Here is a 111,475-nt window from a genome sequence, read left to right on the forward strand (position 1 = left end):
GTGAATGTCCCCCTGGATGCTGTGCTTGCCGATGCCGGTGACCCGCACCTTGCCCTTGATGGCCCCCGCCGCGAGGAAGTAGGAGGCGCTGGAGGCATCCCCTTCCACCAGGAAATCGCCCGGGCTGACATAGGTCTGGTTGCCCTTGATGTAGAACACCTTGTAGTTGTCGTGTTCGATGACCACCCCGAACTGCTTCATGATGTGCAGGGTGATGTCGATGTAGGGTTTGGAGACCAGCTCCCCCTTGATGTGGATGCGGGTGTCGCCGGCCGCCATGGGTGCCGCCATCAAAAAGGCGGTCAGGAACTGGCTGGAGACGGAGCCATCCACGTGCACGTCGCCGCCCCAGAGCCCCTTGGCGTCCACCACCAGGGGCGGATAGCCATCTTTTTTCAGGTACTGGATATGGGCGCCCGCCTCGCGCAGGGCATCCACCAGATGGCCGATGGGACGCTCTTCCATGCGCGGCTCGCCCCCCAGGGTGTACTCCCCGGAACCGAGGCACAAGGCTGCACACAAGGGACGCATGGCGGTGCCTGCATTGCCGAGGAACAGATTGACCGGTTCTTTCACCGCAAAGCTGCGACCCAAACCATGTACGGTGCACTCGGTCTTGTCGGCAGAGAGCTTGTATTTGACGCCGAGCTGGGTCAGCGCCGCCAGCATGTGGCGGATATCATCGCTGTCGAGCAGATTGGTCAAACGGGTGGTGCCGCGAGCCAGCGCTGCCAGCAGCAGGGCCCGGTTAGAGACACTCTTGGAGCCGGGCAGATTAACTTCGCCAGCCACTCGGGAAATGGGTTCCAGACGCAACGAATTCATAGACTTCCTGTACTATCTCAAAAAAACACCTGTCCGGACGTTAACAGCCCGCGCCCAGCTCGGCAAGGGTACTTTCGGGGTAAATATGGCGGCGGGCGCCGCATTCAGGACAAGCAGAAAAAGACGCCGGGCTCGGCCCGGCGTCTGACATCAGCAGGGAAAAACTCAGCCGTGGCGCTTGGCAAAGCCGTCCATGAAGCTGACCAGCGCCTTGACCCCTTCCAGCGGCATGGCGTTGTAGAGGCTGGCGCGCATGCCGCCGACGATGCGGTGCCCCTTGAGCGCCAGCAGACCGGCCTCTTCCGATTCGGCCAGGAACAGCTTGTCCAGCTCGGCATTTTTCAGCTGGAACGGGATGTTCATGCGAGAGCGGCAGCTGGCATCCACCTGGTTGCCATAGAAGCTCGACTGATCGAGATAGCCGTAGAGGAAATCGGCCTTCTCCTTGTTGCGTGCTTCCATGGCCGCCAGGCCGCCCTGCTCTTTCAGCCACTCGAACACCAGACCGGCCAGATACCAGGCATAGGTGGGTGGCGTGTTGAACATGGAGTCGTTCTTGGCGGTGAGCTGGTAGTCGAAAATCGAAGGCACATCGGCGCGCGCCTGGCTCAGCAGATCGTCGCGCACGATGGCAATCGCCAGGCCAGAGGGGCCAATGTTCTTCTGCGCGCCGGCATAGATGATGCCAAAACGGCTCACATCGAGAGGACGGGAGAGAATGGTGGAGGAGAGATCCGCCACCAGGGGCACGTCGCCGGTGGCCGGGATGTCGAACATCTCGATGCCGTCGATGGTTTCGTTCGGGCAGTAGTGCACATAGGCCGCATCGGCGCGAAACGCCGGGGTCGGCAGCAGGTGAGATATGCCTTGGGCATTTTTGGCAACCCCCTGATAGGTCTGGATGTCGCCATACTTTTTGGCCTCATCCACGGCGCTCTGGGACCAGACGCCGGTCAGCAGAAAGTCAGCCTTCTTGTTGGCACCACCCAAGAGGTTCATTGGCACGGCGGAGAACTGGCCGCGACCGCCGCCGTGCATGAACAGCACCTTGTAGTTGTCCGGTACCGCCAGCAGCTCGCGCAAGTCTGCTTCGGCCTTCTCGGCGACCGCCATGTAGGGCTTGCCGCGGTGGGACAGCTCCATGACCGAGGCTCCCAGCCCCTGAAAATTACAAAATTCGCGCTGGGCGCGCTCCATGACTTCGACCGGCAACATGGCAGGGCCGGCGCAGAAGTTGTAAATCTGTTTGCTCATGACGCTTTCCGTGAATGGATGAGAGTGATCGATGACTTGTCAGGTTTTACACAAGAGAGGCTTGCTGATCAAAGGCTTTTTGGGATCTGGCGCACTCTTTTCAGTCATGATGAAGCGTCGGGCAGAAGAGAAAAAACCCTGAACGGGTCAGGGCTTGCTGAGAACATGCGCAGAATTGGTCGCGAGTCCGCATCAAACGCGAGTCACTGCCTTTTCTGACAAATTTACACCTTGGCGGTGAGCTCCGGCAGCAGGGTGAAGAGATCCCCCACCAGACCATAGTCCGCCACCTGGAAGATGGGGGCCTCGCTATCCTTGTTGATAGCGACGATCACCTTCGACTCCTTCATCCCCGCCAGATGCTGGATGGCCCCCGAGATGCCGACCGCGATGTAAAGCTCGGGGGCGACCACCTTGCCGGTCTGCCCCACTTGCAGATCGTTGGCCACAAACCCCGCATCCACCGCGGCGCGCGATGCCCCCACGGCGCCACCCAGCTTGTCCGCCAGCGCCTCAATGAGGGCAAACTGCGCCTTGGAGCCCAGTGCCCGCCCGCCGGATACCACCACTCGCGCCGCCGCGAGATCGGGCCTGGCCGAACGGATGGCCTGGCGCTCTACCAGACGGGTACGGCACTTGAACTCGGGCACCGACAAGGCTTCGACGGACGCGGACGCCCCCTGCTGCCCCGCCTTGGCAAAGGCGGTCGGACGGACCGTCATCACCTTGACGGGTGCCGAGCTTGCCACCCTGGCGATGGCATTGCCGGCATAGATGGGTCGCAGGAAGGTATCGCCGCTCTCGATACCGATCACCTCGGCAATCATCTCCACCCCGAGCCGGGCCGCCACCTGGGGCAGCAGCGCTTTGCCCGTGCTGCTGGCCGCCATCAGGCAGTGTTCATACCCTCGGGCATGAGTGGCCAGCAGCTTGTCGACCCCATCCAACAAGCCGTCTGCCAGCATGGGATGCTCGGCCAGCAATACCTTGTCGACCCCTTCCAGTTGCGCGGCCTGCGCCGCCACCTCGCTCAGCCCCTGCCCGAAGAACAGCAGATGGATGTCGCCCCCCAGTTGCCCTGCAGCCGTGACCAGCTGCGCGGCGTTGTCGGCCAGCCGGCCCTGATGATGTTCGGCAATGATCAGCACGCTCATGGCAGCACCTTCGCTTCGTTCTTGAGTTTGTCCACCAGCTCGTCCACCGAGCCGACCCGGATCCCGGCGGCGCGCGCAGGGGGCGCCATCACCCCGAGCTGCCGGGTCTGACCGACAGGCTCGACGGCAAGGGCGGCAAACGGTGCGCTCTCGAGCGATTTGCGCTTGGCCTTCATGATGTTGGGGAGCGAAGCAAAGCGCGGTTCGTTGAGCCGCAGATCGACACTGACGACAGCGGGCAACGGCATGCCGAGAGTCTCAAGGCCGCTGTCTATCTCGCGGGTCACCAGCAGCTCCCCCCCCTCAAGCTTGATCGCGCTGGCACAGGTAGCCAGCGGCCAGTCATTGAGGGCCGCCAGCATCTGGGCTACCTGATTGTTGTCTGAATCGATGGACTGCTTGCCAAGGAGCACCAGATCCGGCTGCTCCAGCTCGCATACCTGTTGCAGGGCGCGGGCTACGGTGAGCGGTGTGAGCGTCTCGTCCGTCACATAGTGGCGGGCCCGATCCGCCCCCAGCGCCAAGGTATGGCGCAGCTGTTCGGCAGCTGCCTCTGGCCCGAACGTCACCACCACCAGCTCGCTTGCCACCCCGGCTTCCCGCAGTCTGACGCCCTCCTCCACCGCTATTTCACAAAACGGGTTGATACCCATCTTCACGTTAGCGAGCTCAACATCCGAGCAGTCTCCCTTGACCCGGATCTTGACGTTGTAATCTACTACCCGTTTGATCGCGACCAGCAGCTTCATGGGGTCATGCCTCATCTGTTTGGGTTGAATTCATTGACCAGTCCTTGCACTTTTTTGTTTGATTTTTTACTTACAAGAGCTTTACGTTTACGTAAACTACCAGCACTACCCTAGGCCAACTAGAGCGCAGAGGCAAGATGGAACGGGAAGCAATGGAATTTGATGTCATCATCGTGGGTGGCGGCCCGGCGGGGCTCAGCGCAGCCATCGCCCTGAAGCAGCACAACGCCGACCTGTCGGTCTGTTTGTTGGAGAAGGGAGCCGAAATTGGCGCCCACCTGCTCTCCGGCGCCTTGTTCGATCCCGTTGCTCTCAAGGAGTTGCTGCCGGATAGCTGGCAGGAGGCTCCCCTCGGCGTACCTGTCAGCGACGATCAGGTGCACCTGCTGCAAAACGATAGCCGGGCGCTGCAACTGCCCCACTGGGCGGTACCGCCACGGATGCACAACACGGGTTGCCATATCCTGAGTCTTGGCAACCTCTGCCGCTGGCTCGCCCGGCAGGCAGAAGCACTGGGAGTCGAAATATACCCGGGCTTCACCGCCAGTGAACTTATCATGGAAAATGGCCGGGTCAAGGGCGTGCTCACCGGCGATCTCGGGCTGGATCGGGCCGGTAACCCCAAGGCGGATCACGTGCCCGGCATGGCACTGCTCGGTCGCTACACCCTGTTTGCCGAAGGGGCTCGCGGCCATCTTGGCAAGCAGCTCATCACCCAGTTCGGGCTGGAAAACGGCGCCCAGCCGCAACACTACGCCATCGGCTTCAAGGAGCTGTGGCAACTGCCGGCCGGCCAGAGCCATGCTGGCCGGGTGTTGCATGGCAGCGGCTGGCCCCTTGGCAAAGAAGGGAGCAATCACAGCCACGGTGGCTTCTACCTCTACCACATGGAAGGGGATCAGGTGGCAGTCGGCCTTATCGTCGATCTCAACTACCAGAACCCTTGGCTCAGCCCGTTTGACGAGTTCCAGCGTCTCAAGCACCACCCGCTGATCGCCGAGGTACTCAAGGGAGGCGAGCGCATCAGTTATGGCGCCCGCGCCATCACCAAGGGAGGCTGGCACTCCTTGCCCCACATGCATTTCCCCGGCGGTCTACTGATTGGCTGCGACGCCGGCACCCTGGATTTCTCCCGTATCAAGGGCATCCACACCGCCATGAAGTCGGGAATGCTGGCGGCCAAGACCGTCGCCATGAGTCTCAAGGGCGGGGATGAAGGGGGACGGGATCTGGCCGAGTTTGGCGATGCGTTGCAGCAAAGCTGGCTGGCCCGTGAGCTGAAAACCGCCCGCAATGTCGGTGCGTCCCTGCATCGCTACGGACCCTGGCTCGGTGGCGCCTTCAACTGGCTGGAACAACGCCTCTTTCACTCCCGCCTCTTCAGGGAAGGTTCGCCCTTTACCCTGCTGGACAGGGAGCCCGACTACCGTCAGCTGCGCATGGCCAGTCGTTGTGAGCCTATCGACTATCCCAAGCCGGATGGCAAGCTCAGCTTCGACAAGCTCTCGTCCGTCTATCTGGCCAACACCAGCCACGACGAGGATCAGCCCTGTCACCTCAAATTGCAGGATGAACAGATCCCGGTCGAGGTCAACTTGGCCACCTGGGCCGAACCCGCCCAGCGTTACTGTCCGGCGGGCGTCTTTGAGATCATTGAGGTCGAACACGAGCCACGGCTGCAGATCAATGCCGCCAACTGCATTCACTGCAAGACTTGTGACATCAAGGATCCCAGCCAGAACATCACCTGGACGCCGCCGCAGGGGGGCAGTGGGCCCAACTACCCCAATATGTGACAGGGTCTTATACGACAGGGCCTAATGTTGTGGAATATTGTGTTGAGGAGCATTTGCATGCAGATCCGAGATGGCATGGCTAACCAGCCCCTCAACATCTCCCCCGGCTGTTGCCCATGGGGGAGATGGTCCCAACTGCCCATCAGGTGAAAGAGGCTTATCCCTCATCCCGGAAAGCGGCAAAGCAGATGCCTCCGGGCTGACCACTTTCCAGCCAGATCCGATGATCCGACCTCGCTGTTTTTTTGAGCGAACAGGCTGAACCCAGCATGAATAAGCCCTGACAAGCGCGGCCCGCCCCTGTATAGTTCGCCGCATTCAGGTTTTCCATCGGCCCGTTCAGCTTGTCCACGGGATCGCTTTCTACGCGCTCTAAGGCCGCATGACCTGTGCAACCATCCCTGATTACCCATGACTTTTTAAGGGGGGACAGATGATCACCGCCTACATTCTCAATAACAAGGTACTGGACATAGTCACGCTCGGGCCTGACGACATAGTGCCTGACAACACGGTCTGGCTGGATGCCTACAAACCGGACACGGCGGAGCGAGAATGGTTGACGGGCCTGTTCCTGGAAGAAGTGCCCGACAAGGAGGAGCTGGACGACATCGAGGCGTCGGCCCGTTTCTACTGGGACACCGACGGTCTGCACATTCACTCCCTGTTTCCCCAGCGGATCGGTCGTGACACCAAGGGTGTCCACGTCTCCTTTACCTTGCGCAACAACCTGCTGATCAGCATCCGCGAGGATGATATCGGTCTGGTGCGCCTGCTGCGCCACTATATGCGCCAGGACAGGCTGGAGGTGGAGGATGCCCTCGACATCCTGCTGGAGGTGCAGAACCTGAAAGTTGAGTACCTCTCCGACCTTATCGAGGATGGTTACAAAACCTTGGAAAACACCGCCGATCAGATCTTCGAGCCGGATCAGATCAACCCCATGCTTAAAGAGTTGATGGCGCAGGAAGAGGCCAACGGCCAGATCCGTCTCTCCCTGCACGATACCCGGCGCGCCCTGCGTTTTTTGAAGCGCAGCCTGCGCCAGCGCATGAGCCTGGAGCAGAACAAGTGGATCGACGAGATGCTGCACGACGTGGAGTCTCTGTTGCCCCACACCCAGTTCCTGTTCGACAAGATCAACTTCCAGCTGGAGGCCTCCATGGGGGTGACCAATCTGGAGCAGAACAAGGTGATCAAAATCTTCTCGGTAGCAGCAGTGATCTTCCTGCCACCGACGCTTATCGCCAGCATCTACGGCATGAACTTCGGCCGCATGCCGGAGCTCGCCTGGGAGTACGGCTATCCCCTCTCCCTGGTGCTGATGGTGATGTCATCGCTCGGCACCGGCCTCTTCTTCAAGCGCAAGGGCTGGCTGTAACGCCACCTTGAATGACAAACGCGGATTGGGGGGCATGGCCCCCCGATTAATTCCTCTCTCCCCCGCACCTTGCAAAGGGCCCTGTCCCGCCCCATATCTGCCACATCCTTCATCCAAGCGGATCACGGGCCTTATGACCCTCTACCCCGAACACAGATATGACGATCACGGCCAATTGCGCCCCCCGCTCTGGTTTTGGCCCATTGCCCTGTTGCTGACCCGCTCGGTCTGGCTGTTTCTGATGGCGGGGGTCAGCCGGGAGAGCGGCAGCGACATTCTCGCCCTCTTCTATCCGGACAAGATCAGCCTCTATCTCAGTCTGCTGACCGACGTGCCCGCCATGCTGGCGCTGCTAGCCTGTGGCGGCACCTATCAACAGACCAAGAGTGCACGGGCATGGCTCAGGCGCCACAGCCGGGGCCTCTTGCTCTGCTCTGCCGCAAGCGGCCTGGTGATGCAGCTGCACAGCCTCAATCTGCAGAAGTGGAGCTTCAGCTGGCCCACCGCCCTGGTGCTGATCGCCAGCCTGTGGAGCCTCTGGTATCTGCTGCGCAGTCGCCAGCTACGTGAATACGCCGCCGACCAGCCCCATTAAGGGAGTGCTCCTGCCTATTGGCGGGTGACCCGGATCTGCAGGGTCTGGCGATCGTGCTGGTTGCCACCCCCGGCCTGCAGTTGGGTACCCAGGCTACTGCCTTGCCGGGCCGAGCTGGTCGAAAGCTCCCCCACCGTCAGCCACTGGCCCGGGGCACCGCTCACCTCGGTGGCGCTCTGCCCTCTGTTGATGATGCCCTGCTCCAGCCTGGCCTGCTCGCTGCTGAGCGCTATCTGCACCCTGTCTCCAATCATAGTGGCGGTGGCATAGAGGCCGTTGACCAGGGGCATCAGCCCCACCACCTGGCCGCCACGCCACTGATAGAAGGTCACTGGTTGATAGGATCCCATCTGCAGCAATACGGGTCGCCCCGACAGGCCGCGCACCTGCCAGTTGTCGTTTTGGCTCTGCTGGTATTGCCGGGCGTTACCATCCAGCAACCATTGCCGTTTGACCTCATCGCGGCCAACCCCGACACCCAGCTGCTGGCCACTGGACGTGCCATCGACCCGCCATTCGATGAGCAGGCTCTGGGGCGGTTTGTTGAGCTGGGCCAGGGTCGTCTCGGCTTCCTGCAACTGGGCCGGGGTACCACTCAGCACCAGCTGGTTACCCATGGCGCTTACCCCGAGATCCGGGTAGATCTCCTTGAGGGTCTGCACCGCAGCGCCGGCATCAAAGACCGGGATCACCTTCACCTCGGCGCGAAGCAACCCACTCCAGAGCCAGAGCAGAGTGCAGAGCAGCATCCCCAGCCAGCGACCGCCTTTGTCCATCTTGTTCATCGCACCCTCCTCGCTCCCGCACCTATCGCTTTCACCATGGCAGCCTGCTCCATGCTGATGATGGCCCCTCGCCCCACCCGAATACAAGGGTAAGCAGGGCTCCCGCCCAGCACGTATTATCGCGTAAGATAGCGACATCTTTTTACCAAGCGGATCCCTTCATGTTGAAACAGTTGTTATTGCTCCCCCTCGTCCTGCTGCTGGGTGCCTGCTCGCTCACCCAGTACAACGTCAGCGAGGCCGAAATCAACCAATACCTCAAGGATCAGGTCTCCTTTGAAAAACAGCTGGGGATCCCCGGCATCATGTCGAGCAAGATCCGCCTCGATGAGATGCAAAGCCGCATCGGCCGCAGCCAGCCGGATCGCATCGAACTGGATGCCGCCGGCGATCTGCAGGTGCTGAGCCCCCTTGGCAGCCAGCAGATGAAGGTTCGCTTTGCCCTGCGGGCCCGTCCGGAATACCTGGCGGATCAGGGGGCCATCTATCTGCGCGATCTGGAGCTGCTCTCGGTCAAGACCGAACCTGCCGACATAGGCGCGGCGCTCACGCCGCTGCTGCCCACCTTCAACCAGTCGCTCTCCCTGTTCCTGTCCCAGACCCCCGTCTACCGGCTCGATGCAAGCCGCCAGAATGAGGCGAGGATCAAGGAGAAGGTCGAGGCCCTCAAGGTAGAGCCTGGCCGCCTGGTGATCCCCTTCAAGGTGTTCTAAACCCGCTCCTTGCCATCGCCCTCTGCGCGATAACCGTGATCACCACCCCCACCGTCCCGCCTTGTGTCGTTTGCACTGGTCGGGGCGGTTTTCACTTCTCAACGCCGTCCAAATCACACATAATGCGCACCATTCTCATTTAGATTCGTCATGAGAAGCGTCACAATAAACCCGATAATAAAACCAATGGTGAGAAGGGACATGAGAAAAACCGTACTGGTACAGGCGATCGCCTGCGCACTGCTGGGTAGCGCCGCGCACGCTGCCGTCAAGGTGGAAGACAAGACATTCAACACCGCCGCCAACATGCTGGCCTACACCGAATTCGAGCTCTCCGGCGAGCCGCTGGCCGAGGCCCTGGGTCTGGATCTGGACGTGCTCGACGCCAACCGCGCCGACGAGCCAACTCCGTTCGACTTCGCCGCCGGCATCGAATCCTATGAGTACTCCGAAGAGGCGATGTACGCCCTCAACTACCAGTCCGGCATGGGTCCGCACCTGGTGAACGGGCCGCAAAACCTGGCTCGTGGCGGCACCCTGGCAGATCTCGGCAAGCGAGTGCTGGCCATGGCCGACGCAGTCGGCTTCCCGGCCGATGAAGTGCCGCAAGGCATGTATCCCCTCTCCTTCCCCTATGCCTCTGCCAATCCGGAGTTTGCCCAGGCCGTCAACACTACCCCGGTCAACGGCGACGAGATCACCATCAAGACCGCCAAGGGCAACGAGAAAACCGTCAAGACCCAGGTGCCGGCCTACTTCCGCGACTACGCGACCCTGCGCTGGAGCGGCAGCGACAACCTGCTGGTCCCCGCTGCCGTGGGCGGCATCCTGCTCAAAGAGGTGATGTGGTCCCAGGACTTCCTCGGCGGCATGCACGTGGCCGAGAGCGATGAAGAGGTGGAGGCCGCCTCCGCCACCATGGATCAGGACGGCAAGCACAAGCTGGGGGTCTCCGCCGCCGATGGCTTCAACGGCATGATGCTGACCGAGCAATCCATCGACAAGCTGGCCATCTTGCAAAGCCAGCTCGGCTTTGATGGCAAAACCCTGGGCGCCAAGATCACCCCGCAATACGATCCGGCCAAGGGCGTGATTTACTTCCCCCATCAGGTGAAGGTGACCGAGACCAGCAAGAACGAAGTCGGTGCCATCGGCAAGCTGGAAGTGGTCGACGGTTCCGCCCAGCTGCGCGACGCCTGGATGATGCTGTGGCCGCTCTCCGAGTTCTACGCCTTCAGCGATCAGCGTAGCGCCAACACCAACCAGAACCCGGCCTTTCACGCCGTGTTTGACGGTGCGCCGTTTGCCGCCGCACCGGCTGCCAACAAGGCCAATGATCTGGCCAAGGCAGTGGCAGGCGACGACGCCTTCTCCCTGGCCCTGAACCTCTCCAACCTGACCTTCAAGAACCTGGGCGCCCTGCACTTCGAGCCCAAGGCCGGCACTCTGGTCGACAGCTGGCAGAATGGCAAGCAGGCCAAGCACGTCACTACCTTCGACGCCGCCTACACCCTGGTCGCGCTGCAGATCTTCCAGCGCGCCCAGGACGCCCTGCCGGTAGGCTACGCCGCCGGTGACAATGGCGAGCTGAACCTCAAGACCAAACAAGGGCAGGAGGCGCTCGCGCTTATCACCAAACAGGCCGACTTCATCCTCGCCAAACTCAAAGGCAGCAATGGTCTGGTGCACGACGGTCTGACCCTGGGTGGAACCGTTGACGCCAGCCAGTCTGTCGAGACCCAGTTTGCCGCCATCCGCGGCCTGACCGCCGCCTTCCTGGCGACTCAGAACGTGAAGTACCGCACCGCGGCGCGCGAGCTCTTCATCGCCACCGACAAGGCCTACTTCAACCAGAAGGCGGGTACCTGGCTTGCCGGCAAGCAGGGTGAATACGCCCCCTGGACCCAGGCTGCCATCTCCGGCGCCCTGCGCTCTGCCATGCTGAACCTGCGTAATGAAGGGGCCGAGAAGGCGCCCGAGCTGGAGCTGGCCAAGTTGACCACCCAGTACGTCAGCTGGTTCCGTGGCACCGTCAACGGCGGCATGCAGATGGCCGAGTGGATCGGTGACTCCGGTGAGAACATCATCACCGGCGCCGGCAGCGATACCGATGAAGATGGCGTCCCGCAGGTCACCGCCGCCGGTGGCAAGCACGGCACCGCCATGGTGATGGCAGGCAAGGCCGTGATCAGCGAATAAGCCACAGGTCACATCATGCAAAAGGGAGCCTTAACGGCTCCCTTTTCATTATTGCGTCAGGCAAGGTACGGGCTTACGCCAGCTTCTCCAGCATTCCCTTGGTAACCAGCACTATGCCCTGTTCTGAGCGGTAGAAGCGACGGCTATCCTCGTCGGCATTCTCTCCCACCACCAGCCCATCGGGCAGCACACACCCCTTGTCTACCACTACCCGGCGCAAACGGCAGCCCGCCCCCACTTCCACCCCGGGGAAGATCACCGCCTGATCCAGGGTGCAGAAGGAGTGAACCCGCACATTGGTAAACAGCACAGAGTTGAGCACAAACGACCCGCTGACGATGGTTCCGCCGGAAAACATGGAGTTGATGGTCATGCCATGCTGGCCGTTTCGGTCCTGCACGAACTTGGCGGGCGGTGTCAGGGTTTGACTGGTCCAGATGGGCCAGTTTTCGTCATAGATGTCGAGCTCCGGTACCACGGAGGCGAGATCCATGTTGGCCTCCCAGAAGGAGTCGAGGGTCCCCACATCACGCCAGTAAGGTTTCTGCCCCTCCTTGGCCCCGACGCAGGACATGCTGAAGGGGTGGGCAAACGCCTTGCCCTCCCCCACGATGCGGGGAATGACGTCCATGCCAAAATCGTGCTTGGACTCCTGGTTGAGGATGTCCTCTTCCAGCAGCTCATAGAGATACTCCGCCTCGAAGATATAGATGCCCATGGATGCAAGGGACTTGTCTTCGCAGCCCGGCATGGCCGGCGGATTGGCCGGCTTCTCCACGAAGGCGCGGATCTTGCGCTGCTCGTCGATGTCCATGACGCCGAAGGCCGAGGCCTCCGAGCGGGGCACCTCGATACAGGCTACCGTCACCTTGGCGCCAAGGCGCACGTGATCGAGCAACATGGCGGCATAGTCCATCTTGTAGATGTGATCCCCCGCCAGCACCACTATGTACTTGGGACCATAGTCACGAATGATGTCGACGTTCTGATAGATGGCGTCGGCAGTACCGCGATACCAGTGCACCTCGTCCACCCGCTGCTGAGCTGGCAGCAAGTCGATGAACTCGTTCATCTGGTAGCGCAAAAAAGACCAACCCGATTGCAGATGTCGCAGCAGGCTGTGGGATTTGTATTGCGTCACTACCCCCACCCGACGGATCCCCGAATTGATGCAGTTGGAAAGCACAAAATCGATGATCCGGAACTTTCCTCCGAAATGCACCGCAGGCTTGGCCCGGTTGTCGGTCAGCTGCTTCAGGCGGCTGCCACGTCCTCCCGCCAGTACCAGCGCCATACTTTGATTCAACAACTGCCGTGCTTTGGCACTATTCCCTGGCTCTAACAACATGATTCACCTCTGCCTCGTTTGATCCATTTCGAATTCATCTTCGCCGGATTTCAAGCCCGTGAAAGTGGTTTCACTCACAATTTATTCAATCCCGAACGACACATTTGCACCAAGTTGCGAGGAACAGCATGGTTTGCCGAACGGGGTCGGTTAGAATCCCCAAGTGACCGCAGCCACCTCAAGGATGACAAGATGGTTCAAAAGCTTGGACGCTCCCTCTTTCTCATTGCCACCATAGTGAGCATACCCTTGCTGCTCCTGCAAGGGTTTTGGTTGGCACTTCAAAGCACACCGGTGACTCTGGTCATCATTTTGTCGACCACCCTGCTTGGCATGGGGCTGCTGTTGCTGCTGGCATTGCGCACCCTGACCGGCATGCAACAACACCAGGAGCTGGTCTGGGTCAAGGCGCTCACGGAGCGGGACCCCGAACAGCTGGACGATCCCGCCTCCCGGGAAGCCCTGCAACAGTTGCTGCTCCAGTTTGAGAGTGATTCGCAGCATGCCCATCGCCAGCTGACCGAGCTGAGCAATCTGGCCACCACGGATGAGCTGACCCAGTTGCTCAATCGCCACGCCTTTCGCCGTGACGTGACGGAGCTGCTGCAGCGGGATCAGGACACCCAGACCGCCACCCTGGTGCTCATCCGTGCCACCGAACTTGGCAAGATCAATACCCAGCGCGGCTTCCAGTCCGGTGATGCCTACATCAAGGACATGGCAAACCTCATCAAGCAGGTGGTGAGCCGCTTTCCGGGGAACCAGGTCTATCGCATCTCGGGGGCCGACTTTGCCGTACTGGTGCAACCCGTGGTCAATATTCCGCCTCACCTGCTGGGGCAGGATTTGAAGGTGGCCTTCGACAATTACCAGGAGCAGCACGAGCTGGAGAGTGCCGCCTACTCGGGCCTTACCCGGCTTAGCAGCGGCCAGAAGATCGAAACCGTGCTTGCCAGAGCCGATCTGGCGCTGGCGCGGGCCCAGACCGAAACCATCAATGGCTGGGCCATCCAGCATGAGGACAACATCACCGATCTGCAGGGCCAACACCACTGGCGCGAGGTGCTGGGGGAAGTGCTGGCCCAGGAGCGTCTCACCTTTACCTATCAACCCATCCAGCCTCTGCATCGCAGCATGATGGCCTACAACGAGATCTACACCCGCTTTTGCGGCAGCGATGGTACGGCCCTGCCAACCGACACCCTGTTTGCCATGGCCCAGCGGCTCGATATGGTGATGCGGCTGGAGCAACTGGTGATTGTCCACGTGATGCGCCAGTACCGGGCATTTGGCTCCAACCAGAGTCGCTGGGGGATCAACCTCTCACCCAATCTGCTGCAAAACAGCGCCCTGCTGATCTGGCTGGACAGGCAGCTGCTCAAGGATCCCAACACCAGCGCCAACCTTGTGTTCGAGCTGGACGAGGAGCATCTGGAGCGCAATCCGACCGGTGCCAAGCGGGTGTTCGAGCTGCTGCGCCGCAATGGCAGCCGCTCTGCCATCGCCAACTTTGGCAAGGGCATCGGCTCCTTCAGCCTGTTTCGCGAGCTCAAACCCGATTACATCAAGCTCGATCCCGCCCTCATCACCGGGCTGGAGCAGGATCAGACCAACCAGCAGTTTGTGCGGATGATTGTCGACGTGTCACACCGGATGGGGTGCCAGGTGATCGCGGAAGGGGTGGAACAACTGGGCCAGAAGCAGCTGTTGCAAGGAATGTATGTAGATGGCCTGCAGGGTTATCTGATCGCCCGGCCGCAGCCTTTGCGACCGGATATCAGCCAGTTGGGCCTGTTCAGTGAGGATGCTTCAGCTTCAGAAGGGTCAGAATGATGTCGTTGAGCTGGCGGTAGCGCTCCAGCTCCTTCTGATCATAACGGGTCGCCAGACTGGAGGGGTTATGGCGGTGCTTGAGGTACCGGTTGATCTGCAGCCGATTGAAACCCGCCACATGATAGACCTGGCCCAGCAGGGCATTGAGCTCCTCGCTGGGTAGCCCGGCCCGGGCAAGATAGTCGTCATCGGCCGGGCTCTCAATCTGATGACTCCACTTGCCGATGCGGCCGCTCTCCTGCAAATAGCTGAGCCATTGTTCGAGATGGAGGGGCTTGCATCCGGAGAGCAGGGTAAAGAAGCCCACTGCATCACAGCGGCAATCACTCAACAGCACCAGTGCCAGCTGATCGTCATCGCACTGGAACGTCACCGGCCCGGTCTGTGTCCAGTCCAGCGCCTGTATCCGGATGCTGGCCCGCCCACCCTCTATGCCTGTGACGTCGAACAAAAACATGGCTATCCCCCCCTGGCAAAAGGTTGATGATGGACCATCGCCTGCGCGGGTGCAAAGGCAAATCCCCCTTTGACCCTCATTATGCCCACGGGATCATAAAAAAGACCGGCATCCTCGCGGATACCGGTCTCATCATTGCTTTGCTACGACACCGGATGTCGGCGTCGTCAATGGAGGCGCCTTCAGGCGTCCAGTTCGACCAGCGCCTTGGCCAGCTCGATGGGCTCCAGCTCCTGGCCTTCCAGATCGGCATTCCAGTTCGGGCCCACCAGCACATCGTCATCGTCCAGATCGTTGATCCAGATGTCGAGAAACTCTTCCAGGTCGATCACTTCCGGCTCATAGTCGGCCCACTCGTCCACACAGTGCAGACGGGCATCTTCCTCGGCGGACCAGAGCGGCATCACATCGGCATCTTCAAATTCGGCAGAGCGGCAGACCACCCAGTCTTCACCGTAGCGCAGACCCCAGACCTGACCCGACTCGCGGACTTGTTCAACAAACAGCTGGAAATTGGCGTCAAGATTGTCAGTTAATTTGCTCATGGGGCTCTCTCTTACAGGCGGCTGGCCAATACGGACCAAGAATGGGGCAGATGGTGTCGCAAAAGCCCCCCAGACTCAAGTCAAATCCCTAAAAAGACGGGGGATACCCCCATCAAGTACGATATCGCACCACCAGGGTACTCAACTCATCGCTGGTTTGCGACAAGGAGCCGGCCGCCTGACCGGTACGCCGGTTCTCCACCAGAGCCTCGCTGGCCAGTTGGGTAATGGCTGACAGGCGCAGGGTGATCTCCTCGGTCGAACTGCTCTGCTCACCGGCCGCCCCGGCAATTTCGCTGTTCATCGCCAATATGGTGCTCACCGCCTCGTCAATATTGCCGATGGCTCCTTCCGCATCACCGGCTTTCTGCGCCGTCGAGCGCGACAGTCGCTGCAACTGTTCGATGCCGGTCGCCACCTTGCCGGCGCCCTCCTGCAAGCGCTGGATCATCTGCCGGATCTCGTCGGTAGAGCTGTGAGTGCGAGTGGCCAGGGTACGCACCTCATCGGCCACCACCGCAAACCCCCTTCCCTGCTCACCGGCGCGGGCCGCCTCGATGGCCGCGTTGAGGGCCAGCAGATTGGTCTGCTCGGCCACCCCGCGGATCACGTCAAGCACGGAGCCAATCTGCTGCGAGTCCTGCTCAAGGCGGGCCACGGCCTGCACCGTCTCCTCCATCTCGTCCGCCAGCTGTCCTATGGTGGTGATGGTCTGGGCCACAATCTCGCGGCCATGCTGGGCCAACTGGCGTGCCGATTCTGCCGCCTGGGCTGCTTGCTCGGCATTGAGGCCGATGGCGCGGCTGCTGCCGGTGATCTGCACCATGGCCGCCGCCACCCGCTGGGTGTCCTGTTCCTGATCGGTCACGATGGCACTGGTGCGTGCCACTACTTGCTCGAGCTGCCGGGCTGCATCCTTGTTGTGGCTGGTGATCTGCTGGGCACGGCCGATCAGCTGGGCCATCTGGTTGGCAAACTGATTGAAATTGGCCGAAAGCAGGCTGAGTTCATCACGGCCGCTCTCGGGCAGGCGAAAACGCAGATCCCCCTCTCCCCTGGCCATGTCACCCAGGGCAGACACCGACTGGGACAGGGGCATCACTATGCTGCGCCGGATCAGGGTCGCAGCCGCGAGCAGCAGCACAGCCAGCAGGGCGCCTATGCCCATCAGGGTACGCAGTACCTGCTGGTATTGCGCCTCCACATCATCCACATAGATGCCGGTGCCGATGATCCAGTCCCAGGGGGTAAACTGCTTGACGTAGGAGATCTTGCGCACCGGCTCATCGACGCCGGGTTTGGGCCAGTAGTAGGCCACTTCGCCGCTCCCGTTTTGCTGCTTGACCCGCTCGACGAAGGCGACGAACAGCTTGAGCCCCTGCTTGTCCTCCACCCCCGAGAGATCCTGACCATCGAGCTCGGGCTTCATGGGGTGCATCACCATGGTGGGATGGCTGTCATTGATCCAGAAATAGTCGTTCTGGCCATAACGCAGTTTTTGCACGGCGGTCAGCGCCAGTACCTTGGCGTTCTGTTCGTCCAGCCTGCCCTGGCGTACCTGCTCTTCATAGCTGGCGACCAGGCTATAGGCCGTCTCCACCTGTGAACGCGCCTGGTTGCTCTTCTCCGCCATCAGCCCTTGGTAATAGACGCGCAGGCAAGCGAACAGCAACAAGCCCAGCACGGCGACCACCATCAACACCATCAGCATCAAGCGATGGCCAATACTCCATTGCCTCAACATACCGTCATCCTGACAAAATACATTTTGTTAACAAGGTATGCTGACGGCTTCATCCATGTCCATGGTCATCAGCAAACGACATCTAAAAACTTGATCCATCTCGAAAAAACAAAAGGCGCCTGATGGCGCCTTTGCATTCAATACAGTGGGAAAATCAACGCTCCCAGTACACCTCTTCCAGGCTGTCCTCTTTCTCCGGCAGACCGCGGGAGAGACGGGGGCTGCTCTGGGCCAACACCTCGTAGCTGACCCGGTTGGCATATTTGCACACCTGGGCCAGGGAGGAGTAGGTGAGGAACTCGGAGATGTGCTTGGCGGAGTTGGGCACGTTCATCCGGTGGTAGGAGTTGGCTACCATGTCGTGCAACACGGCGGAAAGGGCACCGTCGCCCGCACCGTTGGTGTTCTTGATCTTCTCCGGGCCACCCATGTAGGGGGAGATGTGGGAGTAGATGCGCATCGGCTTGCGGCATTTTCTGCGTGCCATCGGGCGGCTGAACTCATACATGTTGAACTCGGGGATCACCCCCGGCAGCAGGGTATGAGTGGTCTCACGCTTGTAATCCTCGTCGGTGTAGCTCGCCATGTAGAGGCCGATGGGGCCGGCGGTGCAGAGCACCATGTCAGCCCAGTCGAGGGCCTTGTCGGCGGCACCGAGGGGATCGGCGATGCCGGTCAGGGCCTCGCCCTCGTCCTCGTTCATCGCCAGCACGGTCACGTTCTCGGCGATGAATTCGCGCCACCACTGGGGATTCTCGTCGATGACGAAGCGGGTACCCAGGGTCAGTACCACGGGGATGTCGGCCTCACGGGCATAACGCACCGCCGTCATGGCTGCTTCCTTCATGGGGTCGCCGTCATCACCGCGTACCAGATAGGCGGTGATCACCAGAGCGGAGGCTCCCTTGATCACCTCTTCGGGGATGTGGCGCACGTCCAGCTGATTCATCTTGCCGGCATTGATGCCGAAGCTGCGCTCGCCACACTCGGTGATGAAGGTGAAGCAGCGACCGATGGGGCCATCCACCGGCTGCAGATAGTCGAGGTTGACACGAGAAGAGGTGTTGCACAGATAACGGTAGGCATAGCAACCGATCCGGATATCCTGGCTCATTACCCCCAGCAGGATGGAGTGGGAGTCGGCCAGTACCGAGTAGTTGTGGACCGTGTTGCCGATGGTACCGCCGGCAAATTCGCTCACCACCATGTTGTTGGCCTTGAGCTCGTCGTAGATGCGTTCAGCCACCTCGTCGGTGATCACCACCGAGTGGCCCTTGCTCAGACCATAGCGAGCCAGAAAGTCATCATCCACATGGGCTTCGATGTCAACCAGGGTCTGATCGATACCCACGACATAGGCTTTGCCCAGTTCGGTGAGTTGGGCGCTTTGCGAGATCAGGGGATCACGGCGATCGACAGGGAAGTAGTGTTTGGACTTGCGCTGACCGGGAAATTTCATGGCAATGTTCTGTGCTCTGGGGAAAAGAGGGGCGGGATTTTAACACAATCAGCCGCCCCGAAAAGTCGCCCTGATTAAATTATGGGGTCAGTATAGACAAGGGCTGCAGGGGAAAACGTTTATTCTTCGCCCAACAAAAAACCACCTCGCCGGGAGGTGGTTTTTGTGTACCCAAGGAGGCTATTTTCAACTCGCCGACAGCAGCAGCGCCAGCACCGAAAAGAGTCCCAGGGACAGCCAGAACAGCAGGGTGCCAAACAGCCGCGGCAGATTGGGTGCCTTGGGGATCTGCATGCCGATGGCATGGAGCACCCGACCTGCCAGCAGCATGCCGCCGCCAAGATGAAGCCACAAGGCCCCCGCCCCGGCCAGCTCGCAGAGGGCCATCAACAGCAGAGTCAAAGGAACATACTCGGCAAAATTGCCGTGGGTACGGATCGCCGCCAAGAGCTCTGGCGCCTCCCCTTCCCCTATCATCACCTTGAACTGGGCCCGGCGTTTGACCACCCAGAAGGAGAGCAGCAGGAACAAGAGCCCCAGCAAGCCTGCATAGAGCAGGGTGATATGGATCATGCGATCGCTCCTCGTTGATACATCATACTGCCTACCCTCCTCACGCCAGCTCGCGGCAGATGAGGGAGACCATCATGCGGATATGGGCCTGATCGTTGTTGAGGGCAGGAATATAGGCAAACTGCTCTCCACCGGCTTCCATGAAGGCCTCATGGTTTTGTACCTGGATCTCCTCCAGGGTTTCGAGACAATCGGCGGCAAAGGCCGGGCAGATCACATCGAGCCGCTTGATGCCGCGACCCGGCAAGCCGGCGACCGTTTCGTCCGTGTAGGGCTTGAGCCACTCCTCCTTGCCAAAACGGGACTGGAAGCTGGCCGTCCACTGCCCCAGCTCCAACCCAAGCGCCTCCGCCAGCAGGGCGGCCGTGGTGCGGCACTGCTGGCCGTAAGGGTCCCCTTCCTGCTCGTAGCGCTCGGGAATGCCGTGAAAGGACATCAGCAGATGATCCCCCTGACCGTGCTGCTCCCAGTGACGGCGCACGCTCATGGCCAGCGCCTGGATGTATTCCGGGTGGGCATGGTAATCACGAATGAGCCGCACCACCGGCAGGTTGCGCTCTTTTTTCATCGCCTTGGCCCAGGCATCGAACACGGAAGCCGTGGTGCTCACCGAATATTGCGGATAGAGCGGCAACAGGATCACCCGGTTGACCCCCTTGGCCTTGAGCGCCTGCCAGCCATCCGTCATGGAGGGCGAGCCATAGGTCATGGCCAGCTCCACCGGTACATCCACCCCTTCCCGCTTGAGCTCCTGCTCCAGCGCGGTGCGCTGCTGCTGGCTGATGACCATCAGGGGTGAGCCCTGATCGGTCCACACCTGCTGGTACAACTTGGCCACCTTGGGCGAACGGGTCGGCAAGATGATGCAATGCAGCAGCGGGCACCAGAGGTAGCGAGGCAGATCGACAACCCTGGGGTCATGGAGAAACTGGCTCAGAAAGGCTTTTACGGCGGCGGTAGTGGGGGCGGCTGGGGTGCCCAGATTGACCAGCAAGATGCCTGTTTTCGTGGTCACATTGGCTTCCTGTCTATCTGTCGTGATGCAAAAAGGGCCCATCAGGGCCCTTCTCTTAAATTACCTGATGGTACAGGGTGTCATCGACCGGGCTCAGCCCAGGATGGCGGCGAGCTGCTGGCTCACCAGATCAACCGGCTGGGTGCCGTCAATCTTGACGTAACGGGTGTTGCCCGCTTCCGCTTCTTTGCCGTAGAAACCGATGAGCGGTGCAGTCTGCTGATGGTATACATCCAGACGCTTGCGCACTGTGGTCTCTTCATCGTCGGCACGGATCACCAGATCTTCGCCGGTCACGTCATCCTTGCCTTCCACTTTCGGCGGGTTGAACACCACGTGGTAGGTACGGCCGGAGCCGGAGTGAACGCGACGACCGCTCATGCGCTTGACGATCTCTTCGTCCGGTACGTCGAACTCCAGCACGAAATCAACGGACACACCGGCATCCTTCATGGCTTGCGCCTGGGGAATAGTGCGCGGGAAACCGTCCAACAGGAAGCCTTTGGCACAATCGGCCTGGGCGATACGCTCTTTGACCAGACCGATGATGATGTCGTCAGAGACCAGTTGACCTGCATCCATCACAGCCTTGGCTTTCAAGCCGAGCTCGGTGCCCGCCTTGATTGCGGCACGCAGCATGTCGCCAGTGGAGATCTGCGGAATACCGTGTTTTTCCATGATGAATTGAGCCTGGGTACCTTTGCCGGCGCCCGGAGCCCCCAACAGAACAATGCGCATACACGCTCCTATTGATTGGTTATTCAAATCTTGCGAAGGCAAAAAAGTACACGGTTTCGCCCGCTTCTACAAGGGTGCCCCGCCTGAATGAGTAATTAATCGCCTTAAAAATGCGGGGCATACGCCGCCAGGCTGAACCGTAGGCCAAAAGGTAAGTGATTAAACATTCACCATGGGTGCTGGATGGAGAGGAAAAAAACAGATAAAAAAATCCCGGCTAGGGGGCCGGGAATTGCGCTCAAAGAATACTACTTGTCGCTCGTAGTAGGAACGAGGCAATAGTAGTTGGCCCCCGTTGCGTCAACAACTGTCAGAAGTGACAGGGAGACCGCTATGAAACCGGAACTGGGGATCCGGCGAGCAGATAAGGTCGGCCTCCAGCCTGCCGAAAAAGGCCACCCGCTCGCTGATGTCCTCTCCTGCATAGAGCTCGGCCAGCGCCAGATAATCCTGATAGTGGCGCGCCTCGGAGCGCAGCAAGGAGACATAGAAGCGACCCAGCTCCTCGTCCAGATGGGGGGCCAGCTTGGCGAAACGCTCACAGGAGCGCGCCTCTATGTAGGCGCCGATGATCATCTTGTCGACTATGGTGGCAGGCTCGTGGGTGCGCACATGTTGCATCAGGCTGCGGGCATAGCGGGAGGCGGTCACGGGGCCGTAGGGGATGTCGCGGGCCGCCATGATCTCCAGCACCTGCTCGAAGTGGTGCAGCTCCTCCTGAATGAGGCGCACCATGGGAAACAGCAGCGGATTGCGCGCCAGCTCCTCGAACACGGTGCGATCGGACTCCCCCATAGTACGTTTGCCGAGGATCTCTGCCTTCTCGGGGATGGCGTCCAGCTCGCGGTAGAATTCCAGCTTGGGCAGCAGGTGGCGCTTGCCCTTGGGCAGGCAGTAGCGGCGCACCAGGCTGTGAGCGGTGAGCGCAGCCTTGTTCTCGCAGTTGGCATGATCGATGAGCAGGGTCGGCAGGTGGGCGGGATCCCGCGCCATCTCTACCCACTCATCCGGGGTCTCACAGTGCAAAAACTGGCGCACGGGGGCTAGCAGATCATCCATCTGAACTCTCATCTGATCGGAAAACATGGCAGGCTCCTATGCTAGCGGATCCCGCCGTCACAGCCCACCCCTGCACGCATAAGCGCCGCTTTTTCAAACAGATATCCCCTGCCCTCCCAAGTTGCAGAAACAACAATGGGGGCCAGGGCCCCCATATCATCATCTTTAGCAACGGAGAAAACGTTTAACTGCCTTCGTTAAAAATTTCCAGGTTGCTGGTGCCTTCGTGCCACTCGCGTACCGCCTTGCTGTCATCGTTGCGCAGGGCGTTCAGGTGGTCCAGATAGGATTGATCCACGTCGGCGGTGACATAGTGGCCATTGAACACCGAGGTCTCGAAGTGGCGCAGCTCCGGGTTGATCTCCCGTACCGCGGCTTCCAGATCTTCCAGATCCTGGAAAATCAGACCGTCAGCACCGATCAGGGCACACACCTCTTCCACTTCCCGACCATGGGCGATCAGTTCGTTGGCGGTGGGCATGTCGATGCCATAGACGTTGGGGAAGCGGATCTCGGGGGCGGCGGAGGCGAAGTAAACCTTGGCGGCACCGGCTTCTCGCGCCATCTGGATGATCTGCTCGGAGGTGGTGCCCCGCACGATGGAATCATCCACCAGCAGCACCTTCTTGCCCTTGAACTCGGAGCTGATAGCATTGAGCTTGCGACGCACCGACTTCTTGCGCTGGGTCTGGCCCGGCATGATGAAGGTACGGCCGATATAGCGGTTCTTCACAAAGCCCTGACGGTACGGTAGATCCAGGGTGTGGGCTATCTCCAGCGCCACGTCGCAGGAGGTCTCGGGGATGGGGATGACCACATCGATGTCGAGATCTTCCCACTCGCGGGCGATCTTCTGGCCCAGCTTGCGACCCATGTTGAGGCGGGCGGCGTAGACCGAGACCTTGTCGATGAAGGAGTCGGGACGGGCGAAGTAGACATATTCGAAGATGCAGGAGCTCATCTGCGGGTTGTCAGCGCACTGCTCGGAGAAGAGCTGACCCTGCTCGGTGATGTAGATGGCCTCGCCCGGGGCGACGTCACGCACGGTTTCAAAACCGATGGCGTCGAGCGCCACGCTCTCGGAGGCGAGCATGTACTCCACCTGACCCTGTTCGTCCTGACGACGGCCGAGGATCAGCGGGCGAATACCGTTCGGGTCACGAAAACCGATGAGACCGTGGCCAATCACCAGGGAGACCACCGCATAGGCGCCGCGGATCTGCTGATGGGTCTTGCGCACTGCGGCGAAGATGTCCGCCGGGGCCAGCGCCATCTTGTCACACAGATCCAGCTCGTGGGCCAGCACGTTCAGCAGCACTTCGGAATCCGAGGTGGTGTTGATGTGGCGACGGGCCACCTTGAACTGCTGCTCCTTGAGCTCCTTGGCGTTGGTGAGGTTGCCGTTGTGGGCCAGCACCATGCCGTAGGGGGAGTTCACATAGAAAGGTTGGGCTTCTGCCGCACTGGAGCTGCCTGCGGTGGGATATCTGACATGACCGATGCCGATGTTCCCTTGCAGACGCTGCATGTGGCGCACTTCAAACACGTCCTTCACCAGGCCATTGGCCTTGCGTTGCCGGAAGTTTCCACTGTCAATGGTTACGATCCCGGCGGCATCCTGTCCCCTGTGCTGCAACACCGTCAAGGCGTCGTAGAGGGCCTGATTGACCGGAGTGGTGCCTACTATACCGACAATACCACACATGTCTTTGCTACCTCGAAGTCACTATACCTGTTTAAGAAAACTCGATGAGTTCAGCATGAACCCGAAAAACCACTGGATGACCGGCTTGAACTCGGGCACCAGTTTGGAGGCCTGCCACCAGTCGCTCTGGGAGAGGCTGGTAAAGGTATCCATGAAAAAAAGCAGGGCACTGACGATCAGTACCCCGCGAATTGCACCGAAGCAGACCCCCAGCACCCGATCGGTACCAGAGAGGCCGGTCTTGTCCACCAGCAGGCCCACCACATAGTTCACCACGCTGCCGAGGATCAGAGTCGCCACGAACAGGGCGGCGATGGCCAGGCCGTTGCGCACCAGGACATCGGAAAAAGAGGTGAAGTAAACGGCGAGATCAGGATAGAAATGGCTGGCAATGAAGAAGGCGACAAACCAGGTGACGAGAGACATGGCTTCCTTGACGAAGCCGCGCACCAGGCTGATGAGGGCAGAGAAACCGACGATACCGACGATGGCGTAATCAATCCAGACCATAGAAAAAGATGTCCTGCGAAATTGCGGCGCAGTCTAACAAAAACGATTGCGCAATGCTTGATAAAATTGTGTTACATGTTCAAAGAAGCGCCGGTTGCGCAGATTTATTCACGATAAAAACGGTTGACCGGCGCCAAAATGCACAACGCCATGGCATGGCCATGGCGTTGTCGTTACCAGCGCGAACTTAACCTATGTGGGTCAGACCGCCCATGTAGGATTGCAGCGCTGCCGGGATGGCGATGCGACCATCTTCCTGCTGGTAGTTCTCCAGCACCGCCACCAGAGTACGGCCCACCGCGAGGCCGGAGCCGTTCAGGGTGTGGATCAGCTGCGGCTTGCCATCGACCCGCACGCGAGCCTGCATGCGGCGCGCCTGGAAGTCGGTGCAGTTGGAGACGGAGGAGATCTCACGGTAGGTATTCTGGGCCGGCAGCCACACTTCCAGATCGTAAGTCTTGGCGGCGCAGAAGCCCATGTCACCGGTGGAGAGCGCCATCACGCGATACGGCAGCTCCAGCAGCTGCAACACCTTCTCGGCGTGGCCGACCATCTCTTCCAGTGCGTCCCAGGATTTTTCCGGGTGAACCAGCTGGACCATCTCGACCTTGTCGAACTGGTGCATGCGGATGAGGCCGCGGGTGTCACGACCGTAGGAGCCCGCTTCGGAGCGGAAGCAGGGGCTGTGGGCGGTCATCTTGATGGGCAGTTCCTGCTCATCGAAGATCTCGTCGCGGGCCATGTTGGTGAGCGGCACTTCAGAGGTCGGGATCAGGGAGAACTTGCGCACCTTGCCCTCGTCTTCCCCTTCCCCACCGATGCCGGTGTTGAACAGGTCTTCGGAGAACTTGGGCAGCTGGCCGGTGCCATACAGGCTGTCCGGGTTGACCAGATAGGGCACGTAGCACTCGGTGTAACCGTGCTGCAGGGTGTGCAAGTCCAGCATGAACTGGGCCAGGGCGCGGTGCAGGCGGGCAATCTGGCCCTTCATCACCACGAAACGGGCACCGGAGAGCTTGACGCCATTCTTGAAGTCCACGCCCTTGGCCGCTTCACCCAGATCCACGTGATCGCGCACCGGGAAATCAAACTCGCGCGGGGTGCCCCAACGGCGCACTTCCACGTTGTCGTTCTCGTCGCGACCAACCGGGGTGGTATCGCTCGGCAGGTTGGGGATCATGTCGGCGATGGTCTTGAGCTCGGCCAGCAGGGCCTCCAGCTCGACCTTGCTGGTTTCCAGCTCTTCGTTGATCTTGGTCACTTCGGCCTTGAGGGGGGCAACATCTTCACCACGACGGGCAGCTTCACCGATGGATTTGGAGCGGGCGTTGCGCTCGGCCTGCAGCTCCTGGGTACGGGACTGCAGATCCTTGCGTTTCTCTTCCAGAGCATTGACAGCCGCTACGTCCAGAACGTAGCCACGTGTCGCCAGACGAGCGGCAGCTTCTTCAATGTCGCTGCGCAGATATTTGGGATCCAGCATGGTTTACCTACTTTTTTAAAATGGGATCTGAGCCTGGGTCATCATGACGGGCTTGGAAACAGATCCGGAAGTTAACATCGGTTGGCATACCCCAATCGTCTTCAGAATCGGACCCGGAGGATCGGGTCGTCGAAATCAGGAAGATGGCACTAGGCCAAGACAAACGGGGTCAGAGGGGCAGTGTAGCAGACCGCCCCCCTGCCCGAACAGGGACTATTTGCCTCGTTTTCGCGACGGATCACGCCAAGGGACCCAGATTATTCAAGGGGTTGGCCAATTTTCAGACAATATGCTCCCGCAGGGGTCAGGGGCGCCGTTTATTGGGACTCTGTCGGTCCAGATCATGGAGATAATCGAGCTTCTGGGCAATCTGCTTCTCAAGGCCGCGATCGGTGGGCTGATAGTACCGTTTGCCGGCAAGCTCGGGCGGGAAATACTCCTCGCCGGCGGCATAGGCACCGGGCTCGTCGTGGGCATAACGGTACTCGGCGCCATAGCCGAGCTCGCTCATCAGCCTGGTCGGGGCGTTGCGAAGGTGCACCGGCACCTCGAAATCGGGCAGATTCCTGGCATCCACCAGCGCTGCCTTCCAGGCGGTGTAGACCGCATTGCTCTTGGGCGCGCAGGCGAGGTAGACGATCGCCTGGGCGATGGCCCGCTCCCCTTCCGCCGGTCCCACGCGATGAAAACAATCCCAGGCGGACAGGGCCACCTGCATGGCGCGCGGATCGGCATTGCCCACGTCTTCCGAGGCAATCGCCAGCAGGCGACGAGCGATGTAGAGGGGATCGCAACCGGCGCTCACCATGCGGGCATACCAGTAAAGCGCCGCATCGGGGGCCGAACCGCGGATCGATTTGTGCACCGCCGAGATGAGGTCATAGAAGTGGTCGCCCTTGTTGTCAAAGCGCGCTACGTGCTCCCCCACCACGGCGGCGAGCAGAGCGCTGTCGATCTGCTTGTGGCCGCCAGCGTCCTGTTCGGCCATGTCGGCCAACAGCTCCAGATAGTTGAGGGACTTGCGCCCGTCCCCATCCACAGCCTTGGCCAGTGCCTCCTTCACCCCGGGGGCGAAGGTGAGCGCCGGATCATTGAGGCCACGGGGATCCGTCATCGCCTGATCGATCATGGCGAGGATGTCATCCTCTTCAAGCCTTTTGAGCAGATAGACCCGGGCCCGGGAGAGCAGTGCGTTGTTGAGCTCGAACGAGGGATTTTCGGTGGTGGCGCCGATGAAGGTGATGGTGCCATCTTCGATATGGGGCAGGAACACATCCTGCTGGCTCTTGTTGAAGCGGTGCACCTCGTCCACAAACAGGATGGTGCGCACCCCGCGCCAGCTGTTTTCTTTGGCCTTGTCGATGGCGGCGCGGATCTCCTTGATGCCGGAGGTGACAGCCGAAACCCGCTCCACCTCGGCCTGGCAGTAGTGGGCTACCAGTTCGGCCAGCGTGGTCTTGCCAGTCCCGGGCGGCCCCCACAGGATCATGGAGTGGCAGTGGCCCGCCAGGATCGCCTTGCGCAGGGGCTTGTCAGGCCCGAGGATATGCTGTTGGCCGATATACTGGTCAAGGTTTTGCGGCCGCATCCGGGCCGCCAGCGGACGAAAATCCGACGAGAAATCCAGCGACAGATTGCTCATCAGCGTTGATCGTCCAGCTCGACCCCCTTCGGGATCTTGAACACGAACTCGTTGCCCTTGAGCACCGGCTTGCGGTTGAAGCTGCTCAAAGTGAACTCGCTCCACTGCCCCTGGGCCTCTTTCACGTCGAAGCGGCTGATGTTGTCCTGGCGATCGAAAGTGACGCGGAAGGAGGCGATCAGCTCATCCTGGTTGCGGCTGGTGACGGTATAGACATCCCCCTGCCGGGTCACGTCATAGTTCTTCCAGAATTTGTCGTCATTGCCCGCGATCAGGATGAAGGGGGTATTGAGCACCGCATCTTGCAATTTGAGGGCGGTGACCTGCTCGACGAAGGGGTCATAGACCCACACATCCTTGCCGTCAGCCACGATCAGGCTCTCGTCCGGTGAGGTGGTGTGCCAGTTGAAGCGATTGGGGCGCTGCACCAGCAGGGTGCCGCTGGCCTTTTGCAGCTCCTTGCCCTTGCTGTCGTAGACGGTCTGGGCAAACTTGGCGGAGAAGAGGCTCACCCCCGCCAGTTTCTGCTTGAGATCGCTGGCCGCATCGGCCCACGCCTGGCTGCTGGCCACCAGCAGCACGGTTCCCATCAACAGTTGTTTTTTCATCAGGCTTTTCATAAAACGCTCTCGATAAAAGGCCACGCCCGGTGAGGGCATGGCCAGGATAGTAGGATGAGACTCAGTCACGCACCGGTGGTGGCGCCAACACGTCGCGCTGGCCATTGCCACCCGGCGAACTGACGATGCCCTGGTTCTCCATCTGCTCGATGAGACGGGCCGCCCGGTTGTAACCGATCTTGAACTTGCGCTGCACGCTGGAGGTGGAACCGCGGCGCGACTCCACCACGAAGGCCACCGCCTCGTCGAACAGGGGATCAAGCTCTTCGTCGCCACCACCGCCATATTCGCCGCTGCCACCTTCGCCGCCCGACTCTCCGGAGAGGATCTCGTCGATATAATCCGGCTCGCCGCGCAGTTTCCAGTCCGCCACCACCTTGTGTACCTCGTGGTCATCGACGAAAGCGCCGTGAACCCGGGTCGGGTTGGAGGTGCCAGCCGGCATGTAGAGCATGTCGCCCATGCCGAGCAGGGATTCGGCGCCCCCCTGATCCAGGATGGTGCGCGAGTCTATTTTGCTCGATACCTGGAACGAGATGCGGGTCGGAATGTTGGCCTTGATAAGACCGGTGATCACATCCACCGATGGACGCTGGGTCGCGAGGATGAGGTGAATACCGGCCGCCCGCGCCTTCTGGGCGATACGGGCAATGAGCTCTTCCACCTTCTTGCCGACGATCATCATCATGTCGGCAAACTCGTCCACCACCACCACGATATGGGGCAGTTTTTCAAGCTCGGGCGGGGTTTCGTCCATGGAGTCACCCGGACGCCACAGCGGATCCAGCAGGGGGTCACCCGCCTCGATGGCCGCCAGTATCTTGTCGTTGTAGCCCTTGAGGTTGCGCACCCCGACCGCCGACATCAGCTTGTAGCGACGCTCCATCTCGCCCACGCACCAGCGCAGGGCATTGGCGGCGTCCTTCATGTCGGTGACCACCTCGGTCAACAGATGCGGAATGCCTTCGTAGACCGACAGCTCCAGCATCTTGGGGTCGATCATGATGAAACGCAGATCTTCAGGCGATGACTTGTAGAGCATGGAGATGATCATGGTGTTCACCCCCACCGATTTACCCGAGCCGGTGGTACCGGCCACCAGCAGGTGCGGCATCTTGGCGAGGTTCACCACCACGGGGGAGCCGGCAATGTCCTGGCCAAGGCCCATGGTCAACGGATTGTGGCTGTCGCGGAAGGCTTCGCAATCGAGGGTCTCGCGCAGGTAGACGGTCTGGCGTACCCGGTTGGGTAGCTCGATCCCCACATAGGTCTTGCCCGGGATCACCTCCACCACCCGCACGCTGCTGGCCGAGAGAGAACGGGCCAGATCGCGGGACAGGTTGGTGATCTTGCTCGCCTTCATGCCAGGGGCCAGATCCAGTTCGAAACGGGTGATGACGGGGCCCGGATAGACGCCGACTACCTTGGCCTGGACGTTGTAGTCGGCGAGTTTCGCCTCCACCAGACGGCCCATGCGCTCCAGCTCGTCCTTGCTCATCATCTGGGTTCTGGCCGGGGGACGGTCCAGCAGCTCGAGACTTGGCAGCGGCGGCAGGTTGGCTTGCACGCGGCGTTTGGCTTTGCCGGGCGTGGCGGCAACCGGCGCGGCCGGCTCCTCGTCATCCCCTTCCGCCCAGGGCAGGTCGAGATCATCGTCGCCATCGGCCATTGCCAGCGCGGGCTGACGACGGGCATTGGCGACGACGCTGCGCTTGGGCTTGGGTGCAGGTTCATCTTCAAACCGGGGTTCGAACTCGAAGGTGTCGTCATCGAGCTCCGGCAGCCACTCTTCCTGTGACGCCTTCTGGTTTTTCCCTTTGGGACGGCGACCCCAGTTGCTGTGCGGCTCGGCGTCGTCCTCCTCATCAAAGGCGATGTTGCCAACATTCCCTTCCAGCAATGGATCCGGCCCCTCGTTGCGAGGCTGGCGCCAGCCGCCGGTCAACCAGCGACCCAGGGTCGTCGGGAAGTGATAGATGGCGCCGACTGACCCGGTGCAGGCGGCACCGATCCGCTCCACGATGGTGAGCCAGGACCAGCCGGTAAACAGGGTGATGCCGGTCGCCACGAAGCAGAGCAGCAACAGGTTGGCCCCAACGCCGCCAAACAGCGGCACCACGGCGGTGGCGATCACATCCCCCACCAGGCCACCGGCGGAGAAATTCTGCATGTCATTGAAATTCATGCTGGCAATGGCCGACATACCGAGCACGGTGAGGATGAAACCTATGACTCGCACCCCCAGAGTGAGGTAATCCACATCGAGCAGACGACTCGGGCGCCACAACAGGCTCCAGCCCAGCAGTACAACCAGAGGAGGAACCAGGTAGGAAAAGGCCCCGAAGGTGAACATGGTGATATCGGCCAGCCAGGCCCCGGCACTACCGGCGAGGTTTTTCACCTCCCCTTGCCAGGAGGTTTGGGACCAGCCGGGATCGGCGGGGTGGTAGGACAACAGGGCAAGCAGAAGATAGGCAGCCATCAGGGTGATGGCGATCAAGACGGCTTCGAAGATCCGTTGTGTACCTGATAAAGGAGTAAACAGCTTTTTATCGGCCAAACTCCGGCTCCTTTCTGAAAACATGTAATGCAGGAAATAAGGGGGGCTAGTATCCCCGAAAAGCCCACCGATTGTCAGCCCGTGTCTGCTATGGGCACGCCATCTTTGCACGCCGCGCAACAAGAAGAAACGAGCGGACCGGCCGCTCGTTTCTGACTGTCATGGTGTCTCATATGGACAAGATACCACGGCATAACCTGCTTTATCGGGTGCTGATCACCAGACGACTGCTCTGTTTGACCTCTTCCATCACCACGTAGGTGCGGGTGTCGTTGACACCGGGCAAGCGCAGCAGGGTCTCCCCCAGCAGCCGGCGGTAGGCCGACATGTCGCTCACCCGGGTCTTGAGCAGATAATCGAAATCACCGGATACCAGGTGACACTCCTGGATCTCTTCGAGCACCTGAACGGCCTTGTTGAACTGTTCGAACACATCGGGGGCCCCACGATTGAGGGTGATCTCGACGAAGACCAGCAAAGAGGCATCCAGGTAGTGAGGGTTCAGAATGGCGGCATATCCTTCGATATAACCCTGTCGCTCGAGGCGACGAACCCGTTCCAGACACGGTGTGGGACTCAGGCCAACTCGTTTGGACAACTCAACGTTCGAAATCCTGCCATCCTTTTGCAGTTCATTCAGAATGTTGCGGTCAATCCTGTCCAAATCCTTTAGCCGACTCTTAGCTTCCATCATTTTATTCCATCCTTTGGCTATTTTTTGGTAAGAATCACCAGTCATTTTATAATTATGGTCACAAATCCTGTCAATACCTGAATATACTAGGCGCAAATGTTATTAACATTTAAGCAACATAAAACACCAATCGATAGACGAGGGATAGCATGATTATCGGTGTACCGAAAGAGATAAAAAACCATGAATATCGCGTAGGCATGGTTCCGGCCAGTGTACGTGAACTGACAGCACGAAACCACACTGTTTTCGTCCAAAGCGGTGCCGGAAACGGCATTGGCTTTAGCGATGCAGATTATATGGCTGCCGGCGCCGATATTTTGGCCACTGCCGCCGAGGTTTTCGCCAAGGCCGAGATGATCGTCAAGGTCAAGGAGCCCCAGCCAATCGAGTGCGCCATGTTGCGCCCGGGTCAGACCCTCTTTACCTACCTGCATCTGGCGCCGGATCTGCCACAGACCGAAGCCTTGCTGAAAAGTGGCGCCATCTGCATCGCTTACGAGACAGTCACCGATGGTCGTGGTGGCTTGCCCCTGCTGGCCCCCATGTCGGAAGTCGCGGGTCGCATGTCCATTCAGGCGGGCGCCCAGGCACTGGAGAAATCCCGCGGTGGTAGCGGCGTGCTGCTCGGTGGCGTGCCCGGCGTCGAACCGGCCAAGGTGGTGATCATCGGGGGCGGTGTAGTGGGTTCCAACGCGGCCCGTATGGCCATCGGCCTGCGCGCGGATGTCACCATTCTTGACAACAACATTGATGCCCTGCGCCGACTCGACAACGAATTCCAAGGATCAGCCAAGGTGGTCTACTCCAACAGCGAAACCCTGGAACGTCACCTGCTGGCAGCCGATCTGGTCATTGGCGGCGTGCTGGTGCCGGGTGCCACTGCGCCAAAACTTGTCAACCGTGACCACATTGCGCGCATGAAGCCTGGCTCAGCCATCGTCGACGTGGCCATCGATCAGGGCGGCTGCGTGGAGACCTCCCACCCCACCACTCACGAAGATCCCACCTTTATCGTCGATGACGTGGTGCACTACTGCGTGGCCAACATGCCGGGCGCCGTGGCGCGTACCTCGACCGTGGCTCTCAACAATGCCACCCTGCCCTTCATCATCAAACTGGCGCAACAAGGGTATCGTCAGGCGCTGCTGGCAGACTCCAATCTGCTGCATGGTCTCAACGTGATGAAAGGCAAGCTGACTTGCAAGGAGGTCGCCGTGGCCCATGGCCTTGTCTACACGGATCCCCTGACCCTGTTGAACTGATCTGCTCGATTTTCCCAAGAGACGATGAGTGAGAATCCGCCCGCGATGGGCGGTTTTTTTTATTTCCCAAACCCGCCCCGCCGCTCATACGTACACGATTAAAACAATCGACTCACTGGCCTTTGACCCCTTATCACGAATTACCTACAATCGCGCAAACTCATTACGTCTCGGAAATTACATCATGAGCCAAGTCACTCACAGCAAACTGCTGATCCTGGGCTCCGGCCCGGCCGGTTACACCGCTGCCGTCTATGCCGCCCGCGCCAATCTCAATCCCCTGCTCATCACCGGCATGCAGCAAGGCGGTCAGCTGACCACCACCACAGAAGTGGAGAACTGGCCTGGCGATCCCGAAGGCCTCACTGGCCCTGCCCTGATGGAGCGCATGAAAGAGCATGCGGAGAAATTCGATACCCGCATCCTGTTCGATCACATCAACGAGGTGGAGCTGACCCAGCGCCCGTTCCGTCTCAAGGGTGACAACGGCGAGTACACCTGCGATGCCCTGATCATCGCCACCGGTGCCTCCGCCAAGTATCTGGGCCTGCCCTCCGAAGAGGCGTTCAAGGGGCGCGGCGTCTCTGCCTGCGCCACCTGTGACGGTTTCTTCTATCGCAATCAGGAAGTGGCGGTGATCGGGGGTGGCAACACCGCCGTGGAAGAGGCCCTCTATCTGGCCAACATCGCCAAGAAGGTGCACCTCATTCACCGCCGCGACGAGTTCCGTGCCGAGAAGATCCTGATCAAGCGCCTGCATGACAAGGTAGCCAGCGGTAATATCGTACTGCACACCCACCAGACCCTGGACGAAGTGCTGGGCGATCAGATGGGGGTCACCGGCGTGCGCCTGCGCAACACCCAGGACGACACCACTTCCGAACTGGCACTGATGGGCGTCTTCATCGCCATCGGTCACCAGCCCAACACCCAGATATTCGACGGCCAGCTGGAGATGCAAAACGGCTATCTCAAGGTTCGTGGCGGCCTAGACGGCTTTGCCACCCAGACCAGTATCGAAGGGGTCTTTGCCGCCGGTGACGTGGCCGACCATAACTACCGTCAGGCCATCACCTCCGCCGGTACCGGCTGTATGGCAGCCCTCGATGCAGAACGCTATCTCGACGCACAATAAACGCGCTCCAGATGTGATATAAGGCATACCCTCGGGTATGCCTTTTTCATATGTAGGAGTCTAATGAAGCAGAAGATATTGATAGTCGAAGACAGCCTGACCATACGTCGCATGCTGACTCAAGCCATTGCCCAGCAAACCGGTCTTGAGATTGATGCCTTCGACACCCTGGAAGGCGCCCGTCATTGCCGGGGAGAAGAGTATGTGGTGGCGTTGGTGGACTTGACGCTGCCGGATGCCCCAAGCGGAGAAGCCGTCAGCGCACTGCTGGCCCGTGGCCTGCCGGTGGTGATCCTCACCGCCGACATCAGCGAGGACAAACGCAGCGCCTGGCTGGAAACCGGGGTGCTGGATTATGTGATGAAGGATTCGCGCCACTCGCTGCAATATGCGGTCAGCCTGGTGCATCGCCTCTATCTCAACCAGGCCATCGAAGTGTTGGTCGTCGATGATTCACGCACCTCCCGCCACCGCACCATGACCCAGCTGCGCAAACAGTTGCTGCAGGTTCATGAGGCGAGCCACGCCCGTGAAGCGTTGGCCATGCTGGAGCAACACCCGGGCATTCGCCTGGCGCTGGTTGACTACTATATGCCGGATATCGACGGGATCAGCCTGGTACGTATGCTGCGCGAGCGCTACAGCAAACAGCAACTGGCCATCATAGGGATCTCGGTCTCCGACAAGCGGGGGCTGTCGGCTCGCTACCTCAAGCAGGGCGCCAACGACTTCCTCAACCAGCCGTTCGAGCCGGAAGAGTTGCAGTGCCGGGTCAGCCACAATCTGGAGGCGCTCGAGCAGTTCAACAGCATTCAGGAGTCAGCCAATCGCGACTACCTGACCGGCCTGTACAACCGGCGTTACTGGTTCAATGAAGGGCAGAAATGGTTCGAAGAGCATCAGCGCCAACAAACCCAGCTCGCGCTCTGTGTACTCGATGTGGATCACTTCAAACAGGTCAATGATCACTGGGGCCATGCCATCGGCGATCAGCTGCTCTGCCACCTCACCCGCCTGATGACCCAGTTCTTCCCCGATGCCATGATTGCCCGTTTCGGGGGGGAAGAGTTTGCTCTGATGGTCCCGCACTGCACCGTGAGCGTCCTTAACAAACGGCTGGAAGGGCTGCGTCAGCAGTTGCGCCAGCAACCTCTTTCCAAGGAGCATCCCCTGTTCGTTCGCGCCAGTTACGGCGTGATCAATGTCGGGCGGGGATCCATGGACGAGGCACTGAGCGAAGCGGATCGCCTGCTGTACCAGGCGAAAAATACCGGTCGCGACAAAATCGTGTCTCAGGACCCAGCCGCCTGACCGGCAAGCAGTGAGTCCCGTGTGTTACCGCCCGACAGATTTTCTCCCCGAAAATCTGTCGGTTGTTTTTCAACCCCTCTCTCAAAACGTCTTGTCGACCCGCACACCGTCATCGAAATAGAGAATGCGGACCTTGTCCCCCTTCATGAACACCATGGCGGGATCATAATCCTGGATCACGTTGACCAGCCCATTCTGTTCATTGCGGATGAGCAGCTCCACCAGCTTGTTTTCCACCACGCTACCACCGGACGACTGATACTGCTGCGCCATGGCTGCCCCCGCCAGCGCCCCCACTGCGGTCGCAATTTCCCGGCCATGACCACCGCCAAACTGGTTGCCAAGCAGCCCCCCCAGCACGGCGCCACCCAGGGTTTTCCAGCCGGAGTGTTCGGATTCCAGGATCTGGCGCTGGGTAATGTTGCGCACCGTATCCACTTCGCCAAATACCACCTGATTCACGGGCCTGGCGGTATTGCGCTCATACACAGCCGCCCAGGCTGGCGCAGTGACAAACCAGATCAAGCTGGATACTATCAGGATAATGCCCTTCATCTGTGAACCTCGTTGCCTAATGTCTCGCTATCTTACCCAACTGGATGATGAGCTCTGCTGGTTTCCCGACCCAAAGCATGCCCTGGAAGAGCCCAACGGCCTGCTGGCGATTGGGGGCGATCTCTCCCCGACGCGCTTGCTGGCAGCTTACCACAAGGGGATCTTCCCGTGGAATGAGCCCCACCAGCCGACGCTCTGGTGGTCACCGGATCCCCGGGGGGTGATCCGGCCAGAGCAACTGCACATAGGACGCACCCTGCAAAAAGTGCTGCGCCGCACGTCATTCGATATTTCCGTCAATCGCGCCTTTAATGAGGTAATCACCGCCTGCGCCGCACCGCGACGCACTGCCGATGAGACCTGGATCAGCAGGCCCATGATCGAGGCTTATCAGCAACTTCATCGTCTGGGTCATGCCCACTCCATCGAGATCTGGCAAGAAGGACGGTTGCAGGCGGGATTGTACGGACTCTCGATTGGCCGACTGTTCTGTGGCGAGTCCATGTTCAGCCACATCGACAATGGCGCCAAACTGGCCATGGTGGCACTCTGTCGTCACTTTGCTCGTCATGGGGGTGAACTTGTCGATTGCCAGATGCAGAACCCGTTTCTCGCCACTCTGGGTATTGAAGAGTGGCCAAGAGCCCGCTTTCTGAAAACACTGGCAGAACTGGGGCAACAAACATTGGCGGCGACATGCTGGCACAAGGGGGAGATCAGCCTATGACGGAAGAAGTGATCCTCAAAGTAGGGCTCACCCCGAAACACCCTTGCAGTTATCTGGACAAGGAACAGGAACAGTTGCTGGTGCTGATGGACCACTCCCTGCTCAATGCCAGCGGCTATGAGCGCCTGCTGACCGCAGGATTTCGCCGCAGTGGCAACGACATCTATCGCCCCCACTGCCCCGCTTGCCATGCCTGCCAATCTCTTCGCATTCACAGCGAGCTGTTTCGCCCCAGCCGCGGGCAAAAGCGGATCCGCCAGCTCAACAGGGATATCGACATCGTGTTGAGCTACGATGACAAACCCGAGTATTACTTGCTCTACGAGCGCTACATCCGGGAGCGCCATCGCGATGGCAGTATGTATCCCCCCAATCGCAACCAGTATCGCGGTTTTCTCCACTGCGACTGGATGCCCCCTCTTTTTCTGGAAATGCGCAAGGAAGGGCGGCTCATCGGGGTCGCCACTACGGATCTGCTGCCTCACTCCCTGAGCGCCATGTATACCTTTTTCGACCCCGATTACGCCGACCGCTCTCTGGGCACCTTTGCCATCCTGAGCCAGCTCGATCTCGCCAGACGCACGGGGCGTAACTGGCTCTATCTCGGCTATCTGGTAGAAGCGTGTCGCAAGATGAATTACAAGCGCAATTATCTGCCCCATGAGGTACTAATCCAGGGAGAATGGAAAAATATCGACAGCAAGCCCGAGTAAACTTTACACATAGCCTTAAATCCGGCATGATCCAGCGGTTTTTTGTTGTGGCTTATCAAGAGGATTCAATGGCTAAAGAAGACAGTATTGAGATGCAGGGCACTATTCTCGAAACCCTGCCCAATACCATGTTCCGTGTGGAACTGGAGAATGGTCACGTGGTTATCGCTCATATTTCCGGCAAGATGCGCAAAAACTACATTCGTATCCTGACTGGAGACAAAGTAACGGTAGCACTGACTCCCTACGATCTCTCCAAGGGACGTATTGTTTTCCGCTCTCGCTAAGCCAGGAATTCAGCAAAAAACCCCAACCTTTCGGTTGGGGTTTTTTGTCGTTCTCTAATCACAGATGCTTAGTGGGAAACAGCTTCAACATCGACCTGAAAGTCAAAGCTGAGGCTGTCATCAACCAGCTCAACCTTCACGACCCCACCATCGACCAATGAGCCAAACAGGATCTCGTTGGCCAGGGGTTTCTTGAGGTGCTCCTGGATCACCCTCCCCATCGGTCTGGCCCCCATGGCTCTGTCATATCCCTTCTCGGCCAACCAGTGACGAGCACGTTCTGACACCTCGAGAGAGACACCTTTCGCATCCAGCTGAACCTGCAACTCGACAATAAACTTGTCGACGACCTGGTGGATCACCGTCATATCCAGATGGTTGAACCAAATGATGTGGTCGAGACGGTTGCGAAACTCCGGGCTGAATGTCTTGTTGATCACCGCCATGGCATCGTGGCTCAGATCCTGCTGCTGGAAACCGATGGACTTGCGTTGGGTTTCCTGCACCCCGGCATTGGTGGTCATCACCAGGATCACATTGCGAAAATCAGCCTTGCGCCCGTTGTTATCGGTCAAGGTCCCGTTGTCCATCACCTGCAGCAACAGGTTGAAGACATCCGGGTGCGCCTTCTCTATCTCGTCGAGCAACACCACTGAGTGAGGGTGTTTGATCACCGCATCGGTCAACAGGCCACCTTGCTCAAACCCGACATAGCCGGGAGGGGCGCCGATCAGACGGGAGACTGTGTGGCGCTCCATGTACTCCGACATGTCAAAGCGCAGCATCTCCACCCCGAGGGCCTTGCCCAGTTGCTGGGTCACCTCTGTCTTGCCCACCCCGGTCGGACCGGCAAAGAGGAAACAACCGACAGGGCGACGCTCGTTACCCAATCCCGAACGGGACAAGCGGATCGCATCGGTCAGCACTTCGATGGCTTTGTCCTGGCCGAAGACCACCATCTTGAGATTACGCTCCAGATTTTTCAGCACTTCCTTGTCGGAGGAGGAGACTGATTTTTCTGGGATACGGGCAATCTTGGCCACGATGGCTTCTATTTCCTGCACATTGATCACTTTCTTGCGCTTGCTAGCCGGCAACAACCGTTGTCCGGCCCCAGCCTCATCGATCACATCGATGGCTTTATCCGGCAAATGACGATCGTTGATGTATTTGGCCGACAGCTCCACCGCGGCACGGATCGCTTTGACGGTATAACGTACCCCGTGGTGTGCCTCGTAGCGGCTTTTGAGCCCCATCAGGATACGTGTGGTATCGTCAACGCTCGGTTCGACGATATCGATCTTCTGGAAGCGACGGGCCAGAGCACGGTCTTTCTCGAAGATCTGGGCATATTCCTGATAGGTGGTTGAACCAACACAGCGCAGCAAACCGTTAGAGAGCAGCGGTTTGATGAGGTTGGCCGCATCCAGTTGGCCACCGGAGGCTGCACCGGCACCGATGATGGTGTGGATCTCATCGATGAACAGGATGGCCCCTTCCTGGCGTTCAATCTGCTTGAGCAGCACCTTGAGGCGTTTCTCGAAATCGCCGCGGTATTTGGTTCCCGCCAGCAAAGAGCCCATATCGAGTGAGTAAATGGTGCTGCCGGCAATTACCTCGGGTACATCGCCCTTGACGATCCGGTAGGCCAGCCCCTCGGCGATGGCGGTCTTGCCAACACCGGCCTCACCGACCAGCAGGGGATTGTTCTTGCGACGACGGCACAACACCTGGATGGTGCGATTCAGTTCCTGATCACGGCCGATGAGGGGATCGATGCGCCCCTCCAGCACCAACTGATTCAGATTGGTCGCAAAGCTCTCGATCTGGGCGGCAGATACGTCGTCATCAGACTCAGGATTGCTATTGCTGCCCAAATCCGGCTTGCTCTCCTTACGTACGCCATGGGAGAGGAAGTTGACCACGTCGAGGCGACTGATCTCGGCTTTTTTCAGGAAGTAAGCCGCTTGCGACTCCTGCTCGCTGAAAATGGCGACCAGGACATTGGCACCACTGACTTCGGTGTTGCCCGATGATTGCACATGGAACACCGCACGCTGAAGCACTCGCTGGAATCCCAGCGTCGGCTGGGTTTCACGATCTTCATCGTCACGCGGGATAAGAGGGGTTGTTTGATTGATGAATGCGCGGATCTCTTTGCGCATCTGCTCGACATCGGCACCACAAGAACTCAGCGCCTCATGGGCTGAGCTGTTATCCAGCAGGGCTAACAACAGGTGCTCGACGGTCATGAATTCGTGGCGCTCGTCACGGGCCAGTTTAAACGCCTCGTTCAGCGTCTTTTCCAGATCTTTATTCAACATAGGCACCTCCCCTAGTACAGCTACAATGTGGTGTCACACTCGCCATCAAGTCATCAGATTCAAGCCTTTTCCATAGTACATAGCAGTGGATGTTCGTGGTTACGTGAATAGGTGTTGACCTGGACTACTTTGGTTTCGGCGATCTCTGCGGTAAACGTGCCACAGATCCCCTTACCACTATAATGCACGCTCAGCATGACCTGAGTTGCCTTGTCCAAATCCATACCAAAGAACTTTTGCAGCACCTCCACCACGAATTCCATCGGTGTGTAGTCATCATTGTTCAACACGACCTTGTACATGGGGGGCGGCTGCAGCTTTGTCTTCTCTGCTTCTGCAATCTCTTCATTAGCAAAGAGTTCTTTCTGCTTGCTCATAATCGCGCTTTGGTACCTCTAGATTACTACCGCCTAACACAAGCTTGTCAATAGACTTGTTAACCAGATCACATCAGCTGTTAACAACTTCTTGACTCGCTCAAAAGTTGGACTAGATTGGTTACTTGCTAATCTGTGCCCGTCTGCTACGGGCTCATGTCCTAGTTATAATGGGCTGGCGCAGGTTACTCAACGACTTCTGGGTAATCAATAAAAGGATGTAGAAGTATGGCAACCGGCACAGTTAAGTGGTTCAACAACGCAAAAGGATTTGGGTTTATCTGTCCGGAAGGAGGTGGTGAAGATATCTTCGCGCACTACTCCACGATTCAAATGGAGGGCTACAAAACCCTGAAAGCGGGTCAGGCCGTCAATTTTGAACTACAACAGGGGCCGAAAGGAAATCATGCCTCTGTTATTGTGCCAAACGAAGCACAAAATATTTAAAACCATGCGTTGGATAAATAAAAAACCGGTTTCTCCCAGAGAAACCGGTTTTTTATTATCTATACCTGCGACTTCTGTGCTCCACGACTGCCTCGTGCCCTGATCACGGACACCTCATCGGCTGCCTTCAGTCGTGATAGTCGTTACAGGCGATCAGGGTGTTCTCCATCAGGCTGGCGACTGTCATCGGTCCGACACCACCTGGCACAGGCGTGATAAAAGAGGCATGACTGCGCGCCGTTTCAAACTCAACGTCCCCTACCAGAGAGCCATCCGCCAGACGATTGATGCCCACATCGATCACCAGCGCCCCCGGCTTGACCCACTCCCCCGGAATGAAATTGGGCTTGCCGACCGCAACCACCAGCAAATCAGCGCGGCGTACCTGCTCTTCCAGATCGCGGGTAAAACGGTGACAAGTGGTAGTCGTGCACCCCGCCAGCAGCAGCTCCAGGGTCATGGGGCGTCCCACTATGTTGGATGCTCCGACCACCACCGCATGCAGACCATGAGTCTTGACTCCTGTGGTTTCAATCAGCGTCATGATCCCCTTCGGCGTGCAGGGGCGCAGTGCCGGAATACGCTGTGCCAGACGTCCGACATTATAGGGGTGAAAACCATCGACATCCTTGTCGGGGCGGATCCGCTCCAGTACCAGGGTCGTATCGAAGTGGGCCGGCAGTGGCAACTGAACCAGAATGCCATCGACATGAGTATCGTCATTCAATTCATCGATCAAGGCCAGCAACTCTTCCTGAGTGGCCGTCGCACTCAAGTCATAAGAGCGGGAGAGAAACCCGACTTCTTCACATGCCCGGCGCTTGCTGCCGACATAGACCTGAGAGGCAGGATCCGCCCCCACCAGAATGACGGCCAGCCCCGGCGCCCGTTTCCCTGCTGCCAACCGCTGTTGGACCTGCGCCGCGACCTGGCTGCGAATCGTTTGCGCAACCTGTTTTCCATCTATGATTTTGGCAGACATCGTACTCCACTCACCATGTGTTCAACTGCCGCGCATTGTCGCATTTTTTTAGCCGGGATGTTAGCGGCACAGATAGGTCGCATGACCAGAGGGCAATAAGTAGGCACTTGAATTTACTGGGGGAAAAAGTCGTTGACGCTGGCTCCAACGCTTGGGTATGATGCCCGCCCGTTGCCCAGTACGACTCTTGTCGAGTATGCTGGACGCGGTTTTTCGGTGATTAGCGCAGCCCGGTAGCGCATCTGGTTTGGGACCAGAGGGTCAAAGGTTCGAATCCTTTATCACCGACCAGGTTTGTCAACTTGCCTGCATGGCGGGTTGAGATACGCGCCCTTAGCTCAGTCGGATAGAGCAACGGCCTTCTAAGCCGTGGGTCGCAGGTTCGAATCCTGCAGGGCGCGCCATTGATTCCCTCTCTTATCAGATAAATGGAAATCAATGACAGTTTTAGTGGTGGCTGTAGCTCAGTTGGTAGAGTCCCGGATTGTGATTCCGGTTGTCGTGGGTTCGAGCCCCATCAGCCACCCCATTATCTCTCTGCTATCACAATACATAGCGAGCAGAACGCTCTCCAGAGTGAAACAAAAAAACCGGCCTATGCCGGTTTTTTTGTTTTTGCCCTTCTGCAAAATCAAAGGACTAAGCCCGTTCTTTGCTCTATGTATTCCACCTCATAAAGACACACAATCATCAATACTCTGAATATTGTTTCGTTTTTGCTTATAACTCAGAATAATTTGTTGTTTATGTTTTATTACGCAAAACGGTAACCTCTCCCATTCTCACCCACTTCCTATTACCGGACTCGCTATCCCGTCGCTAACTGCACTGCTGCAGCCCATGAACCTGCACTGATGTTCCTGCAGTTCGCAACATCACGCAATCAAGGCCAGGCATTCAAGCCCCATGACTATGCCCAACCGCACTGGTTGTCCTTGACCTTGCCAATCAGGATAGAGCGAGGAGCAAACAAACCATAGACGGACTTCGAGCAACTTGGCTTGCCAACCATAATCACACCTGAATATCTGTGCCAGTTTCTGGCGACTACGGAGTAACACAATGAAATTCAAGACCATGAGCGTGCACAGCGGCCAGCGGATCGATCCCCAGACCGGGGCACTTACCACCCCCCTCTACCAGAGCAGCACCTTCAGCTACTTCAATGCCCAGGCGGGCAAGGAGCGCTTTGCCGGCCAGGCTCCCGGGTTCATTTACAGCCGCTTTGGCAACCCCACCACTGCCGAGCTGGAGCAGAAGCTGGCAGCGCTGGAAGGCGCCGACGAGGCGCTGGTGGTGGCGAGCGGTATGGCGGCGGTGAGCGCCATCATGTATGCCCTGGCCGATTGCGGCGATGAGGTGGCCTACATAGGCCCCCTCTACGGCGGCACCGATGCGTTTCTCAAACAGACCTTCAGCCGCGCTGGCATCAAGGTCACCGCCTACGAGAGCGATCAGGATCTGCTGGCCAACATCCGCCCCGCCACCAAGGTGGTACTGTTCGAAACCCTGACCAACCCCACCCTCAAGGTGGTGGACCCGCGAGTGGTGGTTGAGGCGGCCCGCAAGGTGGGCGCCATCAGTGTGTGTGACAACACCTTCCTCACCCCCTATCTGCTGCGCCCACTGGAGCTCGGTGTCGATATCGTGATGCACAGCGGCACCAAATACCTGGGCGGCCACGGCGACATCATCGCCGGTGTGGTGGCCGGATCCCACGCGCTGATGAAATCCATCCGCACCGTGGCACTCAAACATATCGGCTCCCCCATCGGCCCACAGGAGGCCTACCTGCTGCAACGGGGAGTCAAGACCTTACCGCTGCGCATGGATGCCCACCTGCACAATGCGCAAAGAGTCGCCGAATTTCTGGCCGCTCACCCGGCAGTGAAGAAGGTGATCTACCCGGGGCTGGCCAGCCATCCGGGCCACCCTGCCCTTGGCGCCTTCGCCAGCGGCTTTGGTGGCATGGTGAGCATAGAGCTGGAAGGGGGCTTTGAGCGCTGCGCCGCCCTGCTCGACAACTTGCAACTATTCGTACAGGCAGTGAGCCTCGGCGATCTCGAGAGTCTGGCCTGCCATCCAGCCAGCACTACCCATGCCGCCATGGACGAGGCGAACCGCCTCACCGCCGGGGTCAATGACGATCTCATCCGCTTCAGCATAGGAGTGGAGGACGCGGACGATCTCATCGCCGATCTGGCGGCGGCGCTCGCCCTCCTTTAACTCTTTTACCTAAAACAAAAACGGCGGCCATCATGGCCGCCGTTTTCACAACGCGATCAGGCGATGTCTGACATTACTCTTCCCACACGATGGAGCGTGAAGGCCACTGCTCGCCGATATCGGCATATTTTTGCTCCAGCAAGTGGCGGCGGATCTTCATGGTGGGAGTGAGCACGCCGTTCTCGATATTCCAGGGTGTCTTCACCACCAGGATGCCACGCAACTTGGCATGAGCCTCCAGCTGATCGTTGACCCGGTTGCGGGCCGCCTCCAACTGGGCCTCAACCGCTCCCCTGTCCCCCTTCATGGCGCTTTCGGCGAGCTGCACCAGGGCGATGGGTTGCGGCATGCCATAACCAATCACGCACAGCTGCTCTATGATGGACTCCTGCCCAAGCAGCCCCTCTATGGGGACAGGCGCCACATACTTGCCCTTGGCGGTCTTGAACACATCCTTCATCCGCCCCGTGATGGTGAGATACCCCTCCCTGTCCAGCTTGCCCATGTCGCCGGTATGGAGCCAGCCATCCGCATCGATGGCCTCGGCGCTGTGCTCGGGATCCTTGTAGTAGCCCAACATCATGCCTTCGCAGCGACAAAGGATCTCCCCTTCATCGGAGATCTTGATGGTCACGCCAAGCCCCGCCTTGCCGACGGTGCCAATCTTGTCGGCCCTGAACGGGTAGTTGATGGTGGAGTAGGCATGGTTTTCGGTCATGCCCCAGGCTTCGGTGACATTCAGGCCGATGCTCAGGTACCACTCAAGCAGGGCCGGTGACACAGGCGCCGAGCCACAGCCCAGCACACGCGCCTGATCCAGCCCCAGCCCCTTTTGCAGCTTGCTCTTGATGAGGCTGGAAACCAACGGGATTTTGAGCAGCAGATCCAGTTTCTTCTGGGGCAATTTCTCGAGGATCTTGATGCGGAACATGGCCCACAGGCGCGGCACAGAGATGAACACGGTGGGACGGCAGCGCTTGACGTCCTCGATAAAGGTGTCGAGGGATTCGGGGAAAGCGATGGTGGCACCGCCAAACAGGCTACCGCCATAGATGTAGACCCGCTCTGTGATGTGAGCGAGGGGCAAATAGGAGAAGCCGCGATCGGTCTGGGTCAGGCCGACCGTTTCCACCAGCTTCTCGCAGGACCAGGCGTAGCGCTCGACGCTCAGCATGGCCCCTTTCGGCTTGCCGGTACTGCCGGAGGTGTAGACCAGGCTCAGCAAGGAGTCCGGCGCCTGCACCGGGCTGTCGGGAATGGGCTCGTGCGCCTCCAGCAGGTCGTCCCACTGGTGGCTGGCCGGCATGGTGTCATAGGGAAAGGCGATACGCAGCAGATCGGCGGGGACGCCGGCCTCCTGACTCTTCCAGTCATCCAGCTTGCCGACGAAGATGGCCTTGGCTTCGCTGTGGCGCAGCACATATTCGATGGTATCGACGTTGGCGGTGGGATAGATGGGCACACTCACATACTGCCCCATCTGCATGGCGAGATCGGCGATGAACCACTGGGCGCAGTTCTTGGAGAGCAGCGCCACCTTGTCACCGGCAACCAGCCCCAGATGACGCAGGGCCGTCACCATGCGCCGCGCCTCTTCCGCCACTTCACCCCAGGTGAAGTCGACATATTCGCGGTTGATGGTTTGTCGCAGATAAATCCGATCAGGACACTGCCGCTCCCAGTGATAGAGCATCTCGAGCGGCAGTTTCTTGGCAATATGTGATGTGGAAGCCATAGTTTAATCCCTGAAACAAAAGGCGATACTTATTATTAACCTTTTGATAACTATCAGGGAAGCAGAAACTCATACTTCCGTTTGAAATTTGTTTTTGATCAAGCTTCCGCTTGTTGCTGCAGGCGTTTCCACATGGTCTGCACCAGCTCTTCATCCTGCTCGGAGAGCTCCCCCTGCAAGATGGCCTCGTTGAGACTGCGCAGCACATAGCTCTTGACGTCGCGCACCAGGGTCTTGCCTTCCAGCTCGGCCCGGGCCACCGCCAGCGAGATATGCCCCCGCAAGTATCCTCCGGCAAACAGCTCATCGTCTGTCGCGGTGGCAACCATGTCGTCGATCAGTCCCAACAACTTGTGCTCAAAATCGTGAATCGTCATGTAACGCAGCCTCATTTCCGGGGTTGCCGGCAAAATAATTCGGGGGTATGGAACCGCAATCCGGTTGATTGCGGCTCTCTGGCGCCAGGCCAGCGGCTTCCTTGACGTCCTATTCCGGGTTGGCCACCGGGTAGATGACCTGATCCTTGTATCCCGTGGTGATCAGCAGATAACCACTCAACGCCCGGTTTAATTCGGGATCATCGGTATCCACCAGCAGCGGTCGGCCCTCAAGCGCGGCCAACTTGCTCTTGGTCGCCAGCACCTGGATATTTTCCAGCCCGACACACCGAATCACCTCTGGACTCAATTGCTGATTTCCGCGCCCGAACAGATGTCCCTGACCGCCAATCAGGGTAATGATCAGGCGGCAGTGACGGCCGTGGATCCGGGTCAGGATCTCGGCGGCGGACAGATCCTGCCCGATAAGCCGGCCATTTTCCACCAGATCCACACCGAGCAAGGTATTTTCCAGGCCAAGCTCCGCCATGCAGGCGGCCACCGTGCTGCCGGACCCCATCAGGTAGAGAACATCGGGTTCCATTTGCTCCACAAAACCGGCGGCCAGATCCGCCAGCACCAGCTCTTCGGACTCCTTGCCCCCCTGCTTGACCGCCTGTACGTAACGCAGATCGCCTGGCACCAGCAGCTGGCCATAGTGACGGGCACGCACCTTGCCCGCTCGAAATGCCTCTTCATCTATATCCATCACCTCGGCATCGATAAGGCTGAGCAGCTCCCCTGCGATCATCCGTGCCGCCACCCTGCCCGTCGCGGCAGGGGTCACCCCGTAGACCCCCGAGTGGATCTTGCAGCCCGCCGGAATGCCGAGCACATGGCACGACTCCCCCACCGCCGCACAGATATCCCGCGCCGTGCCATCGCCGCCGGCAAACAGCAACAGATCGACCCCGGCGTCGCGCATCCGCTCGGCTGCCTGGCGGGTGTCGGTGGCACTGGTGGCCTCCCCTTCGGGGTGGTAGACAATCCGGCAGGGCAAACCAAGAGAACGGGCCAGCGCCTCCCCCATCTCGCCGACGACCGTCAGCAACTCGAACCGCTCAGCCAGCTCGCACAGCGGCAACAAGGCCTGCCGTGCCCGCTCCTGGGCCCTGGGCACGGCGCCACGAGCAAGCGCCTCTTCCACTACGCCATCACTGCCCTTGAGACCAACAGCCCCGCCAATGCCGGCAACCGGATTAATGATGAGTCCTAATCGAAACATGCGTCCCTCCCTTGCGATGGCGACCATTCTTATCTTTTCGCCACACTGGGACAAGCGGTATCCCCCTGTTAAAATGTTCCGTTTCGTTTTTCCCTATCAAGGTGCAATTATGTTGGAATGGGTTCTTGACCCCTCAGCCTGGGTCGCTCTCGCTACTCTTACCCTGCTCGAAATCGTACTTGGCATTGACAATATCATCTTCATCTCCATCCTGGTCGGCCGCCTGCCCGAGGCCCAGCGCCAGAAGGCGCGCATTCTGGGACTGGCGCTCGCCATGGGCACCCGCATCCTGCTGCTGCTCTCCCTGGCCTGGGTGATGCGCCTCACCAGCCCGCTCTTCACCGTGCTGGGCGAGGCCATCTCGGGGCGCGATCTGATCCTGTTGCTGGGGGGCCTGTTTCTCATCGGCAAGAGCGCCCACGAGATCCACGCCACTCTGGAGGGCGCGGCCGAGCCGGAGAGCACGACGGCCGTCGCCTCCGGCTTTGTCAGCACCCTGCTCCAGATCGCCATCCTCGATATCGTGTTCAGCCTGGATTCCGTCATCACAGCGGTCGGCATGGCGGATCACGTGCCCGTCATGGTACTGGCCATCATGATCGCCGTCTTCATCATGATGTTCGCCGCCAAGGCCATCGGCGATTTTGTCGACAGCCACCCCACCATCAAGATGCTGGCGCTCTCCTTCCTCACCCTGGTGGGCTTCGCCCTGATGGCGGAAGGACTGGATGTGCACATTCCGAAGGGGTACATCTACTTCGCCATGGCCTTCTCGCTGGTGGTGGAGATGATCAACATTCGCCTGCGCAGCCACACGGCTGCCAGCGGGCAGAAATAGCCATCACGATCGCAGGATCAAAAAGAGCGCCTCCCGGGGCGCTCTTTTGCTATGTACACGACATGTCTGGCTGGCTCTTGCCTTATTCGTTGGCAATCACGATAGCCACTCGACGATTGTCTGCCCGTCCGGCCGAGGTGCGATTGTCGGCTACCGGGGCCGTATCACCACGCCCGCGGACCTCGAGGTTGGCCGGCTTCATGCCCACCGAGACCAGCACATCCGCCACCGACTGGGCCCGTTTCACCGAGAGCTGCTGGTTATAGGCGGCGTCACCCGTGTTGTCGGTATGACCGTCTATCCTGGCCTTGTCGAGGCCCACCTTCAGCAGGGAGTTGCCCAGCGTTTCCACCGCCTGGCGGGTCTGTGGCGTAAGCTTCCCGACGTTGTTGGCAAACAACACCCGGTTGGCAAAATCCAGCGTCCAGCCTTCATCGGTCAGATGAAAACCTTGCTCCTTCAATACCGTCACTTGTTCTTCGGTCAATCCCCTGGGCGGACTCTGACAGCCAGCCAGCAGGGAAAACAGCAGGCCAAGTACGGCGGCCTTGAGGGAGAGGGACATCTTCATGGTTACGACTCCTTAACGACTTCCATTCACGCCGTCCTGGCGGCATCAACCTCCTCTCGACGGGCGCGTTTTGCCAGATACATGGCACTGTCAGCCAGCGCACAAAGCTCGCTGGCACTTGTCCCGGGCTGATGGATGGCAAACCCTATGCTGATCCCGGCGACCAGCTGCTGCCCATCCCGCAATACCACAGGATCCTTCATCGCCTGCTGAATACGAGTGATCACCTCTTCCACATCCATAGCCTGATGGGCGGGACTCAACAGTATGGCGAATTCGTCTCCCCCGAGGCGGCACACCAGATCCTGCGGCCGCAGCTGGTGCTGCACACGCTTGGCCAGGGTCACCAGCACATCATCGCCGGCGTTGTGCCCGAGGGAATCATTGATCTGCTTGAAGCGATCACAATCAAGGTAAAGCAGTGCAAAGGAGCTCCCCTCCTGCTCCACCTCTATGATGGCCTGCTCCAGACGAGCCTCGAACAGTGCCCGATTGGGCAGCCCCGTCAAGGCATCGTGGGTCGCCTGATGCAACAGGCTGGCATTCTCGCGAGCCTGATGCTGCTGCCAGGCCTGCAACTCGTCGAGCAGGGAGTTGAAATCCTCCCCCAGCTCGTTGAGCTCAACGATGGCAGCGGGGCTGGCGCGCATCCCAAGGGTGCGCTGGCGACGCACCGAGTGGGCAACCTGCGCCAGATCCCGCAGCGGCCCAATGATAGACACCTGCATCCGTCCTGCCACATAGAGCGCCCCCATGGCGCTGAGCAGCAGGCAGACCAGCATCACCAGCAACACCGCCAGCAAAAACAGCAACAGCGATTGTCCGTGTCCCCTGACCCGCACTTCGGCGATCACTTCCTTGCCCCGCATCATGGACTCCCGGGCAGGCCCCGGCAGTATCCGTTCGGCCAGGTAGTTCTCCAGCCCCGCCAGGGGGGTATTCGTGGCTCGACGCCAGTTTGCCAGCAGGGTGCCATCGGGCAGATAGATCTGCGCTTCGGCAACCTCTTCACGCTCGGCGATGGTTCTGAGCGCCTCGTTGGCCGCCTCCTCATCCCGGAACACCACGGCCGCCTCTGCGGTATAGCTGATGGCTCGGGCCACCAGCTCCAGATTGTGCTCCGCATGGAACCGCATGGCCAGCAAGGCGATCAGGGTGAGGAAGATCCCCACTACGCAGGCCGAGGTGAAGGCGGCCATCAGGTGGGTACGTCTGAGGTTTTGGTGCAGGGTCAGTCGTTGATCACGGGAGCCTGGCCAGGCCGTCATGGAGCCCCCCTATTCGCCTTGGCAAGCTTGAGGACGGCGGGATGGACCCGCACACCGCTCAGGGCCAACGCATCCAGGTTGACGTCGAAGCGAACCCGCTCGCTCGCGGGATCCGGCTGTAAACAGAAGACCGCACTGGCACTGCACTCGGCATTCTGTTCACTGATGCTGAGCACGGCCCGGCCTTTCAGGCGGGAAAAGAGGTCGAGCCGGGTCGTCTCATCCACCACTCCCAGATAGAGGACATCACAGTGATCGCGGATGGCAGGATCCGTCACCCCGTAACGATTGACGCTCACCGCTCTCCCATTGCTCTGCCCCGTGATGGAGAAGAGGGCGCCGGCATATTCGGTCGGCGCCACCACACACAGACGCAGCACCTCGGGCTCCACCGGCCAGCGGGTGTAACTCATGATATCGAGCACCAGCTCCTTGACGGCACTCGCCCGCACCTCGGCAGCCGTCTTCGCCGCGGCGATGGTCCCCGAAGGAAACACCAGCCCCAGTACCAGCAACAGGAGTGACAGGCGGACAACAACGCCGGGGGAAGGAAATAACATCAGGATAAAACCGCCTCTCTCTATCACCGCCATCGTGCGGTTTCGGTACATGAACTGGAGAGAGTAAGGGGCCCGGCAACCCCTTGACAAGTCCGGATCCGGTCCCGATGGTCGGGTCGTACAAATAAAAACGGAGCCCATATTTCAATGGACTCCGTTGGATGCAAGGGGCGGGAGGAGATTACTTCTTGCCGATCCCGTATTCCCGCAACTTGTTGGCGATGGCGGTATGCGACACACCCAGCCGTTTGGCGAGCTGGCGGGTCGACGGGAAGGCCGGATAGAGCCGTGCCAGCAACTGACTCTCGAAGCGCTTCACCGCATCGTCGAGATCCCCCTCGAACCACTCGTCAATAAGCGGCATGGCCTCGGCGGCCACCGGCAGATCGATCTGCTCGGGACCCAGCTCATCCCCTTCCAGCAGGGTCATGGCCCGATAAAGACAGTTGCGCAGCTGGCGCACGTTGCCGGGCCAGCGATAGGCGGTCAGGTAATCGGCCATGTTGCGGGTAAAGCGCGGACGCGGGCGCTGCAACTCGCTGGCAAAGCGGGAGACAAACTGCTGGGCCAGCGCCATGATGTCCGCCTTGCGCTCGCGCAGGGGAGGCAGACCCAGACTCAGCACGTTGAGGCGATAGTAGAGATCTTCCCGAAACTTGCCTTCATGCACCAGATCCAGCAGCTGTTTCTGGGTGGTGCAGATGAAGCGCACGTTGACCTTCACCTCCTGCTCGTCGCCCACCCGGCGAAATACCCCGTCCTGCAGCACTCGCAGAAACTTGGTCTGCAAATGGGGAGACATGTCGCCGATCTCGTCCAGCATCAGGGTGCCGCCGCTCGCCAGTTCCAGCACGCCGCGCTTGCCCTCGGTGTTGTTGCCAAAGGCGCCGGGGGCATAGCCAAACAGCTCGCTCTCGGCCACGTTGTCCGGCATGGCGGCACAGTTGAGGGCCATGAAGGGGTGGCTGGAGCGCAGGCTGGCGCCGTGACAGGCGCGAGCCAACAGCTCTTTGCCGGTGCCGGTCTCGCCGACAATGAGCAGCGGGGCATCCTGCATCGCCAGCTTGCGGGCCTGGGCCAGTACCTCTTTCATCTTGGGGCTTTCGGCCTGCAGATGCTCAAAGCCCCCTACTTCCACCGCATGGAGGGCGCTGAAATGCATGCCGACCCGACGGGCGGACTTGAGTACCACCACGGCGCCGGCCAGGGCCTGTTTGCCCTTCTCCTCGGCCACGAACAGCGGCATCAGATCCGCCAGATACTCCTCGCCATGGATGGTGAGTTTGCAGGTCTGGGGCTTGATCTCGCTCGCCTCCAGCCAGCGACCGAAGGAGAAGCCCTTGACCAGGGAGCCCAGCGCCACGCCGCGCACCTCCTCCACCGGCAGGCCGAGGGTGGTGAGCGCCGACTGGTTGGCCTGGGTCACCTTGCCCTTGCTGTCGAGGGAGAAGACCAGATCCGGCAACGCCTTGAGCAGCGCCTCGATCTCGTGGTGTTCCCGTTCGGAGGGCATGTAGGGGATGGTCTTGACGTCATAGACGCCGGGAATGCGGCGGATCTCCGGCATCAGGTGCTGGAAATCGCGAAACTCCAGCTCGGGAAAGTTGAGATAGATGATGCCTGAGGTATCGATTTCGATGCCGCGCAGATCGATGTTGTGCTCCACCAGGCGGTCGAGCAGTTCCCGGGTCAGGCCCAGGCGGTCTTCACAGCTGACTTCAAGACGCATTCGGGACACACTTCCTAGCTAACTCTATGAATGACGGGATAATACAGACTCGCCCCCCCCAGTGCGAGCGCCAGCCCATAAAAATGCGGGCCTACCCCGCTTTCGCCGGGCAGGCCCAGGTCAACCCATGACGCTTATTTGAGCAGCTGATCGGTGCACACCGCCATGATGAAATCGTTGCGGTGCAGCTCCCCAATTTTGTGGATCCACCAACTCACGGTCACCATATCGCCCACTCGATGAGTGGTGGCGTCTTCACTTCAGCAGCTCATCCGTGCGTGCCGCCATGATGAAGTCGTTACGGTGCAACCCGCCGATCTTGTGGGTCCACCAGCTGACAGTGACCTTGCCCCACTCGGTCAGGATGGCCGGATGATGAAACTCCGCCTCTGCCAGCTCGCCGAGCCGGTTGGTGAAGGTCAGCGCCTCCTTGAAGTTGCGAAAGACGAATTCGCGCCTCAGCTGCAGCGCCCCCTCCACGACCAGCGGCTGCCAGTCGGGGATGAGATGCATCAGTTCGCTCAGCTCCTGATCGCTGACTTTGGGGGCATCGGCGCGGCACGCTTCACACTGCTGGCTCGCCAGTTCGGACATGGGACTCTCCTTGTTACTCTCTTGATGGGGATCACGAAAAACCGGTGACATTCAGCTCGCCTGCTTGCCCGCGGCGGGGGCAAAGCGTGGCGGGCGCAAGCCAAGGCGTTTGGCCTCGGCCAGCGCGGCCAAGATCTCCTCCCCGGTCAGTCGGTAGAGGATATCGAGGCTTGGCAGCACAAAATAGGTGGGCTGCATGATATCGATGCGATAAGGGGTGCGCAGCACCTCGAGCAGGTCGAAGGGTTGCAACAGCGGCTGGCCCGAGAGGGCATAGGCGGTCTCGCCGATGGAGGAGAGAATGCCCCCGCCGTAGATCCGAAGACCCGCCGGGCTTTCGATCAGGCCAAACTCCACAGTGAACCAGTAAAGGCGCGCCAGAAAGACCCGCTCCTCCTTGCTGGCCTTCTGCCCCAGCTGGCCATAAAGATGAGTGAAGTGGGCAAAAGCGGGATTGGTCAGCATGGCGCAGTGACCGAAGATCTCGTGAAAGATATCCGGCTCCTGCAGGTAGTCGAGCTCGTCCCGATGGCGAATGAAGGTCGCCACCGGAAACTGGCGATTGGCCAGCAGGGCGAAGAAGCGATCGAACGAGATGAGGGCAGGTACCGCGGCCACCGACCAGCCGGTGACCTCTTGCAACACGGCGTTGATCTCTGCCAACTGGGGGATGCGATCCCGGGGCAGGCCGAGGCGGGCTAGCCCCGCCAGGTACTCATCGCACGCCCTCCCCTCCAGCGCCTCGAGTTGGCGGGCGATCAGGATCTGCCAGGTGCCATGATCTTCATCCGGGTAGTGAATGACGCCCCGGGCATCCGGCTGATATGCGGTGTAAAGCGTTGTCATAGCGGTTCCATCTCTCGGCCCGGTGCGGGCTCCCTGACACTCTCTTGATCACTGTAACGTTTCGCCCCGCAAAAAAGCAGCCGACCCGAGGGTCGGCTGGTGGCAACAAATGTAAATAATTTGTGACAACCATTCTAACTAGGCTGCTAGAGCTTGACCATGATGTGGCGCGGCACCGTGTAGTCCTCCAGGGCGTAGAGGGAGAGATCCTTGCCGTAGCCGGACATCTTCATGCCGCCGTGTGGCATCTCGGAGGTGAGCATGAAGTGGGTGTTGATCCAGGTGCAGCCGTACTGCAGGTGGCTGGCCACCTTGCTGGCAAGGCCGAGATCCCGGGTCCAGACCGAGCTGGCGAGGCCGTAGTCGGAGTCGTTGGCCCACTGCACCACCTGCTCGGCGTCGGTGAAGCGGGTCACCGACACCACGGGGCCGAACACCTCCCGCCGCACGATCTCATCCTCCTGACGGGCATGGGCGATCAGGGTCGGCTCGAAGAAGAAGCCGTTGCCGGGGCGGATCTTGCCTCCCGCCGTCACCTCCACGTGGCCGCTGCTTTGGGCCCGTTCCACGAAGCTGGCCACCCGGTTGCGCTGCCGGTCAGAGATGAGCGGCCCCATCTCCACTCCCTCCTCGCGCGGGCCGCCCACCTTGATGGAGGCCACCGCATCCGTCATGGCGGCGACGAACTTGTCGTAGATCTTGCCCTGGGCATAGATGCGGCAGGCGGCGGTGCAATCCTGGCCGGCGTTGTAGAAGCCAAAGGTGCGAATGCCCGCCACCACGGCCTCCAGATCCGCATCGTCGAAGATGATGACCGGCGCCTTGCCCCCCAGCTCCAGGTGGGTGCGCTTCATGGTGCGGGCGGCGCTCTGCAGGATCTTCTGGCCGGTGGCGATGTCACCGGTCAGCGACACCATGCGCACCAGCGGGTGCTCCACCAGCGGTGCCCCCACGCTCTCGCCCCGGCCGCAGACGATGTTGATGACGCCGCGGGGGAAGATCTCGCTGGCGATCTCCGCCAGGCGCAGGGCGGTGAGGGGGGTCTGCTCGGAGGGCTTGAGCACCACTGTATTGCCGGCGGCGAGCACCGGGGCCATCTTCCAGGCCGCCATCATCAGCGGATAGTTCCAGGGGGCGATACTGCCAACCACGCCGATGGGGTCGCGGCGGATCATGCTGGTGTGCCCCTCGATGTACTCCCCCGCCAGCGGTCCCTGCAGGCAGCGGGCGGCGCCGGCGAAGAAGCGGAAGCAGTCCACCACCGCCGGCAGCTCATCGTTCAGCACCGCCAGATAGGGCTTGCCGCAGTTGAGGGATTCAAGGGCCGCAAACTCCTCGGCGTGGCGCTCGATGGCATCGGCCAGACGCAGCAGCAGGGTGCTGCGTTGGGCCGGGGTGGTGCGGCTCCACTGGGCGAAGGCGCGCTGGGCGCCGTTCACCGCCCGGTTCACCTGCTCGAACGAGGCTTCTGGTACCGAGGCGAGAAGTTCCCCGGTGGCCGGGTTGAGGATGGGCTCGGCCGGGCCGTCACCGGTGACGAACTGGCCATCGATCAAGAGTTGGGTAGAGAGTTTCATGGTTGCATCCTTGCGCACGCGTTGAGTCGTTATTTGCCACTGCCGGCGACGTCCTGGCCGTCGCGGGTGAGGTAGTAGGCAAGCAGAATGGGAATGGTGGTGAAGGCCACTATGATGAGCGCCACCACGTTGGTGACCGGCCTGTCCCGTGGCCGGATCAGCTCCTGATACATCCAGATCGGCAGCGTGGTCTGCTGGCCGGCGGTGAAGGTGGTGACGATCACCTCGTCAAAGCTCAGCGCGAACGCCAGCATGCCCCCCGCCAGCAGGGCGGTGGCGAGGTTGGGCAGGATCACGTAGCGCAGAGTCTGGAAGCCGTCGGCGCCGAGATCCATCGACGCCTCGATGAGGCTCTGATTGGTACGGCGAAAGCGCGCCAGGGCATTGTTGTAGACCACCACCACGCAGAAGGTGGCGTGACCGATGACGATGGTCCAGAAGCTGAAGGGGATCTCCATCACCCCATAGGCGGAGCGCAGCGCTATGCCGGTGACGATGCCGGGCAGGGCGATGGGCAGCACCAGCAAGAGCGACACCACCTCCTGGCCGAAGAAGCGGCTGCGGGCGATGGCCCCCACCGCCAGGGTGCCGAGTACCATGGCCACCAAGGTAGCAAGCCCGGCCACCTCCAGCGACAGCTGGATGGCGCGCCACACATCGGGGCGGTTGAGGGTCACCTCGAACCACTTGAGGGTGAGCCCGGGGGGCGGGAACTGGTAGCTCTTGCTCTCGCTGGTGAAGGCGTAGAGGAAGATGAACAGGATCGGAAAGTGCAGGAACAGGAGACCGCCGATGGCCGCGTACTTGAGCAGGCCGGAAGGCTGGCTGCCATGGTCCCGTTTCATGGAGGTATTAGAGCGCATCGAAGGCCCCCAGGCGTTTCGCGATGGTGAGGTAGATGGCGATGATGAGGATGGGCACCAGCGAGAAGGCGGCGGCGAAGGGCAGGTTGCCCGCCGTGCCCTGCTGCATGTAGACCACCTGACCTATGTACATGGTGGAGTTGCCTATGATGCCGGGGATGATGTAGTCCCCCAGCGTCAGAGAAAAGGTGAAGATGGAGCCCGCCACCACGCCGGGCAGGGCCAGCGGCAGGATCAGGGTGCGAAAGGTCTGGGCCGGGGTGGCGCCGAGATCGCCGCTCGCCTCCAGCAGGGAGCGCGGGATCCGCTCCACCGCCGCCTGGATGGGCAGGATCATGAAGGGCAACCAGACGTAGACGAACACGATGAAGGTGCCGATGCGGGAGAAGGAGAGCGACGGCCCGCCGATCACCGGCAGCGAGAGGATGGCGTCCAGCAGCCAGTCCAGCCCCAGGGTGTCTGCCAGCCAGCTGATGACCCCCTCCTTGGCCAGGATCAGCTTCCAGGCGTAGACCCGCACCAGATAGCTGGACCAGAGCGGCAACATGATGCCGACGTAGAACAGGGCCCGGGTCTTGCCGCTGGTGTAGCGCGCCATATAGTAGGCCACCGGGAAGCCGAGCAGGGCGCAGGCCAGGGTCACCAGCAGCGACATGCCGACGGTGCGCAGGATCACGTCCAGGTTCTCCGCCCGCAGCAGGGCAACGAAGTTCTGCAGGCCCAGCTCGTGGCGGATCTGGCCGCTGAACTCGTCCAGCCCGAAGAAGGCGTTGGAGAGCAGCATCAGCAGGGAGCCCACATAGATGATGCCGAGCCAGAGCAGGGGCGGCCCCAGCAGGATGGCCAGCAGCAGGCCGGAGCGACCGTAGAGCAGGGTGGAGAGGCGCCGCAGCGACCTGACGCGAACGGAGTCGGTAGCGTGGCTCATGGCAAGGCTCGCACTGTGGGGGGCGCTCATGGTTGAGCTCCCTGGTGGGCAGTGTGCAGGCGATGGATCGCCTGCTCCGGCCAGCTGAGGCTGACCCGGGCGCCACGGGGCAGGCGGGCCTGGCCCTCGTTGGGGTGGTTGACGATAAGCTCGAGCTGCTCACCGAGATCGACCCGGTAGCGCACGAAGGGGCCGAGGTACTCCACCTCGCGCACCTCCCCGGACCAGCCGGGGCTGCCAGCTTCGGCGAGGCGGATCCGCTCCGGGCGCACCATCATCTGGCGCTCATCGCCACACAGGCGGCGGGCCTGCTCTCCCTCGAACAGATTGACGGTGCCGACGAAGCGGGCGACGAAGGGGGTAGCGGGGGCATCGTAGATGGTATCCGGCGCGGCGATCTGCTCGATCTTGCCCTGATTGAAGATACAGATACGGTCGCTCATGGAGAGCGCTTCCTGCTGGTCGTGGGTGACGAAGATGAAGGTGATGCCGAGCTGGCGCTGCAAGGCTTTCAGCTCAAGCTGCATCTGCTCGCGCAGCTTGAGGTCGAGCGCCCCGAGCGGCTCGTCCAGCAGCAGGATGCGCGGCTGGTTGATCAGTGCCCGGGCGATGGCGATGCGCTGGCGCTGGCCGCCGGAGAGCTGGCCGGGTTTGCGGTTGCCGACGTCGGGCAGGCGCACCAGCTCCAACATCTCGTCCACCTTGCGGTAGCGCTCGCCCTTGGCCACGCCCTTGAGCATCAGGCCGTAGCCGATGTTGTCGCGCACATCCATGTTGGGGAACAGGGCATAGTCCTGGAACACGGTATTGAGGTTGCGATCATAGGGGGGCACGGTGGAGCAGGGCTCGCCGAACAGCCGGATCTCCCCCTCGCTCGGGTATTCGAAGCCCGCGATCATCCGCAGGCAGGTGGTCTTGCCGGAACCGCTCGGCCCCAGCAGGGTGAAGAACTCGCCGGCGGGGATCTGGAAGGAGATGTCATCAACCGCGGCCACCTCGCCATAGTGGCGGCTGACCCGGTCAAATTGTACGGCTGTCATGGTTCGTCCTTGTCTATGGGAAGCGGACCGGACGCCTGTCCGGCCCTGTGGTTACAGCATTGCCAAGTCTGGATCAGCGGCCACCCAGGATGGCGATATAGTCCGAGACCCAGCGATAGCACAGAGGACACGCAGGTCCCCTGCCGCTGGGATACGGCCTTGTTCTACCAGCATCAGCGGCCACCCAGGATAGCGATATAGTCCGAGACCCAGCGGTAATACGGCACGCAGGTTCCCTGGCTCTTGCACTGGGAGACGGGAGTTCGCCAGAAGTGCACCCGATCGAAGTTGTCGATGCCGTTGGTCTTGCACCCCTCTTTCCCGAGCAGGGCATTTCCCTCGCAGGCGGCCGGCACCACGGGCACGGAACCGAACCAGGAGGCGAGATCCCCCTGCAACTTGTTGTTGAGGGAGTGCTCCAGCCACTGGTAGGCGCAGGTGAGGTTTTTGGCGCCACTGTGCACCATGCTGGTATCGGCCCAACCGGTGACCCCTTCCTTGGGCACCGTCGTGGCGACGGGCTGCTTGTCGGCGATCAGGGTATTGGCCTGGAACGGCCAGGAGTCGGAGGCCACCACCCCCTCGTTCTTGAAGTCATCGATCTGGACGAAGGCGTCGTGCCAGTAGCGTCCCACCAGCTGGCGTTGCTGGCGCAGCAGGTCGAGGGAGGCCTTGTACTGATCCTCGTTCAGTTCATACGGATCCTTGATACCGAGGGCCGGCTGATGGGTCATCAGATAGAGGGCCGCATCGGCAATGTGGATGGGGCCGTCAAACGCCTGCACCCGCCCCTTGTTGGACTTGCCGTCCGCCAGGGTCTGCTCCTCGAACACCACACTCCAGGAGTCTGGTGCCTTGGGGAACACCTTGGTGTTGTACATCAAGATGTTGCCTCCCCACTGGTAGGGCACGCCGTAGTGCTTGCCGTCCACCGTGTGCCAGGGAGCATTCTGCAGACGGGGATCTATCTTGCCGTAGCTCGGGATGAGCGCCAGGTTGAGCGCCTGGACCTTGCCACCGGCGATGAGGCGCAGGCTGGCGTCGCCGGAGGCGGTCACCAGATCGAAGCCCCCCTCGTTCATCAGTGCCACCATCTCGTCCGAGGTGGCGGCCGTCTTGACGTTGACCTTGCAGCCGGTCTCTTTCTCGAAGCCGGTGACCCAGTCGTAATTCTTGTCGGTCTCGCCGCGTTCCACGTAGCCGGCCCAGGCCACTATGTTGAGCTGGCCTTCCCCCTTGCCGAGGGTGGTGGGGGCTGCCTGGGTCTGGCCTGCCAGCAGGGCGGGGATCAGGGCCAGGGTGAGGGGGGTCAGTTTCATCTTGCTCTCCTTGCATGATTGGCAACCGTGGCGGCGCCACAGTAGGCATTAACATCCTGTTAACCAGTCATGAGCGTAGGAGAAGCCGGGAGCAATGAGAATTTCAATTTTTAACGGCTTTGGTATCTGTAAAATCGATATCGAGTGCAGATGAATCTGATTTTTAGCGACAACCCCGCCTGATCCATTCGGTTAGCGGGAAGCCTGCTGGCGAGCCCGCAGCCGGCTCTGATCCCGCGCAATGTCGATAAACTCGCGGGCGGTCCACTCCAGCCGGGAGCCGCGTCGCCACACCAGGCCGATGTCGATGGCGGGGATCGGCTCCTTGATGGCACGAGCCTCGACCCGCTCCTGCTCCAGCGACCAGGGGCGATAGGCAAAATCCGGCAGCAGGGCGACGCCGAGCTGGCTCGCCACCAGGCTGCGCACCGCTTCCACCGAGGCTGTGCGCAATACGGTGCGCGGCGCAACGCCGTAGCGACGCAGCCCGCCGCCGATGATCTGATCCAGCTGATCGGCGGTCAGCGAGATCATGGGCTCCTCCCCCAGCGCCTTGAGAGAAAGGGTCGACTCGGCGCAGAACGGGTGGTTGGCGGCAAGCCAGAGCCGCAGCGGCGAGCGAGTCAGCAGTTCGGTATCGAACGCCTCTTGGCGGATGGTGCGGTTGGTCATCAGGATCCCCACGTCCACCTCGCCGTTGACGATCTGGTGCTCAAGATAGGGCTGCTCATCCTCCTTCACCTCGATCTGCACCGCCGGAAAGGCGCGGCGAAAGCGGCCGAGCGCCTCCGACAGGTAGTAACCGGCCACCAAGGTCGTCACGCCGATAGTGAGCCGCCCCTGATCCTGCTGGGCCACCGCCTTGAGGGAGTGGCTGGCTTCGGTCATGGCGCCGAGGATGCGGCGAGCGTGCAGTAAAAACTGGTGGCCTTGGGTGGTGAGGCTGACCCCACGCGGGTTGCGATCGAACAGGGGGGCACCGAGCTCGGTCTCCAGCTCGCGGATGGCGCTGGTGACAGCCGACTGGGAAATATGCAACTCGGCGGCGGCGCGGCTCACTGAGAAGCTGTCGGCCACCGCCACAAAATAGCGGATCTGGCGAAAGGTAAAGTTCATCTGGCATCCTTGCCGTAGAGCATCGGTCGAATGGCCAGCTTACCCGCAATGCTCGCCGGACAACAATGCACACAGGGATCACAGTTGCCGAACCGGAGGGCCAACACGACGCATCCCCGCCACCCTTAAACAGGATCGGCGGGGATGCGATGCTCCTCATGTCATCGAAAGGCAGGATCAGCCTTTGTTGAGATAGCCCGCCAGCTGGCCGATCAGCCGCTTGCGCAGCTCACCGAGTTTGGGTTTCTCATCCGCGCACCAGGGCAGCGGGCGGCACGCCTCTATGGTGCGCAGACCAAGGCGAGCGGTGAGCAACCCTGCCCCCACCCCTTGCGCGGCGCGGGCCGAAAGCTTGGCGGTGAGCTCGGCCCCCAGCAAGTCCATCCCCACCTCGGTCACCAGCTCGGTGGCACCGGCGTAGAGCATGTTGCGAAACACCTGGCGAATGAGGCGAATGCGGCTCCAGTAACCAAGCTCGATGGCGTAGACATCGGCGATGTCCTCGATCATCCGCAGGTTGCGCCACAGCATCAGCATCATGTCGACGGTGGCAAGCGGGCTCAGGGCCACCAGCACGGCGGCTTCCCCCGACCACTTGGCCACCCGCGCCTGGGCCAGCTTGTCGCGCTCGCCGAGCACCAGCTGGCTGTAGAGGGTCAGCACCTCCCGATCGCTGTGGCTCTCGTCGAGCTGGCCAAGCCAGCTCTGGTATCCTTCGCGCCCCTTGTCACCGCTGCGCTCGGCCAGCTGTTCGCAGAACGCCTGCCCCTGCCCGACCCCTTGATGGGCCAGCAAGTCTTCGGCCCGCGAGCGCACATCCTGGCGCTTCTTGAGGGTGCGCAGCCGCAACCACTCGCGCCCCACCACCCCGGCGGTGCCCACCGCCACCAGGCCGGAGGCCAGCAGCCAGGCGCAGCCCCAGAGCGGGGTGGTGAGAAATTGATCGTAGAGGAAGGCGCCATACTGCCCCAGGGAGAGCAGGCCGACTGCCCCCAGCCCCCAGGCGAGCAGCCGATGACGCCGGCGCGGCCGCAGGGTCAGGGCCGGTTCCACCTCGGTGAGGGCATCGAGATCGTCGAGGCGCTCGAAGCTGGTCTCATCAAGACGCTGGGCGGGGGCCGGTGCTCGCTCCTCGCTCGCCACTTTGAGGGCTGGCTCCAGGATCACCTTGCCCTGCAGCGATGCGTTGGCATCCCCGTGCGGTTTTCTCTGATCGTTCATCACTTTTTCTCCTGTACGCGGCGTGTCGGTACGGCACGACAGCGCGCACGACTCATTCGAGATGATCCCCGAGCAAAAACTCCAGCGCCGCATCGAGCCGGATATGGGGCAGCGCCTGATGGGCACTCATGGGCATGGGGCGAAACGCCTGAAAATCAAAGCCCTGGGTGTTCCACCATTGCGCGGGCGGAATATGGGAGGGCACCTCGCCCGGGAACAGCAAGAGCGGCTCACCCGAGAGGCTGGTGCCACGGATAGCGGGAAACTCGCGGCCATTGGCCACCCCCTTGCCCACTTCGGTCGCCTTGATGGCGGCCAGCGCCAGGCACTCTGTGGCGATCCCCTCAAAGCGGGCCTGACCGCGACCACTACGCACCAGATGCTGAAGCAGGGAGACCAGGGGACCGTGCTGCTCCGGCGTCACGTGATCCGCCTTGCTCGCCACAAACAGCAATTTGTCGATACGCGGCGAGAAGAGCCGGCACCACCAGTTGCTCTTGCCGTAGGCAAAGCTCTCCATGATGCGAGCAATGGCCTGTTGCATGTCGCCAAAGCTGGCGGCGCCGGCATTAAGGGGCTGCAAACAGTCCACCAGCACGATCTGGCGATCAAAGCCCGCGAAGTGCTGCTCATAAAAACCCTGCACCAGGTGCTGCTTGTACTGCTCAAAACGCTGCTTGAGGGTGGTGTAGAGGGTGCCATCGACGGGCTCACCGGCAGGCTTGTCCCACACCCAGGGCACAAACTGCAGCATGGGGGCACCAGCATACTCCCCCGGCAGCACGAAGCGACCGGGCTGGATAAGGTGCAGTCCCAGCTCCCGCTTGCAGGCGTGCAGATAGTCGGTATAGCGCTCGGCAAGCTGGGCGACCGGCCGCTCCTCGAAGCCTTGATCCGCTTGCCAGGCGGGCGTCAGCCAGCCGGCGGCAAGGGTTTGCAACTCGGGGCGGCGCAGCTGATCACGCACTTGCTCGCTCCACTGCTCATAACTCATCTCAAGTAACGGCAGATCGAGCAGCCACTCCCCCGGATAGTCCACCAGATCCACGTAGAGGGTGGAGATCTCCCCCAGGTGCTTGCGCAGGGGATGACGGGTGCGATAACGGATTTCGAGGCGTACCTCGGCTACCCCGCGAGTGGGCTCGGGCCAGGCCGGCGGATCGCCAAACAGGGAGTCGAGGCCGCGCTCGTAGGCAAAGGTGGGAATGTGGGGATTTTGCTGCGGCACCCGGCGGGCACCGAGAATGCGCCCCTGGCGCAGGGCATCCCACAGAGGCAGACGGCCGTCAATAGCTGCATGTTCCAGCTGGTTGACCAGGGCGGTGATGAAGGCGGTCTTGCCGCTGCGAGAGAGGCCGGTCACCGCCAGCCGGATGTGGCGATCCCGAACCCGGTTCACCACGTCGTTCGCCTTGTGTTGCAGGCGATTCAACTTCTGTTCCAGTTTATTGAGTATCAAGGCTGATCCCGTTCTCCCTAGCTTGGTGATTGGGTTGGTGATGGTGTTACTGATTGGCTTGGATAGTCTCCCCGTCCAAACACTCGCCTCTGCCGATGGGCACCTGCCGCCACCTTGGTGGCGGCAGGTACCTGTCTGCGGGGTGAGAGGTTCGCACAAGGCCGGTGGCTGGCTTACAGCTTGCGAAACTCCCGCTGCAGGGTGAACTCCTTGGAGGTCACCAGCTTCTCGATCTGCTGCAACCTGGGCTCCAGTGCATCGAGCTCGCGATTAATCCGCCCCAGAGCCTGATGGGGGGTGATCCCCGCCTGCCAGCTGCGCGCCTTCATTCGTACCTCGGCAAAGGCCTCTTCCTCCTGCTCATAGAGAGTGACCGGCTTCTTGTCGAGCAGAAACCAGGCCGCCATATAAGCCGTGAAGGTAATAAAGCCGGCGAAGATGAGGCCACTGATGGCCAGCAGGCGCACGATCCAGGTCTCCACCCCGAAATAGTCGGCAAGACCGGCGCAGACCCCCGCTATCTTGCCCTGGCGGGGATCGCGATAGAGATTGCGCCCCTCACGATACGCGCTGTTCATACCTTGTTCCTCCAGCCCGGGACTTCAGCGTCCAGAATCGACTCGAGTGCCCCGACCCGCTCCTGCATCTTCTCAGCACGGGCCAGCAGCCCTTGCAGCTGCTCCCGCTCGCTATCGGCCAACCCGGCGCCGATCCGCCCCTTGGCCCGGTAGTGCAGCACCAGCCAGATGGGAGCCACCACCACCATGAAGACCACCATGGGAACCATCAATACACCCAGCAGATCTTCCATCTGTTACTCCCCCTGTTTCGGCGCACTGTCGCCCTGGCCCAGCTTCTGACGCATGGCCTCGAGTTCGCGGCTTATCTGATCGTCCACCTCCAGCTCGGCAAACTGTTGATCCAGCGCCTTGTCGGACTGTCCCAGATCGGCGCGGGCCTCCATCTCGTCGATGCGACGCTCCATGCGCTCGAACTTGCTGACCACCGCCTGGCTGTCACCACGGGCCACCTGGCTCTGCACGTTGAGACGGCTGCTGGCCGCTTCGCTGCGAATGGCCATCGCTTTTTGGCGGGCGCGGGCATCTTCGAGCTTGGCTTCCAGCTGACGGATCTCCTCCCCCAGCTTCTCGATGCCGCTGTCCACCGCCTGCTGCTCGCGCAGGAGCGCATCGGCCAGCTCGGTCTGCTTTTTCTTCTCGATGAGGGCGGCGCGGGCCAGATCCTCACGTCCCTTGGTCAGGGCCAGTTCGGCCTTGGCCTGCCACTCGTCCACCCGCTCCTGATGACGGGCGACCTGACGGCCGATCTCTTTCTGGCTGGCGAGGAAGCGGGCCAGATTGGAGCGCTCCTTCACCAATTCGTCTTCCATCTCCTGGATGATCAGGCGCACCATCTTCTGGGGATCTTCTGCCTTGTCGAGCAGGGCCGTCAGGTTGGAATTGATGATGTCGGCCAGACGGGAAAAAATACTCATGATTGCACTCCTGTTATTGGCATGGCGTTGTTTCTCCATTGACAATGGCAACTTGTGTGCCAATCTGGAACGAAATTTAACTCTTTGATTTATATGGGGGCAGAATGATCGCGCTTCAAGGTGTCCGGTACAAGTGGTGATAAAAATCACCAACTTTTGGTAAGATTGACCAGCTTTTATAACCGACAGGGATCACTATGACCACGGCCACGGAAAGCCTGCTGGGAGAATCCAACGCGTTTCTCGAGATCATTGAGCAGGCCTCACGCCTCGCCCCGCTGCGCAAACCCGTGCTGATCATCGGTGAGCGGGGAACCGGCAAGGAGCTCATCGCCCACCGCCTACATTATCTCTCGACGCGCTGGGATCAAAGCTTTGTCACCGTCAACTGCGCCACCCTGAGCGAGAGTCTGCTGGAAACCGAGCTGTTCGGTCACGAGGCGGGCTCCTTCACCGGCGCGGCCAAGCGCCACCAGGGGCGCTTCGAGCGGGCCGACGGCGGCACCCTGTTTCTCGACGAGCTGGCCACCACCAGCGCCCGGGTGCAGGAGAAACTGCTGCGGGTCATCGAATATGGCGAGTTCGAACGGGTCGGTGGTGCCAAGCCCCTCAAGGTAGATGTTCGGCTGGTGTGCGCCACCAACGAGGATCTGCCGGCGCTGGCGGCCAAGGGGCAATTTCGCCACGATCTGCTGGACCGGCTCGCCTTTGACGTCATCACCCTGCCCCCGCTGCGCGAGCGCCGGGAAGACATTCTGATGCTGGCAGAGCATTTTGCCCACGGCATGACCCGGGAGCTGGGCTATCCGCTGTTCGCCGGGTTCTCGCGAAAAGCGACCCAGCTGCTGCTGGACTACCCTTGGCCTGGCAACGTGCGGGAGCTGAAGAACGTGGTGGAGCGCAGCATCTACCGTCAGGGCAATCCCCAGTTGCCGCTGTCGGATCTGGTGATCAATCCCTTCGACTCCCCTTGGCGGCCGCGCCAAACGGCGGTCGCCACAACGCCAGCCATACCGGAAGAGCGCTCTGTTCCTGCGGGCGGGATGACGCCCCTCCTGGCCCTGCCGCTCGATCTGAAGCAGGCGGTGGCGGAGTACGAGATTAATTTACTCAAGCAAGCGATGCAGCAATCCCAGTATAATCAGCGCAAAGCCGCCCAACTGCTGGCCTTAAGCTATCACCAGTTCCGTGGCATGCTACGCAAGTATCAGTTGCAAGATGGTGACAATGATGCAGAACAGGACCAGACGGAGATCGGTTGAGACCGGCTCTCGCGACACGCCAGCCACGACGCTGTCACCTTCGTATAAAAACATGGTTAGACAATGAGAATGCTCAAACCCTTGCTGCTCGGTCTGCTGGTGCTGGTCACCGGCTGCCAGAAGCAGTCCGAGGCCTCGAAAACCGGGCTCATTTACTGCGCCGAGGGCTCTCCCCTCTCCTTCAACCCCCATGTCTCCAATTCGGGGGTGACGCTGGACGCCAGTGCCCGTCCGCTCTATGACCGCCTGCTGGAGGTCAACCCCAATACCCTGACGCTGGAGCCGGCCCTGGCGAGCAAGTGGCAGATAAGCGAGGATGGCCTCACCTATACCCTGACCCTGCGCCAGGGCGTCACGTTTCACCAGACCCCCTGGTTTACGCCGACCCGCACCCTCAACGCCGAGGATGTGGTCTTCACCTACGCGCGCCAGCTCGATCTCCTTCATCCCTATCACCAGGTTTCCGGCGGCGATTACCCCTATTTCTACAGCCTGGGGCAGGATCAGCTGATCAAGCGGGTCTACGCGAAAGATCCGCAGACAGTGGTGTTCGAGCTCAACCAGCCCAATGCCTCCTTCCTCGCCACCCTGGCCAGCGACTATGCGGTGATCCTCTCCGCCGAATATGCCGATCAGATGCTCAAAGCCGGCACCCCGGCGCTGCTCGACAACCGCCCCATCGGCACCGGCCCCTTCCGCTTCAAGGAGTACCGCCACAACGAGTTCATCCGCTACCTGCGCCACCCCGGCTACTGGGGCGGCGAGGCTAGGATTGAACAGCTGGTCTACGACATCACTCCCAGATCTTCCAAGCGACTGGCCAAACTGCTGACCGGCGAGTGCGACGTGATGAGCACCCCGGTTGCCAGCCAGCTGTCAGTGATCAAGCAGCACCCGGATCTCAACCTGTCGGTCCAGTCCGGGATGAACGTCGCCTTCCTGGCCCTCAATACCCGCAAGCCGCCGTTTAACGACATCAAGGTACGCCAGGCCATCGCCAGCGCCATCAATGTCGACAATCTGCTGCAGGCGGTCTACTTCGATACAGGCTTGCCCGCAAACAGTCTGCTGCCGCCCCTCTCCTGGGGTTACAACCCGAGCCTGCCCCAACGCAAGCAGGACCTGAAACGGGCCCGCCTACTGCTCAAACAGGCGGGTCTGGAGCAGGGTTTCGAGATGCAGGTGCTGGTGCAGCCGGACGCCCGCCCCTACAACCCAGATGCCATCAAGACCGCCCAACTGATGCGCAATGATCTCGCCAGGGTGGGGATCAGGCTCAAGATAGTGCAGCAGGCCTGGCCCGTCATTGAGCGCCGCCTCATGAAGGGGCAGTATGACAGCCTGCTGTCTGGCTGGATTGCCGACAACGCCGACCCGGACAACTTCTTTCGCCAGCTGCTGAGTTGCTCGGCGGTGGAGCGGGGCAACAACTACAGCCGCTGGTGCAACCCGGCCTTCGATCAGTTGCTTGACGATGCGGTCACCACACCCCAGCTGGCGTTTCGGCTGCGCAACTACTATTACGCCCAGACCCTGCTCAACGAGCAGTTGCCGCTCATTCCGCTGGCCCATGCCTTGCGCACCCAGATCAGCCGCAGCGATATCGAGGGGCTGCAGCTGATGCCCTTTGGTGGCACAGTCTTCAATCAGGCCTACAGGGAGTAAGCATGTTTCTCTACACCTTGCGTCGCATCAACCTGCTGCTCATCACCCTGCTGGCGCTGACCCTGGTCGCCTATCTGCTGGAGTATCGCCTCATCGGCCACGAGCTCAGTTTCTGGCGCGGCTATCCCGACTTCCTGCGCCGCATCCTGGCCGGCGATCTGGGGCTCTCCAGCGTCTCCGGGCTGCCGGTACTGGACGAGATCCGCCACTACTTCCCCGCCACCCTGATCCTCTGCTTCGCGGCCTTTGCCATCTCGCTGCTGGTGGGGATTCCCCTTGGCACCCTGGCCGCCCTCTATCAGGGACGGGGGCTCGATCTCTCCATCATGACGGCGGGACTGATCGGCTATGCCGTCCCCGTGTTCTGGCTGGCCCTGCTGGTGGTGATGCTCTTCTCGCTGGATCTCGGCTGGCTGCCTGCCTCCGGCCAGATCAGCCTGCTTTATGACGTGCCCACCATCACCGGCATCGCCCTGATCGATGTACTGCTGAGCCACGAACCCTGGCGGGAGGCGGCGCTGCACGATGCCCTGCGCCACCTCATTCTCCCCTCCCTGGTGCTGGCGGTAGTGCCCACCACCGAGGTGATCCGCCATGTGCGCAGCTCCCTCATCGACGTGATGAAGCAGAACTACATCAAGGCGGCGGCGAGCCGCGGCCTCTCCCGGGCCCAGATCGTCTGGCGTCATGGCCTGAAAAATGCCCTGCCCCCGGTGCTGCCCCTGCTCGGCCTGCAGCTTGGCAGCGTGCTCACCTCCGCCATGATCACCGAGGTGGTGTTCGAGTGGCACGGCATTGGCCGCTGGCTCATCAGCAGCATCGCCCTGCAGGACTACGCCGCCATTCGCGGCGCTACCCTGGTGGTGGCCAGTTTCGTGATTTTCATCAGCGTCAGCACCGAGTTGCTGACCACCCTTATCTATCCGGCGAGGCGCAAAGAGTTGTATGCCAGACAAGATTGAACGCGCTCATGGCGTAACCCGGAGCCAGGTATCCTATGCAAGATAAATCGAACATCTATCCCGAGCTCAAGATCCTCTCCCCCATGGAGCAGACCTGGGCTGCCTATCGCCGCAATCCCCTGGCGATGGCGGGGCTCTGGTGCTTCCTGCTGCTGATCGCCATCACCCTGTTCGGACCGCTGCTGGTGCCCTACGGCATTGACGAGCAGCATCCCACCCACCTGTTGCTGGCCCCCTCCTGGTCCAACAACGGCAACATCGATTACTTCCTCGGCACCGACGATCTGGGCCGTGACATGCTCTCCCGCCTGGTGGTGGGCGCACGCCTCACCTTCGGTTATGCACTGGTAGTAGTGGTCATCGCCCTGGTGGTGGGTTCGGCCATCGGCATCCTGGGGGGCATGAGCAAGGGGCTCAAATCGAGCGTGCTGCACCACCTGCTCGATACCCTGCTCTCCATCCCCTCCCTGCTGCTGGCGATCCTGGTGGTCGCCATCCTGGGGCCAGGCCTGTTCAACACCCTGATCGCCATCACGCTGGCGCTGATCCCCCCTTTCATCCGCGCCACCTACAACGCGGTGCACGCCGAGATGCAAAAGGAGTACATCACCGCAAGCCGCCTCGATGGTTCGCCCCCTTTCCGGATCATGCGCCTCGCCATCCTGCCCAATATCGTCGAAACCCTGGTGACCCAGACCACCCGTACCCTGTCGGCCGCCATCCTCGACATCTCGGCGGTGGGCTTTCTCGGTCTCGGCGCCCAGTCGCCGCAACCCGAGTGGGGGGCCATGCTCGGCGACTCGGGGGATCTCATCTACCTCGCCCCCTGGACCGTGACCCTGCCCGGCATCGCCATCCTGTTCAGCGTGCTGGTGACCAACCTGGTGGGGGAAGGCATTCGTGAGGCACTCAAGGAGGGGAATGACTGATGCATCCCCTGTTCGATAACGCCCATGTCAGCACCGGCGCCGTGGCGCGCCCAGTGCCACATCGTCATGAGGAAGGTCACTGATGCCCCTGCTCGATATTCGCAATCTCACCATCGAAATTGATACCCCACAGGGCAAGGTCAAGGCAGTGGACAAGGTGAGTCTGACCCTGGCCGAGGGAGAGATCCGCGGCCTGGTGGGAGAATCCGGCTCCGGCAAGAGTCTGGTGGCCAAGGTGATCGTCGGTATCCAGAAGGATAACTGGACGGTGCGCGCCGACCGGATGCGCTTCAACGACATGGACTTGCTGACCATGGCCCCGCGGGAGCGGCGCCGCATCATGGGCCGCGAGATCGCCATGATCTTCCAGGATCCCATCAGTTGTCTCGATCCCTCCGAAGAGATAGGCACCCAGCTCGAGGAGGCGATCCCGACCGACTCGTTCGAGGGGCAGTTCTGGCAGCGCTTCCAGTGGCGCAAGAAGAAGGCCATCGCCTTGCTCCACCGGGTCGGCGTCAAGGATCACCGCAAGGTGATGCGCGCCTACCCCCACGAATTGTCAGATGGCATGTGCCAGAAGGTGATGATCGCCATGGCGATTGCCAACCAGCCGCGCCTGCTGGTGGCCGACGAGCCCACCAGCGCCATGGAGTCCACCACTCACTCCCAGATCCTGCGGCTGCTGGACAAGATGAACAAGCTGGGCAACACCACCATCCTTATCATCAGCAACGACATCGCCGCCATCGCCAACCTGACCGACACCATCAACGTGATGTACTGCGGCCAGATGGTGGAGGTGGGCACCCGGGAGCAGATCCTGGAGACCCCCCACCACCCCTATACCGACGCCCTGCTCAAATCCATCCCGGACTTTGACAAGCTGGTGCGCCACAAGTCGCGACTCGAAACCCTGCCAGGGGTCATTCCGCCGCTGCAGCACCTGCCCATCGGCTGTCGCCTCGGCCCCCGCTGTCCCCACGCCCAGAAGCAGTGCGTACAGACCCCGCTGATGAGCAAGATCAAGGGCCATCAGTTCAGTTGCCACTTCCCGCTGAATATGGAAGAACCCAAGAAATGAGCCTGACCGTCAACCTTCCCCCGCAAGCGGCCCAGCAGGAACTCGAACCCTCCCTGTTGCAGGTCAGGGGCCTGTGCAAGACCTATCAGAACCGCACCGGCCTGTTCCGGCGCCAGGCGGTGGAAGCCATCAAGCCCCTCTCGTTTGACCTTGAAGTGGGCCAGACCCTGGCCATCGTCGGCGAGGCCGGCTCCGGCAAGAGCACCCTGGCGCGCATTCTCGCTGGCATGATAGAACCCAGCGGCGGCGAGATCGCCATCAATGGCCAGCGGATGGTGCACGGCGACTACCAGACCCGCTGCAAGCTGCTGCGGATGATCTTCCAGGACCCCAACTCCTCCCTCAACCGCAAGATCCGGGTCGGCCAGATCCTGGAGACCCCGCTGCGTCTCAACACCGAGATGACGGAGGAGGAGCGGCAGGACAAGGTGATCCAGACCCTGCGCATGGTGGGCATGCTGCCGGATCACGCCCTCTTCTACCCCCAGATGCTCTCCGCCGGTCAGCAGCAGCGAGTGGCGCTGGCGCGGGCCCTCATTCTCAATCCCAAAATCGTGGTGGCGGACGAAGCGCTCTCTACCCTGGATATCTCGGTGCGCTCCCAGATCATCAACCTGCTGCTGGAGATGCAGGAGACCATGGGGCTCAGCTATGTGCTGGTGGCCAACGACCTGGGGGTGGTGAGCCACATCAGTGACGAGGTGCTGGTGATGCATGAGGGACGCGTGGTGGAGCGTGGCAAGACGCTCAAGGTATTCGCCGATCCCCAGCACGAGGTGACTCGCCGCCTCATTCAAAACTACGACAACGAATACCGTCGATAGCCTTTTCCCTTGCGGATAAAAAAAGCCCACTGCATGCAGTGGGCTTTTTGTTGATGCTTGCCGCTTAGGCTTGCAGCAGCAGACGGTTGATGCGGGAGACGAAGCTCGCCGGATCGTTCAGCCCGCCCTGCTCGGCCAGCTGGGCCTGTTCGTGTAGCAGGGTGACCCACTCGCCAAACAGCGCCTCGTCTTCGATGGTGTCGAGCTTCTTCACCAGAGCGTGGTCGGGGTTGAGCTCCAGAATGTACTTCTGCTCCGGCACCGGCTGACCGGCCGCGCGCATCAGCTTGATCATCTGGGTGCTCATGCCGTAGGCGTCGGTAACGATGCAGGAGGGGGAGTCGGTCAGACGGTGGGTGACACGCACCTCTTTCACTGCATCGCCCAGGCTCTTCTTGACCCGCTCAACCAGGCCGGCGTTGGCCTTCTCGGCCTCCTCCTGCGCCTGCTTGGAGGCTTCGTCTTCCAGATCGCCGAGATCCAGCTCGCCACGGGTAACGGAGATGAGCTGCTTGCCGTCGAACTCGGTCAGGTGGCTCATCAGCCACTCGTCGACCCGCTCCCACATCAGCAGCACTTCGACACCCTTCTTGCGGAAGATCTCGAGGTGCGGGCTGTTCTTGGCCGCGGCATAGGAGTCGGCGGTGATGTAGTAGATCTTCTGCTGGCCTTCCTTCATGCGGCCAACGTAATCCTCGAGCGAAACGGTCTGGGCTTCGCCTTCGCCGGCGGTGCTGGCAAAGCGCAACAGCTTGGCGATCTCTTCGCGGTTGGCGTAATCCTCGGCCGGGCCCTCTTTGAGCACATTGCCGAACTCTTTCCAGAACTTGGCGTACTTCTCGGCGTCATCCTTGGCCAGCTTGGAGAGCATGGTCAGCACCCGCTTGGAGCAGGCCTTGCGCAGGGAGGCGGTCACCTTGTTGTCCTGCAGGATCTCGCGGCTCACGTTGAGCGGCAGATCGTTGGAGTCCAGCACCCCTTTGACGAAGCGCAGGTAGGTCGGCATAAACTGCTCGGCGTCGTCCATGATGAAGACGCGCTGCACGTAGAGCTTCAAGCCATGCTTCTGTTCGCGGTTGTAGAGATCGAACGGTGCACGGGCCGGCACGTAGAGCAGGCTGGTGTACTCCTGAGCCCCTTCCACCCGGTTGTGACCCCACAGCAGCGGATCTTCGAAGTCGTGGGCGACGTGCTTGTAGAACTCCTGATACTCCTCATCCTTGATGTCTTTCGGGTTGCGGGTCCACAGAGCGGTGGCACGGTTGACCTGCTCCCACTCGCCCGGGGTGCCGACGATGGTCTCGCCATCTTCTTCCCGATCCGGGGTGCCTTCTTTATACATCTCCACCGGCACGCTGATGTGGTCGGAATACTTGCCTACCACGGAGCGCAGGCGCCAGTCGTCGAGGAACTCGTCCTCTTCGGCGCGCAGGTGCAGGATGACGTCGGTACCGCGACCCTCTTTGGTCACGTCAGCCACGGTAAAGGAGCCTTCCCCTTCCGATTCCCACTGTACGCCCTGGCTCGGCTCGGTACCGGCAGCGCGGGAGACCACGGTCACCTTGTCGGCGACGATGAAGGCGGAGTAGAAACCTACCCCGAACTGACCGATCAGCTGGGAATCCTTGCCCTGATCACCGGAGAGGTTCTTGAAAAATTCGGCGGTGCCGGATTTGGCGATGGTACCCAGATGCTCGATCACCTGATCCCGGGTCATGCCGATCCCGTTATCGGAGATGGTCAGGGTACGCTTCTCTTTGTCCACCACCAGGCGCACACGCAACTGGCCGTCGTTTTCGAACAAAGAGGCATCGGAGAGCGCCTTGAAGCGCAGCTTGTCCGCCGCATCGGAGGCGTTGGAGATAAGCTCGCGCAGGAATACTTCTTTGTTGGAGTAGAGGCTGTGGGCCATCAGGCTCAACAGTTGTTTGACTTCAGTTTGAAAGCCGTGGGTTTCGGCATGAACACTTTGGGTCATGGACCAATCCTCAGAAACATCGGGTTGAACATACGCCCAACCTAGATGGGGACGGCCGATCAAATATCAAGGGGCGAGTGTGCAATCTGCCTCACTCGCCCCTCTTTTTCCGTTCGATTGCCGATTTTTCGGCCAATACGTGTCGCCACCAACAGGCGGCCAGCGGGCTTAAGTCAGGCGCTGGCGCCCCATCAGGGAGTGGGAGAGTGTAGTGCCATCCACCAGCTCCAGTTCGCCCCCCACCGGCACCCCGTGGGCGATGCGGCTCACCTCGACACCGGCCGCACGAGCCATGTCGGCGATATACCAGGCGGTGGCATCCCCTTCGATGGTGGGGTTGGTGGCGAGGATAAGCTCGCTGATGGCCTCCTCTTTCAGGCGCCGCTCCAGAATGTCGAGCCCCAATTCCTCGGGGCCTATGCCATCGAGGGGCGACAGGTGGCCCATCAGCACGAAGTAGCGACCGGAAAACTGGCCGGTCTGCTCGATGGCCGCCACGTCCGCCGGGCTCTCTACCACGCACAGCAAACCATTCTCTTCGCGCTTGGGATTGGCGCAGATATCGCAGCGATCATTTTCGGTAAAGGTGCGGCAGTAGCTGCAGTGCCCGATCTCGGTCAGCGCCCGACTGAGCAGCTGGGCCAACCGCAAGCCACCGCTGCGCTCGCGCTCGAGCAGGGTGAACGCCATGCGCTGGGCGGACTTGGGGCCCACCCCGGGGAGCACCTGCAGGGCTTTCATCATCTCATCGAGCAGGGGACTGAATTTCATGGGCTAAGTATCCTTTGAGGCTGTATCGGCTGGAGATGCTGTGCTCTGCTCCCGAGGGAGCCTGACTACCCGGCCGAACCAATCTTGTTGGCGCAGGACTATACCCGAGCCGGCTCCGAGCGCCAATGACCTTCTGGCCTCCATTGCCCTGGCCGTAGTCTCTCCTTGCGCAGCACTCTGCCCTCACACTCTGCGCCAACTCTCTGCGCAACGCCCCGAACCGGAGCGCGGGGCCGGCTCGTCAGCATGCGATGCTCGCAGCTCTTGTCAGTCAGCAGCCGATATTCAGTATTTGCTATTCGCACTTTAATTCCGGGTCGTAGCGCAGTCGATGGCGCACGTTGTCACGCCATAGACCGGCTGCACCACCAGGCTGGCTGGGATAAACCCGATACGCTGGATAGAAATCGCTGCCAATGTCATTAAACATGACACAAACCACCAATCGAGAAATTTACGCGGAGTTTAAAACCGCAAAACCCATAAAGATCGATTTAATATCTCACTTTGTTTACCACTAACAGACCAACTGATAACATAAATAAAACACAAGCAGTCAGATACACCAGCAATGGCATTCATGACTGTCTGAACTGGCAAAAGAGACTGAGGAAATAAAGGCTCGCAGGCCGACATGGATAACAGTCCCCTTTATCACAGCAGGCGCCGATCAGTATCCAAGTTGCTATCGGCTGCCAATAAGGACGTTATCCCGACACAGAGATTCACGCAGGACATCCCCTGGATGTGGGATGCCAAATGACCTTGCCCCTTGATAGAGGGCAACCCTTTTTCTCTATTTCACGGAAGAAATGGCACATCATGAACACTGTTACCGCCAGCATCGATCTGGATGCCTTGCAACACAACTTTGCCGTGGTACGGCGCCATGCCCCCCACAGCAAGATCATCGCGGTCCTCAAGGCCAATGCCTATGGCCATGGCCTGCTGCCGGTCGCCCATGCCCTGGCCCGGGCCGATGCCTATGCGGTGGCCAGGGTCGAGGAGGCCCTGGTACTGCGCGCCAACGGCTTCACCAAGCCCATCCTGGTGCTGGGGGGATTCTTCTCGGCAGAGGCACTTCCCCTGCTGGCGGCCCACGATCTGCAAACCACCATCCACACCCGCGAGCAGCTGGCGCTGCTCGAGCAGGCCCACCTGCCCGCTCCCATCAAGGTCTGGCTCAAGCTCGATACCGGGATGAACCGGCTGGGGCTGCGCGCCGAAGAGCTGCCCGCCTTTATCGAGCGGCTCACCCGTTGCAAGAATGTGGTACAGCCTTTCAATCTCATGACCCACTTCAGCCAGTCCGATGAGCAGGATGGGCCGGCCACCCAGTTGCAGATAGCGGAGTTCAACCGCCTCACCGCCCATCTGCCGGGCGAGCGAGCCATGGCCAACTCGGCAGGGATCCTGGCCTGGCCGGATTCACGCAGTGACTGGATCCGACCCGGACTCATGCTCTATGGCGCCTCTCCGTTTGGTGGGCAACTGGCCAGCGAGCACGATCTGCGCCCGGTGATGACCCTCAAGAGTCAGCTTATCGCCACCCGGGCATGCAAGCAGGGAGAAAACGTCGGCTATGGCGGCCACTGGGTGGCCCCTCATGACACCATCCTCGGTGTGGTCGCTGTCGGCTATGGGGACGGTTATCCGCGCATGGCGCCCGAGGGCACCCCTGTGCTGGTCAATGATCGTCGGGTGCCCATTGTCGGTCGTGTCTCCATGGACATGATCACGGTCGATCTTGGCCCCGGGGCCCGCGACAAGAGTGGTGACGAGGTAACCTTGTGGGGGGAAGGACTGCCGGTGGAACAGGTGGCCGAGAAGATAGGCACTATCCCCTACGAGCTGCTGACCCGGCTCACCGCGCGGGTCTTTATCAAGCTCAGACGCGCCGGTGAACAGGCCCCTTCACTGGTCGAGGCTAGGCGGGTTGCCTGATGACATGCACTCACCGGCACCTGTCCGTTTTCCCGCCAGGATTTGCGCAGTACGAGAAACGCCAGAAAGCAAAAAGCCCGACCATCAGGTCGGGCTTTGCAATTTGGCGGTGAGGGAGGGATTCGAACCCTCACTTTTGGATATCACAGCACAAACATAACCTTTACATTCAATGACTTACGGCAAAATTGTCTACTATAAAAACAGCGAAATTGACTCAAGCTCTTGCCATGAGTTTTCTATATCCTTTATAAAGAGAAACTCTGGAATGTCAAGAACATGAACATGCTTTCTAACTATCGGAATCATGTTATCGTTTCCTCTAAATGGCGAATCGATTCACGTCCTCGCGAACTCCTGCTTTGCGGTAACGCCCGGTTAAGGGGCAGACATCGCCACTACCAAGCCTCCGCATAACACCGTAATCACAAAAACCAACGCATAATAAAAATGCCACACGTTGGCTGTCCCTCTTGAACCGTTTGTTAGGCACTTACTGCTGGCTACGTAATCGTTCAATTTCTGTTTTAATTTCTCGGATAACTAATTCAGTATCTATTCGTTGAAGATTATCTTTTATATGAGTTTCAAGTAATGGATCGGTTTTTAGATTAACTGTAAAAACCACAGTATTTTCATCAACTTTCTCTTTCGTTGTATTTTCTATTAAAAAACCATCCATATTCCATGCATCAATAACCCTATCTACATTCCTATCAATCACTTTTTCACGCTGAAGTGGTTCTGATAGGTAAGAAACTATCGATTCATGCATGTCAGATTGCTTCCAAGCTTCCTTGATCGACTCACCTATTGTATTTTTTAAAAGCCATAATCCTGTAGCAGTCAGCACTGCTTCGATAATGATGCTACCTTTTTCAATACGCTCAATGTAGTAAGCGTCAATATGATTGAGGGGGCCTTTCAATCGGTCTTGAAGAGATTGTTTTTCTGATTTAGTAATGTTGCTATGGTTTATTAAAAAGAAGACTTCTTGATATTGAATCTCTCGAAGTAACGTGGAGAACTTTTTAAGTATTGAGCGGAAAGTACGGTCTGAAACAGGATCTAATGTTGGATGATATATTTTAAATTTGATATTTTTCATTGTAATTTGGGGCTAGAGTCCAGGCTTCTACCTTTTGGTCAGTAGAATTTTATCACTGTCATTTACATGTCAGCGGCTCTGAACCGCGTAGCCGTCTCCATTCTCTAAAAATTTATAACTTATGTCAACAACGGATTGTGCCTAACGCCGCGCTCTGCGGCAAATTTGGAGCGCTGCGGAAAATTTGTCCGACAGCAGCGCCTTGTTAGATGACTTTTCATATGCTCGCAAACATTGATCCAGATTGAGTAACATGAATTGGCTTTGACAGCAGGTTTTCAAGAAATTCTTGAGGCGCAAGGCGCTCATAAACATCTAAAAACTCTTCGATGAGTGCCAAGTAATTTTCATGCTTACCAGAAACAACTTCGCGCCAGATGCTAGGCCTATATCGAACCAATATCGATAAGGAGTAAAGCAAAGCTACACAAATTGCTCGATACTCGCCCACCGAACCGAAGATAGGAATTATTACACTGGAACTTGTATATGGACTGCGATGTTGTTTTAGCACTCCATGCCAGTATTCTTCTTCGGGGTGTTTAACTAGAGCTTTAAAGTGAAGGCCAGGATATTCCGATGTTTGGTATTCAATTTGATCTAGTGGCAAGGATAAAGCTGCTATATCTTCTTTTGATTTAGAGCATGAAATATCATTGATAGTTACATAGGTCTCCCTTAGCCTCGGTATATTCAGCCCAAAACTACCATTTGACTCTGAATCATAACTAAATGTTAACCAATTTGGGGGGGAGTTAGTGACCAATAAGAATAGATCTTCTAATTCAGGTATTCTTGAAAACAACTCAATAAGAGTGGTGACTTCATTCTTTGATAAATCTATATCGGAGGATTTTTTTGGTTTTTTATCTGGGAAAGATGAAATATCGGAACCCAAGAACTCCACCCATTTTTTGAAAAAGCCATTTGATAGTACGCCTACAACAAAGCCCTCAAAGGAGTTCTCATCAAGCGAGTCAAATGTATAAAGGCCATGCCCAAATTTGGTCATATTCTCAACCTCATCAAGCGAATCAGGCCCCTCTGGCGCAGCAAGCATTTCAGCAGAAGCAAATGCAATTGCGCCATAATATAGACTTACAATCCTCTGGTTTAGTTTTTGCTCACTTGCAGCTTCAAAGTAATCACATCCGTTTTGAATACAAAACGCTAGTCCTTCTGCTTTGCATTCAGCCACTTCGCTAGAGTAAGTTATCGCTTTTGAAGCATATCGTTCAATAACCAATTTTTTAGATAGACCTTTAGTCTTGAACTGCTTTATTCGAGTCCAAATTTGTTTAATGGGACTCTCGGATTGAATATGGCTTGTAAACTCTCTTGGTTTGATCTTGGGTTTTTCTGGTCCGCCCACAGAAATTTTTCCTTCGGAAACCAACGAATTCCACTTGATTACATAAGTTTGGATGCTGGATTTTTCGATGACTTCAGTTTCGATACCATAAGCATACGATTCAAGATGATAGAAGCCGCCATTAAGAACTATCAAATCAACAGTCTTGTCTAGAATTTTATAAATGCCATTTGCCGTGGCACAAGAATACAGCAAGCCAACTTTGAACTCAGAATCAGATTTATTTAGTTTAATAACAATATACTCACCATTGGGAAATTGCCCATCAATTGAGCATTCCCAATTGTGTCTTTCAAAAGGCGCAATGATATCTCGCTTTGCGTCCCGTTCTAGAATTCCTAGCCTTGCTTCTTTTCCTGAGTCCATTGCTCTCTATTTCTCGATATTCATCTAACGTTTGGTTAAGGGGCGGGCTTTAGCCCGTCCCAGTGAGCGAAGCGAACGATTTGAACCAGTTGTTAGAGGGTGGCAAGCTCACGGAGCTTTTCTCCTAAACTTTGCATCTCTTCACGAGTGTACCCAACAAGTGTTGGCATTTCCCAGTCGTAAAACTTGGTATCAGATGTTGCTTGAAATACTAGATTGCTCAGTGCAGCCAGTTCTTGATTTGTGAAGATTCCTGCATATACGGCTTTGACCGCCTCTGCCATTGGCTCGGTGACGTTGTTGATAACACTTGTGGCAATGACAAGATCACCTTTCTCTTCAGATTTAGTCAGTGCTTCGGCTAGCGCATCTTTGATGCTTTTAGTGGCGTCGGACATGACAACCTCTAACGCTCGGCTCTGCGGCTGGTAAAAGTGGAGGCAAGGCCGGAACTTTTGCCAGTCCGACAGCCGCCGCTTGTTAGGGCTTTGTACGAATAAAACCTTGTTCGTATAGTTGCTCTTTAATTAAATTGTAGTAAACCTCTGGCTCACGAGGATTTACATCATATAGGTCCTCAACTCGCTCATTTCTAAACCAAAAAGACCCATCACTTATATAACAATGGATTCTATTTTTACAATACCAATTTGAGTTTTTAACGCCTTTGATTGTGTTTAATCTTGGTTTTTTTGGCAAAAACATATAGCCCACAATTAGCGGAAGGTTTTTGCTTGTTTCTAATAGTACTTTGAATGCTTCTTTAGAATGAAAGTGGGTGTCTACAATTTCAATAGCAACGAGCGGAGTCTTGTCGGTCAGCGATATTTCAGATGAACTTCTCCCCAAAATATCAAATAGTACAAACTTGCCATACACCAAGCCAAACTTAACTTCCTTTGCCCAATGGTAATTTTTCAGTTTGGCAAATGATTCATAGCCTTTGTTTTCTTCATCCCATGGTCTTTCATAATAACCCAGCTCATGCTTGGCATATTTGTTTAAAAAAGAACATATAATCATTTGCTCTTTCGTATGCTCTTCACTCTCCGTTACTCCGGGTTCGATATCAAACCTTATTGGCTTCATTTCATAAAAATGAGGCGTTTGGGGATGGTTTCTTATTCCAAGCTGATAGCTTCCATCAGGCTTATCTCTAAGCTCTTTGGTTCTAAGTTCTGCTCTTCGCTCTTCTCGGTGTAGCTCGCGAAAAGAAACTGCCTCCCATACACCTTCATCATTTTTAAAATGAGCTACTTCATATTTTGGCAAATTTTCCTCCTTGAGCCCTAACGCCAAAATCAGCCGCGCGTTTTTTGCGTCGGCTGGATTTACTTGTTATGCGATTCGCTGCTTGATGCTAAATCTAGCAGCACTGGTAGTTTAATAATTCCAGATTGAACAATCGCCACAAAAGCTATGAGTATAGTAAGTAAAACCATCCTCTTTTGTAGTTTTACAGCTTCTGTATGTCTTCTCTCTTCTTCTTCGTACTTTTCAATCGTACTTATGGCTTTACCCGTAACCACGTACTCTGTGTTTACCTTTCTCAGGTCACCGGACTCAACTAGAGAATCAAGGTATAGCTCTAGCCTGTTCTGTTGCTCATCGGCTGATGGATGCAAAACCCACTTAATAGAATACAGCTTGGTCATTAAATCAATGACACCAATTCCGTTATGTTCGCGATCTAATTGATCATTCATCATAAATTGAATCAGCTCCATTCGCTTTTTAGTAACGAGTTTCTTCTTATTAAAGAAAAACTGATGAGCGGAGCTAATGTAGCGGTAAAGATGTATTTTTAGATAAACAACTTTTGAAAAATAATTCCAAGCCAAATCATATACGCTAGAGTAGATAACTTCAGAAAGGCCGTAGTAGTGAGTTATTCTCAAGCTGCCACAATTAAGATCATCAATTGAAATAGAATGCTCTTCGGCATATCGTTCACCATTCCACCTCAATCCAGTCAGACGACCATTTTCAAATCCGGTGGCAACAAAAAAAGGCTCGTTGTCGCGATCTAACGCTACAACAAAGCAGTTTACTTGTTCACCTTCTTCTCCCGACCTTGGGATTCGAGATTCGCATGATCTTGAAATCACTTTCGGAAGGAGCCACTTTAAAACTAAATTTTTGAGCAATTGCTTCTCCTGCGCTCACGCATAACAGTGATTAGATGGAAGGCGGTACTAATCCGTTAACAGAGCCTTCCGTATAACTCCGCTTTGCTCTGATAGTCGCCACGAAAAAATCAAATTAAATCAGAATATTACCAGTATTCTTCTAATACTTTAACGTATTCGCTTGACCTCCTCTTTTTGCTCTATCATTACTACTGTATATAAAAACAGAATAGGGGGCAGCCATGGAAGACGCCAGCAAGCCCCGCCTGCGTGAACAGGTCAGGACAGTGATGCGTTTACATCACTACAGCATCCGTACTGAAAAGCCCTACTTGTACTGGATCCGCAATTTCATACGCTTTCATCAACTGCGACACACGCAGGAACTCGATTCTGCTGAGGTCAATGCTTTTCTCACACGGCTTGCCGCCGAACGAAATATGTTGCCGATTGACAACCAAAAAATTAGTACAGCCACCATGTTGAGTAACGGGTAGCCACTCGCTTACCTATCTCATCAGGCAAGGCTACCGCCCCTGAGTTACAGCCCTCAGCCCGCTGCTGTTAACCAACATGGTGTCACGAATCGCTCCCATGATGCTTCCCAGAGAGATGGATTTTCGTTTGGCTATCTTAGGGGAGTAGATCGAGACATGGAAAGAGGAAATGGATAAAAATATGAGCAGGCTCAATGAATTAGTGAGCGACTGCTTTGTTAAACTGGTAGTTTGGTTAGCAGAGGATACGGATATGTCCCTCACCCAGCCCCTTTGCTACAGGGTGAATCACCCCGACTTCTTTAGACACTTCGAAGCCGTTCAGGACTGATCCCGCGTCAGTAACTTTGCCGACGGGTCTCTCCTAACGGGTTCAAAGTGGATAGCTCACACTCTGAGATGAATTCTGATTGTGCCGTGCCCACCGGCCCTGCCTCCCTTGCTACGCCACGTCTTGACCTGCGTAGCTAAACTCTGGATCGTATATTCACATAGAACGCAGTGCTATGTGGAATTTATGAAAGTAAAGACGGCTTTTCGATGAGACGCCTTTTTACAAATGGCGATAAGGAGGATAACGCACTGAAAAAGAGGCAGCATGAAGTTCAATTCCAGCCAGTAACATAAAAAAAACCATTTTTTGTTTTCATGAAGAAATTCCTTTTGGATTTGAAAACAAACGGGGGGGCTAGACTTTTTAAAATGAATGCTTGATGCTTTCATGCCTACTTATTTTCGAGATGTCAACCGATGAGGATAAGAGTAGATTTATCCTCATCGAGCCGGGGGATTGTTAAGGGGGTGCAATATATCACATGCAATACTTATATATATGTAGTTCATTGCACCATTGCATCCAATTAATTGGCGGATGTGGATGAATCTGCTAAATGTGTGATAGCAATGCCATCTGTTAATACATATTCAGTCCGTTCAGATGTCGCCACCCTTGTCACCCAACCATTATCGACACATTTTTTTATGTAATTTTTTGCCTGCCGTTCTTTTACAGAGAAATACTGGCAAAACCTCTCGGTCAATGTGGTGGCAGAAATCGCCTCCTGGCCTTCCAGTGCCTCCAGCAGCCCATCCATCAGCCTGTCGCGCTCCTCCCCGATGGCACTGACTAATGTCAGCCCAGTACGATTAAGGAGTATTTCGTCAGGTGTTTCAACAGCCCTCGCACTGAACGTCAGGTTGTAGCGAGCGCCCTGGCCCTCTCGCGTCCCCAGTGAGATGACACCATCGGCCTCACCATGAATCGAAGAAGCTCCTCGCATGCTCATTACGCCAGCGTTAACCCCACCTGCATTAGGCGATGCCTTTCTTGCGTGATGAACGATGATGTGTGCAGCTGAGCCGCTGATTTTTCGAATGGCTCGCATCACCTGACCCATTTCGCCATTGTTGTTTTCCTCTGCATTATGCATCCGAGCGAGGACATCCCAGATGATCAAATCCGGTTGAATGTCGTTGACAATATCTATTATTGCCTGTGATGCCATAGGATCTAATACATCAGTCGATTTATAATCGCCGCACCGCAAGAATGTTTTAATGTTTTTTGCATCTCCCAAGTTGGTCTGTGCCGACATGGTGTAGTACCGCTGCCAAAACAATCTGTCATTGACCTCAAAATCCATATACAATACGAGCGCTGGCCTTTTAATTTCCCAATTTAAAAATACACTACCGCTGGCTACAGCCAAGCCCAACTGCGTTGCAAGCAGCGATTTACCCGTTTTGGGCGAGCCATTAATAATCCACTGTTCGCCTTTTTCAATTAGATTATCCACCACCCAATCAGGGCTTTGCTGGCTGGAAATTAATCCAGCAGCAGGACTGAAATTATAATGTTTTTCATTATTCATAAACATACCTATATTATTGTGGTGACTTAGTACTATGTTGATATGTCTCATCGTTTACATATATGCATAAGCTAATCATGCGTATATGTATAATTAACTACCCCGTGTTGTTGCAGATACAGTGTTTTTATGTCTGATATTGCGCTATCAGTATGAAGGGCATGGATAATCAGGTATAAAAATGCCACCAATAATTGCGGCATTGGTCGTCTGTCCTCGATCAGCAAATGAGCCCGAGCGCCCGAAGGCGTTGGAGCGCCCGATCCTGTGCATCGTTCGAATAATCGGCTTCCAGAGTGATCCGAGCAAGGCGCTCAACCAGCCGCCTGCCACTTTCATCGAGCCTCACAGACACATCGAGCAATGACACTGTGTATTGAGTGTTACATGCCGATGCCAACGCAGCAGCCAGCACCCTGCTAGATCCGGTGCGCGGGTGTTCTGAAATGATTGCCAAAATTTCGTTTAGAATTTTCATCTATTTCCTCTATGTTGTTAAACAATATGGTGCCTTTTCGGCTGTCATAAATTCTGCTGGTTAGATACTGGTTGTGATGTAAACGCCCTCGATTGATCAGCACCAAGCGATGTTATGGCTGCGTTTTGTGTAATAACAAATAATCATCTAAACATTTTTTATGTCTGGTATTTCGCCATCAATATGGATGACCGTCACCGATATATAGGCATCAAGGTAGTTCCTCCTCGTGCCTCGTCAGACTCCACCTTGACCCCTATATTCGGCTCCTTTGTCATGCCATATTAATCGCTTCATACCCTCCATAAAAATGGGTTCTCCACCCCACTCCGGTCGCTGCGCAACCTACGGGGGTTCCGGGTTCGCTACTCTCACCACACCCACATACTTACGTGCGTAAGTATGGTTTTCAATAGCGTGCTTACGGTTGTATATTTTTGCGTACTTACGATTGTTTTCATGGTGCACTTAAGTGCGCATTCGTAAGTGTCACATGTTATATTTACGCCAATGAAGATCATAGTTAGGTGTTTGTATTTTCTAGCATGTTTATTTTTTCGAGTGACAGTGGATCTGATTATCGCGAAAGACCATCATCTTTTTGTTTATTTCTTTTTATATAGGCAGCCATCCCGGTTGATTTATCTTTCGCATTTGAACCCTCATTTGGCTCGACTACCAAAATTGGTGTGCTCGGCTGGATGTAATTTTTATTATCTGTAGACCGCACGCTATGAGTCACTCTAATATGGCTCAGGTCAGCATCAGCAGGACAGCTCGGCAAGCGCCCTCCTTTTGCTGATTTTCGATTTCCGTAACGATCAATCGAGGCTGTCGCTTGGTGCCCCATCAAATAGGCAATTTGTAAACGCCCCATACCTGATGCCTTGAGCTCCGAACCCATTTGATGGCGCCAGCTATAAAATGTAGGGAGATGTTTGCGCTTCGGCCATAAATTCTTCCCCGCAGCGCATAGTTTGTCTTGCAGACACCCAACATTTACTTTTTGTGCTAATGTAACAAGCATATACAACGTCAGTGCTGTTATTCCATCCAGCTGTAACACTCTGTCAGCTCCGCGTGTACCATGATGGCTCTTTTTTGCTCCGATAACAGTTAGCCGATTACTATCGACTGTTACGCCAGCCAGCTCTGTGGGTCTGATACCGGTGAGTTTGAACAGTTTAATCGCAGCCACCATGCACTTATCATTCCGTGCATTGAAATAGTCAATAAGCACAGTTTCATCTTCTGCTGCGATCGACTTAACTCGAGTCTGCTTCTGTTTAACGGAAAGCGTGCTGCCTTTGGCTGTGACTGGGTTATGCAATGCTAGAATGCGTGTAGCTGCATCGTCATATCCTAAGGTGCGTTGATGATGTGCAAGAGCCCCGCGTAGGCGACGCCAGTAGGCGGGCCGATATTCAGGAGCACAAGCTAACAATTCATCTGAGATATTTTTAGCAGTAAGTTTGATACATTTTCTTTCCAAACGAATATAAAAATGCTTTGCAATCTTTTCATATTCAATTTTTGTTTTATCAGTCGCCATCATCTTTCCTTAGGCTCTTAACGGCCCTTATTTAACGTGTTATCGAATCAATAATATATCGATGTGAATCACAGTAGTTATCGCTAATCTGATTGAGAATGCGGTTCACCAACATGTATATTTTTCATTGATTGAGCAACCAGCCCTAATAAATATTGCTGAATTTGTGGGTCGGCAATTAATTTAGCCATGTCCAGTTCTGAGTTGTTGGCCGGAACCAGAGCCTGCTTCTCATTAAGGCGGAAACAACGAGCAAGCGCGTTTTCGGCTAATGTTTTGAAATCCGCAGCATCCTCGACTAACCATTTTCCATAATGGCGCCTTATCATTGCGGTACTTGTATGCCCCATCTGTTTGGCAATCCATTCGATATTAACACCTGCGGACAACAGTTGACTGGCATAGGTATGTCTAAATTGCGATGGCCCTCGGTAGGCAACCCCCGCAGTGGCACAAAACGGCTCAAAAAAATCCTCTCTGAATTCATCGACGCTGGTGTATTGACGTCGCTTATCCGGATAATAGGCTAATAAAGTCCGGTGCAGTTTGATCCGCGTACGATTGTCAGCACACATGACCGAAATCGCTTTCTCTTTGCGATGCCTAGCATGCTCCAGAAGGGTGCGCAGTGCCTGCACCGCGGGGACAGTCAACTCGACTGTTCGGCAGGAGCTTTTGGTTTTCGGCGTTTTATAGCAACCATCTACCAGGGCCAGATCAACACGCAGTGTGCGTTTATCCAGGTCGATAGCCTCACGGCTAATTGCCAACAATTCGCTGATCCGCAGTCCAGTGGAAATACCAACCTGGATTATTGCTGCACCAATAGGGTTGATATGTTGATGTGCAATAAATAACTGGATCTCTGATTGCAGGAATGGCTGAGGCTCTACCACCTCAAATCGACAATTTTTGACATGACACATCGGATTGATTTTTATAATGCCATCTCGATAGGTCCTGTTAAATACCTGTCGCATAATGTCAATATACTGATTGACCGTGTTCCCTTTGAGGCGTTTTAGCAGTTTGGCAATATACATTTCGATGTCGGTTGCATTAATATCAACCAACTTCTTTTTTCCCCATTTACGGATAAGCTGCCTGGCCTTTCTACACAAAACATCATAGGTTGCGTCTGATACCTGTTGATATTTTATGTTAAGGTGTTCCTCTACTGCGGTTTTGAACGTTTTTTCACGAGGATCTGATTTTAGATTGTTGTTGTTTTTCATGTGCACCCTGTTTTTATTATTATAATTTCGCGCAGGATTACATTCAGCAAAAACCAAGTCAAATAAAAAGTGAAACCTAACAAAAACTAATTTAATGTCAATTTTCAATATATTTGAAATAAATAAATTGTCAAATTAACGACCAGTAACAGCAGAAGCCTGTCACACTATTTTAATGATGAAAATCAACATGTTACTTTGCCAGGCAAGCACGTGAGTGGGTATACGTCACCCACTCAAATGCCTATTTGGCCTGATATTCAAAATTCGACTAAATCGCTGGGGATTGACTCGATTTTTTCTCGCAGCAACGCGATACCTAGTCGCTTGCCGTAGCGCCCAAACGTGAGCCCCTTTTTGCTATGACCCACCAATTCCGCCACGATGTGCTCAGCCACATCGGCCTGTTGCAGCTCATCGATAAAGGTATGCCGCAGCCCGTAAATGGTGGGGCGGCCTTTGCCGATGATACCTGCCTCATTGAAATGACGCTGGAAGCGACACACGAGGTTATGTGACCAATCGTCATCCTTGCCTGACGGTTTGTCATCGAACAGGAACGTCTGCCCTTGGTGGCGACGATGAGACACATAGTCCAGGAATTGGTGCGCAATCAGCGCATGGTGCAGTGGAATTGTGCGATAAGCGTTGCAGGTCTTGAGGGCTTGACCGACTTCACCGGCCTCCACCACCAGACACCAGATGCCGTCTACCTGTTTGATGTTTTGGGTTTTGAGCTGACAAGCCTCGGAGGGCCGCAGTCCGCCATACAGACACAGCAGCGGCACCCACCAATCCTGGATTTTCAGTCTTTTGCCCTTTTGAGCTTGTTTGCTGCGCAGGCTCGCAAACAGTTGGGCCAGTTGAGGGCGCTGCCAGCGGACGCGCTCCTCATCGGCTCGTCGCGTGACGGGTTTCTTACCGGCGGTGAGTCCGTCGAACGGGTTGCGCGCGCAATATTCCAGGGCCACACACCAGCGGAAGAACTGTTTGAGTGCGGCTAAGTAATCCCCTTTGGTTTTGAAACTGAGCTCAGATTTGCGCAATAGGGCATTACGGTACGTCTGTGCCAATGCGGGCGTCACCTCATCGCTTTTGACGCCTTTGGCCCAGGTGACGAAGGCGTTGATCCGAAGTTGGAGCTGGCCCACCGACTTATGCTGGATCCCCTCACTGGTTTTAGTCTCGATGAATCTCGCCAATGCGTGGCTGAGCGTGATCCCACTGCTGGGACAAGCTGAGGCATCAACAGAAGGTTCACGAGGTGTGGAAGGTGTTTGAGGAGGGAGGATGAACCCCGCTGCCTTGAACGCGTCTAGATCGGCGCGGATCCAGCGATAGAAACTGCGGGGAGCCGTATCGGCAGGGGTAGCCGCGATAAGTGCGCGAGTGCGAGCTGCCACAGCCAGGTTTCGGTCTACAGCGAGCTGCCTATCTTTGGTGCAAAGGGAAGTACGGATAGCGAAGGGCAAGCCTCGGTCACGCAAAATCTTGGGCAAGGGAAGCCGAGTGTAGTAGGTGCCGGAGGCATTTTTACTCAGATACATGATTGTTCCACCCAGTTGATCCAGGAAAAAAATCACGTAAGTCTAGAAATGAAAAAACCCGTTGAAATTCAACGGGTTATATTTGGCGGTGAGGGAGGGATTCGAACCCTCGATACGTTGCCGTATACACACTTTCCAGGCGTGCTCCTTCAGCCACTCGGACACCTCACCAAATTTTGGTCTGTTGTTTAACGTGTTCAGCCAACACGATGTTCGTTGCGCCGTTGCGCTGGAACGGGGCGTAATTTAGGGGAAAGCCCCGCCCGCGTCAACGGCTTTTTTTGCAAAACGAATCGTTCGCGGAATTAATGAACAGATTCCGGTGCAACCTGGATTTCCGGCAGGTTGAGGAAGCCGGAACGCTCGCATTCGGATACCAGTTCATGGGTCGCCGCGATCGTGCTCTGCACGAACAAGAGGAACTGCTCGACGCTGAGCCCCGCCTTGGTGAAGACGGTGTGACCGACCACCAGCCGTGGCAAGTTGTCGTCGATGATATCGAGAAACACCTTGAGCGAGGGATACTGCATGTTGAGACGCCCCAGTTCAGCCACCAGCGGCAGCAGTGCCGAGGGACGAACTTCCAGTTCGGATGAAAACAGCAGCCCTTCCTCTTCGACAAAGATCCGGCTCTCCTGAATACCGTCGACGGACTGCAGGGAGACAATATGGATGCCATGGCACTGGTCACACACATAATGCTCGATACGAGCCTGCTGCAACCAACGCATTATCATTTCAGAGCTGGGGATATTCATTATTTCCACGACAAGATTGGGATCGAGGGGCGCAGTCTAAACCAATTTGCCAGCAACCAAAAGCGCACCCGCCCAATCGGCGCGGGGCCGGCTTCTTTTTGGCAAGTGCTATGCATATACTCAGCCCAATCCACGGCCACGCTTGCCCCACAGGGGGCCCTATGACCATCCAAGAAAAATATCGCCTGCATCTGAAATCCCTGTCGGACGAGCTGCTCGCCCTGCAAAAGCCCATCCGCATTCTGGATGCCATCAAGTGGCCACGGCAGATGCAAGAGCGCTTTCTGGCCAGTGGCGGCCGGCAGCTTCCTGCTATCGACAGGCACTTCTACGAGGGGCTTCCCCTCGGCTTTGATCCCCGCAACAAGTATCTGGAGCTAAAAGAGCTCAGGGACCGGATCCGCAGAAAGCTGGGGCCCCAGGACGATCTCGGGCGCATTTTGCAGGAGACAGTCGATCAATACATGGTGGTGATCGAGATGTTGCGCCAGCGCGGGCAACCGGACTTTCTGCGCTACAGCCAGCTGCTCTATGGCTCGGCCAGCGATCACCTGCGCGGGGATCGCAAGACCCTGCGCGAGCTGGGGGAGCGATTGTGCGACATCTTCTCCCTGCCCGGCGCCCGCCATCTGGTGCGCCCCTACCCCAAGGAGTTTGAGGGGGACATCGCGGTTGCCAGGCTGCAGGGCAAGCTCTCAAGTTATTTCAGCGACGGCACCGTGCAGGTCAAGCTGAGCGATGGCATCGTCTCGGACGCCGCCGCTGGCGGGGATTACATCAAGCTCAACTCCCATGCCCGTTTCTCGGAGCTCGATCTGCAGGTACTGGAGGTCCACGAGGGCTGGGTGCACGTCGGTACCACCCTCAACGGCCGTCAGCAACCCTATGCCACCTGGCTGAGCGCCGGCTCCCCCCGCATCACCGCCTGCCAGGAGGGGTTGGCCGTGCTTATCGAGACCCTCACCTTCAGCTCCTTCCCAGATCGGGCCAAGCGCATCTCGGATCGGGTGATGGCCATCGACATGGCCGAGCGGGGAGCCAACTTCCTCGAGGTGTTCCAGCATTTCGTACAACGGGGGGCCAGCGAGCACGACGCCTACAAGATCACCCAGCGGGTGTTTCGCGGCGGCATGGTCGAAGGGGGCGCCTGCTTTACCAAGGATCTCTCCTACGTGCGCGGTTATGTGGAGACGGTCAACTTCATCCGCAGCGCCGTGCTGGAGGGGGTCCCCGAGATCCTGCCCATGCTGTTTGTCGGCAAGGTGACCCTGGATGACATCCCCGTGCTCTACCAGCACTATCTGGAGGGGCTGATCGCCGCCCCCCGCTACCTGCCCCCCATGTTTCGCGATCTCACCGGCCTCTACGTCTGGTTCGGCTTCGCCTCCGGCATGTCGCTGGTGGATATCGGCCGGGTACAGCATCATTTTCGCCAGCTGTTCCACCGCCTGCCGGTGGCCGATCCCATCATAGCGCCGGTGGATATCGAGATTGACTGAGCTCCGGGCAAACAAAAGGGCACCGACATGGCGCCCTTTTGTTGTCAAAGGATCTGCAAGGCGGCGTTACTTGAATGCCCGCCCTTCCAGATAGTGCTTGCGGCACAGTGACACATAGCGATCGTTGCCGCCGATCTCTACCTGCTCGCCATCGCGCATAACCAGCCCAGCCTCACTCACTCGCGAGTTCATGTGGGCCTTGTTGCCGCACCAGCAGATGCTTTTGAGCTCTTCAAACTTGTCCGCCAGGCAGAGCAAATGGTAGGAGCCTGGGAAGAGCTCGCCGCGAAAATCGGTTTTGAGGCCGTAGGCGATGACCGGAATATCCTGCTCATCGACGATGCGCGCCAGCTGATAAACTTGCTCCTTGGTCAGGAACTGGGCCTCGTCGACGATGAAGACATCGATCCGTTTCTCGGCATGGCGCGCCTTGACCATCTCGAACAGATCGCAGGTGTCGCTGAACACCTCCACTTTCAATTCGAGCCCTACCCGGGCGCTGATCACACCCACCCCGAATCGATCGTCGATCGCCGGTGTCATGGCCAGAGGATGCATGCCCCGCTCCAGATAGTTGAAATGCGCCTGGATGAGCTGGGTCGATTTGCCTGAATTCATGGTGGCAAATTTGTAGTGCAATGAAGCCATGTTACTGTTCCGAAACTGAATTGATGGGGCGCATGCTAACCAAAGCCCCAGACAAAACCAAGGGGCCCGCAGGCCCCTTGCACTATTGACGTTACGCGGTGGCAAGCACCGGCCGCGCTTTCGCCTTTCTCAGGTGATAGCTGGTAAAGAGTGCAAACCAGAGAGCACTGATGCTGAAACCGGCCAGGGCGGAGTGCATGAACCCCATGGCCAAGTAACCCAGCGCCGCGCCAAACGCGATGGAAAGAGCATAGGGCAGCTGGGTCATCACGTGATCGATGTGATGGCAACCGGCACCGGTGGCCGACAGGATACTGGTGCTGGAGATGGGCGAGCTGTGATCGCCGAACACAGAACCGGCCAGTACCGCCGCCAGCATCGGCAGCATCAGCGCCGCATCGCTGGCTGCGGCCATGTCGCCGGCCAGCGGCAGCATGATGCCAAAGGTGCCCCAGCTGGTACCGGTGGCAAACGCCATGGCGCAGGAGAGCACGAACACCACGGCAGGCAGCACTTCGACAGGCAGGTTGCCGTTGGCCAGGGAAGCCAGGTACTTGCCGGTCTCCACGTCGCGCACCACGGCGCCGATGGTCCAGGCAAACAGCAGGATGTTGATGGCCGGTAGCATGGCCATTACCCCTTGCGGCGCGGCTTTGATCCAGTTCTTGGCACCGAGCTTGAGGCGCATGGCCAGACCGATGGAGACCACCAGGCTGCACAGGGCACCATACACCAGGGAGGAACCCACGTTGGTGTTCTCGAACGAACCGAGCACGCTGAACGGCAACCCTTGCTCGCTCAACACGGCGGCACCGGAGTCAATCATGAAGTAGATGGTGGCGGCGGTCAGGGTCAGGATCGGCAGCACCATGTCGATCATGCCGCCGTTGCTCTCTTCCGGGCTCTCCATGTCCAAACCGATGGGGCGCCCCTTGGACTCATCCCACAGCTTGCCTTCCAGCGCCCACTCCTCATGCTGGCGCATCGGGCCGATATCGAGCTGGAATGCGATCACCACCAGCACCATCACCAGGGTAAAGACGGCATAGAGGTTCATCGGGATCATCTCGACAAACGCGGCGATGGGGCTCTGCTCGGTCAGACCATGGGCCGCCATAATGCCACCCACCAGGGCGATGATGTAGGCCCCCCAGGAGGAGATGGGCATCAGCACGCACACCGGCGCCGCGGTGGAGTCGAGCAGATAGGCCAGCTTGGCACGGGAGATCTGGAAACGGTCAGTCACCGGACGGCAGATGGCCCCCACAGACAGACTGTGGAAAAAGTCATCGATAAAGAAGGCAAAGACCATCATGCCGGTAAGCGCCTTGGCCCCCTTGCGAGTCTTGGCACGACGTTCGGCCCACTCGGCAAAGGCCCGGGTCGCGCCAGAGACGCTCATCAGGCTGATGAGGCCACCCAGCAGCAGCATGAACAACAACATGTTGATGTTGTCGCTATTGAGGGCACCATCAACCCAGAAAATCTTGAGCACTGTGTTCAGCAGGTAGTGCAGGGAATCGAGCGGTGAAAACTGGTTGAGCAGCAGGCTGCCGGCCAGGATACCGACCCCGAGCGACAGCAGGACGCGGCGGGTCAGGATCGCCAGGGCGACAGCCAATAAGGGGGGAACGACAGACCAACCGGAGTCGGCGAAATGACTAATGTCCATGATCTCTTTGCACCTAAAGATACAGGTGGAGATCTACCGAGAGGATCTAAAGAAACAAAACCCATGGGGAGGTCATACTCCTCAGCCCCTTCAGGTAGCGCTCCATAGTGGATGACTATGGCAGTCCTGCACCTATTAGATGCAGAACCAGCAGCCCGGTATGATGGCCTGGCCACTTCGGCGCTGACTCCTTTCCTTGTGCATCATCGGCATCACCCTCCGCACAAGTAGTCATAGGCAGCGCGCCTCTACTTAAAGGTATTCGCAGGACATTTTATCCAGCCATCAGCTTATAGCAAGTTTTTTGATTAAATAACCACAACAAACACGTCACCAAGCATCAAAAAGGTAGTCAAATGATGCGCTATTGAATTTTTTGGCGCTATTTTCAACTAGTCAGGCGCCATTGATATCCCGTTGAACAATGTCCCAACCACAAATTATTGCTGCCAGCATTATCCGGATAAGGCTCCTGTTATATTTCCACTGCCTTGACATATTTAATTTGAGACGCAAGAATCAGAGTCGACATATATATTTCCTTGTGACGCTACATGGTAAATCCTATGCATGATTTCTTGAAAGTACTGCTTAATATCCGCAGCCTGCGCGCGACTTGCCGCGAGCTATCCCTGGCACAACTGGAAGAGGGCTTGGAAAAACTTTCGATTATCGTAGCCGAACGCCAGCAGGATGAGGCCGCTGAACGTCAGGCTCGCGAAGAGCATCAACGGAAAATTGAAGAATACAGTGAAATGCTCAAAGCGGCCGGTATTGATCCTGCCGACCTGGTCAAAGTTGTCGCAGCCAGCCCGGCCAAATCCGAAAAAACCAAGCGGGCACCCCGTCCTGCCAAATATCGTTATCAGGATAACGGCGTAGAGAAAACCTGGACTGGCCAGGGACGCATGCCATCGGTGATTGCCAATGCCATTGCGGCAGGCCAATCGCTGGAAGATTTCGCTATTTGATGACATGCCATCCAATAAAAAACCTCGCCAAGGCGAGGTTTTTTATTATTTTTCCCATCAGACATTCGAGGGCTGGCGAGCGGCAGCTTTGAGCCACACTACCTCCCCCTTGCCTTCCCGGCTCAAGAGGTAACGGGCGATGGTAAAGAACCAGTCGCTCATCCGGTTCAGATAAGGCAGGATCTCGGGGTTGATGGCCTCTTCCTTGCTCAGGGTCAGCAGCAGCCGTTCACAATGGCGTACCAGGGTTCGCACCACATGGGCCTGGGCTGCAGCGCGCGATCCCCCGGGCAGTATAAATTGACGCAGCGGGGTCAGCTGCTCGCTGTAAGCGTCAATCTGTTGTTCCAGACGGGTAGTCCAGGCGGCATTGACTTGCCAGATGACAGCATTCTGGGCGGCACTGGAAAATGCCAGCTCGCCGCCCAAATCGAATAACTCCTGCTGCAGCAACTGCAAATCGGCCAATAAGGCTGTCTCTTGCGCGGGTACCTCGCAAATCAATACCCCGATATGGGAATTGAGTTCATCGATATAACCATAGGTTTCGACGCGCAAATGATCTTTGGCCAGACGAACACCATCTGCCAGGCGAGTCATGCCCTTGTCACCCTGCCTCGTATATATTCTCATACCGACATCCTGTTAATAATGGGAATAATCATGGACTCCAGCCCGTTTAGCTTGATCTCGTAGGCCAGGGCCAGTGTCTGACCCAATTTACCGGTCGGAAAACCATTGCGGGCCAGCCACACCAGATAAGGTTCCGGAATATCAATGATCCGCCGCCCCTGATATTTGCCATAGGGCATTTTATTGGCCAGCGTCAACAGCACCCGCTCGTCGGACAGCCACTCCATATTAATCGATATCCAGATATTTATGAGTCTGGATAGAGAGTCGCCAATTACGGGCAATACAGGTCGTCATCGCCAACTGGGTGGCCCTGGGTTTCTGGCTGATAGGCTGCAGCGCAATCACCACATCGGTCCGCAGGCGAGCGGTGGCAAGCAACTCATCCAGCTCTTCGATATGGTGTTCGGTAGCCACCGGGTGCTTTATCTCGTTGGCACGCTCCAGCGCTGATACCAGTACGGGCAGCCCCCCTTTCATGCCGATCTTCGGAGACACTGTCACCCAGGTATCGTCATGGGTCTTGATCTCGCTGGTGCCACTGGTTTCGATTTGCACCTGATAACCCGCCGTCAGCAAGGCTGTGGAGAGCTCATGCAGATCATAGAGGCAGGGCTCGCCCCCGGTGATCACCACATGGCGAGCCTGATAGCCAAGTTGCTGAAAACTTGCCAGGATCTCTGCCGTGCTCATCTTGCTCCAGCCATCCGACTCGTTGGAGCAATCCAGCACCGCCTGCACGCCCACTTCACGAGCAGGATCGACCACCCAGGTATGACGGGTATCGCACCAGGGGCATCCCACCGGGCAACCCTGCAGGCGAACGAAAATGGCGGGCAGGCCGGTGAAGACCCCCTCCCCCTGGATGGTCTGGAAAATCTCGTTGATTGGGTAGTGCATCTTGATCACAGCTGGTTGCAAAAGTCGCGGATTATACCTCAAGCACAGGCAAGAGGCAGGTTTACAATCCGGTTTTCTCGCGCAGGCGAGTCGTAACGCCGGCCTTGTCGGCGAGATAGTGGTTCAGCCCGCGGCTGCGCAATTCGCAAGCCGGGCAAGTACCGCACCCATCGCCGGGGATGCCGTTGTAGCAGGTGAGCGTTTGCTGGCGCACCGTCTCCAGATGGCCGTAGTGATCCGCCAGCGCCCAGGTCTCGGCCTTGTCGAGCCACATCAAGGGGGTTTCAAAGCGGATGCCGCGATCCAGCCCCAGGGACACCGCCTGATTGAGCGCCTTGACGAACTCGTCACGGCAATCCGGGTAGCCGGAGAAATCGGTCTCGCACACCCCGGTGATCACCGCCTCGGCTCCCACCTGGTAGGCATAGATGGAAGCCAGGGTCAGAAACAGGATGTTGCGACCCGGCACAAAGGTGTTGGGCAGGCCGTTATCCTGCAGCTCGCCGCTCACCGGAATGTCGTCACGGGTCAGGGCCGAGACGGCCAGTTCGTTGAGTAGCGTCACATCCATCACCTTGTGGGCCGCGACGCCCAGCTGGCTGGCCAGACGACGGGCCGTGTCGATCTCTTCCCGATGGCGCTGACCATAGTCAAACGTGATGGCGTGCACCTCGTCATATCGGGCCAGTGCCTGCACCAGGCAGGTGGTGCTGTCCTGCCCACCGCTGAAAACCACAACTGCTTTTTTCATCTTGATGACTCCTCGGGATATTTAACGACGGCGCCCTTCGGCAAAGGCCAGCCACTGGCTGTTGAGCTGATTGAACAGGGTGAGCAGAGGGGCATAGCGCTCGGGCGTGCCTTCCCATTGGGCGAGGAGGTGATAGCCCACCTCCAGGGTCGACAACGCGTCGGGAAAGGGTTTCTTGCGAATGGCGTACTGGCCTGCCACCGCCTCTAGGCCGATGCGGGGCAGCCGGGCCAGCATGGGGTTGCTCTGCAACATGCGATACGCTTTGCGCCAGGTGCCATCGAGCAGGATAAAAACAACCGACACGGCCGCTCCCGATGCGGATTCGCACTGCTGGCGCAGTTGAGCCAGTGACAACGCCTCCTCATCCGGCCACAACAGATAGCAGCGGCGTGCGGGATCGGCCAGCAACTCATTGAGCCAATCCACTTGCGAAAAATCTTCGCCAACATGCAGCTCAGCGCCTTTGAGAGAGGCCGCCAGCAGGGAAGCCGTGCCCTTGGGATGCGCCACTTCATTGGGGTGTTGCAGGATATAGAGCGGAGTCTGGTTTTCAACCGGCACGATATAATCGCACAGGCACGCTTTAAGGGCCCGGGTACAGCGTGTACAGTATCGACTCTTCTTGTTGTTGGGCTGTGTCATGTTGTCAGAAAAATCCGGATGGCTCTGGGTTATCACGCTCTCTCTCGCCAGCTTGCTGCTCTTTTTTACCGTCCCCAATCTCCAGCTGTCGTTCGACAGGGATCTGATCGCCCGGGGCGAAGGGTGGCGGATCATAACAGGCAATCTGGTTCATACCAATCAATGGCACCTGTTGCTCAACCTGGGTGGACTCACAATCCTGTATAGCCTGTTTCGCGACTACCTGGGGTACGCCAGACTCCCTGTGCTGATGCTGCTGCTCTGGTGCGCCGTCGGATTGGGGATCTGGTGGTTGTGCCCGCAGACCCACTGGTACATGGGGCTATCCGGCTCACTGCATGGTCTGTTTATGTGGGGCGCCATGCAGGATCTGCGGCACGGGCGCCGGATCTCGGGCTGGCTGATGCTGGCAGGAATGGGGATCAAACTGGCGGTGGACTTCTACAATGCCGGCGAGAGCCCGATCGCCACGCTGATCGGTGCCAGGGTGCATATAGAATCCCATCTGATAGGAGCAGGTGCAGGCCTGTTGCTCGGCCTGCACCCGGTATCCATTACGCACTCAACTCGGCATTGATGCTGGCCAGCATGGCTGCCGGATCGGCGGCCTGGGTGATGGGACGGCCGATGACCAGATAATCGGAGCCCGCCTCGACGGCCGCTCGCGGCGTCATCACCCGGCGCTGATCCCCGGCATCGGCGCCGCTTGGGCGGATCCCCGGTGTCACCAGCTTAAAATCCGCCCCCAGCAAGGCTTTCAGCTCATGCGCTTCATTGGCGGAACACACCACACCATCGAGCCCTGCCGCCTTGGTCAACTTGGCCAGGCGGATCACCTGTTCGGCTGGTGTCACATCCAGCCCCATGGGGGCCATGTCGGACTGCTCCATGCTGGTCAGCACGGTCACGCCGATCAACAGCGGCGCCTTGTCACCATAAGGTGCCAGCGCCTCGACGGCGGCACGCATCATACGTTCGCCCCCACTGGCATGCACGTTGACCATCCAGACGCCCAACTCGGCACTGGCGGCCACGGCTTTGGCAACGGTGTTGGGAATATCGTGAAATTTCAGATCCAGAAAGACATCGAACCCCTTGGCCACCAGTTGGCGCACAAACTGCGGGCCAAACAGGGTGAACATCTCCTTGCCCACCTTGAGACGGCACTGGGCCGGAGAGATACGGTCAACGAACGCCAAGGCATCTGCCTCGTGTTGATAATCCAGCGCTACCAGTACTTTGGGATCTAGCATCTCACTTCCTATTAGTTGTTATTCACCCTCCTGGATCGCGTTCATCGCCCTGATCCAGGTTCCGTTTGCTGACATAGATGTGGCGCTCAATTCGCGCCACATCAGATGTTCAATTGCTTCTTTTATTCACCATCCAGGCCCCGTATTGGCTTGATGGAGCCCCACTGGCGGCAGGATGGACACTGCCAGAACAGCGAGTGCGTGGCAAACCCGCACTGGCGACACTTGTGGGTCGATTTAATTTTTATCTGCTCGCCCACCAGTTGCTGCAGCAGCTCGAGGCTCTCCTTGGCGGGCCCCTCCTCCGCACTGGCCAGCTGAAATCCCACCAGCTGATAGAACCCCTTCATGGAGGGATGGCGACGCAGCTGACGCAACACCAGTTCGCGGGCCTGGCTCAGGCCATCGCGCTCCTCCACCAGCTTGGCAAGCGCCAGGGTCACGCTGACACCGGCATGCTCCTCTACCGCCTTCTCGAGGATGGGGATCAGCGCCTGGCTGCGCCCCAGTTGCTGGTAGCACTGCAACAATTTGGGGATGGCTTCGGAGGCAAAATCCATATCCTGTTCAAATACCCGCAGCAGTTCCTTGCTTGCCCGCTCATATTCCCCTTCAGCCATGGCCAGCTCAGCCAGCCGCAGACTGGCGCGGGCACAGGTTGGGTTGATGCCAAGGGCCCGTTTGAATTTAGCCAGCGCCTCCCCTTGATTGCCTTCGCGCAGGGCGTTTTCAGCCTGCTCGCAATAAAAATGGGAGATGGGCTCGGCCAGCTTCTTGCCCTGGAACTGTTGCAGGCGCACCGCCACATCGATGGCCTTGTCCCACTCTCGCAACTGCTGGTGGATAATGAGCAACTGGGCGAGCGCCGTCTCTTCGAAATCGCTGTCTTCACACAGCTCTTTCCAGATGGCTTCCGCGCGATCCAGCAAGCCGGCGGCGAGAAAGTCGCGGGCCAGCTCCTGCAATGCCAGCTGGCGCTGTTCGCGAGTCAACTGGCGGGCGACCAGATTCTGGTGGATCTTGATGGCACGATCGACCTCGCCACGCTGGCGAAACAGGTTGCCGAGGGAGAGGTGAGTTTCGATGGTTTCGCTGTCCACCTCCAGCAGCTGGATAAAGAGATCCACCGCCTTGTCGGATTCATCGGACAGCAAATAATTGAGACCCGCCACGTACTGGCGGGAAAACTGGTTACTCTGTTTTTGGGTGTCCTGGCGAACACTCCTGCGGCCCATGTACCAGCCATAACCGGCAGCGATGGGCAACAGCAGGAAAAGCAGTTCAAGCATTGAGGAGCATTATTCCTTACCCGCTGTACGGGCCAGCTCCAATTCGCGGGATTGACGACGCATGGTGCGATTGAGGGTGCGGTTTTGCATCTTCAAACGCAGGAACAGCAGGCCGAATACCAGCCAACCAAGGAGGAAGCCACCAGCGAAGAAGAACCCGAGCAGCATGGCGAGCGAGAACTCTCCTTGCGCAATCAGGTAGTTGAACTGAACCAGCTGACCGTTTTGTGAACCCAGCGCCAGGGTCAGAATAAAGACCAGCACCAGCGGGATAAGGGCCAAAATACGCTTCATAAGAGCTCCCTGTCAGTATCGAGTGAGAGGCTGATTATCCTTAAAATCACAGGCAGACTCTAGAGTGAATGGGAAAAGAGTTTAAGAAACAAGATGATTGGCACAGGTTCAAAGGCCAAAAACAAAAAAGGCATACTCGAGTATGCCCATTTTTGCATTATTCAATGGTGTTGACGCGCTCGCGCAACTCTTTGCCAGGTTTGAAGTGCGGGACATATTTCCCGGTCAGTTCAACCTTGTCCCCGGTCTTGGGGTTACGGCCCACGCGGGGGGCACGATAGTGCAGTGAAAAACTGCCAAATCCGCGAATTTCAATCCGGTCGCCGTTTTGCAAGGTCGACGCCATTTGTTCAAGGATCTCCTTGATGGCTGCTTCGACATCCTTGGCCGGCATATGCATGCGGCTGGCTGCCAGTTGTTCGATGAGATCTGATTTGGTCATAACGTTAAATCTCCTTCCCCGATCACATGCAATATTCATTTTGCCAGGATAAAAAAGGGCGGCGCAATGCCGCCCTTTTCTTGCATCAAGGATTACTCACCCTTGGCGGCTTTGAACGCTTCAGCCATAGCGTTGCTGAACACAACTTCTTCTTGCTGGTTCAGGTTGTCGATAGCGACACGCTCGTCAGCCTCGTCCTTAGCGCGGACAGACAGGCTTACGGTGCGGTTCTTACGATCAACGCCCATGAATTTGGCTTCAACTTCGTCACCAACAGACAGCACCAGAGTGGCGTCTTCTACGCGGTCACGGGCAGCGTCGGAGGCACGCAGGTAGCCTTCTACGCCGTCAGCCAGTTCGATAACGGCACCTTTGGCATCAACCTCGGTAACCTTACCCTTCACGATAGCACCTTTCTTGTTGTCAGCCAGGTACTTGTTGAACGGGTCTTCTTCGATCTGCTTGACGCCCAGGGAGATGCGCTCACGCTCCGGATCCACTTGCAGAACAACGGCTTCGATCTCGTCGCCCTTCTTGAATTCACGCACGGCTTCTTCGCCCTGGTTGTTCCAGGAGATGTCAGACAGGTGAACCAGACCGTCGATGCCGCCATCCAGACCGATGAAGATACCGAAGTCAGTGATGGACTTGATCTTGCCGGAAACACGGTCGCCTTTGGCGTGAGTTTCGGCAAACAGCTGCCACGGGTTGGACTTGCACTGCTTCAGACCCAGGGAGATACGACGACGCTCTTCGTCGATGTCCAGAACCATCACGTCAACCACGTCGCCAACGTTAACAACTTTGGACGGGTGGATGTTCTTGTTGGTCCAATCCATCTCGGATACGTGTACCAAGCCTTCAACGCCTTCTTCGATTTCAACGAAGCAGCCGTAGTCGGTCAGGTTGGTCACGCGGCCAGACAGACGGGTTGTCTCCGGGTAACGCTTGGCGATAGCAACCCACGGATCTTCGCCCAGCTGCTTCAGACCCAGGGATACACGGGTACGCTCGCGGTCGAACTTCAGAACCTTGACGGAGATCTCGTCGCCAACGTTGACGATTTCGGAAGGATGCTTAACGCGCTTCCACGCCATGTCGGTGATGTGCAGCAGGCCGTCAACACCGCCCAGATCTACGAATGCACCGTAGTCGGTCAGGTTCTTGACGATACCCTTAACTTCTTGACCTTCTTGCAGGTTAGCCAGCAGGCTTTCGCGCTCGGAGGTGTTCTCGGTCTCGATCACGGCACGACGGGAAACAACAACGTTGTTGCGCTTCTGGTCCAGCTTGATGACTTTGAACTCGAGTTCTTTGTTTTCCAGGTGAGCGGTGTCACGGATCGGACGCACGTCAACCAGAGAACCCGGCAGGAAGGCACGGATGCCGTTCAGTTCAACGGTGAAACCACCCTTGACCTTGCCGTTGATGATACCGATAACGGTAGCTTGCTCTTCGTAAGCTTTCTCAAGCTGCAGCCAGGCTTCGTGGCGCTTGGCTTTTTCGCGGGACAGCTTGGTTTCGCCGAAACCATCTTCGATAGAGTCCAGAGCCACGTCAACGGAGTCACCTACGTTGATTTCCAGCTCGCCCATGGCGTTTTTGAATTCTTCAGCCGGGATAGCGGACTCGGATTTCAGACCGGCGTCAACCAGTACGAAACCGTTCTCGATAGCAACGACAGTACCCTTGACGATGGAACCTTGACGGGTTTCAACGGCGTTCAGGGACTCTTCAAAGAGTTGAGCAAAAGATTCGATCATTGTTTATGTCACAAATGAAACATCCACTTGTCATCCAGCACAAGCGGGGTTGTTTTAAATAATCTGCGCCATCCTTGGTGCAGACGACCGGATGTCAGCTTGCGCTGGCATCTCCGAGTTGTTGCTCCGCATAGGCGAGCACTGTTGCCAGCACTTCATCTATGGTCATGGCGGTTGAATCCACCACGAGAGCATCTTCTGCCGGTTTCAGGGGGGCGGTGGCGCGATTTCTATCGCGATCATCACGCTCCCGAATCTCGGTTAAAAGACGCTCAAAGTTAACATCAAAGCCTTTATCTTGCAACTGCTTATAGCGACGTTGGGCCCGTTCTTCGGCGCTGGCGTCGAGGAAAATCTTCACCTCGGCCTCCGGGAAAACCACGGTTCCCATGTCACGGCCATCGGCGATGAGGCCAGGGGCCTGACGAAATGCACGTTGACGACGCAACAAGGCTTCCCGAACCCGCGGGAAGGCTGCGATTTTACTGGCAGCATTGCCAACCTCTTCGGTGCGGATGGTACGGGAGACATCCTCCCCCTCCAGGATCACCTTGACCAGCTCCCCTTCAACCTGAAATTGTACGTCCAGGTGGGCGGCCAGGGGCACCAGCGCAGCTTCACTGTCCAGCTCCACATCATGATGCAAGGCGGCCAGGGACAACACCCGGTAGATGGCACCCGAATCCAGCAAGTGCCAACCCAGCTTCTCGGCGAGCAACTGGCACAAGGTGCCCTTGCCGGCACCACTGGGGCCATCAATTGTCATTACGGGGGCCATCTGAGGCATAACTTCTCTCCTGCACTGTGTTGCGCCCATCCCGAAGGAATGGGTTAATGGGCGCCGATTATACCCAAATGTGCTGCCACTGGCAGTCACCAATACATACAATGGCGCAAAAGCCCGCTCTGCTCCGCCATTTGCCGTCGGTACATTTCATTAATCAATGCAGGGACTTGTTCTTATGGTCGTTCCCGACAAGGCGCGCTAAACTGGCCCCCTTTTTTTGAGCAGTTGTAGTAAGGAGCAACCTATGAGCAGCGTTACCCTCGTGGCCAGATCCAAATTGCCAACCCCTTGGGGCACTTTCACGCTGGTAGGTTTTCAGGAAACCGGCACGGGTAAGGATCACGCCGCCCTGGTCATGGGCGACATCACCGGCACGGAACCCGTTTTGGGCCGGATCCACTCGGAATGCCTGACCGGCGATGCCCTGTTCAGTCTGCGTTGTGATTGCGGCTTCCAGTTGCAGGCTGCCCTCGAGAATATCGCCAAGGCGGGCCGCGGCGTTTTGTTGTATGTGCGTCAGGAAGGGCGTGGCATCGGTCTGCTCAACAAGATCCGTGCCTATCATCTGCAGGATCAGGGGGCCGATACCGTCGAGGCCAACGTGGCCCTGGGCTTTGCCGCCGACATGCGTGATTACACCATCTGTGCCGACATGCTCAAGCTGCTCGAGGTTCAATCTCTCAAGTTGATGACCAACAACCCGCGCAAGATGAAGGCGATGGAGAGTTTTGGCATTCCGGTGGCCGAGCGGGTTCCCCTGCAGGAGGGGCGCAATCCCCACAACGAGTTTTACCTCTCGACCAAGGCCAACAAGCTGGATCACATGCTGAAAAAGTGAGTCTGCTACTTTTCAGCTGATGAAAACGCCTCCCATGAGGCGTTTTTTTATGTCTCCATCACGGCAGTCTGGCGCCATGCCCTTTCTGGCATCCTGCCAGCAGACACCAGGCCAATTTCTCCATGAGCGCATCCCCCACCAGGCCTTGGCAAATCTCGCATCGAGCCCCGGATTAGGACTGGACGTCCTGCGCCCCTGAACGTTCACTCAGCAAAAAGTCCCGCAGGGCACGGTTGGCCATGGAGAGCGGATCCCCACGCCGCCAGGCCACGCAAAGATCGAGGAAGATGGGGGGCTGAAACGACACGCCCCCCAGATCGGCGTCCTCTTCCAGCACCATTCGCAGGAAGGTGGTCACCGCAAAACCCTGGCGCACTACTGCCTTGAGCAGGGGGATCAGGTTGCTCTCAAAAGCGATATTGGGCTCGACACCCAGGGTCTGGGCCAAGGCCTCCATATGCTCCCTGTGGTAAAAACCGCGGCGAAACAGGGCCAGCTCCTGCTGGAAGAACTGTTCGAGCGTCACCCCGGGCGCGCCGTGGAGCGGGTGTTCCTCCCCTACCACCATCAGCATCTCCTCGGTCAACAGGTGAGCCCCCTCGATGGCGGGAGGCAGATCGCTGGTGATGAGGATGGCCAGATCCAGGGTACCGTCCACCATGCGGCTAAGCAGCTCGCGGGTTCCCGCCTCCTCCACCCGGATCTTGAGCCCGGGATAGCGGTGCTTGAAGGCCATCAACCTCGGCGGAAAGTAGTAGGAACCCATCATGTAGGGAATGCCGATCCGCACCTCCCCCCGCTCCAACCCTTTTAGCTCGGCCATCTCCGCCTCGGCCTGATGCATCTGCAACAGCAGTCGCTCGGCATGGCGGCAGAGCACCTCCCCCTCCGGGGTGAGGCGCACCGCCCGATCCTGCCTGTCGAACAGACGCAGCTCCAGTTGTTGCTCCAACTTGGCGATGGCCATGCTGATGGCAGGCTGCGCAACATGCAGCCCGCTGGCCGCCTTGGTGAATGAACCGGCATCCCTGACCGCCAGCAGATAAGTGAGCTGTTTCAAATCCATATCAATTCATCTTATGAGACAGATAACTTAAATATATTATATTTATGTGTCATGGCGCTCTACCCTGATGAAAAGTTGTCAGGACATTGCAAGCATGATCGAAGTTGGAAGTCGCGAATGGATACGCGCCACCCTGGCGCTCAGCCTGGGGTCTTTTCTGGTCTTTCTCAATCTCTACCAGACCCATCCCCTGTTGCCGCTGATCGCCGAGGTGTTCTCGGTCAACTCTCTCTCGGCCAGCTGGACTCTGGCTGGCTGCACCGCCGGGCTGGCCGCCTCCCTGCTCCTGTGCGCCAGACTGGCCGATCGTCATGGCCGTCGCCAGGTGATGCTGGGCACCCTTACGCTGGCGGTTCTGCTCTCCCTGCTCATTCCACTGGTCGAGCAATTTGAAGCCCTGCTGCTGCTGCGGATCCTGCAGGGCGCCCTGTTGGCGGGTCTGCCCGCCACAGCCATCGCCTACATGGGCGAGGAGTTCAGCAAGCGGGCGCTGCTCTCGGCGGTCGGGGTCTATATCGCCGCCAACTCCCTCGGGGGGATCGCGGGTCGGGTGGTCGGTGGCTTGCTGGCTGGCTGGTTTGGCGACTGGCAGCACACCTTCCTCGGTATTGGCGCGATCAGCCTTGCCTTGCTGCCTCTGGTGTTCTGGCTGCTGCCTCATCAAACGCGCTTTGTCGCGGCTTCCCCAGTGCCGGGCCAGTTTGCCCACGCCTTGCAACAACATCTGAGCAATCCGCTGCTGGTGGGCGCCTATCTGATTGGCGGGCTCAACTTCATGGTCTTTCTGAACCAGTTCAGCTATCTCACCTTCCTGCTGGCAGCCCCTCCATTCTCCCTGCCGACCCAGTGGCTTGGCATGCTGTTTCTGACCTACCTCTCCGGCACCGTCGCCTCCTCCTTGAGCGGGCGCTGCGCCAATCGCTGGGGAGCCCAGCGCATGTTGCTGGCGGGGATTGCCCTGATGGCGCTGGGGAGTATCTGCCTGCTGCTGGGCACCCTTTCCGGGATCCTCTCCGCCCTGCTTGTCTCCAGCTTCGGTTTTTTCCTGGCTCACGCCTGCGCCAGCGCCTGGGTGGGTCAACACGTCGAGCACAACCGGGCGCTCGCCTCCTCCCTCTATCTTGTGACCTACTATCTGGGGGCCAGCCTCGGGGGGCTCTACCTCCACCCGTTCTGGGAACAAGGCAGGCTCGGGGGCCTGGTGGTGGGGATCGAGCTGGTGCTCTGCCTGACGGCAGGCCTGGGGATCTGGTTGGGGCGCCTGAAACAGCGCCATGAAAAGATGTTCCATCTCCCCTCCTCCCACCATTGATTGGATAAAGGAACTGGGAGCCTTGGGTCCCTTATCGGGAGTGAAAGATCACTGGCGCAGGCAGGGAGAAGGAGGATACCGGGATCACATCAGTCATTGGTAATGAGAAAGCCCGGAAAAGCAAAAAGCCCGACCATCAGGTCGGGCTTTGCAATTTGGCGGTGAGGGAGGGATTCGAACCCTCGATACGTTGCCGTATACACACTTTCCAGGCGTGCTCCTTCAGCCACTCGGACACCTCACCAAATTTTGGTCTGTTGTTTAACGTGTTCAGCCAACACCTTGTTCGTTGCGCCGTTGCGCTGGAACGGGGCGTAATGTACGGGATACGCAGGCATTTGGTCAATGCAATTTTTTACTTTTTGCGTTCGTTCGCTTGATAGTCGAACAAAATGACCAAAAACATGCCATTTTGTATCCCTTTTACTCAATTTTCCGCCGCTTCGTGCAAGTGTTCCCCTTTGAGGGCCTCTTCCAGCGAACCGTAGAATTCCAGCTTGCCGGGCTGAGGACGCACCTTGGCACGGGCCAGGGTCTTGAGCGGCTGGAACTGCAGCTCGGCGACACGCACCTCGACCCCGGCGGTGGCCATCTGCTTGCCAAAGTGCAGGAAGGCCGACAGCCCGCCCGCATCCAGGATGGAGACCGCCTCCATCTGCAACACCAGCAGACGATGCCCCTTCACCTGGGCTTCCAGCTCACCAAAGACCCGCTCGGCCGCAGCGAAGAAGAGCGGGCCGTTGATCTTGTAGACCAGGCTGTTATCCGGCAGCTCCTTGGCATAGCGCTTATGCTCGGCCAAATCGTGCAAACGGGTCATCTTGGCGATCTCGCGCATAAAGAGCAGGGAAGCCAGGATCACCCCGAAGGTAATGGCAATCACCATGTCGAAGATGACGGTGAGCGACAGACAGACCAGCAGCACCAGCACATCGGATTTGGGGGCACGGCGCACCAGCTCCACCACCTTGTGAGCTTCGCTCATGTTCCAGGCGACGATGAGCAGCAGCGCGGCCATGGCCGACAGCGGTAACCAGGAGAGCCAGGGCGCCAGCACCAGAATGGCCGCCAGCACCACCAGGGCATGGACGATGCCGGAAACAGGCGAGGTCGCTCCCGCCCGTACGTTGGCGGCAGAGCGGGCGATGGCGGCAGTGGCGGTGATACCGCCAAAGAAGGGCGCCAGTATATTGCCAAGCCCCTGCCCCACCAGTTCGGCGTTGGAGCTGTGCTTGCGACCTGTCATACCATCCAGCACCACGGCGCAAAGCAGGGATTCAATGGCCCCCAGCATCGCCATGGAAAACGCAGCCGGCAGCAGGCGCTCGATGGCGGCAAGGTTCCATTCGACAGGAGCACCATCCGGTCCGGGCAGGGCCCATGGCATCACCAGGCTCGGCGCGATGGGCGGGATCCCCATCCCCTGGGTCCCGTCGGCCAGGGTATAACTGAACTTGCTGCCGATGGTGGCCACATCCACCCCGAACTGATGCAGGCCAAAACCCAGGCCCACCCCCACCAGCACGGCAGGCAGATGGCCCGGCACTGGCAGGCGCAGTCGCGGCCAGAGCAGCAGTACCGCCAGGGTCGCGACCCCGACGAGGGTGTCACCCCACTGCCAGCTGGGCAGGGCATGTACCAGCGCCTCCACCTTGCCGACATAGGTTTCCGGCATCTCGGCCACGTGCAGGCCGAAGAAATCCTTGATCTGCAGGGTCGCAATCACGATGGCGATACCACCGGTAAAGCCCAGAGTCACTGAGGGGGGGATGTATTCGATAAGGCGGCCGAGCCGCGCCATCCCCATGGCCAGCAGGAAAAAACCGGAGAGCAGGGTCGCCATCAACAGGCCACCCACGCCAAATTGTTGGGCCACCGGATAGAGGATCACCACAAAAGCGGCGGTCGGCCCCGAGATGGAGTAACGGGAGCCACCGGTTACCGCGATCACGATACCGGCGATAATGGCGGTGTAGAGGCCATGTTGTGGCGGCACGCCACTGGCAATCGCCAGCGCCATGGCCAGCGGAATGGCAATAATGCCCACGGTAATGCCGGCGATCAAATCGCGGCCAAAACGGGCAACACTATAGGGTTCATCGATACAGGATTGGCGTAAAGCAACGGCCAGCTTCACGCTATTCAAAGGTGCTTGCTTGTGCATGTATATCGTAATACCAGAAGAGGGAGATAAAGGCCGGATAAATCCGGCGCCCGATCATCATCAAGGGCCGGCAGAACTGTCGACGCGGCGATGGTATCCTGCGTAACCTTACTCCTGCCGCGCCGTTTTTTCGATGGTCAGGATCAATGAATGACACACTCGCCCACCATTTGGCCCATTCGCCACCAAATCCCCGATATTTATCCGGACTCCAGCCCTGTTAACCGCAAAGATTGCCATTTGAGACATCACATCAATTTTGCACGTTCGCAGCCGATAAAGGGAAGTTGCCCTCATCAGCACACCCCCTCTAGTCCCTCTTTGTGACCAGTGAAGCAAGTGCAAGAGACTGATTGTGTTCAAAATAAGCGGCAAAGACCAAGTTTTGGGCAAACAGGTCGAAAATCCGTTTTTAACAAAGATCGCGGGTTGACACCCGCCACCCTGGCCATTAATATCCGCCCCGTCTCAACGAGACAGGCAATTCCTCCTTAGTTCAGTCGGTAGAACGGCGGACTGTTAATCCGTATGTCACTGGTTCAAGTCCAGTAGGAGGAGCCAATTCCCCCGTAGTTCAGTCGGTAGAACGGCGGACTGTTAATCCGTATGTCACAAGTTCGAGTCTTGTCGGGGGAGCCACATTCGAAAGCCCAGCCTTATGGCTGGGCTTTTTCGTATATCTCTCTTCATTGTTTCAAGTTGAGCCAGCTATCCCTCGTCGCTTGCTCTGCCGCATTCCCCTCGCAGTGAACGATCCACTCTCCCTGTTTTCTATCAACTCAAATTCGACTAACAATTACTCCGGTCCCTATCCGGTCAGCTCAGCTGGGTGAATTGTTCATGACCTAGCCCCAACCAGAAACCATCCCCTCCCCTGACGTAAATACCCCCAGAAAAGCTCTCCGGTCACAGCTTCCGGTCTTTCTGCTGAGAGACCATGGGGATGGTCAGACCGGAGCAGGCGACTCTGGCGTACAGATAACGCGGATTGAAAGATGGAGACGCTCAGGAGGGACAAGGGAAGAGGAATGGTTAGCGGTAAGGCCGGAGCAGCCTCTGGGGCATATCCGGTCGCGAGATTCACTACCACACAGCACCGCATTTATGACAAAATAATCAATTATCACATCTGATTAAATTTGGTGGTGGGAATGGAACAACAAATCTTAGGTTTTTTTGAGGCCAGTGACTTTCTAGAGCATGAAGTTCTCAGGCCTTTATCCCATATTCGCCCAGGATGGGAGCTATTTGTCGACCCGACAACAGGTAGATATAAAGATGAGGAGGGCACATTTGCTTGGCTCTTCAATCATTTGATCAAAAGAATTTCCAAGAGCACACCTCCAGATAAGTACCACGATTCAGAAGACCGTCTCGCCGAGCATGTGCAGACAAGTCTCAACTGGAAAATTTCAAAGCATCATGGTACCTGGCGTAATGCTGCAGGCCATCGTCTTGCCCCAAATGATTACCTAGTAACCTTGGAACAAGGTGGTTTTAAGATTGATGGCATAGAAGACTTGATAGCTGCTGCTTCTGGACGTGTACATGCAGCTCTTCAATACGGCCAAAGGCACTTCGATGATATGGAAAGGGGGCACCAAGTCATTCTTGCGGGGGTTCTTGCAGCAATCCTTTATCACTGGGACCCCATAGAGCCCGAGATTAGAAAATTAGAAGTCTAAGGGGCCTCTTCAGTTCAAATAGCCCAGAATACTACTACAGTAGGCCGTTGCACGATTCGCATTGATTTTAGCCTAATGTATCGCGTCGATGCCGACGAGGTGGCGGGTCGTCACGCCGACGCGACCGTCGGCAAATTTCACGCAAGATCTCCAGTAATCCCCCCTTCCCCAACCCACCCTGCTATCTCTGTCAGAACTGTCTCCTTTGGGTATCCCATGTTTTGAATGAAACCCAAAGTATGGCAAACTGCCTGCTCACAAAAACCTTTGCGTTTAAAAGGAGTTGTTTGCATGGCGACCAAGAGTATTGGCGAGCTGACCCAGGATGAGTTCTTGAGAATACTAGGCCCAGATCAAGGTAGTTCTAGGGATGGTAGCCGTGTTGCCGTTGGCCGCTCGATCAGAGGGACATCCATATGAACAGAGAAGTCAATTGGTATCCATTGTCAGTCGTAAACATATAAACATTGCATATTTCAGAGTAATAAAATGAACTTATCAAACAATCAGAAAGAAATAATTAACTTAATCACAGACAGCATCCACTACCAATTAAAAAAGATAGATTTTTTGCTTAAAATAAAAAAATAAAAAAATAAAAAAATAAAAACTAAAAACTAAAAACTAAAAACCACAATTACTATGTACACCGTTCCATAGGAAGGGATGGCCGTGAAAGTATGTCTAGTCAAAATGACTACACAATGCAATTTACAACTGATGCACTACTTAATGCATTTTCATCATTAGTCGATTATTATTTTGCCCACTTTAATTTACGTCTTGGCGCCAATATAGAAAAAATTAAGAACATCCAACACAACAGAATGGACAATAGCTTTCTCAGACACTCATACCGTCCCATAAAAAATATTAGTTCCATAGAGAAACTTATTGAGGATGTAAAACGGACTGAAGTGAATGGAATACAAATATCAGAGCTATTTAAAAATGAAAAAAACATTTGCATGATGTAAGACAGTGTATATATTTACATGCTATATGCAAACAACTGAATAACGCCGGAATAAAAATTGACGAAAAATGCCTGTCCTTACAAAAAAACAGTTGTGGAGAAATAATTTTTTGCGTGGATGAACGAGTTCGTAAGTACTATGAATATATGGAACGTTCCTTTTGTAAAAAAATAGATGATTTTGGTGCTGGACCAAGCATATATTTAGATCTAAATGCATACTTAAAGCATAACTCCATACCTTATATCAGCATAGCTGCAGAACCCATTGAATGCAATAGAGAAATAGCATATACATGTTTCGAAATACCTAAATGCTCTACTGAATTACTGCGAAAAGGTGGTATTTTATCAATAGTGGCAAATGCAGACTTTGACACGCTGCACAGCTTTCTTACCACAAAAGATAAAGACGATTCTAATTTCAAGTCCTGTGGCCTTACCGATATAAAAAACTTATTTACCTTAGACAAGAAAAATGGTGTTTTAAGCCATGGCAATAATAAACTATACTTTTCGTCGACCAAGTTTTATTTATTAAAACCAGAGAGGCAACACTAATTGATTCAAATAAATGCTTTGAAGGTAAAATAACAGACATCAGTGGCTATATTGATGCATATATAAAACGATTTTTAGCAGACATATAATTTCAATGCCACGAGGACTACCCTCACTGTATTGAAAATTATTGTTAAAACTTAAGCCAATCTCGATTAGTGTTGAGGTAGATTCTTACTTTTCTCTCAGGACAAAACTCGCGTCGACGTATACGAGGCGTCGGGCCGTCACGTCGACGCGATCGCCGGAAAACTTGGTCAACTTAACCCACTTTTTTGATAGTGAAATAATTCTATAAGACGCGAACTATCCTAGTTGGTTGACACGACAGAGTGTCATGGGTAGCCCGATACCGTCTAAGCACTCGCAACCAAGCAAGCCTCCGCATATGCTAATTCTTGGGTAACTTCCTCTGCACGTTTTTGTAGCATAACGGCGTTGTTGCCCAAAT

Annotated in this window: 104 protein-coding genes, 7 tRNA genes and 1 riboswitch (1 of these 112 running past the window's edge); of the genes, 35 read left to right on the forward strand and 76 right to left on the reverse strand. The window is 57.7% G+C overall.

Annotation, left to right across the window (positions count from 1 at the left end):
• The 4 genes from aroA to BN1123_RS19885 all read right to left on the reverse strand — a co-directional run.
• Positions 1 to 825, reverse strand: the 5' portion of a protein-coding gene (gene aroA, locus BN1123_RS19870; RefSeq protein ID WP_042029192.1) for a 3-phosphoshikimate 1-carboxyvinyltransferase. It extends 459 nt beyond the left edge of the window; the window shows 825 of its 1,284 coding nt (coding positions 1-825); its start codon is at positions 823 to 825; its stop codon lies beyond the left edge, outside the window.
• Between the two features lie 165 nt (positions 826 to 990).
• The gene (gene serC / locus BN1123_RS19875) at positions 991 to 2,079 is read right to left on the reverse strand and encodes a 3-phosphoserine/phosphohydroxythreonine transaminase (RefSeq protein ID WP_042029193.1); all 1,089 of its coding nucleotides are present in this window, start codon (positions 2,077 to 2,079) and stop codon (positions 991 to 993) included.
• A gap of 224 nt (positions 2,080 to 2,303) precedes the next feature.
• Positions 2,304 to 3,233, reverse strand: a complete 930-nt coding sequence (locus BN1123_RS19880) for an electron transfer flavoprotein subunit alpha/FixB family protein (protein ID WP_042029194.1) — start codon at positions 3,231 to 3,233, stop codon at positions 2,304 to 2,306.
• Complete coding sequence (locus tag BN1123_RS19885) at positions 3,230 to 3,982, reverse strand: electron transfer flavoprotein subunit beta/FixA family protein (RefSeq protein ID WP_042029196.1); 753 nt, start codon at positions 3,980 to 3,982, stop codon at positions 3,230 to 3,232. Before BN1123_RS19885 ends, BN1123_RS19880 begins: the two co-directional genes overlap by 4 nt.
• A gap of 137 nt (positions 3,983 to 4,119) precedes the next feature.
• Between BN1123_RS19885 and BN1123_RS19890 the strand changes: the two genes are divergently transcribed.
• Positions 4,120 to 5,778, forward strand: coding sequence for an electron transfer flavoprotein-ubiquinone oxidoreductase (locus BN1123_RS19890; protein ID WP_042029197.1), 1,659 nt, complete (start codon positions 4,120 to 4,122; stop codon positions 5,776 to 5,778).
• Positions 5,779 to 5,935: 157 nt separating this feature from the next.
• Here BN1123_RS19890 and BN1123_RS21580 read toward each other — a convergent pair whose 3' ends face one another.
• A complete protein-coding gene (locus tag BN1123_RS21580) occupies positions 5,936 to 6,130 on the reverse strand; it encodes a hypothetical protein (protein ID WP_156130761.1) in 195 nt (64 codons plus the stop codon).
• Between the two features lie 81 nt (positions 6,131 to 6,211).
• Between BN1123_RS21580 and corA the strand changes: the two genes are divergently transcribed.
• Positions 6,212 to 7,159: a magnesium/cobalt transporter CorA gene (gene corA / locus BN1123_RS19895; protein WP_026456618.1), complete on the forward strand. Its 948-nt coding sequence runs from the start codon at positions 6,212 to 6,214 to the stop codon at positions 7,157 to 7,159.
• Positions 7,160 to 7,292: 133 nt separating this feature from the next.
• Positions 7,293 to 7,754 carry a DUF2919 domain-containing protein gene (locus tag BN1123_RS19900; RefSeq protein WP_026456619.1) on the forward strand — a complete coding sequence of 154 codons (462 nt, stop codon included), beginning with the start codon at positions 7,293 to 7,295 and terminating at the stop codon, positions 7,752 to 7,754.
• A gap of 14 nt (positions 7,755 to 7,768) precedes the next feature.
• Here BN1123_RS19900 and BN1123_RS19905 read toward each other — a convergent pair whose 3' ends face one another.
• Positions 7,769 to 8,530, reverse strand: a complete 762-nt coding sequence (locus BN1123_RS19905; RefSeq protein WP_412149920.1) for a hypothetical protein — start codon at positions 8,528 to 8,530, stop codon at positions 7,769 to 7,771.
• A 170-nt stretch (positions 8,531 to 8,700) separates the two neighbouring features.
• On the opposite strand from BN1123_RS19905, the gene BN1123_RS19910 reads away from it, so the two are divergent.
• Entirely contained in the window at positions 8,701 to 9,252 is a 552-nt protein-coding gene (locus BN1123_RS19910) for a lipoprotein (RefSeq protein WP_042029199.1), read from the forward strand.
• Positions 9,253 to 9,453: 201 nt separating this feature from the next.
• Positions 9,454 to 11,451, forward strand: a complete 1,998-nt coding sequence (locus tag BN1123_RS19915) for a hypothetical protein (protein ID WP_042029201.1) — start codon at positions 9,454 to 9,456, stop codon at positions 11,449 to 11,451.
• 73 nt (positions 11,452 to 11,524) lie between these two features.
• On the opposite strand, the gene glgC is transcribed toward BN1123_RS19915, so the two are convergent.
• The gene (gene glgC, locus BN1123_RS19920; protein ID WP_042029202.1) at positions 11,525 to 12,799 is read right to left on the reverse strand and encodes a glucose-1-phosphate adenylyltransferase; all 1,275 of its coding nucleotides are present in this window, start codon (positions 12,797 to 12,799) and stop codon (positions 11,525 to 11,527) included.
• Between the two features lie 192 nt (positions 12,800 to 12,991).
• Between glgC and BN1123_RS19925 the strand changes: the two genes are divergently transcribed.
• Positions 12,992 to 14,632, forward strand: a complete 1,641-nt coding sequence (locus BN1123_RS19925) for an EAL domain-containing protein (RefSeq protein ID WP_042029203.1) — start codon at positions 12,992 to 12,994, stop codon at positions 14,630 to 14,632.
• Here the strand turns inward: BN1123_RS19925 and BN1123_RS19930 are convergent.
• From BN1123_RS19930 to lrp, 15 genes are all read right to left on the reverse strand, one after another.
• Positions 14,595 to 15,089 carry a hypothetical protein gene (locus BN1123_RS19930; RefSeq protein ID WP_042029204.1) on the reverse strand — a complete coding sequence of 165 codons (495 nt, stop codon included), beginning with the start codon at positions 15,087 to 15,089 and terminating at the stop codon, positions 14,595 to 14,597. The genes BN1123_RS19925 and BN1123_RS19930 overlap by 38 nt on opposite strands.
• A 182-nt stretch (positions 15,090 to 15,271) precedes the next feature.
• Complete coding sequence (locus BN1123_RS19935; RefSeq protein WP_026456412.1) at positions 15,272 to 15,634, reverse strand: DUF2750 domain-containing protein; 363 nt, start codon at positions 15,632 to 15,634, stop codon at positions 15,272 to 15,274.
• A 112-nt stretch (positions 15,635 to 15,746) separates the two neighbouring features.
• Positions 15,747 to 17,378, reverse strand: a complete 1,632-nt coding sequence (locus BN1123_RS19940; protein WP_042029205.1) for a methyl-accepting chemotaxis protein — start codon at positions 17,376 to 17,378, stop codon at positions 15,747 to 15,749.
• Positions 17,379 to 17,532: 154 nt separating this feature from the next.
• Complete coding sequence (locus BN1123_RS19945) at positions 17,533 to 18,837, reverse strand: inosine/guanosine kinase (RefSeq protein ID WP_042029206.1); 1,305 nt, start codon at positions 18,835 to 18,837, stop codon at positions 17,533 to 17,535.
• Between the two features lie 186 nt (positions 18,838 to 19,023).
• A complete protein-coding gene (locus BN1123_RS19950; RefSeq protein ID WP_042029207.1) occupies positions 19,024 to 19,410 on the reverse strand; it encodes an MAPEG family protein in 387 nt (128 codons plus the stop codon).
• A gap of 40 nt (positions 19,411 to 19,450) precedes the next feature.
• Positions 19,451 to 20,425, reverse strand: a complete 975-nt coding sequence (gene hemH / locus BN1123_RS19955) for a ferrochelatase (protein WP_042029208.1) — start codon at positions 20,423 to 20,425, stop codon at positions 19,451 to 19,453.
• A 93-nt stretch (positions 20,426 to 20,518) separates the two neighbouring features.
• Entirely contained in the window at positions 20,519 to 21,163 is a 645-nt protein-coding gene (adk, locus tag BN1123_RS19960; protein WP_042029209.1) for an adenylate kinase, read from the reverse strand.
• A 300-nt stretch (positions 21,164 to 21,463) separates the two neighbouring features.
• On the reverse strand, positions 21,464 to 22,222 hold the full coding sequence (gene miaE, locus BN1123_RS19965) for a tRNA isopentenyl-2-thiomethyl-A-37 hydroxylase MiaE (RefSeq protein WP_042029277.1): 759 nt from the start codon (positions 22,220 to 22,222) through the stop codon (positions 21,464 to 21,466).
• Positions 22,223 to 22,406: 184 nt separating this feature from the next.
• Positions 22,407 to 23,927: an amidophosphoribosyltransferase gene (gene purF, locus BN1123_RS19970; protein WP_042029210.1), complete on the reverse strand. Its 1,521-nt coding sequence runs from the start codon at positions 23,925 to 23,927 to the stop codon at positions 22,407 to 22,409.
• A 21-nt stretch (positions 23,928 to 23,948) separates the two neighbouring features.
• Positions 23,949 to 24,437, reverse strand: coding sequence for a CvpA family protein (locus BN1123_RS19975; RefSeq protein WP_042029211.1), 489 nt, complete (start codon positions 24,435 to 24,437; stop codon positions 23,949 to 23,951).
• Positions 24,438 to 24,624: 187 nt separating this feature from the next.
• A complete protein-coding gene (gene serS / locus BN1123_RS19980; protein WP_042029212.1) occupies positions 24,625 to 25,920 on the reverse strand; it encodes a serine--tRNA ligase in 1,296 nt (431 codons plus the stop codon).
• A gap of 304 nt (positions 25,921 to 26,224) precedes the next feature.
• Positions 26,225 to 27,562: a replication-associated recombination protein A gene (locus BN1123_RS19985; RefSeq protein WP_042029213.1), complete on the reverse strand. Its 1,338-nt coding sequence runs from the start codon at positions 27,560 to 27,562 to the stop codon at positions 26,225 to 26,227.
• Positions 27,562 to 28,170: an outer membrane lipoprotein periplasmic chaperone LolA gene (gene lolA / locus BN1123_RS19990; protein ID WP_042029278.1), complete on the reverse strand. Its 609-nt coding sequence runs from the start codon at positions 28,168 to 28,170 to the stop codon at positions 27,562 to 27,564. Before lolA ends, BN1123_RS19985 begins: the two co-directional genes overlap by 1 nt.
• 73 nt (positions 28,171 to 28,243) lie before the next feature.
• Positions 28,244 to 30,742: a DNA translocase FtsK gene (locus BN1123_RS19995; RefSeq protein ID WP_042029215.1), complete on the reverse strand. Its 2,499-nt coding sequence runs from the start codon at positions 30,740 to 30,742 to the stop codon at positions 28,244 to 28,246.
• Positions 30,743 to 30,944: 202 nt separating this feature from the next.
• The gene (gene lrp / locus BN1123_RS20000) at positions 30,945 to 31,436 is read right to left on the reverse strand and encodes a leucine-responsive transcriptional regulator Lrp (RefSeq protein ID WP_005300047.1); all 492 of its coding nucleotides are present in this window, start codon (positions 31,434 to 31,436) and stop codon (positions 30,945 to 30,947) included.
• Between the two features lie 149 nt (positions 31,437 to 31,585).
• Between lrp and ald the strand changes: the two genes are divergently transcribed.
• The 3 genes from ald to BN1123_RS20015 all read left to right on the forward strand — a co-directional run bounded on the left by ald (position 31,586) and on the right by BN1123_RS20015 (position 35,147).
• Positions 31,586 to 32,701 (forward strand): alanine dehydrogenase, encoded by a 1,116-nt coding sequence (ald, locus tag BN1123_RS20005; protein WP_042029216.1) that lies wholly within the window; start codon positions 31,586 to 31,588, stop codon positions 32,699 to 32,701.
• Positions 32,702 to 32,885: 184 nt separating this feature from the next.
• A complete protein-coding gene (gene trxB, locus BN1123_RS20010) occupies positions 32,886 to 33,836 on the forward strand; it encodes a thioredoxin-disulfide reductase (RefSeq protein WP_042029217.1) in 951 nt (316 codons plus the stop codon).
• A gap of 63 nt (positions 33,837 to 33,899) precedes the next feature.
• Positions 33,900 to 35,147 carry a diguanylate cyclase domain-containing protein gene (locus BN1123_RS20015; RefSeq protein WP_026456806.1) on the forward strand — a complete coding sequence of 416 codons (1,248 nt, stop codon included), beginning with the start codon at positions 33,900 to 33,902 and terminating at the stop codon, positions 35,145 to 35,147.
• Positions 35,148 to 35,228: 81 nt separating this feature from the next.
• Here BN1123_RS20015 and BN1123_RS20020 read toward each other — a convergent pair whose 3' ends face one another.
• Positions 35,229 to 35,702 carry an outer membrane lipoprotein gene (locus BN1123_RS20020; RefSeq protein WP_042029219.1) on the reverse strand — a complete coding sequence of 158 codons (474 nt, stop codon included), beginning with the start codon at positions 35,700 to 35,702 and terminating at the stop codon, positions 35,229 to 35,231.
• 19 nt (positions 35,703 to 35,721) lie between these two features.
• Between BN1123_RS20020 and aat the strand changes: the two genes are divergently transcribed.
• From aat to infA, 3 genes are all read left to right on the forward strand, one after another.
• A complete protein-coding gene (gene aat, locus BN1123_RS20025; protein WP_042029220.1) occupies positions 35,722 to 36,429 on the forward strand; it encodes a leucyl/phenylalanyl-tRNA--protein transferase in 708 nt (235 codons plus the stop codon).
• Positions 36,426 to 37,142: an arginyltransferase gene (locus BN1123_RS20030; protein ID WP_042029221.1), complete on the forward strand. Its 717-nt coding sequence runs from the start codon at positions 36,426 to 36,428 to the stop codon at positions 37,140 to 37,142. Before aat ends, BN1123_RS20030 begins: the two co-directional genes overlap by 4 nt.
• A gap of 68 nt (positions 37,143 to 37,210) precedes the next feature.
• Entirely contained in the window at positions 37,211 to 37,429 is a 219-nt protein-coding gene (infA, locus tag BN1123_RS20035) for a translation initiation factor IF-1 (RefSeq protein WP_005300033.1), read from the forward strand.
• A 68-nt stretch (positions 37,430 to 37,497) separates the two neighbouring features.
• Here the strand turns inward: infA and clpA are convergent, their stop codons facing one another.
• Complete coding sequence (gene clpA / locus BN1123_RS20040; RefSeq protein WP_042029222.1) at positions 37,498 to 39,753, reverse strand: ATP-dependent Clp protease ATP-binding subunit ClpA; 2,256 nt, start codon at positions 39,751 to 39,753, stop codon at positions 37,498 to 37,500.
• A gap of 59 nt (positions 39,754 to 39,812) precedes the next feature.
• On the reverse strand, positions 39,813 to 40,130 hold the full coding sequence (gene clpS / locus BN1123_RS20045; protein WP_026457984.1) for an ATP-dependent Clp protease adapter ClpS: 318 nt from the start codon (positions 40,128 to 40,130) through the stop codon (positions 39,813 to 39,815).
• Positions 40,131 to 40,358: 228 nt separating this feature from the next.
• Here clpS and cspD point away from each other — a divergent pair, with 228 nt between their 5' ends.
• Entirely contained in the window at positions 40,359 to 40,577 is a 219-nt protein-coding gene (gene cspD, locus BN1123_RS20050) for a cold shock-like protein CspD (protein ID WP_010674510.1), read from the forward strand.
• 127 nt (positions 40,578 to 40,704) lie between these two features.
• Here the strand turns inward: cspD and folD are convergent, their stop codons facing one another.
• Complete coding sequence (folD, locus tag BN1123_RS20055) at positions 40,705 to 41,559, reverse strand: bifunctional methylenetetrahydrofolate dehydrogenase/methenyltetrahydrofolate cyclohydrolase FolD (protein WP_042029223.1); 855 nt, start codon at positions 41,557 to 41,559, stop codon at positions 40,705 to 40,707.
• A gap of 214 nt (positions 41,560 to 41,773) precedes the next feature.
• Here folD and BN1123_RS20060 point away from each other — a divergent pair.
• The 4 genes from BN1123_RS20060 (at position 41,774) to BN1123_RS20075 (ending at position 43,785) form a co-directional block, all read left to right on the forward strand.
• A tRNA-Pro gene (locus BN1123_RS20060) sits at positions 41,774 to 41,850 on the forward strand.
• A 36-nt stretch (positions 41,851 to 41,886) separates the two neighbouring features.
• A tRNA-Arg gene (locus BN1123_RS20065) sits at positions 41,887 to 41,963 on the forward strand.
• Positions 41,964 to 42,012: 49 nt separating this feature from the next.
• Positions 42,013 to 42,088, forward strand: a tRNA-His gene (locus tag BN1123_RS20070).
• 533 nt (positions 42,089 to 42,621) lie between these two features.
• Positions 42,622 to 43,785, forward strand: a complete 1,164-nt coding sequence (locus BN1123_RS20075; RefSeq protein ID WP_042029224.1) for a trans-sulfuration enzyme family protein — start codon at positions 42,622 to 42,624, stop codon at positions 43,783 to 43,785.
• Positions 43,786 to 43,858: 73 nt separating this feature from the next.
• Here BN1123_RS20075 and BN1123_RS20080 read toward each other — a convergent pair whose 3' ends face one another.
• The 3 genes from BN1123_RS20080 to BN1123_RS20090 all read right to left on the reverse strand — a co-directional run bounded on the left by BN1123_RS20080 (position 43,859) and on the right by BN1123_RS20090 (position 47,122).
• Positions 43,859 to 45,520, reverse strand: a complete 1,662-nt coding sequence (locus BN1123_RS20080) for an AMP-binding protein (RefSeq protein ID WP_042029225.1) — start codon at positions 45,518 to 45,520, stop codon at positions 43,859 to 43,861.
• Positions 45,521 to 45,618: 98 nt separating this feature from the next.
• Positions 45,619 to 45,897, reverse strand: a complete 279-nt coding sequence (locus BN1123_RS20085) for a YfcL family protein (protein WP_042029226.1) — start codon at positions 45,895 to 45,897, stop codon at positions 45,619 to 45,621.
• A gap of 109 nt (positions 45,898 to 46,006) precedes the next feature.
• Positions 46,007 to 47,122, reverse strand: a complete 1,116-nt coding sequence (locus tag BN1123_RS20090) for an ATP-NAD kinase family protein (RefSeq protein ID WP_042029227.1) — start codon at positions 47,120 to 47,122, stop codon at positions 46,007 to 46,009.
• 109 nt (positions 47,123 to 47,231) lie between these two features.
• Between BN1123_RS20090 and BN1123_RS20095 the strand changes: the two genes are divergently transcribed.
• Positions 47,232 to 47,960, forward strand: a complete 729-nt coding sequence (locus BN1123_RS20095; protein WP_042029228.1) for a TerC family protein — start codon at positions 47,232 to 47,234, stop codon at positions 47,958 to 47,960.
• An 82-nt stretch (positions 47,961 to 48,042) separates the two neighbouring features.
• On the opposite strand, the gene BN1123_RS20100 is transcribed toward BN1123_RS20095, so the two are convergent.
• The 17 genes from BN1123_RS20100 to pspA all read right to left on the reverse strand — a co-directional run bounded on the left by BN1123_RS20100 (position 48,043) and on the right by pspA (position 64,546).
• Positions 48,043 to 48,531, reverse strand: a complete 489-nt coding sequence (locus BN1123_RS20100) for an outer membrane lipoprotein YfiB (protein ID WP_042029229.1) — start codon at positions 48,529 to 48,531, stop codon at positions 48,043 to 48,045.
• Between the two features lie 26 nt (positions 48,532 to 48,557).
• A complete protein-coding gene (locus BN1123_RS20105) occupies positions 48,558 to 49,799 on the reverse strand; it encodes a diguanylate cyclase DgcN/YfiN (protein ID WP_042029230.1) in 1,242 nt (413 codons plus the stop codon).
• Entirely contained in the window at positions 49,796 to 50,365 is a 570-nt protein-coding gene (locus tag BN1123_RS20110) for a regulatory sequestration protein YfiR (RefSeq protein WP_082037592.1), read from the reverse strand. Before BN1123_RS20110 ends, BN1123_RS20105 begins: the two co-directional genes overlap by 4 nt.
• Before the next feature lie 175 nt (positions 50,366 to 50,540).
• A complete protein-coding gene (gene tyrR, locus BN1123_RS20115) occupies positions 50,541 to 52,088 on the reverse strand; it encodes a transcriptional regulator TyrR (RefSeq protein ID WP_042029231.1) in 1,548 nt (515 codons plus the stop codon).
• Positions 52,089 to 52,343: 255 nt separating this feature from the next.
• Positions 52,344 to 52,682: a 4a-hydroxytetrahydrobiopterin dehydratase gene (locus BN1123_RS20125; protein WP_042029233.1), complete on the reverse strand. Its 339-nt coding sequence runs from the start codon at positions 52,680 to 52,682 to the stop codon at positions 52,344 to 52,346.
• Positions 52,683 to 52,733: 51 nt separating this feature from the next.
• On the reverse strand, positions 52,734 to 53,528 hold the full coding sequence (gene phhA, locus BN1123_RS20130) for a phenylalanine 4-monooxygenase (RefSeq protein WP_042029234.1): 795 nt from the start codon (positions 53,526 to 53,528) through the stop codon (positions 52,734 to 52,736).
• Positions 53,529 to 53,674: 146 nt separating this feature from the next.
• Positions 53,675 to 55,105: a gamma-aminobutyraldehyde dehydrogenase gene (locus tag BN1123_RS20135; protein WP_042029235.1), complete on the reverse strand. Its 1,431-nt coding sequence runs from the start codon at positions 55,103 to 55,105 to the stop codon at positions 53,675 to 53,677.
• A 29-nt stretch (positions 55,106 to 55,134) separates the two neighbouring features.
• Positions 55,135 to 55,950 (reverse strand): ABC transporter permease, encoded by an 816-nt coding sequence (locus BN1123_RS20140; RefSeq protein WP_042029280.1) that lies wholly within the window; start codon positions 55,948 to 55,950, stop codon positions 55,135 to 55,137.
• A 7-nt stretch (positions 55,951 to 55,957) separates the two neighbouring features.
• Positions 55,958 to 56,926, reverse strand: coding sequence for an ABC transporter permease (locus tag BN1123_RS20145; RefSeq protein WP_052449287.1), 969 nt, complete (start codon positions 56,924 to 56,926; stop codon positions 55,958 to 55,960).
• Complete coding sequence (locus tag BN1123_RS20150) at positions 56,923 to 57,936, reverse strand: ABC transporter ATP-binding protein (protein ID WP_042029236.1); 1,014 nt, start codon at positions 57,934 to 57,936, stop codon at positions 56,923 to 56,925. The genes BN1123_RS20145 and BN1123_RS20150 overlap by 4 nt, the downstream gene beginning before the upstream one ends.
• 173 nt (positions 57,937 to 58,109) lie before the next feature.
• Entirely contained in the window at positions 58,110 to 59,255 is a 1,146-nt protein-coding gene (locus BN1123_RS20155; RefSeq protein ID WP_042029237.1) for an ABC transporter substrate-binding protein, read from the reverse strand.
• A 192-nt stretch (positions 59,256 to 59,447) separates the two neighbouring features.
• On the reverse strand, positions 59,448 to 60,371 hold the full coding sequence (locus BN1123_RS20160) for a LysR family transcriptional regulator (RefSeq protein ID WP_042029238.1): 924 nt from the start codon (positions 60,369 to 60,371) through the stop codon (positions 59,448 to 59,450).
• Positions 60,372 to 60,548: 177 nt separating this feature from the next.
• Positions 60,549 to 61,592, reverse strand: coding sequence for a YcjF family protein (locus BN1123_RS20165; RefSeq protein WP_042029239.1), 1,044 nt, complete (start codon positions 61,590 to 61,592; stop codon positions 60,549 to 60,551).
• 52 nt (positions 61,593 to 61,644) lie between these two features.
• On the reverse strand, positions 61,645 to 63,051 hold the full coding sequence (locus BN1123_RS20170) for a YcjX family GTP-binding protein (protein WP_042029240.1): 1,407 nt from the start codon (positions 63,049 to 63,051) through the stop codon (positions 61,645 to 61,647).
• A gap of 173 nt (positions 63,052 to 63,224) precedes the next feature.
• On the reverse strand, positions 63,225 to 63,629 hold the full coding sequence (pspC, locus tag BN1123_RS20175; protein WP_026456298.1) for an envelope stress response membrane protein PspC: 405 nt from the start codon (positions 63,627 to 63,629) through the stop codon (positions 63,225 to 63,227).
• Positions 63,626 to 63,862: an envelope stress response membrane protein PspB gene (pspB, locus tag BN1123_RS20180; RefSeq protein WP_025326779.1), complete on the reverse strand. Its 237-nt coding sequence runs from the start codon at positions 63,860 to 63,862 to the stop codon at positions 63,626 to 63,628. Before pspB ends, pspC begins: the two co-directional genes overlap by 4 nt.
• A 3-nt stretch (positions 63,863 to 63,865) precedes the next feature.
• A complete protein-coding gene (gene pspA / locus BN1123_RS20185) occupies positions 63,866 to 64,546 on the reverse strand; it encodes a phage shock protein PspA (RefSeq protein WP_026456297.1) in 681 nt (226 codons plus the stop codon).
• 197 nt (positions 64,547 to 64,743) lie between these two features.
• Between pspA and pspF the strand changes: the two genes are divergently transcribed.
• From pspF to BN1123_RS20215, 6 genes are all read left to right on the forward strand, one after another.
• Positions 64,744 to 65,808 carry a phage shock protein operon transcriptional activator gene (gene pspF, locus BN1123_RS20190; protein WP_042029241.1) on the forward strand — a complete coding sequence of 355 codons (1,065 nt, stop codon included), beginning with the start codon at positions 64,744 to 64,746 and terminating at the stop codon, positions 65,806 to 65,808.
• Positions 65,809 to 65,877: 69 nt separating this feature from the next.
• A complete protein-coding gene (sapA, locus tag BN1123_RS20195) occupies positions 65,878 to 67,473 on the forward strand; it encodes an ABC transporter substrate-binding protein SapA (protein WP_042029242.1) in 1,596 nt (531 codons plus the stop codon).
• Positions 67,474 to 67,475: 2 nt separating this feature from the next.
• Positions 67,476 to 68,435, forward strand: coding sequence for an ABC transporter permease (locus tag BN1123_RS20200; RefSeq protein WP_042029243.1), 960 nt, complete (start codon positions 67,476 to 67,478; stop codon positions 68,433 to 68,435).
• Between the two features lie 35 nt (positions 68,436 to 68,470).
• Positions 68,471 to 69,364: an ABC transporter permease subunit gene (locus BN1123_RS20205; RefSeq protein ID WP_042029244.1), complete on the forward strand. Its 894-nt coding sequence runs from the start codon at positions 68,471 to 68,473 to the stop codon at positions 69,362 to 69,364.
• An 82-nt stretch (positions 69,365 to 69,446) separates the two neighbouring features.
• Positions 69,447 to 70,445 carry a peptide ABC transporter ATP-binding protein gene (locus tag BN1123_RS20210; RefSeq protein WP_042029245.1) on the forward strand — a complete coding sequence of 333 codons (999 nt, stop codon included), beginning with the start codon at positions 69,447 to 69,449 and terminating at the stop codon, positions 70,443 to 70,445.
• Positions 70,442 to 71,269: a peptide ABC transporter ATP-binding protein gene (locus tag BN1123_RS20215; RefSeq protein ID WP_042029246.1), complete on the forward strand. Its 828-nt coding sequence runs from the start codon at positions 70,442 to 70,444 to the stop codon at positions 71,267 to 71,269. The genes BN1123_RS20210 and BN1123_RS20215 overlap by 4 nt, the downstream gene beginning before the upstream one ends.
• Positions 71,270 to 71,333: 64 nt before the next feature.
• Here the strand turns inward: BN1123_RS20215 and htpG are convergent, their stop codons facing one another.
• Positions 71,334 to 73,247: a molecular chaperone HtpG gene (htpG, locus tag BN1123_RS20220; RefSeq protein ID WP_042029247.1), complete on the reverse strand. Its 1,914-nt coding sequence runs from the start codon at positions 73,245 to 73,247 to the stop codon at positions 71,334 to 71,336.
• 168 nt (positions 73,248 to 73,415) lie between these two features.
• Entirely contained in the window at positions 73,416 to 74,018 is a 603-nt protein-coding gene (recR, locus tag BN1123_RS20225; RefSeq protein WP_042029248.1) for a recombination mediator RecR, read from the reverse strand.
• A gap of 822 nt (positions 74,019 to 74,840) precedes the next feature.
• Here recR and alr point away from each other — a divergent pair.
• On the forward strand, positions 74,841 to 75,962 hold the full coding sequence (alr, locus tag BN1123_RS20230) for an alanine racemase (protein WP_042029249.1): 1,122 nt from the start codon (positions 74,841 to 74,843) through the stop codon (positions 75,960 to 75,962).
• 493 nt (positions 75,963 to 76,455) lie between these two features.
• Here the strand turns inward: alr and BN1123_RS21130 are convergent, their stop codons facing one another.
• The 5 genes from BN1123_RS21130 to BN1123_RS20245 all read right to left on the reverse strand — a co-directional run bounded on the left by BN1123_RS21130 (position 76,456) and on the right by BN1123_RS20245 (position 80,955).
• Positions 76,456 to 77,070 carry a hypothetical protein gene (locus BN1123_RS21130; RefSeq protein WP_082037586.1) on the reverse strand — a complete coding sequence of 205 codons (615 nt, stop codon included), beginning with the start codon at positions 77,068 to 77,070 and terminating at the stop codon, positions 76,456 to 76,458.
• Positions 77,071 to 77,287: 217 nt separating this feature from the next.
• Positions 77,288 to 78,808 (reverse strand): YaaC family protein, encoded by a 1,521-nt coding sequence (locus BN1123_RS21135; protein ID WP_082037587.1) that lies wholly within the window; start codon positions 78,806 to 78,808, stop codon positions 77,288 to 77,290.
• A 92-nt stretch (positions 78,809 to 78,900) separates the two neighbouring features.
• Positions 78,901 to 79,206, reverse strand: a complete 306-nt coding sequence (locus BN1123_RS20240) for a hypothetical protein (RefSeq protein WP_042029251.1) — start codon at positions 79,204 to 79,206, stop codon at positions 78,901 to 78,903.
• A gap of 82 nt (positions 79,207 to 79,288) precedes the next feature.
• Complete coding sequence (locus tag BN1123_RS21140) at positions 79,289 to 80,080, reverse strand: hypothetical protein (RefSeq protein ID WP_082037588.1); 792 nt, start codon at positions 80,078 to 80,080, stop codon at positions 79,289 to 79,291.
• 59 nt (positions 80,081 to 80,139) lie between these two features.
• The gene (locus BN1123_RS20245; RefSeq protein ID WP_156130765.1) at positions 80,140 to 80,955 is read right to left on the reverse strand and encodes a hypothetical protein; all 816 of its coding nucleotides are present in this window, start codon (positions 80,953 to 80,955) and stop codon (positions 80,140 to 80,142) included.
• A gap of 224 nt (positions 80,956 to 81,179) precedes the next feature.
• On the opposite strand from BN1123_RS20245, the gene BN1123_RS20250 reads away from it, so the two are divergent.
• A complete protein-coding gene (locus BN1123_RS20250) occupies positions 81,180 to 81,434 on the forward strand; it encodes a phage integrase N-terminal SAM-like domain-containing protein (protein WP_042029253.1) in 255 nt (84 codons plus the stop codon).
• 860 nt (positions 81,435 to 82,294) lie between these two features.
• Here the strand turns inward: BN1123_RS20250 and BN1123_RS20255 are convergent.
• The 7 genes from BN1123_RS20255 to BN1123_RS20280 form a co-directional block, all read right to left on the reverse strand.
• On the reverse strand, positions 82,295 to 83,305 hold the full coding sequence (locus BN1123_RS20255; protein WP_042029282.1) for an AAA family ATPase: 1,011 nt from the start codon (positions 83,303 to 83,305) through the stop codon (positions 82,295 to 82,297).
• Positions 83,306 to 83,525: 220 nt separating this feature from the next.
• Positions 83,526 to 83,783 carry a hypothetical protein gene (locus BN1123_RS20260; protein WP_016351021.1) on the reverse strand — a complete coding sequence of 86 codons (258 nt, stop codon included), beginning with the start codon at positions 83,781 to 83,783 and terminating at the stop codon, positions 83,526 to 83,528.
• A 577-nt stretch (positions 83,784 to 84,360) separates the two neighbouring features.
• Complete coding sequence (locus BN1123_RS21145; protein WP_082037589.1) at positions 84,361 to 85,335, reverse strand: site-specific integrase; 975 nt, start codon at positions 85,333 to 85,335, stop codon at positions 84,361 to 84,363.
• An 83-nt stretch (positions 85,336 to 85,418) separates the two neighbouring features.
• Positions 85,419 to 86,570, reverse strand: a complete 1,152-nt coding sequence (locus tag BN1123_RS20265; protein ID WP_042029254.1) for a tyrosine-type recombinase/integrase — start codon at positions 86,568 to 86,570, stop codon at positions 85,419 to 85,421.
• A 260-nt stretch (positions 86,571 to 86,830) separates the two neighbouring features.
• Positions 86,831 to 88,117 (reverse strand): tyrosine-type recombinase/integrase, encoded by a 1,287-nt coding sequence (locus BN1123_RS20270; RefSeq protein WP_224212386.1) that lies wholly within the window; start codon positions 88,115 to 88,117, stop codon positions 86,831 to 86,833.
• An 83-nt stretch (positions 88,118 to 88,200) separates the two neighbouring features.
• Positions 88,201 to 88,288: transfer RNA gene (locus BN1123_RS20275), tRNA-Ser, on the reverse strand.
• Positions 88,289 to 88,422: 134 nt separating this feature from the next.
• The gene (locus tag BN1123_RS20280; protein ID WP_042029255.1) at positions 88,423 to 88,848 is read right to left on the reverse strand and encodes a type III secretion system chaperone family protein; all 426 of its coding nucleotides are present in this window, start codon (positions 88,846 to 88,848) and stop codon (positions 88,423 to 88,425) included.
• Positions 88,849 to 89,036: 188 nt separating this feature from the next.
• On the opposite strand from BN1123_RS20280, the gene BN1123_RS20285 reads away from it, so the two are divergent.
• The gene (locus BN1123_RS20285; protein ID WP_042029256.1) at positions 89,037 to 90,374 is read left to right on the forward strand and encodes a flavohemoglobin expression-modulating QEGLA motif protein; all 1,338 of its coding nucleotides are present in this window, start codon (positions 89,037 to 89,039) and stop codon (positions 90,372 to 90,374) included.
• Positions 90,375 to 90,440: 66 nt separating this feature from the next.
• Here BN1123_RS20285 and BN1123_RS20290 read toward each other — a convergent pair whose 3' ends face one another.
• Together BN1123_RS20290 and BN1123_RS20295 are read right to left on the reverse strand one after the other, a co-directional pair.
• Positions 90,441 to 91,022 (reverse strand): thymidine kinase, encoded by a 582-nt coding sequence (locus tag BN1123_RS20290; protein WP_026457233.1) that lies wholly within the window; start codon positions 91,020 to 91,022, stop codon positions 90,441 to 90,443.
• A 91-nt stretch (positions 91,023 to 91,113) separates the two neighbouring features.
• Entirely contained in the window at positions 91,114 to 92,694 is a 1,581-nt protein-coding gene (locus tag BN1123_RS20295) for a Na+/H+ antiporter NhaC family protein (protein WP_042029257.1), read from the reverse strand.
• A gap of 87 nt (positions 92,695 to 92,781) precedes the next feature.
• Positions 92,782 to 92,953: riboswitch (Lysine riboswitch) on the reverse strand.
• Positions 92,954 to 93,260: 307 nt separating this feature from the next.
• On the opposite strand from BN1123_RS20295, the gene BN1123_RS20300 reads away from it, so the two are divergent.
• Complete coding sequence (locus BN1123_RS20300) at positions 93,261 to 93,665, forward strand: H-NS family histone-like protein (RefSeq protein WP_042029258.1); 405 nt, start codon at positions 93,261 to 93,263, stop codon at positions 93,663 to 93,665.
• A gap of 57 nt (positions 93,666 to 93,722) precedes the next feature.
• Here the strand turns inward: BN1123_RS20300 and BN1123_RS20305 are convergent, their stop codons facing one another.
• The 5 genes from BN1123_RS20305 to BN1123_RS20325 form a co-directional block, all read right to left on the reverse strand.
• Entirely contained in the window at positions 93,723 to 94,298 is a 576-nt protein-coding gene (locus BN1123_RS20305; protein ID WP_042029259.1) for a cob(I)yrinic acid a,c-diamide adenosyltransferase, read from the reverse strand.
• Entirely contained in the window at positions 94,295 to 94,525 is a 231-nt protein-coding gene (locus BN1123_RS20310) for a DUF3820 family protein (protein ID WP_042029260.1), read from the reverse strand. The genes BN1123_RS20305 and BN1123_RS20310 overlap by 4 nt, the downstream gene beginning before the upstream one ends.
• A gap of 1 nt (position 94,526) precedes the next feature.
• Positions 94,527 to 95,198 carry a 7-carboxy-7-deazaguanine synthase QueE gene (queE, locus tag BN1123_RS20315; protein WP_042029284.1) on the reverse strand — a complete coding sequence of 224 codons (672 nt, stop codon included), beginning with the start codon at positions 95,196 to 95,198 and terminating at the stop codon, positions 94,527 to 94,529.
• A gap of 61 nt (positions 95,199 to 95,259) precedes the next feature.
• Positions 95,260 to 95,949: a 7-cyano-7-deazaguanine synthase QueC gene (queC, locus tag BN1123_RS20320; RefSeq protein WP_042029261.1), complete on the reverse strand. Its 690-nt coding sequence runs from the start codon at positions 95,947 to 95,949 to the stop codon at positions 95,260 to 95,262.
• A gap of 21 nt (positions 95,950 to 95,970) precedes the next feature.
• A complete protein-coding gene (locus tag BN1123_RS20325) occupies positions 95,971 to 96,594 on the reverse strand; it encodes a tRNA-uridine aminocarboxypropyltransferase (protein WP_042029262.1) in 624 nt (207 codons plus the stop codon).
• Between BN1123_RS20325 and rrtA the strand changes: the two genes are divergently transcribed.
• On the forward strand, positions 96,593 to 97,171 hold the full coding sequence (rrtA, locus tag BN1123_RS20330; RefSeq protein ID WP_042029263.1) for a rhombosortase: 579 nt from the start codon (positions 96,593 to 96,595) through the stop codon (positions 97,169 to 97,171). The genes BN1123_RS20325 and rrtA overlap by 2 nt on opposite strands.
• On the opposite strand, the gene pyrF is transcribed toward rrtA, so the two are convergent.
• The 6 genes from pyrF to cmk form a co-directional block, all read right to left on the reverse strand.
• Entirely contained in the window at positions 97,149 to 97,847 is a 699-nt protein-coding gene (gene pyrF, locus BN1123_RS20335) for an orotidine-5'-phosphate decarboxylase (RefSeq protein ID WP_042029264.1), read from the reverse strand. The two genes, rrtA and pyrF, sit on opposite strands and share 23 nt — an antisense overlap.
• Before the next feature lie 122 nt (positions 97,848 to 97,969).
• Positions 97,970 to 99,136, reverse strand: coding sequence for a lipopolysaccharide assembly protein LapB (lapB, locus tag BN1123_RS20340; RefSeq protein WP_042029265.1), 1,167 nt, complete (start codon positions 99,134 to 99,136; stop codon positions 97,970 to 97,972).
• 9 nt (positions 99,137 to 99,145) lie between these two features.
• The gene (locus BN1123_RS20345; protein WP_026457385.1) at positions 99,146 to 99,430 is read right to left on the reverse strand and encodes a LapA family protein; all 285 of its coding nucleotides are present in this window, start codon (positions 99,428 to 99,430) and stop codon (positions 99,146 to 99,148) included.
• A gap of 157 nt (positions 99,431 to 99,587) precedes the next feature.
• Positions 99,588 to 99,872: an integration host factor subunit beta gene (gene ihfB / locus BN1123_RS20350; protein ID WP_026457386.1), complete on the reverse strand. Its 285-nt coding sequence runs from the start codon at positions 99,870 to 99,872 to the stop codon at positions 99,588 to 99,590.
• A gap of 92 nt (positions 99,873 to 99,964) precedes the next feature.
• The gene (gene rpsA, locus BN1123_RS20355; RefSeq protein WP_026457387.1) at positions 99,965 to 101,635 is read right to left on the reverse strand and encodes a 30S ribosomal protein S1; all 1,671 of its coding nucleotides are present in this window, start codon (positions 101,633 to 101,635) and stop codon (positions 99,965 to 99,967) included.
• Between the two features lie 94 nt (positions 101,636 to 101,729).
• The gene (gene cmk / locus BN1123_RS20360) at positions 101,730 to 102,422 is read right to left on the reverse strand and encodes a (d)CMP kinase (protein ID WP_042029266.1); all 693 of its coding nucleotides are present in this window, start codon (positions 102,420 to 102,422) and stop codon (positions 101,730 to 101,732) included.
• Positions 102,423 to 102,666: 244 nt separating this feature from the next.
• On the opposite strand from cmk, the gene ribA reads away from it, so the two are divergent.
• On the forward strand, positions 102,667 to 103,260 hold the full coding sequence (gene ribA / locus BN1123_RS20365; RefSeq protein WP_042029267.1) for a GTP cyclohydrolase II: 594 nt from the start codon (positions 102,667 to 102,669) through the stop codon (positions 103,258 to 103,260).
• A 172-nt stretch (positions 103,261 to 103,432) separates the two neighbouring features.
• Here ribA and BN1123_RS20370 read toward each other — a convergent pair whose 3' ends face one another.
• Positions 103,433 to 104,326 carry a LysR family transcriptional regulator gene (locus BN1123_RS20370; RefSeq protein ID WP_042029268.1) on the reverse strand — a complete coding sequence of 298 codons (894 nt, stop codon included), beginning with the start codon at positions 104,324 to 104,326 and terminating at the stop codon, positions 103,433 to 103,435.
• A 94-nt stretch (positions 104,327 to 104,420) separates the two neighbouring features.
• On the opposite strand from BN1123_RS20370, the gene BN1123_RS20375 reads away from it, so the two are divergent.
• Positions 104,421 to 105,638 (forward strand): MFS transporter, encoded by a 1,218-nt coding sequence (locus tag BN1123_RS20375; protein WP_042029269.1) that lies wholly within the window; start codon positions 104,421 to 104,423, stop codon positions 105,636 to 105,638.
• 156 nt (positions 105,639 to 105,794) lie between these two features.
• Here BN1123_RS20375 and BN1123_RS20380 read toward each other — a convergent pair.
• Both BN1123_RS20380 and dauA read right to left on the reverse strand, forming a co-directional pair.
• Positions 105,795 to 105,882, reverse strand: a tRNA-Ser gene (locus BN1123_RS20380).
• Between the two features lie 183 nt (positions 105,883 to 106,065).
• Positions 106,066 to 107,802 carry a C4-dicarboxylic acid transporter DauA gene (dauA, locus tag BN1123_RS20385; RefSeq protein ID WP_042029270.1) on the reverse strand — a complete coding sequence of 579 codons (1,737 nt, stop codon included), beginning with the start codon at positions 107,800 to 107,802 and terminating at the stop codon, positions 106,066 to 106,068.
• Positions 107,803 to 108,287: 485 nt separating this feature from the next.
• On the opposite strand from dauA, the gene BN1123_RS20390 reads away from it, so the two are divergent.
• The 4 genes from BN1123_RS20390 to BN1123_RS21585 all read left to right on the forward strand — a co-directional run bounded on the left by BN1123_RS20390 (position 108,288) and on the right by BN1123_RS21585 (position 111,024).
• Positions 108,288 to 108,363: transfer RNA gene (locus tag BN1123_RS20390), tRNA-Asn, on the forward strand.
• Positions 108,364 to 108,365: 2 nt separating this feature from the next.
• A tRNA-Asn gene (locus tag BN1123_RS20395) sits at positions 108,366 to 108,441 on the forward strand.
• A 512-nt stretch (positions 108,442 to 108,953) separates the two neighbouring features.
• Positions 108,954 to 109,487, forward strand: a complete 534-nt coding sequence (locus BN1123_RS20400) for a hypothetical protein (protein ID WP_042029271.1) — start codon at positions 108,954 to 108,956, stop codon at positions 109,485 to 109,487.
• 964 nt (positions 109,488 to 110,451) lie between these two features.
• Positions 110,452 to 111,024 (forward strand): hypothetical protein, encoded by a 573-nt coding sequence (locus tag BN1123_RS21585; RefSeq protein ID WP_156130769.1) that lies wholly within the window; start codon positions 110,452 to 110,454, stop codon positions 111,022 to 111,024.
• Positions 111,025 to 111,475 lie beyond the last annotated feature (451 nt).

The sequence above is a fragment of the Aeromonas enteropelogenes genome (genome assembly GCF_000819845.1).
Classification (GTDB): Bacteria; Pseudomonadota; Gammaproteobacteria; order Enterobacterales; family Aeromonadaceae; genus Aeromonas; species Aeromonas enteropelogenes.

Excerpts from the sequence above, each read along its gene's own strand:
- serC (WP_042029193.1), bottom strand. The coding sequence starts at position 2,079 with ATGAGCAAACAGATTTACAACTTCTGCGCCGGCCCTGCCATGTTGCCG.
- BN1123_RS19880 (WP_042029194.1), bottom strand. The coding sequence starts at position 3,233 with ATGAGCGTGCTGATCATTGCCGAACATCATCAGGGCCGGCTGGCCGAC.
- BN1123_RS19885 (WP_042029196.1), bottom strand. The coding sequence starts at position 3,982 with ATGAAGCTGCTGGTCGCGATCAAACGGGTAGTAGATTACAACGTCAAG.
- BN1123_RS19890 (WP_042029197.1), top strand. The coding sequence starts at position 4,120 with ATGGAACGGGAAGCAATGGAATTTGATGTCATCATCGTGGGTGGCGGC.
- corA (WP_026456618.1), top strand. The coding sequence starts at position 6,212 with ATGATCACCGCCTACATTCTCAATAACAAGGTACTGGACATAGTCACG.
- BN1123_RS19900 (WP_026456619.1), top strand. The coding sequence starts at position 7,293 with ATGACCCTCTACCCCGAACACAGATATGACGATCACGGCCAATTGCGC.
- BN1123_RS19905 (WP_412149920.1), bottom strand. The coding sequence starts at position 8,530 with ATGGACAAAGGCGGTCGCTGGCTGGGGATGCTGCTCTGCACTCTGCTC.
- BN1123_RS19910 (WP_042029199.1), top strand. The coding sequence starts at position 8,701 with ATGTTGAAACAGTTGTTATTGCTCCCCCTCGTCCTGCTGCTGGGTGCC.
- BN1123_RS19915 (WP_042029201.1), top strand. The coding sequence starts at position 9,454 with ATGAGAAAAACCGTACTGGTACAGGCGATCGCCTGCGCACTGCTGGGT.
- glgC (WP_042029202.1), bottom strand. The coding sequence starts at position 12,799 with ATGTTGTTAGAGCCAGGGAATAGTGCCAAAGCACGGCAGTTGTTGAAT.
- BN1123_RS19925 (WP_042029203.1), top strand. The coding sequence starts at position 12,992 with ATGGTTCAAAAGCTTGGACGCTCCCTCTTTCTCATTGCCACCATAGTG.
- BN1123_RS19930 (WP_042029204.1), bottom strand. The coding sequence starts at position 15,089 with ATGTTTTTGTTCGACGTCACAGGCATAGAGGGTGGGCGGGCCAGCATC.
- BN1123_RS19935 (WP_026456412.1), bottom strand. The coding sequence starts at position 15,634 with ATGAGCAAATTAACTGACAATCTTGACGCCAATTTCCAGCTGTTTGTT.
- BN1123_RS19940 (WP_042029205.1), bottom strand. The coding sequence starts at position 17,378 with ATGTTGAGGCAATGGAGTATTGGCCATCGCTTGATGCTGATGGTGTTG.
- BN1123_RS19945 (WP_042029206.1), bottom strand. The coding sequence starts at position 18,837 with ATGAAATTTCCCGGTCAGCGCAAGTCCAAACACTACTTCCCTGTCGAT.
- BN1123_RS19950 (WP_042029207.1), bottom strand. The coding sequence starts at position 19,410 with ATGATCCATATCACCCTGCTCTATGCAGGCTTGCTGGGGCTCTTGTTC.
- adk (WP_042029209.1), bottom strand. The coding sequence starts at position 21,163 with ATGCGCATTGTTCTGTTGGGGGCTCCGGGCGCCGGCAAAGGTACCCAG.
- miaE (WP_042029277.1), bottom strand. The coding sequence starts at position 22,222 with ATGGATGATCTGCTAGCCCCCGTGCGCCAGTTTTTGCACTGTGAGACC.
- purF (WP_042029210.1), bottom strand. The coding sequence starts at position 23,927 with ATGTGTGGTATTGTCGGTATAGTAGGCACCACTCCGGTCAATCAGGCC.
- BN1123_RS19975 (WP_042029211.1), bottom strand. The coding sequence starts at position 24,437 with ATGGTCTGGATTGATTACGCCATCGTCGGTATCGTCGGTTTCTCTGCC.
- serS (WP_042029212.1), bottom strand. The coding sequence starts at position 25,920 with ATGCTGGATCCCAAATATCTGCGCAGCGACATTGAAGAAGCTGCCGCT.
- BN1123_RS19985 (WP_042029213.1), bottom strand. The coding sequence starts at position 27,562 with ATGAGCAATCTGTCGCTGGATTTCTCGTCGGATTTTCGTCCGCTGGCG.
- lolA (WP_042029278.1), bottom strand. The coding sequence starts at position 28,170 with ATGAAAAAACAACTGTTGATGGGAACCGTGCTGCTGGTGGCCAGCAGC.
- lrp (WP_005300047.1), bottom strand. The coding sequence starts at position 31,436 with ATGATGGAAGCTAAGAGTCGGCTAAAGGATTTGGACAGGATTGACCGC.
- ald (WP_042029216.1), top strand. The coding sequence starts at position 31,586 with ATGATTATCGGTGTACCGAAAGAGATAAAAAACCATGAATATCGCGTA.
- trxB (WP_042029217.1), top strand. The coding sequence starts at position 32,886 with ATGAGCCAAGTCACTCACAGCAAACTGCTGATCCTGGGCTCCGGCCCG.
- BN1123_RS20015 (WP_026456806.1), top strand. The coding sequence starts at position 33,900 with ATGAAGCAGAAGATATTGATAGTCGAAGACAGCCTGACCATACGTCGC.
- BN1123_RS20020 (WP_042029219.1), bottom strand. The coding sequence starts at position 35,702 with ATGAAGGGCATTATCCTGATAGTATCCAGCTTGATCTGGTTTGTCACT.
- aat (WP_042029220.1), top strand. The coding sequence starts at position 35,722 with ATGTCTCGCTATCTTACCCAACTGGATGATGAGCTCTGCTGGTTTCCC.
- BN1123_RS20030 (WP_042029221.1), top strand. The coding sequence starts at position 36,426 with ATGACGGAAGAAGTGATCCTCAAAGTAGGGCTCACCCCGAAACACCCT.
- infA (WP_005300033.1), top strand. The coding sequence starts at position 37,211 with ATGGCTAAAGAAGACAGTATTGAGATGCAGGGCACTATTCTCGAAACC.
- clpA (WP_042029222.1), bottom strand. The coding sequence starts at position 39,753 with ATGTTGAATAAAGATCTGGAAAAGACGCTGAACGAGGCGTTTAAACTG.
- clpS (WP_026457984.1), bottom strand. The coding sequence starts at position 40,130 with ATGAGCAAGCAGAAAGAACTCTTTGCTAATGAAGAGATTGCAGAAGCA.
- cspD (WP_010674510.1), top strand. The coding sequence starts at position 40,359 with ATGGCAACCGGCACAGTTAAGTGGTTCAACAACGCAAAAGGATTTGGG.
- folD (WP_042029223.1), bottom strand. The coding sequence starts at position 41,559 with ATGTCTGCCAAAATCATAGATGGAAAACAGGTTGCGCAAACGATTCGC.
- BN1123_RS20075 (WP_042029224.1), top strand. The coding sequence starts at position 42,622 with ATGAAATTCAAGACCATGAGCGTGCACAGCGGCCAGCGGATCGATCCC.
- BN1123_RS20080 (WP_042029225.1), bottom strand. The coding sequence starts at position 45,520 with ATGGCTTCCACATCACATATTGCCAAGAAACTGCCGCTCGAGATGCTC.
- BN1123_RS20085 (WP_042029226.1), bottom strand. The coding sequence starts at position 45,897 with ATGACGATTCACGATTTTGAGCACAAGTTGTTGGGACTGATCGACGAC.
- BN1123_RS20090 (WP_042029227.1), bottom strand. The coding sequence starts at position 47,122 with ATGTTTCGATTAGGACTCATCATTAATCCGGTTGCCGGCATTGGCGGG.
- BN1123_RS20095 (WP_042029228.1), top strand. The coding sequence starts at position 47,232 with ATGTTGGAATGGGTTCTTGACCCCTCAGCCTGGGTCGCTCTCGCTACT.
- BN1123_RS20100 (WP_042029229.1), bottom strand. The coding sequence starts at position 48,531 with ATGAAGATGTCCCTCTCCCTCAAGGCCGCCGTACTTGGCCTGCTGTTT.
- BN1123_RS20105 (WP_042029230.1), bottom strand. The coding sequence starts at position 49,799 with ATGACGGCCTGGCCAGGCTCCCGTGATCAACGACTGACCCTGCACCAA.
- tyrR (WP_042029231.1), bottom strand. The coding sequence starts at position 52,088 with ATGCGTCTTGAAGTCAGCTGTGAAGACCGCCTGGGCCTGACCCGGGAA.
- BN1123_RS20125 (WP_042029233.1), bottom strand. The coding sequence starts at position 52,682 with ATGTCCGAACTGGCGAGCCAGCAGTGTGAAGCGTGCCGCGCCGATGCC.
- phhA (WP_042029234.1), bottom strand. The coding sequence starts at position 53,528 with ATGACAACGCTTTACACCGCATATCAGCCGGATGCCCGGGGCGTCATT.
- BN1123_RS20135 (WP_042029235.1), bottom strand. The coding sequence starts at position 55,105 with ATGAAACTCTCTACCCAACTCTTGATCGATGGCCAGTTCGTCACCGGT.
- BN1123_RS20140 (WP_042029280.1), bottom strand. The coding sequence starts at position 55,950 with ATGAAACGGGACCATGGCAGCCAGCCTTCCGGCCTGCTCAAGTACGCG.
- BN1123_RS20145 (WP_052449287.1), bottom strand. The coding sequence starts at position 56,926 with ATGAGCGCCCCCCACAGTGCGAGCCTTGCCATGAGCCACGCTACCGAC.
- BN1123_RS20150 (WP_042029236.1), bottom strand. The coding sequence starts at position 57,936 with ATGACAGCCGTACAATTTGACCGGGTCAGCCGCCACTATGGCGAGGTG.
- BN1123_RS20155 (WP_042029237.1), bottom strand. The coding sequence starts at position 59,255 with ATGAAACTGACCCCCCTCACCCTGGCCCTGATCCCCGCCCTGCTGGCA.
- BN1123_RS20160 (WP_042029238.1), bottom strand. The coding sequence starts at position 60,371 with ATGAACTTTACCTTTCGCCAGATCCGCTATTTTGTGGCGGTGGCCGAC.
- BN1123_RS20165 (WP_042029239.1), bottom strand. The coding sequence starts at position 61,592 with ATGAACGATCAGAGAAAACCGCACGGGGATGCCAACGCATCGCTGCAG.
- pspC (WP_026456298.1), bottom strand. The coding sequence starts at position 63,629 with ATGAACAGCGCGTATCGTGAGGGGCGCAATCTCTATCGCGATCCCCGC.
- pspB (WP_025326779.1), bottom strand. The coding sequence starts at position 63,862 with ATGGAAGATCTGCTGGGTGTATTGATGGTTCCCATGGTGGTCTTCATG.
- pspA (WP_026456297.1), bottom strand. The coding sequence starts at position 64,546 with ATGAGTATTTTTTCCCGTCTGGCCGACATCATCAATTCCAACCTGACG.
- pspF (WP_042029241.1), top strand. The coding sequence starts at position 64,744 with ATGACCACGGCCACGGAAAGCCTGCTGGGAGAATCCAACGCGTTTCTC.
- sapA (WP_042029242.1), top strand. The coding sequence starts at position 65,878 with ATGCTCAAACCCTTGCTGCTCGGTCTGCTGGTGCTGGTCACCGGCTGC.
- BN1123_RS20200 (WP_042029243.1), top strand. The coding sequence starts at position 67,476 with ATGTTTCTCTACACCTTGCGTCGCATCAACCTGCTGCTCATCACCCTG.
- BN1123_RS20205 (WP_042029244.1), top strand. The coding sequence starts at position 68,471 with ATGCAAGATAAATCGAACATCTATCCCGAGCTCAAGATCCTCTCCCCC.
- BN1123_RS20210 (WP_042029245.1), top strand. The coding sequence starts at position 69,447 with ATGCCCCTGCTCGATATTCGCAATCTCACCATCGAAATTGATACCCCA.
- BN1123_RS20215 (WP_042029246.1), top strand. The coding sequence starts at position 70,442 with ATGAGCCTGACCGTCAACCTTCCCCCGCAAGCGGCCCAGCAGGAACTC.
- htpG (WP_042029247.1), bottom strand. The coding sequence starts at position 73,247 with ATGACCCAAAGTGTTCATGCCGAAACCCACGGCTTTCAAACTGAAGTC.
- recR (WP_042029248.1), bottom strand. The coding sequence starts at position 74,018 with ATGAAATTCAGTCCCCTGCTCGATGAGATGATGAAAGCCCTGCAGGTG.
- alr (WP_042029249.1), top strand. The coding sequence starts at position 74,841 with ATGAACACTGTTACCGCCAGCATCGATCTGGATGCCTTGCAACACAAC.
- BN1123_RS21130 (WP_082037586.1), bottom strand. The coding sequence starts at position 77,070 with ATGAAAAATATCAAATTTAAAATATATCATCCAACATTAGATCCTGTT.
- BN1123_RS21135 (WP_082037587.1), bottom strand. The coding sequence starts at position 78,808 with ATGGACTCAGGAAAAGAAGCAAGGCTAGGAATTCTAGAACGGGACGCA.
- BN1123_RS20240 (WP_042029251.1), bottom strand. The coding sequence starts at position 79,206 with ATGTCCGACGCCACTAAAAGCATCAAAGATGCGCTAGCCGAAGCACTG.
- BN1123_RS20250 (WP_042029253.1), top strand. The coding sequence starts at position 81,180 with ATGGAAGACGCCAGCAAGCCCCGCCTGCGTGAACAGGTCAGGACAGTG.
- BN1123_RS20255 (WP_042029282.1), bottom strand. The coding sequence starts at position 83,305 with ATGAATAATGAAAAACATTATAATTTCAGTCCTGCTGCTGGATTAATT.
- BN1123_RS20260 (WP_016351021.1), bottom strand. The coding sequence starts at position 83,783 with ATGAAAATTCTAAACGAAATTTTGGCAATCATTTCAGAACACCCGCGC.
- BN1123_RS21145 (WP_082037589.1), bottom strand. The coding sequence starts at position 85,335 with ATGGCGACTGATAAAACAAAAATTGAATATGAAAAGATTGCAAAGCAT.
- BN1123_RS20265 (WP_042029254.1), bottom strand. The coding sequence starts at position 86,570 with ATGAAAAACAACAACAATCTAAAATCAGATCCTCGTGAAAAAACGTTC.
- BN1123_RS20270 (WP_224212386.1), bottom strand. The coding sequence starts at position 88,117 with ATGTATCTGAGTAAAAATGCCTCCGGCACCTACTACACTCGGCTTCCC.
- BN1123_RS20280 (WP_042029255.1), bottom strand. The coding sequence starts at position 88,848 with ATGCGTTGGTTGCAGCAGGCTCGTATCGAGCATTATGTGTGTGACCAG.
- BN1123_RS20285 (WP_042029256.1), top strand. The coding sequence starts at position 89,037 with ATGACCATCCAAGAAAAATATCGCCTGCATCTGAAATCCCTGTCGGAC.
- BN1123_RS20290 (WP_026457233.1), bottom strand. The coding sequence starts at position 91,022 with ATGGCTTCATTGCACTACAAATTTGCCACCATGAATTCAGGCAAATCG.
- BN1123_RS20295 (WP_042029257.1), bottom strand. The coding sequence starts at position 92,694 with ATGGACATTAGTCATTTCGCCGACTCCGGTTGGTCTGTCGTTCCCCCC.
- BN1123_RS20300 (WP_042029258.1), top strand. The coding sequence starts at position 93,261 with ATGCATGATTTCTTGAAAGTACTGCTTAATATCCGCAGCCTGCGCGCG.
- BN1123_RS20305 (WP_042029259.1), bottom strand. The coding sequence starts at position 94,298 with ATGAGAATATATACGAGGCAGGGTGACAAGGGCATGACTCGCCTGGCA.
- BN1123_RS20310 (WP_042029260.1), bottom strand. The coding sequence starts at position 94,525 with ATGGAGTGGCTGTCCGACGAGCGGGTGCTGTTGACGCTGGCCAATAAA.
- queE (WP_042029284.1), bottom strand. The coding sequence starts at position 95,198 with ATGCACTACCCAATCAACGAGATTTTCCAGACCATCCAGGGGGAGGGG.
- queC (WP_042029261.1), bottom strand. The coding sequence starts at position 95,949 with ATGAAAAAAGCAGTTGTGGTTTTCAGCGGTGGGCAGGACAGCACCACC.
- rrtA (WP_042029263.1), top strand. The coding sequence starts at position 96,593 with ATGTTGTCAGAAAAATCCGGATGGCTCTGGGTTATCACGCTCTCTCTC.
- BN1123_RS20325 (WP_042029262.1), bottom strand. The coding sequence starts at position 96,594 with ATGACACAGCCCAACAACAAGAAGAGTCGATACTGTACACGCTGTACC.
- pyrF (WP_042029264.1), bottom strand. The coding sequence starts at position 97,847 with ATGCTAGATCCCAAAGTACTGGTAGCGCTGGATTATCAACACGAGGCA.
- lapB (WP_042029265.1), bottom strand. The coding sequence starts at position 99,136 with ATGCTTGAACTGCTTTTCCTGCTGTTGCCCATCGCTGCCGGTTATGGC.
- BN1123_RS20345 (WP_026457385.1), bottom strand. The coding sequence starts at position 99,430 with ATGAAGCGTATTTTGGCCCTTATCCCGCTGGTGCTGGTCTTTATTCTG.
- ihfB (WP_026457386.1), bottom strand. The coding sequence starts at position 99,872 with ATGACCAAATCAGATCTCATCGAACAACTGGCAGCCAGCCGCATGCAT.
- rpsA (WP_026457387.1), bottom strand. The coding sequence starts at position 101,635 with ATGATCGAATCTTTTGCTCAACTCTTTGAAGAGTCCCTGAACGCCGTT.
- cmk (WP_042029266.1), bottom strand. The coding sequence starts at position 102,422 with ATGCCTCAGATGGCCCCCGTAATGACAATTGATGGCCCCAGTGGTGCC.
- ribA (WP_042029267.1), top strand. The coding sequence starts at position 102,667 with ATGAGCAGCGTTACCCTCGTGGCCAGATCCAAATTGCCAACCCCTTGG.
- BN1123_RS20370 (WP_042029268.1), bottom strand. The coding sequence starts at position 104,326 with ATGGATTTGAAACAGCTCACTTATCTGCTGGCGGTCAGGGATGCCGGT.
- BN1123_RS20375 (WP_042029269.1), top strand. The coding sequence starts at position 104,421 with ATGATCGAAGTTGGAAGTCGCGAATGGATACGCGCCACCCTGGCGCTC.
- dauA (WP_042029270.1), bottom strand. The coding sequence starts at position 107,802 with ATGCACAAGCAAGCACCTTTGAATAGCGTGAAGCTGGCCGTTGCTTTA.
- BN1123_RS20400 (WP_042029271.1), top strand. The coding sequence starts at position 108,954 with ATGGAACAACAAATCTTAGGTTTTTTTGAGGCCAGTGACTTTCTAGAG.